The sequence below is a fragment of the Actinobacillus equuli genome, assembly GCF_900636745.1.
GTDB lineage: Bacteria > Pseudomonadota > Gammaproteobacteria > Enterobacterales > Pasteurellaceae > Actinobacillus > Actinobacillus equuli.
Genome location: NZ_LR134310.1, coordinates 346,030 through 461,372, shown reverse-complemented (window position 1 = coordinate 461,372; position 115,343 = coordinate 346,030). Strand labels below are relative to the sequence as shown.

The following is a 115,343-nucleotide window of genomic DNA, read 5'->3' as shown; positions in this document are numbered from 1 at the left end:
ATTATTAATTGCGCATATTACTTTCTGTTTGCCTTATGTGGTGATTACTATTTCATCTCGTTTAAGCGATTTTGACGGTAAGATGTTGGAAGCTGCGAAGGATTTAGGCGCAAGTGAAGTAACGATTTTACGTAAAATTATTTTACCGCTGGCATTACCGTCTATTATTTCCGGTTGGTTATTGAGCTTTACTATTTCGTTAGATGACGTAGTAGTTTCATCATTCGTTACCAGCCCAAGCTATGAAGTATTACCGTTAAAAATCTTCTCGCTGGTGAAAACGGGTGTAACGCCGGAAGTCAATGCGTTAGCAACGATCATGATTATTTTCTCATTGACATTAGTGGTCTTAAGCCAATTGGTGGTAAGAAAAAAAGCATAATTTAATTTGATTAAAAATGGCTCGCTGATTAGCGGGCTATTTTTTTGCAAAAAATTAGCCAAAATAGACCGCTTGTTAGCCTGTTATTCTATACAGTTTTCTGTTATGCTAAGGCAAATTTTTTAGTTTGGAATAAAATCAATGATCGGAAGATTACACGGTAAAATTATTGAAAAACAACCACCTGAAATGGTAATTGATGTTCAAGGTGTCGGATATGAAGTACTACTGCCGATGACGAGTTTTTACAGCTTGCCGCAAGTAGGTGAAGAAGCCACAATTTTTACGCATTTAGTAGTACGTGAAGATGCACATTTATTATTTGGTTTTGCACAAAAGCAAGACAGAACACTATTTCGTGAATTGATTAAAACCAACGGTGTTGGGCCTAAATTAGCACTTGCGATTTTATCGGCGATGTCGGTTTCACAATTTGCGAATGCGGTAGAGCATGAAGAATTAGCCAAATTAACTAAAATTCCGGGCATTGGGCGTAAAACAGCCGAGCGTTTATTAGTAGAGCTCAAAGGCAAATTCAAAGGTGTGGCACAAAGTGATTTCTTTGAAGAACATTCTGTGGAAACGATTGTTGCAACACATTCACATGATCCGGCAGATGAAGCCCGTGATGCTTTAGTGGCGTTAGGCTATAAACTTGCCGATGCTGAGAAGATGATTAAGAAAGTGAATAAAGCAGGCGCAACCAGCGAACAATTAATTCGTGAAGCATTAAAAGCCTCTCTTTAAAAAGTAAAAATACCTTAAATGATTGAAGCAGATAGAATAATTAGTGCCTCGCCGAAGCGTGAGGAAGAAGTCATCGATCGTGCGATTCGTCCTAAATTATTAGCGGATTATGTCGGTCAGCCGTCTGTACGAGAGCAGATGGAGATTTTTATTAAAGCGGCAAAATTGCGTGATGAGGCGTTAGATCATTTGTTGATTTTTGGTCCGCCGGGGTTGGGTAAAACCACCTTAGCCAATATCGTTGCCAATGAAATGGGAGTGAATATCCGCACAACTTCCGGACCGGTGTTGGAGAAAGCGGGCGATTTGGCGGCAATGTTGACCAATTTAGAGCCTTATGACGTATTATTTATTGATGAGATCCACCGCTTATCGCCGGCAATTGAAGAAGTGCTTTATCCGGCAATGGAAGATTATCAGCTGGATATTATGATCGGTGAAGGGCCGGCAGCACGTTCGATTAAGCTGGATTTACCGCCGTTTACCTTAGTGGGGGCAACCACCCGAGCCGGTTCACTGACTTCTCCGTTACGTGATCGTTTTGGGATTGTGCAGCGATTAGAGTTTTATTCAGTGGAAGATTTAACCTCAATCGTAAAACGTAGTGCCGATTGTTTAAACTTAAATTTATCGCCGGATGGTGCTTATGAAGTGGCTCGCCGTTCACGTGGCACACCTCGAATTGCCAACCGGTTATTACGCCGTGTGCGAGATTATGCCGATGTGCGTAATAATGGTGTGATTACTTCCGATATCGCCAAACAAGCGTTGGCGATGCTTGATGTAGATTCCGAAGGCTTTGACTTTATGGACATCAAATTATTGCAAGCGATTGTAGAACGTTTTGACGGAGGCCCGGTCGGCTTAGATAACTTAGCCGCAGCAATCGGTGAAGAGCGAGATACAATTGAAGACGTACTTGAACCTTATTTGATTCAGCAGGGCTTTTTGCAACGAACGCCGCGAGGTCGTATTGCCACCAGCCGAACTTATGCGCATTTAGGTATCGCTAAGCTCGATTAAATTTAGACAAGCGGTCGAATTTCACCAAGATTTTGCAAAATGTTTTTGCAATTTTTTCGGAAAATTTAACCGCTTGTTGTTTATTTGTGCTTCATCTGTATTTACAAATTGTACTATTTCAGTTACTAATTAGCTATTCTTAATTAAAAGGGAGGATTGCTAATGCTGAAATTTATTATTAGGCGCATATTGGAAGCCATTCCAACACTTTTCATTCTAATTACCTTCTCATTCTTTCTGATGAGGCTTGCTCCAGGAAGTCCGTTTACCTCTGAAAAAGCTTACCCGCCTGAAGTGATGGCAAATATTGAAGCGAAATATCATCTTAATGAACCGCTTTATAAACAATATTTTATCTATATGGATAATCTTGCCCATGGCGATTTTGGTCCCTCTTTTAAATATAAAGATCAATCGGTTAATGACTTAATTGCTTCAGCATTTCCCGTTTCGATTAAATTAGGCGTAGTTGCATTTATTTTGGCGGTGATTATCGGCTTAACTGCCGGTATTGTGGCGGCGCTAAAGCAAAATAGTAAATGGGATTACATCGTGATGGGATTTGCCATGACCGGGGTAATTATGCCGAGTTTCGTATTTGCGCCGCTGCTGGTTTTATTTTTTGCGATTCACTTACAATGGCTTCCGGCAGGTGGCTGGAACGGCGGTCAACTCTATTATATGGTGCTACCGGTACTTTCTCTTACCATTGGCTATGTTGCCGGACTTGCCCGTATTACTCGTGGTTCAATGATAGAAATTCTCCATTCAAATTATATTCGTACGGCAAAAGCCAAAGGTGTGCCGATGCGGAAAATCATTTTTAAACACGCCTTAAAACCTGCATTAATACCTGTCATTACTTATCTTGCGCCCGCTTTTGTTGGCATTATCACCGGCTCAATGGTGATTGAAAGTGTTTTCGGCTTACCGGGATTAGGCCAGCTATTTGTAAACGGAGCTTTAAATCGAGACTATTCTTTAGTGTTGAGCTTAACCGTATTGGTTGGCACGTTAACCATTTTATTTAATGCGATAGTAGATATTTTATATGCGGTGATTGACCCGAAAATTCGTTATAGCTAGGAAGGAAATATGCAAATAGATAAAAACCAAAACTTTTCGGAAAATCTCGCTTCAGCTAATACAGCAATGGTGTTGGAAGGACGCAGCTTATGGCAAGATGCTCGCCGCCGTTTTTTTCGTAATAAGGCGGCAGTTGCCAGCTTATTTATGTTGCTGTTAATCGTATTATTTATCACTTTTGTACCGATGCTAATGCCGTTTAGTTACGAAGATACCGATTGGAATATGATGAGTGCCGCACCGGATTTTGAATCCTTGCATTATTTTGGTACAGACGCTTCAGGGCGAGATCTGATGGTGCGTGTCGCTATGGGCGGCAGAATATCGTTGATGGTCGGCATTGCCGGCGCTTTGGTGGCTGTAATTATCGGTACTATTTACGGCGCTATTTCAGGCTATATAGGCGGCAAAGTAGATAGCGTAATGATGCGTTTTCTTGAAATTTTAAGCTCATTTCCATTTATGTTCTTCGTCATTTTATTGGTGACTTTATTTGGGCAAAATATTTTCTTAATTTTTGTGGCAATAGGTATGATTGCTTGGCTAGGGCTAGCTCGTATCGTACGAGGGCAAACATTAGCGCTTAAAAATAAAGAATTTATTGAGGCGGCAATTGTATGTGGCGTTTCTCGCCGTCAGATTATTTGGCGTCACATTATTCCGAATGTACTTGGCTTAGTGGTAGTGTACGCCTCGCTGGAAGTGCCTTCTCTGATTCTATTCGAATCGTTTTTAAGTTTCTTAGGGTTAGGGACTCAAGAACCGATGAGCAGTTGGGGCTCGTTACTAAGCGATGGAGCCGCTCAGATGGAAACTTCTCCTTGGTTGCTTGGATTTCCGGCTTTTTTCCTTTGCTTAACGCTATTTTGTTTCAATTTTATTGGCGATGGTCTGCGTGATGCATTAGATCCAAAAGATAAATAAGCTCAGGAGTGAAGGATGAAATTATTAGAAGTTAAAAATTTAGACGTATATTTAAAAGCGGAAGATCGTTTTTCACATACGGTGCGTTCCGTATCTTTTACACTGGAAAAAGGGCAGACTCTTGCTATTGTCGGTGAGTCCGGTTCCGGTAAATCAGTCACTTCGATGTCAATTATGCAATTATTGCCGAAAAATATTTTGCAATATGGCAAACATTCCCAGATCATATTTGAAGATAAGGATATTTTGACGCTTACGGAAGCCGAAATGCAAGCAATACGAGGCGATCGTATCGGGATGATTTTCCAAGAGCCGATGACCTCTTTAAATCCCTATATGCCGATTGGTGAACAAGTTGCAGAAGCGGTGACGACACATACGCCCAATATGACCAAACAAGAGGCGGAAGCGTTGACCTTAGCGGCATTACAGAAAGTAAAAATTCCAAATGCGGAAAAGAAATTAAAGTGTTACCCACACGAGTTTTCCGGAGGGCAGCTACAACGCATTATGATTGCGATGGCAATTATTAATAAACCGGATTTATTGATTGCTGATGAGCCGACTACCGCATTGGATGTTACGACACAGGCGGAAATTTTAGATTTAATGCTGGAATTACAAGCTGAAATGGGCATGGCGATTATCCTCATTTCGCACGACCTGCGTTTAGTGCAAAAATACAGTGATGACGTTTGTGTAATGAAATCCGGCGAAATTGTGGAGCGAGGTAAAACCGCAGATGTATTTACACAACCAAAGCACCCTTATACGATGGAGCTTTTAACGCCTATTCCGAGCCATTTCAAAAGCACGCAAAGTGAACCGGCGAAATTGTTGATTAATGCAAAAAATATCGAAGTCGATTATGTACTACAGCGTTCTTTTTGGGGAAAACCGAAGAAAGTGTTTAATGCGGTAAAAGATATTTCGTTCCAGCTAAATATGGGAGAAACGCTTGGTATTGTCGGTGAATCCGGCTCGGGAAAATCTACATTAGGGCGAGCGATCATGCAAATTCTGGATTATCAGGGCAAAGTTGAATTTGACGCTCAAGTGATTTCTGCCTTATCAAAAAGTGATCGCCAATCTTTAAAACGAAATATGCAAATGGTGTTCCAAGATCCATTTAATTCTCTTTCTCCACGCTTAACGGTAGGTGAAATTATCGGAGAAGGGTTAGCGGTTCACTATCCGCAGATGACGAAAACGGAACGCAGAGAAAAAGTGCAAAAAATGTTAGAAGAGGTGAATTTAAGCCCAGAGATGATCAACCGTTATCCCCATGAGTTTTCGGGTGGGCAGCGGCAACGCATTGCAATTGCTCGTGCGATTATTTTAGAACCTAAATTCGTGTTATTAGACGAACCGACTTCCGCACTGGATCGTTCTACACAGTTAACCGTGGTCGAATTGCTTAATCGTTTACAACAAAAATATGGTTTAAGTTACCTATTTATCAGCCATGATCTTGCGGTAGTACGAGCGTTAAGTGACAAAGTAATCGTGATGAGTAAAGGTGAAGTGGTGGAAAGCGGCAGCGCTCAACAAATTTTTGAGCAACCAAAACATGTTTACACGCAACGTTTAATCGAAGCCTCTCATTTAGCCTAGGCTGGGCTAGAGAGATAATACAAGCGGTTAAATTTCCTGAAAAGTTTGCAAAAAATTCAGGAAATTTAACCGCTTGTTTATGATGTTTAAGCGATACGGGTAAATTTCAATAGCATAGCGGATGCCGGGTCAATAATCGGTAAGCCTAAGCCGACTTTTGCCAACCACTCGCTATTAATGATAACTTTTTCGCCGTTTAATGCTTTTACCATCCATTCCGGTAATTGTTTCATCAAGTGACCGAATTTTCCTTCGGCAAAGTTACGTGGTAAATCTAGAATTTCTACTTGATAATTACCTTGTTTGAGATATGGCAGACGGAGCGATTCCTGACGCAAGTAATCGAGCATTGCAAGTTGGCTGATTAAAACCACCGCTTGTGAGCTGTCTTGTGCTACAACACCGTTAACTAAACAAGCCGGATCTTTACGGTCTAAACGGAATGCCGTGCCGCTATGCAATAGTTCTCGCAAGGATTTATGTAACGCAATATATTTAGCGAAATTTTTACGTTCTTCCTCACCTTCTTTTACCGGATCTAATTCCACGCCCATATGACCGAATAGCGCAGTTAAACCACGGAAATTCGCATCTAATTTGCGGTATGTGGTATGGCAATGGAAGCCGCCGATATGTGCACCCATAATTTCAGGCGGATAGAAGTAACTAAAGCCGCGTTGAATGGTTTGGCGTTCAAGTGCATCATTATCATCTGATGTCCAGAAACGTTGTGAACGTTTTAATACCTCGTAATCGATACGACCGCCGCCGGAAGAGCAGGCTTCAAATTCAACATTCGGATATTTTTCACAAAGTACATCGCACAAGCGATAGAAGGCTTCGGTTTGTTTGGTTACCGCGGCTTTGCCTTGGTGAGCGCCTTGTACGATACGGCGGTTCATATCCCATTTTACATAGTCAATATCGTGATTGCCGAGTAACCAATCCATTCGTTCCACTAAATAATCGAAAACTTCCGGATTGCAAAGGTCGAGCACAAATTGGTTACGTTCAGCAGGTTGATCGTAACCCTCAACCGCTAATAACCAATCAGGGTGTTGTTGGTAAAGTTTAGTCGGTTTGTTGATCATTTCTAACTCAACCCAAATCCCGAATTGCATACCGAGATCTTTTACCGCTTTGACCACAGGCGTTAAACCGTTTGGATATTTGCGTTCGTCTAAATACCAGTCGCCTAAACCACCAAAGTCATCATCTCGCCCAATAAACCAACCGTCATCAATAATAAAACGTTCCACGCCCATTTCTGCGGCAGCTTTTGCCATGGCGATAATATGTTCCGGTTTGTGATCGAAGTAAACGCCTTCCCAAATATTGAGGTGTACCGGACGTGTTTTACCCTGTGGAAAACGGAGAATATTTTCGCGTACATATTGATGAAATTGCTGGCTCATACCGTTTAAGCCTTGGTTAGAAGCGGTTGCATAAACCCAAGGGGTCGCAATCTCTTCATTTTGTGCTAGTGTGATTTCGCCCGGGAAGTATAACGCTTCCAATTGCACGCTACGTCTGCCTCGAATATCAATATCAGCACGAATGCGGTGGTTTCCGCTCCAAGCCAAATGGAAGCCCCATACATCACCTTTTTGTTCTTTATAGCCTTCTTCACCGACAATCAGAATCGGCGGATATTCGTGAGACGTTCTGCCGACACGGTTTTCCTGAATAAAACTGCCATGTTTGAGGTTTTGACGATTTGGTTGGAATTCACGTACCCAGCGACCGTAGAACGTACAGACTTCATCGGCAAATTCAGGCAACGGAAGGGTCACGGCAAGACGGTTTACGCTATAAGGTGCGGCTTTTAAATTACGTAATTTATTACGTGTTTTTAATACGGAAGTCGCTTTGTCTAATACAAATTCGCTACTAAATTCTAAGCCGGCAATTTCATCGGTTTGGCGGATGATCAAGCGGTCATTTTGTTGTTCAATTTTACTTAATTTGAATACCGGCATTGAGTCTAAACCGTTACGATGGCCTTCAACTGAAGAAGATTCAAAATAGCCACGTCCGTTTTCCGCTGCAAGTGAAACCGGCACATCAATATCTAAACCGCCGTTTGTTACACCTGAGTAGCTGAGCCAAGCATTAGTCGGTTCAAATTGTGCCAATTTTTCTCCCCAATAGAGAATTTGAGGATTATCTGAGGCGTTAATAATCAGATCGTTTTGGTTGCTGGATAAGCGAATAATGTTGTTCATAGTAAATTCCTTATTTGCAAAATTTGAGAGGCATTTATTTACTGCTGTTGGCAAAGCCAACGTTCAAAAAACTTTGCTTTTTTGACCGCTTGTTAAGCACCTCTGGTATTGCGTTTTTGTAATTGATAACGTTCTTGCATATTCATTTTGCCGGTTAAGGTGAAAATGGAGAGAAGAGTAAAGCCTAATGCCACACAGCCTAAAATAAAGTAAGTATCTTGATAACCGAATTTGTCATACCAACCGCCAACAACAGAAGAGGCAAGCATATTACCGACTTGTTTGATGAATTGGCAGGCAACCATATAGATTGTTGCAGAGAAGTGAACTTCGAACACGTTACCAATATATTTGAATAAGCCAACAAGATAGAACGGTACTTCAAACATATGTAAGGTTTTGAGTACCACAACGTGCCATGCTTCCGTTGCGTATGAAGAACCGATAATACGAATCGTCATAATAAAACCGGCAACTAATAAGGCATTTTTGGCACCCATACGGTTGATAACCAGTGGTACAAAGAACATGATTGCTGCATTTAAAAATTCGCCCATGGTGGTTACATAACCGAACATCTCAATCCCTTCTTCTTTGGAATCAAAGAACGTATTAAAGAAGTTACCGAATTGTTGGTCGAAAATATCATAGGTACAAGCTACACCGACAACATAAGCAAGTAATGCCCAGAAACGAGGAAGTTTAAAGAGTTTGAACGCTTGTTTAAGGCTTACCGGGTTTGTGTTTGCACCAAGTTGCGCCATCACGGAAGCGGTCGAATTTTGTTCCGGTTTTGCAAGTGCCACTAACACGAGTAACACGACCGCACCGGCTGAACCGAGCCAGAAAACGGAATCCGGATCTTTACTATATAAAATGCCTGCAATTGAAGCGCAGATCCCCCAGCCCATCATACCGAACATACGCGCACGTCCGTATTCAAAGTTACTTTGACGGCTGACACGTTCTACATAAGCTTCAGATGCGCCGGCGCCACCGGAGAATACGAATCCCATATAAATACCGCCAACGATAGCACCCATCCAAATATTGCTTTTAAGCATCGGAGCGAAGATATAAATAAAGAATGGTGCATAGAAGAGAAGGGCAATGGCTACCGCCCAAAGCATATGTTTTTTGACACCGAGTTTGTCGGTCACATAGCCGAAAATCGGTTGGAAACAGAGAGCAAAGAATGACATTGCAGCGAATACGATACCTCGTTCTTCACCGGTTAATCCGTTTATGTCACCTAGCCAAATCCCTAAGAATGGATAGCAGGTCGCCATAATAAAGAAATAGGTAAAGAAGTAACCGCTGAATACAAAATAATTACGGTTTCCCCAGTAATAAGCTTTATTTTGTGATTGTGCTTGCATAATAAAACACCTTCTATTGTTGATTTGATATGCAAAATGTTAACGTTATCATTTTGTTTTGCAAGAGGAGAATATTTGAAATTGTGATTTAAATCACAATTTTTAACGTTAACATTTTAATTTTGTGAGCAAGATCACAGTTATTTTTGAATAATTCTCAGGAGAGATTGATCCTTTAAAAGATAAGGGGTAAAGTGGATAGTAATCGATAAATCGGTTTTAATTATCAATTTCTCTTTTTTGTTTATTTATTTTAATTCTTAATATTTTTTATGGCTTCCCTAAAAGATGTGGCAAGGTTGGCCGGGGTATCGCTAATGACGGTTTCTAGAGCGATTAATAACCCGGAACAACTTTCTGAAAAAACTCGTAAAGCAGTACAAGATGCAATAGAACAATTAAATTATGTTCCGAATATTGCTGCGCAGAAAATTCGTGGTGTGAGTGAAAATACGATAGGTGTTTTATCGTTTAGCACCGCAACAACGCCGTTTTCGGTCGAGATTTTACTTGCGATTGAAAAAACCGTACGTCAGTACGGTTGGAATTCGTTTGTGATCAATACCTTTGAAGATGATGAGCAAGATGTTGAAAAAGCGGTTGAATTATTGCTTTCTCATCGCCCGACAGCCATTATCATTACTCGTCATGGGCTAAAAAAAATTAAGATCCCGAAGCGTTTGGCATCATTACCGATTGTACTGGCAAACTGTGTAACGGATGATTTGCAAGTAGCGAGCTATATTCCCAATGATTTTCAAGGGCAAGCGGATGTGACGCGTTTATTGCTAGAGAAAGGTTATAAAAAGCCACTTTGTTTATATATTCCGCATAATGCGATTGCCGCGAAAGAGCGACAAAAGGGCTTTCAAGCGGTCTGGTTTTCACAAAAAAATGCAAATGTACCGACCGAATTTTTTATGAATGAAAGCGATGACTATTTAGAAGGTGCGGATCGACTTAAAGATATTTTGGCATCAGATTCCGAACATTTTGACTATGATGTGATTGTATGCGGAAATGACCGGATCGCAATGCTTGTTTATCAGTTATTACTCGCTCGTGGATTGCGTATTCCGCAAGATGTTGCAGTTGTCGGCTATGACAATATGGTCGGAGTGGCTCATCTGTTTTTACCACCGCTCACCACGGTACAATTACCTCATTACCAGATGGGGGAACAAGCGGCACTACACTTAATCGAAGGGCGAAAAACCAATAAAGTTCAGCCGATTGATTGCCCGCTCATTGTGAGAGAATCGTGCTAACATAAAGAAATAAGCGGTCGGATTTTGCAAAAAAATAGTGAAATCCGACCGCTTGCTATTTGAATAAAATCAATTATTTAAATTGATGAATTGCGTTAGCAATTTCGTTATCGTTGTAGATCGCTTTGATCACATCATCATACGCTTGGCCTAGCACTTTTTTGATGTCATCGTTATCTGTAGTTAGTGCCGCACCTTCATAGCCACGTGTTGCATTAAAGTTTTTGCTAAAGTTACCTTTTGCACCTTGCACAGCTACTTCGACTCCCACTTCTGCATTCACTTTATACAATAAATTACCTTGTTCTACCGTAGCAAAGAATTTGCGAACGTTTACGATAACATTTGCATTCGCTGCCCCTTGTACCAATTGGAAGCCTTTTGCATTTAAGTCTTGTTGCATTGCTTGTTGGAACATTAATCCGACTTCCGGGCTTGAAGTTAAACGAGTTACTTGGCCGTTTTTGGTATAGCTTGCCACTTCACGAGAAGTACGTAAGTCTTGTGTCATCACACTCACTGCAGCAGTTTGGTTATTTGTGTTAAAGGTCGCCGTTGGGCTAGGCGTGGTGAAATTTAATACGCTTGATTGAGATTGGCAGCCGGTAAGTACTGCTGCTGCAAGTGTAGTGACGATAAGTAATGCTTTTTTAGATAATGTCATAAGAAATCCTTTTAATTGATAATTAGTATTTGATAATGGATAATGAGGTAAAAGCATTTATTAGGCAATTTACCTACAAATAAGTTTTTTAATTATCCATTATCAAATACTAATTATCAATTCATAAGGAATAAAAATGTCGGTTGAACAAACGATTCAGCAAAAATTAACGGAACAATTTTCACCACAATTCTTACAAATTGAAAATGAAAGCTATATGCATAGCTCAGGACGTGGGGCGGAATCTCATTTTAAAGTGACATTAGTATCGGCAAACTTTGCAGAACAACGTGTTGTAGCTCGTCATCGAGCGGTTTATAGTTGTTTAGCGTATGAGTTGGAAAACGGTGTTCACGCATTAGCATTACATCTTTTTACGCCGCAAGAATGGGCGAGCGCCAACGGGTTAGTGCCTAAATCGCCGAACTGTTTAGGAGTTGGACAATAATATAATGAGGAATTGGTAATTATTTTAGTTTATAAATAAAATACTTGATTAGATTCTAAAAAATCGGTATAGTTCCCTACATCTTTCAGATGCACTTTCTGTGCATTTAGTAAGCTGGTGAGATGTCCGAGTGGTTGAAGGAGCACGCCTGGAAAGCGTGTATATGCGAAAGTGTATCGGGGGTTCGAATCCCCCTCTCACCGCCATTACTAATGCGAAAGATTCCTTACTGTTTTCATAGATATTTCCTTGGTTAAGTTAAAGTAAGTAATAATTACTTTTTTCCTTATTTAGGTCCAATCCCTGCAAGAAAAGTTGTGGGGATTTTTTTATATTTATTTCCTTAACCTAAAATAAAAGCCCGCTTAATAAGCGGGCTTTTATGTCTATATGAATAACTTATTTAACTTTTTGTAAGGTGTATGGGTGATTTGCGGTCTTAGCTGGGTTACCGTTTACATCACAAACCTCAACTTTAGTTTCACTGACTTTAAAGGCTAACGAACCGGAATCTTTTTCTAAACGAATTACACCACGTTTACCTTGTTCCCAAGTATAAGTACCTTCATCTTTAAATGGATATTCTTTGCCTGCTTTTACGTAAATAGTATTGTATTGGTAGCTATTATTAGCGCCTAAAATAAGCTCAGCTTGAATTTTTTCACAGTCTGCGCAAGGTAGCTCGCCTTGGAATGTGCCAGTAACGGATTTTTGTGGTAATAGCGAACAGGCGCCTAGTACTGCACTGAATGCAACTAACGCAATTTTTTTCATTCCAGTTTCCTTCTATTTAAATGTGTTTAAAACTCGGATTCACTTTAAACTGAAGCTCAGTTACATTCGGAAAATCAGAGTGAATTAATTGTAATAAATGTGAACTTTGTAACTGTAAGCCTTGCCGTACAGTCGCATTTTGCACTTCGAATACAAGTTGATTATCAACTAAATTCACAATACGGTAAAGCCCACGGTACTGTTCTGGTAATAATTTTTGTACTTTTTGATGCAAATCGTTTAATTGATTGGCTCGTTGGACAATCCGACTAAGGCTTGAGTTCTGCAAAATTTCGGTGATATTTTTTATTGCTGAATTTTTCATCTTTCTGGACTGTTACCCCTTGATTTTACGTTATTTGACCCAATTAACTGCCCATTCTACTGGAATTTATCGTATAATTAATATAATTTTTAGTATTTAAAACAAATGTTGATGAGTTTATTTAAGCATTTTCACAAAACGCCTTTTTGGTCGCAATTGGTTTTCGGACTGGTTGCGATTTTTGCGTTACCTGAAATTCATTCGATAGTAAAAAGTGAAAGTGAACAAGAAACGGTTATCAATCAGCATTTTTCTCCTTGCGTTGTTTGTTCTGACGAACAAGAACCTCAGTCTTTATTTATCGCAGAGCTTAAACAAGTACTTGTGGAAATTCCAACGCAAGCGGTCGTTTTTTGCGAATTTTTTACCAAATCTTACCGCTTTGATGGCGATGATAACCATCCTATTCGAGCCGGCCCAATCGTCTAATCTATAAAATCGATTCATCATAAGTGGGCGGAATAAAACAGTGCTTCCGTAAAGCTATGCCACTTTTTCATATAAAGATAACTAGATTAGGACAAAACAATGATTTCAAAAATTATCACTTCAATTTTCGGTTCAAGTAACGATCGTACGTTAAAACGTTTAAGAAAACGTGTTGCGCAAATTAATAAACTTGAACCGGCATTTGAAAAATTAACCGATGAGGAATTACAAGCTAAAACCGCAGAATTTAAACAACGTTTAGCTGATGGTGCGAGCCTTGACAGCTTATTGCACGAAGCGTTTGCAACTGTGCGTGAGGCAAGCCGTCGTGTGATGGGAATGCGTCATTTTGATGTGCAATTAATCGGCGGTATGGTATTAACTAACCGTAATATCGCAGAGATGCGTACCGGTGAAGGTAAAACGTTAACCGCAACATTACCTTGTTACTTAAATGCGTTAACCGGTAAAGGTGTACACGTTGTAACCGTGAACGATTATCTTGCACGCCGTGATGCGGAAACAAACCGCCCGTTATTTGAATTTTTAGGTTTAACCGTTGCAGTGAATGTGCCGGGTCTTCCGAATGAAGTAAAACGTGAAGCCTATAAAGCGGATATTACTTACTCAACCAATAGTGAGTTAGGTTTCGACTATTTACGTGATAACCTTGCGCACGCAAAAGAAGATCGTTTCCAACGTGAATTACACTATGCGTTAGTGGATGAGGTGGACTCAATCTTAATTGATGAAGCGCGTACGCCGTTAATTATTTCAGGCCCAGCAGAAGATGCGACTCAAATCTATCAAGCGATTGATACGATTATTCCGCATTTGATTCAGCAAGATAAAGAAGACACCGAAGAATATACCGGTGAAGGCGATTTCACGTTAGATCTGAAAAATAAACAGGCGCATTTAACTGAGCGTGGTATGGTGAAAGTGGAAGGCATTTTGACCGAAATGGGCTTAATGCAAGAAGGCGAAACACTTTATCATCCGGCTCGTATCGCTTTACTACACCACGTTTATGCGGCGTTACGTGCACATAAATTATTTGAATTAGATGTAGATTACATCGTAAAAGACGGTGAAGTAGTGATTATTGATGAACACACCGGTCGTACAATGGCGGGCCGTCGTTGGTCTGACGGTTTACACCAAGCGATTGAAGCGAAAGAAAAAGTTAATATTCAAGGCGAAAACCAAACTGTTGCGTCTATCACTTACCAAAACTATTTCCGTTTATACGAAAAATTAGCCGGTATGACTGGTACAGCGGATACGGAAGCGTTTGAATTCCAACAAATTTACGGTTTGGATACAGTAGTGATTCCGACCAATAAACCGGTTATTCGTGATGACCGTACCGACTTAATGTTTAAGAGTGAACCGGAGAAATTTGCGGCGATTATCAATGATATTAAAGACTGTATGGCTCGCCAACAACCGGTGTTAGTCGGTACGGCATCCGTTGAAAAATCAGAACTTTTATCGGCAGAATTAACCAAAGCCGGTATTGCTCATAACGTATTAAATGCGAAATTCCATGCCCAAGAAGCGGAAATCGTGGCGGAAGCGGGTGCACCGGGTGCGGTAACTATCGCAACCAATATGGCGGGTCGTGGTACGGATATCGTATTAGGCGGTAACTGGAAAGCGGAAGTGGCGAAGTTAGAAAATCCGACCGAAGAGCAAATCGAAGCGATTAAAGCGGCTTGGAAAGAGCGCTATGACATCGTAATGAAGGCGGGCGGTTTACATATTATCGGTACTGAACGTCACGAATCTCGCCGTATTGATAACCAGTTACGTGGTCGTTCCGGTCGTCAAGGTGACCCGGGTTCATCACGTTTCTATCTGTCTTTAGACGATGCGTTAATGCGTATTTACCTGAATGAAGGTAAATTGAATATGATGCGTAAAGCCTTCTCTGAAGAAGGCGAGGCGATGGAGTCAAAATTACTGACTAAAGTGATCGCATCGGCACAAGCAAAAGTAGAAGCGCATAACTTCGACGGTCGTAAAAACTTATTACAGTACGATGATGTGGCGAACGAACAACGTAAAGCGATTTACGAACAACGTAATTACTTGCTTGAAACCGATGATATTTCAGCGATGATCAGCACTGTGCGTGAAGACGTGTTCAATAATGTGATTAGCCAATATATTCCACCGCAATCCATTGAAGAGATGTGGGATGTTGCCGGCTTAGAAGAAGCGTTAAAACGCCAATTCGGTATGGAATTGCCTATCCAGCATTGGTTAGAGCAAGAAAATGACTTACACGAAGAAACATTGCGTGAGCGCATTATTGATATTGCGAAACAAGAATACCAAGCGAAAGAAGAGAAAGTCGGCTCGGAAGTGATGCGTAACTTTGAAAAAGGAGTGATGCTACAAAACTTAGACGAGCTTTGGAAAGAACATCTTTCGGCAATGGATTACTTACGCAAAGGTATTCACTTACGTGGCTATGCACAAAAAGATCCGAAACAAGAGTATAAAAAAGAATCATTTGAAATGTTTACCAATATGCTCGATTTGTTGAAATCTAATGTGATTAGCGTGTTAAGCCGTATTCAAGTGCGTAGTCAAGAAGAGATTGAAGAGGCTCAACGCCAGCAAGACGCAATAGCTGAAGCGGAAGCCGCTCATTACCAAGCGGCAACCGAAGAACAAATGCAAAATGCCCAAGCCGGCGCAGCGGCAGAATCGCTGACAGATGAGCAATTAGCGAATTTGAATATCGGTCGAAATGATCCTTGCCCTTGCGGTTCTGGCAAAAAATACAAACATTGCCACGGCAGTAAAGCAAGATATGCATAATTAATATAAGCGGTCGTTTTTTCTAAATTTTTGCAAAATTTTTTGAAAAAATGCCCGCTTTTTTCTTTGTCTTCTCCTATGAATTCAGACTTAATTTCTATTCAGCAATGTTCCGAACAAGAACGTTTCTCTTATATTTATCAACAACAGCAACAGGCGAGTAATCCTTTGGAATTACTTGCCGTGCTAAAGTTATACGATGATTTTTTAGGGGATTTCCCTCAGTCTATTCTCGCATACCACAATCGTTCCGATGTATTAAAGCATTTAGGCTTTTATGATTTAGCACTCAAAGATGCGGAGAAAACGCTTGAACTTGCACCGGATTTTGCCATGGCATGGTGTAATAAGGCGTTTATTCTAAACACCTTAGGACGTTATGAAGAAGGTTGGAAAGCTTATGAATGGCGATGGAAAACCGCTGTGGAAACCTTTCAAGACACTGGATGGCCGATTCCTCGTTGGCAAGGTGAGGATATTGGTCAAGCCAAGCTTTTGGTTTATGCAGAACAGGGCTTTGGCGATAATATTCAATTTGTGCGTTATGCCTTAGAGGCGAAAAAGCGAGGCTTGAATATTGTGGTGGTGAATCATCAGCCCTTAGAAAATTTGCTGAATGCCAATTTAGCGCAATATGGAATTGCCACATCAAAAAATGGTGAGGCGATTAGCGGACTGAAATATTATGTTTCAATGATGAGCCTACCGCATTATTTCGGTACAAGATTGGATAATATTCCTTATGCGGAAGGTTATTTATTGCCCGAAACCGATCACTTTATAAAATGGCAACAGAAAATAAGTGCTTGCGATTCCGCTAAAAGACTTAAAATTGGCGTGGTATGGGCGGGCTCGCCTAAACATCACCGCAATGCGATACGAAGTTTGCAATTTGAACAGTTCTTACCGTTATTTGAATTTGATGCGGAATTTCATTGCTTGCAAAAAGTAGTGAATGAGGCCGATTACAAGCGGTCGGAAAAGCTCAAAAATTTGCATTTTTGGCAAGATGATTTAACGGATTTTTCCGATACGGCGGCATTGATTGCTCAACTTGATTTAGTGATTAGCGTAGATACTTCAGTGGCACATTTAGCGGCAGCGATGGGCAAACCGACTTGGGTTTTAATCAGTTATCACCCCGATTTTCGTTGGTTATTGGCAAGAGAGGATAGCCCATGGTATCAGAGTGTACGCCTATTTCGTCAGGGCTTTGATTTTGACTGGCAACCGGTGATCACTAGAGTACAACAACAATTGGAACAACAATATGGCTGAAATGACGTTTGAACAATATCTCGCTTTATTGGTGGAAGAGCAGGACAGTGCTGCGACGCCATTTGAATGGTTAGCGGTTTTAAGAAAATACGATGAAATAATCCGCTTATTACCGGACAAAGCGGTGCTATATCACAATCGTTGTACGGTATTACAAAACTTGGGACTTTACCAATTAGCGTTAAAAGATGCGAATAAAGCGGTTGAACTTGCGCCAAATTATGCGATTGCTTGGTGTAATAAAGCGATGTTACATAACTTGTTAGGTGATTATCTGCAAGGCTGGCAAGCTTACGAATGGCGTTGGCAAACCGGTTTGCCTGCTTTTGAACCGCTGGAAATTAATATTCCGCAATGGCGAGGGGAAAATATCGGTGATGCTAAAATCTTGTTTCACGTAGAACAAGGATTCGGCGATAATATTCAGTTTGTACGTTATGCCTTGGAAATGAAACGTCAAGGCTTAAATGTGGTGGTGCTTAATCATAGCGGCATTGAAAATTTACTCAATTATAATTTAGCGCAATACGGCATTGAGACAATGCAAAACGGTGGACGAATTTCAGGGCTGGCATACCATTTGCCGATGTTAAGTGCGCCTTTAGTATTTGGCAGTACACTTGAAAATATTCCTTATTCAAGCGGTTATTTACAAGCACAACCGGAGTTTCTTGCAAAATGGCACACAAAAATAACCGCTTGTAGTTCGCTAAAACGTTTGAAAATCGGTGTGGTTTGGGCGGGATCGGCAAAACATAATCGGAATGCTTCCCGCAGTTTGCCCTTTGAGCTGTTTTCACAGTTGTTTGCGTTAGATGCTGATTTCCATTGTTTGCAAAAAGAGCTAAACGAAGCGGATTACAAGCGGTCTGATTTATTCGAAAATTTGCATATTTGGCAGCAAGATATTGGTGATTTTTCAGATACCGCCGCATTAATTGCCCAAATGGATCTTGTGATCAGCGTTGATACGTCTGTCGCCCATTTGGCTGCCGCAATGGGCAAACCGACTTGGATTATGTTAAGTTATCACCCGGATTTTCGCTGGTTGTTAACTCGTCAAGATAGTCCGTGGTATGACAGTGTGAAACTTTTTCGCCAAGAGGCTAGTCTTAATTGGCAATCTGTGATAAAAAATATCCAACAACAATTACAACAAATTCTCAAGGAAAATACATGAATAAGCCTACAATCCAAGTTGCAGCCGGCATTATCCGCAATGAATTTGGACAGATTTATTTAACCCAAAGACTTGAAGGACAAGATTTTGCACAAGCATTGGAGTTTCCCGGTGGTAAAGTGGATACGGGAGAAACACCGGAAGAGGCATTAAAGCGTGAGTTGGAAGAGGAAATCGGGATTCACGTGTTAAGTGCTTTCCCTTATGAGTCGTTCCGTTTTGATTATCCGACCAAAGTGATTGAGTTTTTCTTCTATTTAGTGGAAGAATGGGTTGGTGAACCGTTTGGACGTGAAGGTCAAGAAGGCTTTTGGGTTGCTCAAGCTGATTTGGATGAGAGCGAATTTCCGCCGGCAAATAGCCGTTTAATCCAACGTTTAAAATCAGAAGCTTAACAGTACGGAGCATTTCATTTGAGATGCTCTTTTTTATTGCCTAAAAATCAGACGAAAGCGGTTGCTTTTGCATAAAATTTTGCAAAAGTAACTTGAAAGCGGAGAATTTGCCCCAATGTTGGTGATCGTTGCACGCAATTCAGCGTGCGAAATTTTTTACAGACTAATAGAAGGAAACATACAATGACTCTTCGTCCATTACACGATAAAGTAATTTTAAAACGTGAAGAAGTAGAAACACGTTCGGCAGGCGGTATCGTTTTAACCGGCTCAGCGGCAACAAAATCTACTCGCGGTAAAGTAATTGCGGTTGGTACAGGTCGTTTGTTAGATAATGGTTCTGTACAAGCATTAGCGGTAAAAGTTGGTGATGTCGTTATCTTCAACGAAGGTTATGGTGTGAAATCAGAAAAAATTGACGGTGAAGAAGTGTTAATTCTTTCTGAAAACGATATTTTAGCAATCGTAGAGTAGTGATAAGCGGTCAGTTTTCACTAATTTTTTGCAAATTGAATAAATAATTTATAGGAAGAAAAAATGGCAGCAAAAGACGTTAAATTCGGCAATGACGCACGCATTAAAATGCTTAAAGGCGTGAATATTTTAGCAGATGCGGTAAAAGTAACTTTAGGTCCTAAAGGCCGTAACGTTGTGTTAGATAAAGCATACGGTGCGCCGACAATCACTAAAGACGGTGTGTCAGTAGCACGTGAGATCGAATTAGAAGATAAATTCGAAAATATGGGCGCACAAATGGTAAAAGAAGTGGCGTCAAAAGCAAACGATGCAGCCGGTGACGGTACGACAACTGCAACTGTTCTTGCTCAAGCAATCGTAAACGAAGGTTTAAAAGCAGTAGCGGCAGGTATGAATCCGATGGATTTAAAACGTGGTATCGATAAAGCGGTTGTAGCGGTAGTAGAAGAATTAAAAGCGATTTCTAAACCGTGCGAAACCTCAAAAGAGATTGAGCAAGTAGGTACTATTTCGGCCAACTCTGATGAAACTGTGGGTAAATTAATTGCGCAAGCAATGGAAAAAGTAGGTAAAGAAGGCGTTATCACTGTTGAAGACGGTACAGGTTTAGATGATGCATTAGATGTGGTAGAAGGTATGCAATTTGACCGTGGTTACCTTTCTCCATACTTCATCAACAAACCGGAAGCAGGTACGGTTGAATTAGAAAACCCATACATTATTTTAGTCGATAAAAAAATCAGCAACATTCGTGAAATTTTACCGGTATTAGAAGCGGTAGCAAAAGCGGGTAAACCGTTATTAATTGTTGCAGAAGATATCGAAGGCGAAGCGTTAGCAACATTAGTTGTAAATACAATGCGTGGTATCGTGAAAGTGGCTGCGGTAAAAGCACCGGGCTTTGGCGATCGTCGTAAAGCAATGTTACAAGATATTGCGATCTTAACCGCAGGTACTGTGATTTCAGAAGAAATCGGTATGGAACTTGAGAAAGCGACACTTGAAGAATTAGGTCAAGCAAAACGTGTTGTGATCACCAAAGACAATACAACTATTATTGATGGTATCGGTGATGAAGCACAAATCAAAGCACGTGTAGCACAAATTCGCCAACAAATTGAAGATTCAACATCAGATTACGATAAAGAGAAACTTCAAGAACGTGTTGCAAAATTAGCCGGCGGTGTTGCGGTAATCAAAGTAGGTGCGGCAACCGAAGTTGCGATGAAAGAGAAAAAAGATCGTGTTGATGATGCGTTACACGCAACTCGTGCGGCAGTTGAAGAAGGTATCGTACCGGGAGGTGGTGTTGCATTAGTGCGTGCTGCTTCTAAAGTGGCTGCAACCTTAACAGGCGATAACGAAGAGCAAAATGTCGGTATTAAACTTGCGCTTCGTGCGATGGAAGCGCCACTTCGCCAAATCGTTACTAACGCAGGCGAAGAAGCTTCAGTTGTTGCTCGTAATGTGAAAGATGGTAACGGTAACTACGGTTATAATGCGGGTACGGAACAGTATGGCGATATGCTTGAGATGGGGATTTTAGATCCGACTAAAGTAACTCGTTCAGCATTACAATTCGCGGCATCAATCGCAGGTTTAATGATTACTACAGAATGTATGATTACCGATTTGCCGAAAGATGAAAAATTAGATCCGGCAGCTGCAATGGGCGGCATGGGTGGTATGGGCGGAATGATGTAATTCATCCCTCCAGCTGACGTAAAAAAACTCTGGGAAAATTTCCCAGAGTTTTTTTACGCCTTACAAGCAGTCAAATTTTCTGATTTTTTTACAAATTAAAAGCAATAAAAAAACCGAGCATCTTTTTAGTAATTAATGCTCGGTTAAATAATTCAGGGCTAAACGATTAATGTTTTTGTTTCAGTGTGTTTAAAGCGGTTAAACCTTTATTACAACTTTTTTGTTGCATTTCAGTTTCCATTTTTAGGATTTGTTGTCTTGTAGAAGATAACTTACTTTTCATTTTAGCAACTTGGGTATGTGTACCGGGTTGTTTTTCCGCATCGGAAACAAGTTTATCTGCAACACTAAACATTCTTTGGCATTGTGTTGGCAATCTTTGATTTACAGAAGGTTTTGCCATAGAAAGTGAAGAAGTTTTCACCTCTGCCATCGCTGTTTGTGCTGTGAATGCCAGTATGAAGCTAGCGAAAGTTGAAATAAGAACTTTTTTTAACATTATGGTTTTACCTTTTTCAATTATAGTTAAAAGCTATCGTTTGACACATGGTTTGGATTTTTTCGATTATAACAAACAAGAAATAAAAGTCATTATTAAATAGCAAATTTTTTGGATCTTTTCGATCATTTTATTTGACCAATATCAAAACTAATCATAAAAGTGTAGAAAGGCATACTTCATAAAAGGTAGGGATGCTAAAGAAAAGTTATAAAAATATGAGTGAAAATAATCTAACTTTTAACATTGTTTCAAAGTTTTGGCTAGAAATGTGATCGATGTAACAAATCGACTATTTTTAATTTATTAAATTCAAGGTAGAATGGAATGTAGATTCTAAAAAAGCATATACCTATTTGTGGTTATATGGTTGTTTTAGGTCAAAATTTTGTTGGGGTGATTATTCGTATTCAGAATAATCTATAAATAAATTTTATTATACTTTATAAGAGGTCTGAGATGTTAGACGTTGTTGAACTCTCGCGTTTGCAGTTTGCTTTAACTGCACTCTATCACTTCTTATTTGTGCCGTTAACATTAGGTCTTTCTTTCGTTCTCGTTGTAATGGAAACACTTTATGTAACGACAGGAAAAGAAGTCTATAAAGATATGACTAAATTCTGGGGTAAGTTATTCGGTATTAACTTTGCCCTTGGCGTAACAACTGGTATTACGATGGAATTCCAGTTTGGTATGAACTGGTCATATTATTCTCACTATGTGGGCGATATCTTTGGTGCTCCATTAGCAATTGAAGGCTTAATGGCGTTCTTCTTAGAGTCAACTTTCATTGGTTTATTCTTCTTCGGTTGGGATCGTTTATCAAAAGGTAAACATTTACTTGCGACTTATGCGGTTGCGTTCGGTTCTAACTTCTCAGCGTTATGGATCCTTGTTGCGAATGGTTGGATGCAGAATCCGGTTGGTTCTGAATTTAACTTCGAAACAATGCGAATGGAACTTGTAAGTTTCTCTGATCTCGTATTAAACCCAGTGACACAATCTAAATTCTTACATACGGTAACAGCAGGTTATACTTGTGGTGCGGTATTTGTATTAGGTATTAGTGCTTACTATATCTTAAAAGGTCAGGATCTCGGTTTTGCAAAACGTTCATTCTCAGTAGGCGCAAGCTTTGGTTTAATGGCGATTCTTGCCGTATTAATTATGGGTGATGAATCTGGTTACGAAATCGGTAAAGCACAGCCTACTAAATTAGCTGCAATGGAAGGTGAGTTTGAAACTCAACCTGCTCCAGCGGCATGGAATGCTTTTGTAATTCCTAATACCGCTGAAATGAAAAATGAATTCTCAATTCATATTCCATATATGGCAGGTATTATTGCAACACGTTCTTTTGATACTGAAATTAAAGGTTTAAAAGATATTCGTGCAATCAACGAACAACGTGTTCGTACCGGTATTCAAGCATATGCGTTACTCGAAAAATTACGTGCGGGTAACTATACTGCAGAAGAAAAAGAAGCATTCAAAGCAGTACAAAAAGACTTAGGTTTCGGCTTATTACTTAAACAATATACACCGAATGTAGTTGATGCAACTGAAGAGCAAATCCAAAAAGCTGCGGCAAGCACCATTCCTAATGTTGGCCCAACATTCTGGGCATTCCGAGTAATGATGGCTTCTGGTGGTTTGATGCTTCTATTAATTGGTTTCGCATTCTTCCAAAACGTACGTGGTACCGTTGGCAAAAGCCGTTTATTCTTAAGAGCAATGTTATGGGGTATTCCTCTTCCATGGATTGCAATTGAGTCTGGTTGGTTCTTAGCAGAGTATGGTCGTCAACCTTGGGCAATTTATGAAGTATTACCGACAGGCGTATCTAATTCTGCATTAACGACGACAGATCTTTGGATCTCAATCGGTTTACTTTGCGGCTTATATACTATCTTCCTCGTGGTTGAGATGTATTTAATGTTTAAATATGGCAGACTTGGTCCAAGTGCATTAAAGACTGGTCGTTATCATTTTGAACAATCTACAAAATAATAGGAGTGTACAATGATCGATTATGAAATTCTCCGCTTTATTTGGTGGATTCTGATTGTCGTATTGCTAATCGGCTTTGCGATTACAGACGGTTTTGATATGGGCGTATTAACATTATTACCGGTGATTGGTAAAAGTAATGTTGAACGTCGAGTAATGATTAATACCATTGCTCCGCACTGGGATGGTAACCAAGTATGGTTATTAACAGCTGGTGGTGCGATCTTTGCGGCATGGCCTACGGTTTATGCGACATCATTCTCCGGTTTCTATTTAGCGATGATTCTAGTGCTAGCGGCGTTATTTTTCCGCCCGGTAGGTTTTGAATATCGTGCTAAAGTAGATAGCCCGAAATGGCGTAATGCTTGGGACTGGGGTTTATTTGTCGGTGGTTTTGTTCCGTCATTAATTTTCGGTGTTGCATTCGGTAATTTATTACAAGGCGTACCATTCGAATTTAATAACCTTAACCAAGTAGTATATACAGGTTCATTCTTCGGTTTATTAAATCCGTTCGCATTATTATGTGGTGTAGTAAGCTTAATGATGTTAACTACACAAGGTGCGACATGGTTACAAATGAAAACGACCGGTGATTTACGTAACCGTGCGAGAGCAACCGCTCAAGTTACTGCGGCAGTCGTATTAGTTGCGTTTGTATTAGCGGGTGTTTGGTTATCGTTTAAAGATGGCTTTGTGATCACAAGCGATTTAGACCACAATGCACAATCATTCTTAACTAATAAAACAGTTGCGGTTGAAAGTGCAGCATGGTTCAGAAATTTTGCTGAGATGCCGGTATTATGGGTTGTTCCTGCATTAGCGGTATTAGGTGCATTGTTAACGATTGTTGCTTCTAAAGTGAATCGTTCCGGCTTAGCATTCTTCTCATCATCAATTATGCTTGTTGGGGTTATTGTTACTGCAGCTGTATCTATGTTCCCATTCATTATGCCGTCAATTTCTCACCCGGAAATGAGCTTAACGGTTTGGGATTCAACAGCAAGTCAATATACATTAACAGTAATGTTAGTTGTTGCGTGTATCTTTGTGCCTTTAGTATTAGCTTATACTATTTGGTCATATATCAAAATGTATGGTCGCTTAGATGCTAAATACTTAGAAGATAACAAAGCAAGTGCATACTAAGGAGATAAACAGATGTTTTATGTAACTTGGGTATTAGGCGTTTTACTTGCGATTCTTTTTGCAACGGTAATTACTGTTAGCATTGAGAAAACAGGCAAATTTGACGAATAGGATTATAGTGAATGATTCATTCGTTCTATAATTTAACAAGAAAGGGCTGGCTAAAGGCCCTTTCTTTTATTCTTGCAGGTGTGCTATTTGCAATGATATTGCTGAATGCAAATCTATTTGCCCAGCATTTTGGTAGGCATATCCCTTATTTAGCGATATTAGCCTTCTATGGCATGGCTATTTTGTGGATTCATGGAATTGGCTTTGAAATTCAAAGTGCGATTTGGCGTCTAGTCTTTTTACCTATAACAGGCTATTTAATTGTCATTAGTTCATTGAGTTATTTAATTTCATTAAGATAGGCGTAAGATTTCTTACGCTTTTTTATTAATTTTTTTATAAAAAATATTTTCATTTCCCTATTGCACAACCATTTTTCTCTCTCTAAAATAGCACGCAATTTACGCCTAATTTTTGGGCGTTTTTCATTTTGACGAATATTGGAATACAAATGAATTTCCCGATTAGAGTTTATTATGAAGATACGGATGCCGGAGGCGTGGTTTACCATGCGAATTACATCTGTTTTTTTGAGCGTGCACGCACAGAGTATTTACGCCAAGTAGGTTTCTCTCAGCAACAATTATTGGCCGGCTCATTTGCTTTTGTCGTAAAAAAATTAGAAATTGATTATAAAATTCCTGCTCGTTTAGATGATTTACTCAGAGTCGAAACAGTCGTAACTGAGTTAAAAAAAGCAACGATTGTATTTCAACAACAATTATGGCGTGATGATATTTGTTTAAGTGAAGCAAAAGTCACCGTTGCAAGTGTTGATTTAACAAAAATGAAGCCTGTGGCGATCCCTGATGAGATATGTCAGGCACTACAAGCGGTCTAATTTTTTAAACAAATTACTTATTCGGAGTTCTATTAAATGGAAACTGATTTTAACCTTGTTTCGCTGTTTATGCAGGCAAGTATTGTTGTTAAGATTGTTATTTTAATCTTAATCACGTTCTCAATTTTATCTTGGGCTGTCATTATTCAACGTAGCCGTATTTTAACCGCGGCAAAGAAAGATGCGTTAGCGTTTGAAAATAAATTCTGGTCAGGTGAAGATTTACATCGCTTACATGAAGGTTTAGAAAATCGTCGTGATGGCTTAACCGGTTCAGAGCAAATTTTCTATGCTGGTTTTAAAGAGTATATGCGTTTACAGCAAGTAAACTCGGATGCGCCTGAAGCGACCATGAAAGGTTCTAGCCGAGCGATGAACTTAGCGTTAAACCGTGAAATTGAAAATTTAGAAAGCTACATTCCATTTTTAGGAACAGTAGGTTCAATCAGTCCTTATATCGGTTTATTCGGTACGGTATGGGGGATTATGCACTCATTTATGGGCTTAAGTGCAGTAAAACAGGCAACCTTACAATCAGTTGCTCCGGGTATTGCGGAAGCTTTGATTGCAACAGCAATCGGCTTATTCGCTGCAATTCCAGCAGTTATGGCATACAATCGTTTAAGTTTACGTGTAAATAAACTAGAACAAGATTATGCTAATTTTATTGATGAATTTACTACTATTTTACATCGCCAAGCATTTTCTAAAAAATAAGCGAGTAGTAAAAAATTCACGAGATCTGACCGCTTAATATGGTCAGATCTTTTATTCACTAATGTATAAGAGGAAAATATGTCTTACCGTCGTAAACGTAATGACATTAAATCTGAAATCAATATCGTGCCATTTTTGGACGTATTGCTTGTACTATTACTTATCTTCATGGCAACCGCACCGGTTATCAGCCAAAGCGTTGAGGTTAATTTACCAGAAGATAAACATAGTCAATCGGTATCTAATGAAGATAAAACGCCCGTCATTTTGCAAGTTGCGGATGTCGGTTTATATAAATTAAAAATTGACGGTAACTTTGTACAAGGGAGTAGCGGACAGGAAGCGTTAGGTGAGCAAGAAGTTGTTGCGTATGCCGGTGAAGCATTCCAGAAAGATCCGAATACTCTTTTCCTTGTGGCGGCAGAGAAAGATATTCCTTATGAAGAAGTTATCAAAGGAATTGTTCTTTTAAAAGATGCGGGTATTAAAAATGCTGGGTTAATGACCCAAGGCAAATAGTAATAAGGATAACGTGTGAAATCTAAAGACGACAGACTAGAACTGGCGGTTATAGTTTCAGTCCTATTACATGCATTGTTGATTGGATTGCTTCTACTCGGTTCATTTTTTACTAAGACTACGCTAGAAGAAGCAGCTGGTGGTAGCGGTGGTACAGGTGAAGAGTTTGAAGCTGTTATGGTTGATACTGGGCAGGTTGCTGCCGAGTACGGACGCTTAAAATCAGACAAAAAAGGCAGTGCACAGCCGAAGGTGGCGGAACAAGAAAAACCAAAACCTGAAGAAGTAGTAGAAGAACCGACGCCTCAAGAAATTGCTGAAGAACAAGCAAAAGAGCAGCAACGTGTTGCAATGATTGAAGAACGCAAAAAACAAGAAGAGCAACGTGAAGAGGAACAGCGCCAAAAAGCTGAGCAGCAACGTCAGCAAGAGATTGCAAAGCAAGAGCAGCTTAAAAAAGAGCAAGCGGAAGAAGCTACTCGTAAAAAAGCAGCGGAAGCGGCACGCTTAAGAGCTGAAGCGGAGGCTAGAAACTTAGAAGCGGCAGCAAAAGCAGCTGAAGAAGAGAAGAAAGCAAAAGAAGCTCAGAAAAAAGCGGAACAGCAGAAAAAACTTGAAGAGCAAAAACAGGCCGAGAAAGAAGCAAAATTAAAAGCGGAAAAAGAGGCTAAAGAAAAAGCTGAAAAAGAAGCGAAACTAAAAGCGGAAAAAGAAGCCAAAGTTAAAGCAGAGAAAGAAGCTAAAGAAAAAGCTGAAAAGGAAGCGAAACTAAAAGCGGAGAAAGAAGCTAAGGCTAAAGCCGAAAAAGAAGCTAAAGCGAAAGCAGCCGCAGAAGCGAAGGCTAAAGCAGATGCAGCAGCCAAGGCAGCTCAAGCCAAAAATAATAAAGCCCTTGATGATTTCTTAAGTGGTGGAGATATTGGTGGTGGTTCGAGTAAAGGCGGTAATAAAAATACTGCAGGTTCACAAGGTAATGGTAACTCGAAAGGTATCGGTGACGGAAAAGGCGTAGCTGATACAGGTTATGCACAGCTAATTAAGAAAAAATTGGCGCGAACCTATCGTGTTGATCCAAGCTTTAGTGGGCGAGAATGCCAAGTGAAAATTTCGATTGATCCGGCAGGTAATATCACAAGCCATCAAGTATTATCCGGTCCGGATGATATTTGTCGAGCGGCAGTAGCGGCAATTACCTCGGCAAGAAATGTTCCGAGAGCTCCAAATGAAGAGACTTATAATAAATATAAATCTCCAATTATTAAGTTTGGTTTAAAAGTGTTATAACAACCAAGAGGTTAACAATGAAATTAAAATCTCGTTTTACGAGTGTTATCAGTGTTATCGCCCTCTTTTTTAGCAATGCAGTAACGGCTGAATCAGATGTGGTGATTTCTGTTGATGAAGGTGTAAGTATGGCGCAACCTATTGCGGTTGTTCCATTTAAAGCGAATGGTGGTGTACCTGCCGATGTAGGACAAATCATTTCGGACGATTTACGTAATAGCGGTAAGTTTACACCGATTGAACGAGCGAAGTTACCGGCTCAACCGGGTTCAGTTGCAGAAGTTAATTCGCAACAATGGACGGATATTGGTGTTGATAGCGTGGTTGTAGGACAAGTGACACCTACCGGTGGCGGTTATAATGTTGCTTATCAATTAGTTGATACATTAAGTAATCCGGCAGCCGTTTTGGCGCAAGGTTCATTTAATGTACCAGCGGCACAAATTCGTCAAGGTGCGCATACGGTAAGTGACCAGGTATTTGAAAAAATTACGCAAATTCGTGGTGCTTTCAGAACAAAAATTGCGTACGTTGTACAACGTGGTGTATCATCTTACGAATTACGTGTTTCAGACTATGACGGTTATAATGCCTTCACTGTTGTGAAAAGTAGAGAACCGTTAATGTCGCCGGAATGGTCTCCGGACGGTAGCCGTTTAGCTTATGTAACGTTTGAAAATAAAAAAGCACAGGTTGTTGTGCATGATTTACGTTCAGGCTCTCGTCGTGTTGTAGCGGCATTACGTGGGCATAACGGTGCACCGGCATTTTCTCCGGATGGTTCTCGTATTGCATTCGCATCGAACCAAGACGGTGAGTTAGACATTTATGTTGTTAGTGCAAATGGTGGTAAACCATCAAAATTAACTGCTAATGCAGGTAATAATACAGAACCAAGTTGGTCTCCGGATGGAAGTACGATTTACTTCACTTCAGACCGTGCTGGTTCTCCACAAGTGTATAGAATGAGTTCATCAGGTGGCGGCGCGAGCCCAATGGGTGGAAGCGGTAGTTATAATGCTAAAGTTTCATCTGATGGTAAGAATTTAATCATGATTGCTGGTGATAAGGTTGTGAAACGCGATCTCGCTTCGGGTGGCACGGAAGTATTGAGTTCAACTTTCTTAGACGAGAGTCCAAGCATTTCGCCAAATGGTATTATGGTTATTTATAGCTCTACCAAAGGTACGAGCAAAGTGCTACAATTGGTGTCCGCAGATGGCCGTTTCAAAGCTAACTTGCCGGGAGCAGGTGGACAATTTAAGTTTCCTGCTTGGTCACCGTATTTGACTAAATAATAAAATTCTTTTTAGGAGCAACAAATGAAAAAACTAGCTAAAGTATTGATGATTGCGGCACCAGCATTCGTATTAGCAGCTTGCAGCAGCTCATCAGACAATGCTAACGCAAACGCAGGTCAATTCGGCGGTATGACTGCTGAAGACTTACAAACTCGTTACAACACTGTATACTTCGGTTTCGACAGCTATGCAGTTGAAGGTGAGTACCAACAACTTTTAGATGCACACGCTGCATACTTAACATCAGCAAACGGTAAAGTAACAGTTGCTGGTCACGCTGACGAACGTGGTACTCCAGAGTACAACATCGCGTTAGGTCAACGTCGTGCAGACGCAGTTAAAAACTACTTAGCAACTAAAGGTGCTAACCAAGTTTCAACTGTTTCTTACGGTGAAGAAAAACCAGCTGTGTTAGGTCACACAGAAGCTGACTACGCTAAAAACCGTCGTGCAGTATTAGAATACTAATTTGTAGCCTAATTACTAAAGACAAAAATAAAGCCCTGATTTTTCAGGGCTTTATTTCATTCTAAGATCATAAGCGGTGTAATTCTCGCGCTTTTTTGCAAAAGCTAAATAAATTTTGTATTTTATTATTTAGTACCTTCCTCTTTGTTTTTTAGATTTAATCCCCATAATTACTTTTCACTCTGAAATAATTATCCGTATATGAATAATGTTCTCTCGAAAGATAATTAGTTCTGTAAGATAAAGATTTAATTCTATTTTAAGTATTTTAAGCTAAAATAACTGTTTAACGATATTCGTCTGGGAATTAAACAAGGACAACAAATGCAATTTATCGGAAAAATTATTGGATTCTTCTTAGGCTATCAAATCTTTCATAGCTTTTTTGGTGGACTATTAGGGGTTTTTATCGGTCACCTTGCGGATAAGAAGCTTTATGAATTAGGTTCGGTTCGCTCAACCATTTTTGGCAAAAACTTAACACGTCAATCACTTTTCACTCAGACGACATTTGCCGTATTAGGACATATTGCGAAAGCGAAAGGGCGTGTAACGGAAGATGATATTCATTTAGCTCGTCAGTTGATGAGTCGTCTTAAATTAGATACGAACGCGCAACAACTGGCACAACAAGCATTTACGTTAGGTAAAGAGGCTGATTTTCCGTTACGACAAGTGATTCAGGAATTCAGAGAAGCTTGCGGCCAGCGTGCCGATTTATTACGCTTTTTTGTGGAAGTTCAGATGCAGGCCGCTTTACACGACGGGCAATTAGATGCGAATGAACAGCAAATTCTATTTACAATTGCCGAAACCATGGGGATGAGCCGTTTCCAATTTGAGCGTATGATTGCGATGGTCATGGCGGCACAGCAATTTAGAAACGGTGGCTTTTATCAAGAGCAATATCAGCAAGGTGGCGCTTATCAGCAATCGCAAGGCGGATATGGTGGCTATCGACAAACGAATAGCAGTGCGCCGAGCATTGATGCCGCTTATAAAGTTTTAGGTGTCACCGCAAATGACGACCAAACCGCCGTAAAACGTGCTTACCGTAAATTGATGAACGAACATCATCCTGATAAGTTAGCTGCAAAGGGTTTACCGGACGAGATGATGGAATTAGCAAAAGAGAAAGCACAGCAAATTCAAGCGGCTTACGATTTAATCTGTAAAGTAAAAGGGTGGAAATAATGGAACAGCGCTCACATATAATTCCGCTGTTTTTAGCGATTGTGATTACCGCAATTGCGATATGGTCGGGGATCGCTCCGTCAGATCGTGCGGTTTGGTATGCTGAAGTAATGCCGATTTTTATTGTATTCGGGTTACTGATTTTGACATATCCTAAATTTCAATTTAGCGGTTTAGCCTATATCTTAATGTCCTTATGGATGATTATGCATTTAATCGGTGCCAAATATACCTTTGCCAATGTGCCTTTTGAATGGGCGAATCAGTTTCTTAGCCCGATTTTAGGCGAAGATCGTAACCATTTTGATAGAGTGGCACACTACATTATCGGCTTTTATAGTTTCCCGATGGCGGAATGGTTATTACGCCGCCGTAAATGCGGATTAGGTGTTGCAATATTTTTTTCGTTATTCTTTATTATGGCGGTTGCCGCAAGTTATGAAATTATCGAATGGCAATATGCGGTGATAGAGGGTGGTAATGCGGGCATCGAGTTTTTAGGCTCACAAGGTGACATCTGGGACGCACAAAAAGATATGTTAGCCGATACTTTAGGGGCAATTACCGCACTTATTATTTATCTGATTGCCCGTCCGGACTTACGGATTCGTTCCCACTTTTACGAATAGTATTAACCATTTCAAGCGGTCATTTTTGGTAAAATTTTTGCAAAAATCGACCGCTTTCTTTTTAAATCGAATAAGTAAAATAATTGAATAATGAATACGATACCTAAAGTTATTTTAGCGCCGATGCAAGGCGTATTAGATCCTTTTGTTCGCAAATTACTGACGGCAGTAAATGATTACGATCTATGTATTTCCGAATTTGTGCGAGTGGTGGATCAAAAATTGCCGAAGAAAGCATTTTATCGTCTTGCGCCTGAATTGTTGCAAGGCGGTTTAACCGATTCGGGTACGCCTGTGCGAGTGCAGTTGTTGGGGCAACATCCGCAATGGTTGGCAGAAAATGCGCAGTTGGCGATTGAGTTGGGCTCGCACGGAGTAGATTTGAATTGCGGCTGTCCGTCTAAAACGGTAAACGGCAGTAATGGCGGGGCATCATTGCTAAAAGATCCGGATTTGATTTATCGTGCAATCAAAGCAATGCGAGAAGCGGTTCCACAGGATCAGATCGTTTCGGTGAAAGTACGTTTGGGCTGGGATTCGGCAGATCAATGTTTTGAAATTGCTGATGCGGTGGTACAAGGCGGTGCAGATGAAATTACCGTACACGGTCGTACCAAACAAGACGGCTATCGAGCGGAACGAATTAATTGGCAGGCAATCGGCGAAATTCAAAAACGCCTTTCGATTCCTGTGATTGCCAATGGCGAAATCTGGGATTTTGAATCTGCAAAAAATTGCCAAAATACGACCGCTTGTTCGAGTTTAATGATCGGGCGAGGTGCATTAAACACGCCGAACCTCAGCCGAGTGGTGAAATTTAATCAGCCTAAAATGGCATGGAATGAAGTACTGCAATTGCTGTTTCAATATGTAAATATGGAAAATGAGCATGATTCGGGCTTTTATCATGTTGCACGTATCAAGCAATGGCTACATTATTTGGATAAAGAATATCCGGAAGCGAAAGATTTGTTCCAAATACTTAAAACGGAACACGGCTATGACGGGCTAAAAGCGCATATTGAACGAGCGGTAAATCAAGAGATTTAACAATAGGGTTTTAACCACGGAAAACACAGAATACACAGAAAAGGCTGTGAGTGTATTCCGTGGTTAATTGAAAAGAGAAAACAATGAAAAAACAAATATTTAGTGAGCAAGAAGTCACAACAGAACAGCAATTTGTGGCGAAACAGGAGTTTGAAGCTTCGGAAGATATTCAAATTGAAGAGGAATATCAAGAGGTTGAGGCGGAATTAATTGTTGAAGAAAGCCTAAAGCCGTCGCGTTTTTGGGTAAGAGTATTACTGTTTGCGTTGGGATTGTTTAGCATTGCCGTGATTGTACAAAGTGTACAATGGTTGATTGACACTTTCCAAGCTCGTCAATGGATTTATTTTGCTTTTGCAATTGTGTTTGCCTTAATCAGTTTAACCGGCGTGGTTACGATTATCGGCGAATGGCGTAAGTTAGTTTTTTTACGTCATCATCAGCAACAACAGCAAGTAAGCGAGCAATTACTTTTAGAAGAACTCTCAACGACAAGCGGTGAAAAAGCGGTGAATTTTTGCAATGAGGTCGTAGCGAATTTAAAAAATGTGCCAAGCGTACAACATTCGCAACAACGCTGGCAAAGCCAATTAAATGAGGCTTACAATGCAAAAGAAGTGCTTTACCTATTTAGTGAAACGGTGCTCACACCGCTTGATAAGCAAGTGAAAAGAATGATTTCAAAAAGTGCGACTGAAAATGCGGTGATTGTGGCGGTTAGCCCGTTAGCTGTGGTTGATGTGCTGATGGTCGCATGGCGAAATATTGCGTTGGTCAATAAAATTAGCAAAACCTACGGTATGCAATTAGGTTATTTCAGCCGTTTGAAATTATTCAAAATGGTATTAACCAATATGGTGTTTGCCGGTGCAACTGAAGTGGTGAGCGATGTTGGTATGGAATTCTTCTCACAGAATCTAACCGCTAAACTTTCGTTACGTGCCGCACAGGGCATTGGTGTAGGTTTGCTCACTGCAAGATTAGGCATTAAAGCGATGGAATTTTGTCGTCCGGTTGCTTTCCAAGCGGGCGAAAAACCGAAACTTTCTGCCATTCGCCAACAATTATTAACTTCGGTTAAAAACACGATTTTTGCGAAAGCGGAAGAAAAAGTGAGTGAGAAGGTATAGATATTTCGTGGCTTAGTGTTTTAATCGCCACGGAATGTATGGAAATGAAAATAAGCGGTAGGATTTGCAAAAAAAGTTGCAAATCCTACCGCTTGTTATTTGGAATTTCCAGCCCTAGCGGAGCTGAACTATGCTTAACCTAGTACGGCTTTGCCGTGCTAGGATTTCAGAAATATGCCAAGGAAGCAGAATTAGCTGAGCAATGCCTCAAGCTGTTCTTGGCAGTCCAGCCATTCCATTTCAATTTCTTCAACGGCTTTTTTCGCTTCGATTTGCTTCGCGAGTGTTTCGGTAAGTTGCGCTTTATTTTCCGCTTCATAGATCTCGCTTGAAGCCAGTAGTGCTTCGAGTTGATTTAGCTTTTCACTCGCTTTTTCAAGATCTTTCTCTAACTGTGTGATCTTTTTGCGTAACGGTGCGGTTTGTTGGCGTAACTCCGCCTCTAAACGTTTCTGCTCCTTGCGATTTGCGGCGCTATTATCTGCTTTTTCCTCTGCACAAGCGGTCGAATTTCCTGAATTTTTTGCAGCTTCAAGCGCATTTTGTTCGTTTAGCCATTTTTGGTAATCATCCAGATCGCCTTTGAATTCTTCCACTTTTTTATCATGTACCAGATAAAATTCATTCACCGTACTACGCAATAAATGACGATCGTGCGAAACCACTACTAGCGAGCCTTCATAGTAAGTGAGCGCATCGGTGAGTGCCTGACGCATTTCTAAATCTAAATGGTTGGTCGGTTCGTCCAACAACAGTAAATTTGGGCGTTGCCATACGATTAGTGCTAACACCAAACGGGCTTTTTCCCCACCGGAAAACGAGCCGACATTTTGTTTCACTTTATCGCCTTTAAAATCAAAGCCGCCTAAATAATTACGTACTTCTTGTTCGGTTAGTTCCGGCGCAATTTTCTGTAAATGCCATAATGGGCTTTCATCAAAGCGTAGCGTATCCACTTGATGTTGAGCGAAATAACCTAATTGCACACCTTTGGCTAATTGAATATGTCCTGTTTGTGGTGCTAATTCGCCGGCGAGTAATTTAATCAGCGTGGATTTACCTGCACCGTTTCGACCAAGTAAACCGATACGTGAGCCGGGCACTAAATTTAGCTTAACCGATTCTAAAATAGTTTTGTCACCGTAACCTGCGCTGGCTTTTTCCATCATTAATAATGGGCTTGGTAATGCAAGTGGCGGACGGAATTCAAATTCAAACGGGCTATCCGCATAAGCCGGCGCAATCAGTTCCATTTTTTCCAACGCTTTGATACGGCTTTGTGCCTGTTTCGCTTTGGTTGCTTTGGCTTTAAAACGGTCGATAAAGCTTTGTAAATGAGCAACTTTACGTTGCTGTTGTGCATAAGCGGCATTTTGTTGTGAGATTTTGGTGGCACGCTGAATTTCAAACGAGGTGTAGTTACCGGTGTAATCATTTAATTGCTGATTTTCGATATGAATCACGCGATCAATTATCGGATCAAGAAAATCTCGGTCATGGGAAATTAGCAATAGCGTACCACGATAATTGGTCAGCCATTTTTCCAGCCAAATCACCGCATCTAAATCCAAGTGGTTAGTCGGTTCATCAAGTAGCAGCAAATCAGAACGGCAGATCAGCGCTTGCGCTAAATTCAAACGCATACGCCAACCGCCCGAGAATGATTTTACCGGTAAAGCAAGTTGTTCGTTAGCGAAGCCCAAACCGTTTAACAACGTTGCTGCACGGGCTTGAATCGTCCATGCGTCAATCGTATCCAGCTGGGTGTGAATCATGGCAATTTGATTGCCGTTATTTTCTTGATTAGCTTTCTCTAATTGGCTCATTAACTCGGTATATTCACGATCGCCTTGGATTACATAATCTAATGCGGAAATTTCAAGCGCCGGTGTTTCTTGATTTACCCAAGAAATCGCCCAGTTTTTCGGCAGAGAAACATCGCCGCCTTCCGGTTGTAATTCGCCTTTAACTAAAGCGAAAAGTGAAGATTTACCACAGCCGTTTTTACCGACCAGTCCAACTTTTTGACCGGTATGAATGGTGACGGATGTATTTTCTAAAAGGACGGATTGTCCACGTTTTAAGATAAGATCGGTGAAAAAAATCATTATAAATGCTTGGTTTATGTTAAAATTTTGCCGTTATTCTAACATAAATAGAGGAAGCTATGTTTGATTCATTAGCAGTACAATTTGTTGTATTGTGGGCGGTAATTGACCCTATCGGTTCAATTCCGGTGTATTTGGCGAAAACGATCGGTTTGCCAATCGAAGATCGTCGTAAAATTGCACGTAATGCGGTGGTGATTTCTGCTGGTATTTTAATGTTTTTCTTAGTCGGCGGGCAGATGTTGCTGGAAGCAATGCAGATTCCGCTATCGGCATTCCAAGCTGCCGGCGGCTTAGTATTATTACTGTTTGCGTTAACAATGATTTTTGGTGAGAGTAAACCGGAACAAGAGATGAAAATGAAAGCCAGTATTAGTGAGCTGGCGGTTTACCCTTTAGCCGTGCCATCTATTGCTTCACCGGGAGCGATGATGGCAATCGTATTACTTACCGATAACCACCGTTTTAGTATTACCGATCAAGTGGTTACGGCAGGTATTATGCTGTCGGTATTGGCGATTACCTACTTATTTTTACTGGCGGCAAATCGCATTCAACACTTTATTGGTAATGCGGGAGCGGCGATCATTAGCCGTGTCATGGGCTTAATTTTAGCGTCAGTTGCGATTAATAATTTATTAGTCGGTGTGCGAGATTTCTTTATTCAAGTGAGTTAAATAACCGAGGATTTTATGGCATTACGTACTTTGTCGGAAGCATTACAAGAAATGCTAAACCGCTTACCGGCAGCATCAAAAACAGAAACATTAACACTGGCAGAATGTGCGAATCGTATTTTAGCAGAAGATATTTTTTCCCCGATTAATGTACCAAGTTTCGATAATTCGGCAATGGACGGCTACGCGTTTCGTTTAGCGGATCTCGCTCAATTTGAACGTTTAACCGTTGCCGGTAAATCTTTTGCCGGTAATCCGTTTACCGGCGAAGTGAAAGCCGGTGAATGTGTTCGCATTATGACCGGTGCAATGGTACCGGCAGGCTGTGATGTGGTAGTGATGCAAGAAGAAACGGAAGTAGAGACACTTACAAGCGGTCAAATTTTAGTGAAATTTTGCAAAATGCCGAAGCTTGGACAAAACATTCGCCGAATTAGTGAAGATGTAAAACAAGGCGCATTGGTATTGGCAAAAGGTAGCTTATTAAACGTAACCACTTTGCCGTTATTAGCTTCGTTAGGCATTGCGCAAGTGCCGGTATTTAGCCGTTTAAAAGTGGCGATTCTTTCCACGGGTGATGAATTAACTTCGGTCGGTCAGCCGCTAGAACAAGGCAAAATTTATGATACGAACCGTTTTGCGGTGCGTTTAATGTTAGAAAAACTGAATTGTGAGGTTTTAGATTTTGGTATTTTACCGGACGACCCGGCAGTGTTCGAACAAACGTTTAATCAAGCGCAGCAGCAAGCGGACGTATTAATTACCAGTGGCGGTGTGTCGGTCGGCGAAGCGGATTTCACCAAAGATGTGTTAGAAAAACTGGGTGAAATCGGTTTTTGGAAAATTGCGATGAAACCGGGCAAACCGTTCGCTTTCGGTAAATTGCAACACGCTTGGTTCTTCGGTTTACCGGGTAATCCGGTTTCAGCTTTAGTCACCTTTTACCAACTGGTGCAACCGGCGTTAGCTAAATTAGCCGGTGTGAATGCGGAGCGTATTGTAAATCTTACTCAAAATCTAACCGCTATTGCTGATACGAATTTGAAAAAAGCGGTGGGACGACAAGATTTCCAACGTGGCTTCTATTATATTAATCAACAGGGCGAAGTAGCAGTGCGTCCGGTCGGTTCGCAAGGCTCGCATATTTTCAGTGCTTTTTATGAAAGCAATTGCTTTATTGTGTTGGAAGCGGAACGAAGCAATGTGAATGCTGGTGAAAAAGTGACGATTCAGCCGTTTAACAGTTTATTGAGATAGTGAGTGAATATGGAACTTAGCGATCAGGAAATGTTGCGCTATAACCGTCAAATTATTTTAAAAAGCGTTGATTTTGACGGACAAGAAAAGCTAAAAGCCAGCCGTGTATTGATTGTCGGGCTGGGCGGTTTGGGTTGTAGTGCTGTGCAATACTTAGCCTCCGCCGGTGTTGGGCATTTGATTTTGGTGGATTTTGATGAAGTATCATTATCCAATTTACAGCGCCAAATTTTGCATACGGATGCCAATATCGGTCAGCCGAAAGTGGAATCGGCAAAAGCCCGTTTAAGCCAAATCAATCCGCATATTCAGCTTGAGGCAATTAATAAACAATGTAGTGATGCCGAATTTGCCGAGCTGATTGAGCGAGTGGATTTAGTGGTGGATTGTACTGATAACGTTACGGTTAGAAATCAGCTGAATTTGCAATGTTTTGCGCAAAAACGACCGCTTGTTTCCGGCTCAGCGATTCGTTTTGAAGGGCAAATTTCCGTATTTACTTATGCGGAAAATGAGCCTTGTTATAACTGCTTAAGTCAATTATTCGGTGACGGCACCTTAAGTTGTGTGGAAGCCGGTGTGATTGCGCCGATCGTTGGTGTGATTGGAAGCTTACAAGCGCTAGAGGCGATTAAATTGTTGCTGAATATCGGTAAAAATTTATCCGGAAAACTGTTGATGATTGACGGGTTACATTTTTCTGTGAGAGAAATGGCATTGCCTAAACTCAAAGATTGTTTGATTTGTTGTAAATAGCGATATTTTAATTCAAGAAGTGCAAAGAATTGACAAGTTAGGTTATAGCGTTTGACGCTAAAACGGTTTAGCGCTATTATTTTTTACCGAAATGTTCCTCCTTAGTTCAGTCGGTAGAACGGTGGACTGTTAATCCATATGTCGCAGGTTCGAGTCCCGCAGGAGGAGCCAACTAATTTCCTTTAGTTTTGCTTTTGTTCTTGTTTTATTTGTCTCCTTTTATAAAACAGTGATTCATACCTCCAGAATTAGAACAAAAGAATTTGCCCCGTAGGTTTTCTACGGGGTTTCTTTTTTTCTATATCTTGTCAAAACAATTCCTATTTCTTCAAGATTGTCATCACAGAATATCCCAAGCATAAAATTAATCTATTTTTGGTTTACGCTGTGATGACGTGTTCATTATTTAGTAAATAACGAGATAGATTCCAAATGTCCGGTATGTGGGAACATATCGATCATTGCCGCTTTTTGCAGTTTATAACCGGCTTGAATCAGTTTTTCCGCATCTCGCACTAATGTGGCGGGGTTACAGGAAACATAAACGATCGTTTCGGGATTCAACGCGGCTAAGTGATCCAAGCAGAAAAATGCACCGTTACGCGCCGGATCTAATAAAACTTTGTTAAACGGCTCACTTGCCCACGCTTTATCGGCAAAAGGTTCGTCTAGGTTGGTTTGGTAAAATTCTATGTTTTTCAGACCGCTTGCCGCTTGATTCTGCTTGGCTTGTGCAACCATCGGCTGAACACCTTCCACGCCGACGACAAAACCGGCTTGTTTAGCGATGGGTAAAGTAAAGTTGCCCATACCGCAGAATAAATCCAATACTCGATCTTGTGCGGAAAGATTGAGCCATTCCAATGCTTTATCCACCATTTTTTCATTTAAGTTACCATTCACTTGAATGAAATCACGAATCGAAAAGCCCAGTTTTATACCATGAATTTGGTAGTACGGTGCTTCACCATTTAATTGAACGATAGCATTTTCAGCGGTCATAACATACAGCGAAAGTGAATGTTGTTCGGCAAATTGTTGTAAGTTTTGGCTGTCTTGCGAATGAAATTGTCCTACGTTACGCACCAGCATCGCAATGGTATTATCCGCTTGAACCAGTTCAATATGCCCAAGCGCCTTTTTGTTCTGCCAAGTGTTAAATAGGCTTTGCAACGGTTTGATAAGCTGAGAAAGCGGTTCCACCAACACTTCACATTGCTCAAGCGGTATGATTTGGTTTGAATTTTGCATTCTAAAACCAATCGCTAACTGATTATTTTGTAACGCAATACTGAGTTTTGCTCGGCGGCGATAGCTTTTATCGTTACCGACAATCATCGGCTGAAAATCAATCGGCTGTGATTGCAATTTTTGTAAGCGTTGAAAAAGTGCCTGTTGTTTGGTTTCACGTTGCAAATCTAGCGGAATATGCTGCATTTGGCAGCCACCGCATTTGCCGTAGAGAGCACAACTCGGCTGTTGGCGTTCGACGGATTGCTTTAAAATTTTAACCGCTTTTGCTCGTCCGTATTGGCGTTTTTCTTCCAATATTTGGATTTCAACTTGTTCGTTAGGTAAGGCATTTTCGATAAACCAAGTTTTACCGGCTATTTTTGCTACGCCTAAGCCTTGGTAATCCAAAGATTGAATGGTAACCGGCGGACAAGCGGTCGTTTTTGCCGATTTTTTTGCTTGCTGTTTTGCAGCTTTTTCAGAGTAGAACAGTGCCATTTTTAGTGTAAAATCAAATTCGTAAAGTCAGTTATTATATATGAAAAAGGGGGAAAGATGATTTCGAATGTTTGGACCGAACGTTTTTTGGCGGATAAAAAACGGGAACAAGACCACCGTTCACCGTTTCAGCGAGATCGCGCAAGAATTTTGCATTCCGAAGCCTTTCGTTGCCTGCAAGCTAAAACGCAGATTCACGCAGTCGGTGAAGATGATTTTTATCGTACTCGCTTGACCCATTCACTTGAAGTGGCGCAGATCGGCAGTAGTATCCGTGCGAAATTATTACGAGAAAAACAAGCCTTTCAAGCGGTCGTTTCCGATCAAAAATTTGCAAATTTAGCTGAAAATTTAACCGCTTTATTGCCATCTCGTAGTTTGATTGAATCGCTTTGCTTTGCTCACGACATTGGGCATCCGCCGTTCGGACACGGTGGAGAGATGGCGCTCAATTATAAAATGCATGAGTATGGTGGTTTCGAAGGTAATGCTCAGTCATTTCGGATCGTTACCCAACTTGAACCTTATACACCGCAACACGGTATGAACCTCACGCGCAGAACCTTGTTGGGAATTGTTAAATATCCGGCACTGCTTGAAGAAACCGAACCGCAAACACGTCCGCAATTTGCCGAGTCGCCCTATATCAATTTACACCAATTCAAAACCTGTAAAGGCATATTTAGCGATGACCAAACCTTTTTCGATTGGGTATTAGCGCCGTTAAGCGAGCAAGATCGTAAATTATTGCGTACGATAAGTTTCAGTAAAGATTCGCTTGAACCGCATAAAACTAAATATAAATCGCTGGATTGCAGCATTATGGAACTTGCCGATGATATTGCATACGGCGTACACGATTTGGAAGATGCGATTGCCGGCGGTATGGTCACGCCACAATCATGGCAACAAGCAGAGCAACAATTAGCACAATGTTCTTCTAGTTGGATTCAAACGATTTTACCGACCCTTAGCCAGAAATTATTTTCACAACATCGTTATGAACGTAAAGATGTAATCGGTGCGTTAGTCAATTATTTTGTGACCAATGTCCAATGGCGTGAGCAGCCGGGCTTTGATGAGCCGTTACTACGTTTTAACGCTTATTTACCGGACGATGTGAAATGTGTGTTGGAAATTTTAAAACGCTTTGTGTATCAATATGTGATTTGTGATGTGAAGACGCAAAGAGTGGAATACAAAGGTCAGCGAATTTTAATGGCATTATTCGATATGTTAAGTACTGATCCGGAGCGTTTATTACCACAAAATGTTGCGTTACGTTGGCAACAGGCTGAAGTGGCAAAACGCCCTCGTGTGATTTGCGATTATCTAGCCAGTATGTCGGATGGGCAAGCGTTCAAACTTTACCAAAGTTTATAAAAATTTGAAGAACTAAGCGGTTATTTGTTCGTCTCACGTGAAGCCAAAATGGAGTATTACCATTTTTTTATCTTTATTATGGAAGGACAATTATGAAAATGTTATCGAAAGCAACTTTATTAGCAACCACATTAGGTTTATTTACCGCTGCAAGTGCATTTGCCGTAGATATTCCTCGTGAGATTTATCGCCCGAACGGTAAATTAGTGAAAGCGGATCGCCAAGGTAATGGTGAATATGAAGTGGAATATCGCTTACGTGGTAACGATGTACGTGTGATTGCTAAAAATGCGATTTCACACGCAAAACGTCATGGTTTCCGAGTAACAGAGGCTGAAATTGAAAGAGATGATGCCGATCTTAAATTTGAACGTGGTGATCAAGAGTTAGATATTCAAATTGAAGTAAAAAATCGTAATCGTATTGAATATAAAGCGGATTTAGACTTAGATAAAAACTAATCCGGTATGTTTTTAAAGAAACCGTTTGCTAGTTGCAAGCGGTTTTTTTATGCCCAAAATTTGCAAAATTCTTTATAAATCAGACCGCTTTGAGTCGTTAAATTTGGTAGAATAAATAGGAATTTATAGATAGGAGATATAACCCCAAAATGTTCGTAGTAGGTCAGCGCTGGATTAGCGAATCAGAAAATAATTTAGGCTTAGGTATCGTAACAGCAAGTGATAATCGTACCGTTACTATTCAATTCCCAGCCGCAGAAGAAGAGCGTATTTATGCACTTTCGGTTGCGCCTTTAACAAGAGTACAATTTCAAAAAGGCGATCGTATCAATAGTGTAGAAGGTTGGCAGTTAGATGTTGAAGAGGTTGTCGAAAACCAAGGCTTTATTATCTATTTAGGTAAGCGATCGGATTCCGGTGAAGAAGCAGTATTGCCTGAAATGCAGTTAGATCATAAAGTGAGTTTCAGCAAGCCGCAAGATCGTTTATTTTCAGCACAAATTGACCGTTCTGACCGTTTTGCTTTACGTTATCGGGCATTACAACATCAACAAGCACAATTTCAATCGCCGTTACGTGGAATGCGAGGCATTCGTGCGAGCTTAATTCCGCACCAATTACATATCGCTAAAGAAGTCGGACAGCGTGTTGCGCCTCGTGTGTTATTAGCGGATGAAGTCGGTTTAGGTAAAACCATTGAAGCGGGGATGATTTTACAGCAACAGCTTTTCTCCGGCAGAGTGGAACGAGTATTGGTACTCGTGCCTGAAAGTTTGCAACATCAATGGCTAGTTGAAATGTTACGCCGTTTCAACTTGAAATTCTCATTATTTGATGAAGAACGTTGTGCCGATTTTGATAAAGCGGATGAAGACGGTAATGATGTCAGCGAAAATCCGTTTGATAGCGAAGCGTTAGTGATCGCTTCAATCGACTGGTTAGAAAGTTCACCGAATCGAGCTAAACAAGTATTGGCAAGCAATTGGAATATGCTTATCGTGGATGAAGCGCACCACTTAGAATGGTCGGAAAACGAACCGAGTGTCGGCTATCAATTTGTTGAGTGTTTATCAAAACAAACTCCGGCAGTATTGCTTCTCACTGCAACGCCTGAGCAATTAGGGCAAGAAAGCCATTTTGCCCGTTTGGCATTATTGGATGCGGATCGTTTCTATGATTACAACAGCTTTGTTGCCGAACAAAAAGATTACAAACCGGTGGCGGATGCGGTAGCAAGCTTACTGAATGACAAACCGTTAAGCAATGAAGAGCAAAATAGCATTGCGGAATTACTCAGTGAGCAAGATACCGAACCGATGTTTAAAGTGATCAATAGCGAAAAATCGAAAGAAAATGACCGCTTGCAAGTGCGTCAAGAATTGATTCGTGAGCTGATTGACCGCCACGGTACCAGCCGAGTGTTATTCCGTAATACGCGCCAGGGCGTGAAAGGTTTCCCGCATCGTGTTTATCATCAAATTACCTTGGAAATGCCGAGTCAATATACCAATGCGTTAAAAGTGATGGGGATGATGGGCGGTGTAACCAAAGATGATCAGCTTTATCCGGAACGTTTATTCCAACGTATGAATCCGGCGGCAAAATGGGCGGATTTCGACCCTCGTATCGAATGGTTGATTACCTTCCTGAAAAATCACCGTGACGAGAAAATCTTAGTCATTTGTAAGCAAGCGGATACAGCAATTGCGCTGGAACAAATTCTACGTGAACGTGAAGCGATTCGTTCGGCGGTGTTCCACGAAAAAATGTCAATTGTGGAACGTGACAGAGCTTCCGCTTATTTTGCACAAATGGAAGAGGGGGCTCAGGTCTTGATTAGTTCAAGCATCGGCTCGGAAGGTCGTAACTTCCAATTTGCTAGCAATTTAGTGTTGTTCAATTTACCGGATAATCCGGACTTATTGGAACAAAGTATCGGACGTTTAGATCGTATCGGTCAGAAAAATGACATTCAGATTCATGTGCCGTGTTTTGAAAATTCAATGCAAATGGTATTGGCGACTTGGTATCATCAAGGTTTAAATGCGTTTGAAGAAACCTGTCCGATGGGCGCTGCGTTATTCCGTGAATTCGGCGAAGAGTTGGATATCTTCCTGAAGAACCCGCAAGCGGTCGGATTTGACGAATTTCTTGCAAAAACCTTTAAGCGCCAACAACAGTTGAAAGCGGAATTAGAGCAAGGTCGAGATCGTTTACTTGAGCTAAATTCAAATGGCGGTGAAGCGGCACAAGAGTTGGCTGAAGCGATCGCAAAAGAAGATAATAATCCGCACTTAGTCAATTTTGCTTTGAGTTTATTTGATGTTATCGGTCTAGAGCAGGAAGATTTAGGTGAGCAATCTATCGTGATTAGCCCGACCGGTCATATGCTTGTACCTGACTTCCCGGGTATTGCGGAAGACGGTACGACAGTCACCTTTGATCGTCAGCTTGCCTTAATGCGAGAAGATGTCGAGTTTTTAACTTGGGATCACCCAATGATTCGTAACGGTATTGATTTGATTACTTCCGGCGACATCGGTAAATCGGCAATTTCGTTACTGATTAATAAAAACTTACCGGCAGGTACTTTATTGCTTGAAGCAATTTATATGGTGGAAACACAAGCACCGAAAGGTTTGAATCTGACCCGTTTCTTACCGCCGACACCGGTACGTATCCTATTAGATAATAAAGGTAACGATATGGCGGCTCAAGTGTCGTTTGCAGGGCTTGAGAAGCAGTTAAAACCGGTGAATAAACAAATGGCAAATAAAATTGCGAAAATGGCGCAAGCGGATATTAAGAAATTGATTAGTATCAGCGAGCAAAAAATCGCAGCCAATTTACCGGAATTAATCGAAAAAGCCAGCCAAGATGCGGATAGTACATTAAGTGCGGAATTGCACCGTTTGACCTCGTTACAAGCGGTGAATAAAAATATTCGTGCTGATGAAATTGATGCATTGGAAAAACAACGTATCGAATCGCTTAATCAAATTGCATTAGCGAATTGGCGTTTAGACAGCTTACGTGTCATTGTAAGTAATAAAGAATAGTGTATTTATCACGGAATAGACGGAAATACGGCAAGCATGAATTTGCAGAAAAAACTTCAAAATTCACCGCTTGTTCGATGTATTCGTTCATTCCGTGTTTTTTATGGTAACCAAAATGGCATTAATTGAATATCATCCCCCGCTTGAACCGTTTTTAACGGAAGTCTATCGTGACAATCATATTTTAGTAATTAATAAACCGAGTGGGTTGCTTTCCGTACCGGGCAATCGTCCGGAGTATTATGATAGTGCAATGACCCGTGTACAGCAGAAATACGGCTTTACCGAACCTGCACACCGTTTGGATATGGCAACCAGCGGCATTCTGTTATTCGCTCTCAGTAAAGCGGCGGAGAAAGAGTTAAAGCGTCAATTTCGTGAACGAGAGCCGAAAAAGCATTATATCGCTTTGCTTTGGGGCAAATTAGGCGAAAAGGTCGGTGATACCGGCGAAATGAATTTTCCACTGATTTGTGACTGGGAAAATCGCCCTCGTCAGAAAATTTGTTATGAACGAGGCAAAAAGGCGATTACGCATTACGAAGTATTGGCTCATTTACCGAATAATACCACTCGAGTGAAGCTTACCCCGATTACCGGTCGTTCACATCAGCTAAGAGTGCATTCGCTTGCGTTAGGACATCCGATTCTCGGTGATAAATTTTATGCTAATCCGTTAGCCAAAAGTTTATCGCCTCGTTTATGTCTACATGCAGAAAGTTTAATCATTACGCATCCGATTACCGGGGAATTGATGACTTTTAATGCAACTGCTGAATTTTAAGTAAATTTTTATTTAATTAACTTTACTTTAGTGTAAATTAAAGTTATTATATAACTGTTTCGTAACAAGTTAGCCCTTGTTAAGGAATTGATCATCTAAGATGACTCAGAAAATTTTATTCATTCCTAATATTGCTAGTTCTTCGGAACTAGCTTTTTTTTGCTTCAAATATTAGTTATTAAATTAGTGTATAGTGTTCTATATTTTTAATATGATGAATGTAAGTAGTTTTAATCTTAATCATAGTTATATTATGTATTTTGTTCAAAAATATGTTTTAAAACGAAAGCTAGATAAATAATTTATCTTTCATTTAAAAAATAGCTTGTAATTTATTTTATTTCGAATAGAATATATTTCGTAACTTCGGCAATGCCACATATTGCAGAGGGGACAGTCGTTAAATAACTAAGAAAATTTTATTCATTATATTATCTTACTGGCTAGGCTAATCACCTAGCCCTTTTTTTTATTTAAAATTTGAGATATGAATGAGTATTAAAATATTTCAACTTTAAATTGAGTATATATTATATAAATTTTATTTAGTTATTAATTTTATATAATATTGCCAATCAAAATATTGCCCCGGGTCAATTTTTCTACCGGGGGCAATGTCATTATGTCCAGCAATGCGATCAAGCGTGATATCCGGATATATAGCCATGATTTCCTTAGTTAAGCTTGCGAGAGATTGATATTGTTGCTCAGTAAAAGGCTGGTTGTTACTTCCCTCCAATTCAATACCTATCGAATATTCATTACATTTATCTCGTCCGTTAAATTCGGATAATCCTGCATGCCATGCCATATCATTAAAATTTACATATTGGGTAATTTCTCCCTTGCGATTAATTAAACAATGTGCAGAAACACGTAGGTCTTTTATTTCTTCAAAATAAGGATGAATGGTCGGATCTAGATTTCCTTGAAAAAATTGGTCGATAAAATTATTACCGAATTCTTCCGGCGGTAGACTAATATAATGAATCACGAGGAGTGAAATATCATTTTCTTTAGGTCTTTGATTAAAATGAGGGGATGGAACTTGTCGTTGGTGAATTAATTTACCGTTTTGAATTGTAAGATTCATATTCTGCCTTATGTTTATTCTGGTGTTAACCTTGTGAAGTGGATACGTAAAAAAATTACTGAACGGATGTTCATGAAAATATTGCTTTCGCATAAAATGTGACACAACGTAAGCCCAAATTGTGTTACATTTCCGTGTTTTCTATGTTATTCCGTGTTAAAATTGACAAATTAACTTATTGAAAAAGAGAGAATCATGCTTAGTTATCGCCATAGTTTCCATGCTGGAAACCACGCCGATGTGGTAAAACATATTGTTCAGTTGTTGATTTTACAATCATTAAAACAGAAAGATAAAGGCTTTCTTTATCTTGATACCCACTCCGGTGTTGGTCGTTATAGCCTATTGAGTGCAGAATCAGAGAAAACCGGCGAATATTTAGAAGGTGTAGCCCGTTTATGGGAACGTACGGATTTACCGGAAGAAGTCGCGCTATATATTGATGAACTGAAAAAAATCAATAAAGGTGAGAAATTACGTTATTATGCCGGTTCGCCGTTATTAGCGGTTAATCAGTTACGTCCACAAGATCGTGCAATTTTAACCGAGTTACATCCGAACGATTTCCCGTTGTTACGCCAAGAGTTTGCTAAGAAAGCGAATGTGGTGACTAAGCGTGAAAACGGTTTTCAGCAATTAAAATCCGCATTGCCGCCGAAAGAACGCCGTGGATTTGTGTTAATCGATCCGCCGTATGAATTAAAAGAAGATTATGAGTTGGTGGTGAAAGCGATTGAGGAAGGCTATAAACGTTTTGCTACGGGGATTTATGCGATTTGGTATCCGGTGGTGTTACGTCAGCATACTAAACGTATTGTGCGTGGTTTAGCTGATACCGGTATCCGCAAAATTTTACAAATTGAATTGGCGGTGCGTCCGGATTCGGATCAACGAGGCATGACGGCAAGCGGTATGATTGTGATTAACCCGCCTTGGCAATTAGAAAGCCAGATGAAAAAAATTCTACCTTATTTAACGGAAGTGCTTGTGCCGGAAGGTACGGGTAGTTGGTCTGTTGAATGGATTACCCCTGAATAATCTTTTCCCCTAGCCTTTGATTAGGTTAGGGGATTTTTTTGTCATTTTTTTAGTAAAAATAACCGCTTATAGAGGATAAAAATGGAACAATATAAACACGATTTTATTGAATTTGCATTAAGCCGTAATGTTTTAAAATTCGGTGAATTTACCCTGAAATCAGGGAGAAAAAGCCCTTACTTTTTTAATGCGGGCTTATTCAATACCGGCAGAGATCTTGCCAAACTCGGTGAGTTTTATGCGCAAGCAATCCAAGCAAGCGGCCTGAATTTTGATGTACTTTTCGGGCCGGCTTATAAAGGTATCCCAATTGCAACCACGGTTGCAGTTGCGTTAGTAAATCAATTTAATGTGGATAAGCCTTGCTGTTTTAACCGTAAAGAAGCAAAAGATCACGGCGAAGGCGGCAACCTTATCGGGTCACCGCTAAAAGGCAAAATTTTATTGGTTGATGATGTAATTACCGCTGGCACGGCAATTCGTGAGTCGATGGAAATCATTAATGCAAACCAAGCGGAATTAGCTGGTGTGTTGATTGCATTAAACCGTAAAGAAAAGGGCAAAGGAGAGCTTTCTGCGATTCAAGAAGTTGAACGTGATTACGGTTGTCAAGTTTTCTCAATTGTTGATTTTGACGATTTACTACAATTTATTGAGAAATCAGAGCAATATGCACCATATTTAGCAGCAATGAAAGCATATCGTGAACAATACGGTGTTGAGTGATTATGAATTTTATTCATAATAAATAAAGATAACTTTCATCTGAGAAAAGCATCAACTGGGCTTGTTCTGAAATGAAATTTCACTTAAATTAATCTCAGTGATAACAAATAAGAATATACGGAGTAAAAAATGGCAAATAAAACATTACCTTTTCATGCAGATACTGTGGGTTCATATTTAAGAACAGACGCTTGGAAAAAGGCACACGCAGACTACAAAGCTGGCACAATTTCTCTTGAAGCACGTGATGCGATTGTTGAAGAAGAAGTCAAAAAATTAGTACAGGCACAATTAGATGCGGGCATTCAAGTGGTAACAGACGGTGAATTCCATCGTTCTTGGTGGCATATCGATTTCTTAGAAAACTTGAACGGAATCGAAGGTTATGTACCTGAAAAAGCGTATGCATTCAAAGGTGTAGAAGTGCGTCCTTACAACACTCGCTGTTGCGGAAAAGTCTCTTGGAATCCAAACCATCCATTCCTTGAACATTTCAAAAAATTCAATGCGATTGTTGCGGGCAGAGCAGTAGCAAAATTCACGATTCCAAGTCCGAACCAATTAATGTATCCGGCACAATGGGATCACGGTATCTACGCAACCCGTGAAGAATTTGCTAAAGATGTTCAGCAAGCTTATAAAGAGGCGATTAAAGCGTTCTATGATGCAGGTTGCCGTTATTTACAAATTGATGATGTGTATTGGGGATCGCTCTGCAACAACTATCAACAACCGACCTTTGAAGCGGATAAAGCGCAAGCAGTTGCGAATATTCAAGCGATTTTAGCGGACAAACCGGCAGATTTAACCGTTACGACTCACGTTTGCCGTGGTAACTATAAATCTTCTTATTTATTAGAAGGCGCTTACGACCCAATCGCTGACGGTTTATTCGGTCAAACCAATTATGACGGTTACTTCTTAGAATATGATGATGAACGTTCTGGCGGTTTTGAGCCGTTAAAACACTTTGCGAACAATAAAGGTCGTGTAGTGTTAGGTTTAGTGAGCTCAAAATTCCCGGAATTAGAAGACAAAGAAGCGATTAAAGCACGTATTGCCGAAGCGGCGAAATATGTACCGCTTGAGCAACTTTGCTTAAGTCCGCAATGTGGCTTTGCTTCAACCGAAGAAGGCAATGTGATGACTGAAGCACAGCAATGGGCGAAGGTGCGTCACGTGGAAGAAATTGCGAAAGAAGTGTGGGGCGAAGATTAATTCTTCATTTGCAACTTTTTAAGTAAAAATGACCGCTTGTTAGATATGCAAGCGGTCATTTTTTATAATTTTTTTGCAAGTTACACCCAGCCAAGCTGACGTAAGATCAGCAAGCCAAAGCTAGAAGTAAACATTGAACCGACTGTTGTAATACCAATTAAATTAGCCGTAGAAACAGCATCGCCGCCGTAATTACGAATCATCGCATAAGTGGCGGCGGCAGTCGGTGCTGAAGTGCTAAGAAAGACGATACCAAGTTCCATTGGTGATAAGTCGAATACCCATTTACCTAAACTGAATAGGAAAACAGGGGCGACGAATAAGCGAATGCTCGCAGAAAGTAAAACTAAACGGTTAGTTGTACTGTCTTCGCCCTTTTTAAATTTGCGTAGCTGTTTAAAATCAATACTTGCACCGGTACAAATAAGCGCAAGTGGCAAGGTGAGCCCGCCAATAGCTTGCCCGGTTTTAAGTAATGGGGTAGGTAATTCCAGTTTGAGTTCGTTGAAGATAAGCCCAAGCACCAAACCAATAATCAACGGATTTTTCAAAATGGAAATAAATAATTTGCAGAGCTTAGGTTTGCCGTCACTAAATGCTTTAGTCAGTGTGATAACTGCTAATGTATTGAATAAAATCACAGAGACAGCCACGTAAATCGAAGCAGAGGCCATCGCCTCGCTGCCGTAAGCATTCATAATCAATGCCAAACCAAGAATCGCAATGTTACTGCGGAATGTGCCTTGAGTGAAAACGGCACGAAACGGTTTGTCTGCAATATATTTCCCCGCCCACCATTCGGCAACAAGGTAGATTGTCAGCGTGCCGATAATCGCGGTCAGAATTAGCGGAATATTTGCCGCATAATTTAACTCGCCTTTTTGCATATTCAAAAAGAGTAAGGTAGGAATCGCAAAATTAAACAGACTTTTCGATGCCATATTACAAAAATGATCATCAATATATTTTTTGTGGCGCAACAATATACCAGCAAACATTAATAGAATGGTCGGCAAAGTCGTGCTAATACTGAATTGAAGGGCTTCTAAAAACATAGAGATTCCTCGCTAAAACAAACAAGCGGTTAAATTTGCAAAATTTTTTACAAATTCAACCGCTTGTAATTAAAGCCCTGCTTTAAGGCTAGCTTCAATAAATTTGTCTAAGTCACCGTCAAGTACCGCTTGGGTATTGCGATTTTCAACGCCGGTACGCAAATCTTTGATACGAGAGTCGTCTAATACGTATGAACGAATTTGGCTGCCCCAGCCGATATCCGATTTACTTTCTTCCATCGCTTGTTTTTCCGCATTCTTCTTCATCATTTCCATCTCGTATAATTTCGCTTTAAGCTGCTTCATACACTGGTCTTTGTTTTGGTGTTGCGAACGACCGTTCTGACATTGCACCACAATACCGGATGGAATATGAGTAATACGCACCGCCGATTCGGTTTTATTGACGTGCTGACCACCTGCTCCTGAAGCTCGATACACGTCAATACGTAAATCCGCCGGATTGATTTCGATATCAATATCATCATCAATTTCCGGATAAACGAAAGCAGCCGCAAATGAAGTATGGCGGCGGTTATTCGAGTCAAATGGCGATTTACGCACTAAACGGTGAATACCGGTTTCGGTACGTAACCAGCCGAACGCATATTCGCCGGTAATTTTAACGGTTGCCGATTTTAAACCAGCAACATCACCGTCCGATACTTCGATTAACTCGGTTTTAAAGCCTTTGCTTTCCGCCCAACGTAAATACATTCGCAGTAACATTTCCGTCCAGTCTTGCGCTTCCGTACCGCCTGAGCCGGCTTGTAAATCGACATAACAATCAGCTGCATCGTGCTGACCGCTAAACATACGTTGGAATTCAAGTTTCGCTAATTTTTCTTCTAATTCGTTTGCTTCAGCTTGTGCTTCGTTAAACGTATCCTCGTCTTCCGCCTCTACGGCTAATTCGATTAAGCCTTCAACATCTTCTACACCTTGATCTAGTGTACGGATCGTATTGACCACCATTTCTAACGCAGAACGTTCTTTACCTAATGCTTGGGCTTTTTCCGGCGTATTCCAAATTTCTGGTTGTTCTAATTCGGCATTGACTTCTTCTAAGCGTTCGACTTTGGCATCAAAGTCAAAGATACCCCCGAAGTACGTTAGTACGCTCGGTTAAATCGGCTAATTGAGTTTTAATTGGATTCAGTTCAAACATTATTTTTTCCCTCTTTTAAAATTGACCGAGAATTATAGCGCAAGCGGTCATTTTTTTGGGGATTTTTGCAAAAAATTGCTCAAATCTAACCATTTGTTGACGTACAATAGCGAGATTCTGGAATAGATTACGAGGTATAACATGGCGGAAGAACCGATTCGTTTGACGCAATACAGTCACGGTGCCGGTTGAGGCTGTAAAATTTCTCCTAAGGTATTAGGGACAATTTTACAAAGTCAGCTGGAAAAATTTGTTGATCCGAATTTATTAGTGGGTAATGAGACCGCCGATGATGCCGCTGTGTATGACATCGGTAATGGCGTTGGTATTATCAGCACTACAGACTTTTTTATGCCTATTGTCGATGATCCGTTTGATTTCGGGCGCATTGCGGCGGCAAATGCGTTGAGTGATGTGTTTGCAATGGGCGGTAAGCCGATTATGGCGATTGCCATTTTAGGCTTCCCGGTAAACAAGTTGCCGGCGGAGGTAGCACAAAAAATTGTGGAAGGTGGGCGTTTTGCTTGTCAGCAAGCCGGTATTGCCTTAGCCGGCGGTCATTCGATTGATTCGCCTGAACCGATTTTCGGGCTAGCGGTAACCGGTATGGTTAACACTGAACAAGTGAAAAAGAATGCTTCAGCAGAAGCCGGGTGCGAGTTGTTTTTAACCAAACCGCTCGGTATCGGTGTGCTGACAACCGCCGAGAAAAAAGGTTTATTAAAAGCAGAACATCAGAATTTGGCGCGTGATGTGATGTGTCAGATTAATTTGATTGGTGCACAATTTTCACAATTAGCAGATGTGACGGCAATGACGGATGTAACCGGTTTCGGTTTGCTAGGGCATTTGAGTGAAATTTGCCAAGGCTCTAATGTACGTGCCGAAGTGAATTTTGCCGAAATTCATACGTTAGACGGTGTAAAAGACTATATCACTCAAGGTGCTGTACCGGGCGGAACGAACCGTAACTTTGACAGCTATGGACATTTGATTTCAGCTATGACCGATGAACAAAAGGCGATTTTATGCGATCCGCAAACATCAGGCGGTTTGTTGATTGCGGTACGTCCGCAAGCGGTTGAAAATGTAAAACAAATTGCAAAACAAGCCAATGTGCCTTTATTTAGGGTGGGGCGTTTACTTGAAGCGAACGATGCGAAGCCGTTAATTGAGGTCATTTAAGCGAAAAAGCGAGGAACGAATATGCATAAACCGAATATCACGTTAGCCTGTGTAGTGCATTGCAAAGGTAAATTTTTATTTGTGGAAGAAATCGAATACGGTAAACGAACCTTAAACCAACCGGCAGGGCATTTGGAAGCAAATGAAACGTTGTTGGAAGGGGCGAGTAGAGAGTTATTTGAGGAAACAGGGATTCGTGCCGAAGCCCAACGTTTAATTAAGATTTATCAATGGCACGCACCTCGTTCACAGACCGATTATTTACGTTTTGTATTTGCGGTTGAATTAGACGATTTTGCGCTGATTGCGCCGCAGGATAGCGATATTACTCAAGGTTTTTGGCTGAGTTTAGATGAATTTAAGCATTTTATTCAGCAGGAAGGACAGTGCGAACGTAATCCGTTAGTCACTCAATCGCTCGAAGATTATTTGAGTGGTGAGAGCTACCCGCTTGATGTATTACGTGTATTTGAATAAGAGGTGGAAATGGCAGAGCAATTTGATGTGGTCATTGTTGGCGGAGCGGTAACCGGTTCGGTATTGGCATTGGCGTTAAGTAGCTTGTCGCTGCATAAAATGCGGATTGCGATCGTTGAAAAACAGTTGCCTGATTATGTGCAACAAGGTGGTTTTGACGCACGTAGCATTGCATTAGCACAAGGCAGTTTGCAAAAATTTGCCCAAATTCGACCGCTTGTTGGTGGGGAACTTGCCGAACAAATTCAGCAAATTGCAACGCCAATCCAGCAGATTCAGGTGTCGGATCTCGGACATTTCGGTAAAGCGACACTGAAAGCGAGTGAACTGAATTTAGCACAATTAGGTGTAGTGGTTGAGCTTGCAAAATTAGGTAAAAATTTGACCGCTTGTATTGAGCAGCAGCCGAATATTCATTGGTTTTGTCCGAATCAAATTGTTCATTGTGAACGTTCACAAACTGAGGTTTCGCTTACGTTAAAAAATGGCGAACACATTAGAACATTGCTGATAATTGCTGCAGATGGGATTCAATCCCACATTGCTCAGCAGTGTGGCGTTGAAACTGAGCTATTAAAGGATTATCAACAATCAGCTTTAATTGCAAATGTCGAAATTAGTGAACCACACCAAGGTCAGGCTTTTGAGCGTTTTACTACGCAAGGTCCGTTAGCATTGTTACCGCTAAGTGATAACCGAATATCATTAGTGTGGTGTGTGAAACAAGCTGAAGATTTGATGGAGCTTTCCGATGATGAATTTCTTTCGCAATTACAGCAGCAATTCGGTTGGAAATTAGGGAGGTTTGAGCGAGTCAGTAAGCGGTTTGTTTATCCACTCACTTCGCAAAAAGCGCAATCGCATATTCATCATCGTTTGGCGATTGTGGGTAATGCGGCACAATTATTGCATCCGGTTGCGGGACAGGGCTTTAATCTTGGAATGCGAGATCTGTTTACCCTTGCACAACTGTTGGCAAAAGCCTTTGAACAAGGGAAGGATTTAGGTGAGTTTGCGCTATTAAATCAATTTGAACAATTAAGAAAGCACGACCAAGCGCAAATTATTTCATTAACAAGCGGTCTGATTTCACTATTTTCTTGCGATTTGTTACCGCTGCAAGCGGTCAGAAATGTGGGATTATTTGCTATTTCGCATAGCAAGTTATTGCGAGAAAATATTGCGAATAAAGCTTTAGGTTGGCAATGAAACAACAGGACGCATTAGCGTCCTTTTGTTTATAACTGATATTTCTTCATTAATTTTAATTTTTCATGTGAGATTTCATTACCTAATTGGGTAATGATTCGCCCTTTATCTTGAACCGATTGAGCCAGAGCTTCATCAGGTTGAGATTCTAATTTAATCATATCTCTGAATGTTTCTTGACTTAATTGTAATGCTTTTAAGCCGATATTTTTGATTGGTAGAATTTCATCGTTTTGAATATCTAAATAGTTTAAAGACGCTTGAATTGTATCGACTTCTTCTAAATAGTTCTGCATAGTTTCAATACGGGCATATTTGTTTGTGGCACTTTCTAAGCCATACATCGCAAATGCAGTCGCTTGGATGTAATCATTGCCATACACTTCATCCCAATGATGAAAGCGTTTGAAATCAGCTTGAGGGGAGTGGTTTTCTTGTGTAGTACAACCGATAAGACCGAAAATAAGTGAATAAGAAATAATAATTTTTATTATGTTGTGCATTTTGATGCCGTTTGCTGCCGAGTGAAAAGGCTAGGCGTTGCCTAGCCGATAAAGATATAATTATTGAGCTGGAGCTGGAGCTGGAGCTGGAGCTGGAGCTGGAGCAGCGCCATATTTAGTTGCTAATTCCGCTTCAATTTTTTGACCTTCCATTGCAATTTTGTCTAATTGAGCTTGCAGTTCGCCAAAAGCTTTGTGTGCTTCAGGTGTTGGATTTTTAGCAAGTTTGTCGTTTTCAGCGATCATTTTTGCGCCTAATGCCATGGCTTCAAGCGATTTATCCTTAAGTACTTTTACTTGCGGATCTTTGATTTCTAAAGTTGCCGCACTTTTTTGGATATTTTCAATTTGCTCAAGAATCGCTTTATTCATGGTTGTTTGAATTAGGGCAGCATCTTTTGCTTTGTCACCCAATTTTTCAATTGCGCTATTGATAGCTTCGCCAATTGATTTTTCTTGTAGTTGTTGCCATTCTTGGAACTTTTTATAGTCTTGTGCACCGGTATCTACCGCAGTAGTTTTAGTTTCTGCTTGTGTTGCTTGCACTTCTGCCGTTTTATTTTCCGGTTTATCGCAAGCACTTAAAAAGAATGCGAATAGCGCTGCTGCGCTGATTTTAGTAAATTTATTCATGTGATTATCCTATATGAAAAAGGTTAGTACTGTTAAGCACTAACCTTGTAATTCTATCATTGTATCAGCAAATTATTTAGCAAATTTTGCTTTTAAATCTGCTTGTAATTTTTGAAGTTCTTGAGCCGCTTGGTTTAATTGAGCCGCTTTAGCTTGGATTGCCTGTTGAGCTTCTTCTGTTGGTGCTGCCATTACTTTCACTTGCTCTGAAAGCACTTCATTTGATAAACCTAAAACGGCTTTAGTTTTATCTTTTAGCGCTTTAATTTCTTCGCTCTTCACATCAACTGCATCTAAGCTTTTTAATGTTTCTTGCACTTTTCCTGCGAAGTTATTTAATACAGCTTCTAATGCTTTAGGGTCTTTTTCAGCTTTACCTAGCACTTCAGTTAGCTGTTTTTGGAATTCAGCCTGTGCTGTCGCTTGAGTTTGCTCTTGAACTTGGTACCATTCTTGGAATTTTTTGTAATCCGCTGCAGGATCTGCTTTGTTACATGCTGTTACGCTAAATGCTAAGAGTGCTACCGCACCAATGGTTGCTAATTTTTTCATTAGTATTCCTTAAAAAGTAAGATTAAAGTTCCCCTTTGGGAAAGGGCGTCTATTGTAACGACAATAGACAATAAGATAAAAGTCTAGTTCAATAAAATCTGATATAAGCTAGTTGTGTGTACAATTTTTCATCTAACTTATATATTCATTGCTTGAGCAATCAGCTGTTTTTTTAGTTGAGGAACTTGGTTCACTGCACTTAAGCCAATGCCACGAATTAATTTCTTAAGTGGGTTATTGCCGTGAAAAAGCTGTTTTAAACTTTCCATTGCAGCCAATAATTTAACTGCTTCGGCTTTACGAATACGTTCAAAACGGCGTAAGTGACGATATTCGCCAATATCATGACCAATAGTTAAATGGTACTGAATTTCTTGTGCAAGTGTTATCGCATCGGCAAAACCTAAGTTTACCCCTAAACCGGCTAACGGATGGATTGTATGTGCCGCATCACCGATAAGCGCAATACGATTCTGCGCAAAATCGCGTGCATAGCGTGCCACGAGCGGGTAAATTGCGCGCTCACTTTGCAATTCAACCATACCAAGTTGATTATCAAAGGCAATGGTTAAGGCTTGATTAAATTGTTTTTCATCACAACTTACCAACATTTCGGCTTGTTCCGGCGGCATAGACCAAACAATTGAGCTATATTGCTCATCGGGAAGCGGTAAAAATGCCAAAATACTATCCGGTGAGAAAATTTGGCGCGCGATAACTTGATGTGGTTCTGCCGTTTTTACGTTACAAACTAATGCAGTATGTTGGTAATCTTTACTTGTCAGCGGAATGTTGGCTTGTTGGCGGAGCCATGAATGGGCACCGTCTGCTGCAACAACTAATTTAGCCGACAACATTTCACCATTATCTAGCGTTAAAAATGCACCTGTCTCATTGATACCGATAGTTTGTGCCGACGCTAACATAATTTCAGCATTGGTTTGTTGACTGACTTGTTGCCAAAGTGCGTCTTGAATACGATTATTTTCAATAATAAAACCAAGCTGTTCGGCACCTAATTGTTTGATTTCCGGCTGGGTATTATCAAAATGAATTTGGGCAAAGCTGTCTTTTTCCCATACTCGCATTTGTTGATAAGGTGATAAGCGATTAGCAGCAATACGTTCAAATGCACCGATTTGGCGTAACATTTTTTCGCTAGTCGCATTAATCGCACTTACTCGGTTTGAATAACTGTCGCTAAGTGTCGGAGCATTTTTTTCAATAACCTTAATTTGGCACCCAGTATCTTTTAATAGACCTGCCAACGCAAGTCCGACCATACCGCCGCCGATAATGATGATATCTGCTGATTTCATAGTGTGATATGTATTGGATCTATAAATTAAAAGCGGTCGTTTTTCCTAAAAAATTTGCAAAATTCTAAGAAAAGTTGACCGCTTGGATTAGCAAGGTTTACGATGATGTTTTTCGAGGCTGCGATGACGAATTTGCACGTCTTTACCTCTGGTTTGGAAATATTTAGCTAATTGTTCCGCCACAAATACAGAACGGTGTTTTCCACCGGTACAACCGATAGCAATCGTAAGATAACTACGATTATTTTTTTCCAACATTGGCAACCACATTTCTAAGTAATTACGTGTGTGGTAAATAAAATTGTGTACTTCTGTTTGACGTTCTAAAAAATCAATAACCGGTTGTTCTAGGCCAGTCAGTGGGCGTAATTCAGGGTTCCAATGCGGATTCGGTAAAAAACGCACGTCAAAAACATAATCTGCATCGGCAGGCAGACCGTATTTAAAGCCAAACGATTCGAATACAATCTTCAGTTCTTTATCGGTTGAACCTCGTAAGAGACTACGTAGGTTCTCCGCTAATTCGTGCGAAGAGATATTCGTGGTATCAATAATATAATTGGCTTGATGAAAAAGCGGTTCAAGCAGAGCGCTTTCTAAATCAATCGCACTTTCAAGTGACAAATCTTTATTCGAAAGGGGATGTAAGCGTCTGGAGTCACTGTAACGTCTGATGAGCGCATTACGTTCACAATCGAGGAAAATCAATTTTGTATTGATCGTGAGTTGTGAAAGTTGGTTAAGTAATTCTTCGATTCGTTCCGGATTTTCCGGTAAGTTACGAATATCAAGGCTAACAACGGCAGAGCGCTCGGAGCTCGCTAAGAATGACGCTAATTCAGGAATAAGCGGAAGTGGTAGGTTGTCTACACAGTAATAACCTACATCTTCTAAAGCTCGTAGCGCAACAGATTTACCTGAACCGGAGCGCCCACTTATAATCACTAATTCCATACCTTTCCTCTAATGCAATTAATCTTGCTCAATAACCTGATTATCTGCGTATTCAAGGAGTTGCCAAATTTCTTCGGCACTTTCTGCGCTACGCAATTGTTTTATTAATGTTTTATCGCTGAGGCGTTGTGCAATATGGTGCAAACAATCTTTATATTTTTCACAGCTTCCCTCAGGAAACATAACCGCATAAATTAAATCAACTTCTTTATTATCATTTGCTTCGTAATCAATCGGCGTTTCAAGCTGAACAAATACGGCAATCGGTTTTTCTAAAGAAAGTGTTGATGAATTCGGTAATTTTGCATGTGGCAGGGCTATCCCATGATTTAAACTTGTAGATCCAAGTTTTTCTCGTTTAAATAAATTGCCAAAACATTCAATTGGACAAAGCCCTTCATTTTCTTCACAGCCACAACTTTTATTCAGTGACTCTGCGATGATTTTACCGACTAATTCTAGAGCTCTTTTCTTACTCGAAATCAAAGCACCTTGACGAATATTTTCGATTGTCAGAAATTCTGTTAATTTCATATGTTTTACTCTGAAAAGATAGGGCGTTATTCACAGCCTTATCAATTCATCAGATTACAGTTTAAATTGATCACCTAAGTAAACGCGTTTTACATCAGGGTTATTTAATACTTCAGCCGGAGTACCGCTAGCAATCATTTGTCCGCTACCTACGATATAAGCACGCTCACATACGTCTAATGTTTCACGCACGTTATGGTCGGTGATTAATACGCCTAAACCGCGTTCTTTTAAATTAACAATGATTTTTTTAATATCAATCACGGAAATCGGGTCTACACCGGCAAAAGGCTCATCTAATAAGATGAATTGCGGATTTGCTGCAAGCGCTCGTGCAATTTCAACACGACGACGTTCACCACCGGATAACGATTGTCCTAAGCTATCGCGAATATGAGAAATATGGAATTCATTTATCAATTCTTCCGCTCGTGCTTTGCGTTGTTGGTTGTTTAAGTCTTTACGAACTTGGAGAACCGCCATGAGGTTGTCATATACGCTTAAACGGCGAAAGATCGATGCTTCTTGCGGTAAATAGCCGATTCCTTGTTTTGCACGGTCATGCATCGGAAGTACGCTAATATCTTCATCATCAATTCTTATTTTACCCTGATCATGACGTACAAGACCTACGACCATATAGAAAGTGGTCGTCTTACCAGCCCCGTTCGGACCTAAAAGACCGACAATTTCTCCTGCTTTGACATTCAGGCTTACATCTTTTACGACTTGGCGGTTTTTATAGCTTTTTGCTAAATGTTCTGCATAAAGCGTTGGCATGGATATTACCTACTAGTTTTTCTTGTTCTTGTTTAATTCGTTCGGAATAAGCACGGTTCTTACGCGTGATTTATTTCCGCTGCTTGCTTTTAGTTGTTGTTTTTTCACATCATAAGTAATTTTACTTGCTTTGATAAAACTACCTTGTTGTTTTAATTCCGCATTACCGACTAAAGTCAGAAATTCTGAATTTAAATCATAGTGAACACTATTACCTTTACCGTTAACCGGTTTACCGTCATCAAGCGTTTGTTGGAAAGTCACCGGTGAACCTGTCGCGTCAAGTGTTTCTTTTTTACCTTCTTGACGTACAATTGTTACTTGATTCGCAGTAACTTTAATTGAACCTTGAGTAATGACAACATTATCGGTAAAAACAACCACATTACTATTCATATCGAGAGACTGGCTGCCCGAATCAATATTGATTGGTTGGTCTGTATCGCCTTTGAGTGCGTATGCTGAGATACTTACACCAAGAAGAGTGGTAAGAACAACAGATTTCATGACAAGTTTCATTGTACGTCCTTAGGAGATTGTGTCTCTGATTTTTCTTTTTCGTTAGACTGTCTTATAACAGTGGGTTCAATATAAGTTTTTACGTTTTTAGTGAGAGTAGCGACTTGCTGTTTTAAATTACCTTTTAAGCCGACACCGCTGGTGGTAAAGCCCAAACCTACGGATTTTACCTCGCTTTCAGTAAAAATATCTTGGGTGTTTAAATCAACGGTTAATTTGTCGGTTTCTACTCGCTGTAGGCGAGAGGTGGGATCAAGCGCTTCAATTTTAACGTCACCGGATAAATTCAGCATTTTTTCTTTCGTAATTTCAGCATGCTTTGCGCTTACCTTCCATTGTTTGAGTGCTGTTTGTGCATCAAATAAGTCAACAAAAGGATTTAAAAATTCCGTTCTTTCGCTTGATTCATAACGTTTGATTTCATCGGCTTGAGCAAAATATTGAGGGTTGCCTTTTAGATCATAAACCGAAGTAGTCATTTTATTCCCGGTATAATCAGGGTTACCTTCTTTCTTGATTAATTGATCTAAACCGTTTGTTTCAGGCGTTTGTTGGCTCATATACCAACCACCTAAAGCGGCAGCAATAACAAGTAGAATGATGTTTAGGCGAATATTCATATAAATAAAAATCGAGTAAAAACAATTTGAGATGATAACATAAATTTTGGAATGGATATAGCAAGCGAATGAAAAGAATTTTAAGGCGAATCGGTAAAATAAATTCAAAAAAAGACCGCTTGTAGTTAACTAAGCGGTCTTTTTTTACTGATTTTTTGCAATTAACCGGTGTTACGCATACCTGCGGCAATGCCTGTAATGGTAATCATCAGTGCTTGTTCTAAAGCCGGATCAGGTGTATCGCCTTGGCTACGTAAACGTTGTAATAACTCGACTTGTAATAAGTTAAGCGGGTCGGTATAAACGTTACGTAATGCGATAGATTCTGCAATCCAAGGTAAATCCGCCATCAACTGACCGTCATGTGCTAAGGTCAGCACGGTTTGAATATCCGCCGATAATTGCGCGCGAAGCTCTTTACCCAAGCGGTGTAATTCTTTTGCTACCAAACGTTGGTCGTAATGTTCGGCAAGCCATAAATCCGCTTTTGAGAATACCATTTCCAGCATACCGATACGGGTAGAGAAGAACGGCCATTCTTTACACATTTCTTTAAGGGTTGCTTCATCGCCTTGTTCAATCATCTGGCGTAGTGCTGCACCCGCACCAAGCCAAGCCGGTAACATAAGGCGGTTTTGCATCCAAGCGAAAATCCATGGAATTGCACGTAAGCTTTCTACACCACCGTTCGGATTACGTTTTGCCGGACGAGAACCTAGCGGAAGTTTTGATAGTTCTTGTTCTGGTGTTGCACTGCGGAAATACGGGACAAAATCCGGCTCTCCGCGAACAACGCCGCGATAAATTTCACATGAAATATCCGAACCTTTATCCATAATATCTCGCCATGCTTGTTTTGGTTCCGGCGGCGGTAATAAGTTAGCCTCTAAAATTGCACTTGCATAGAGATTTAACGTTTCTACCGCAACGGCTGGTAAACCGAGTTTGAAGCGAATCATTTCGCCCTGTTCGGTTACACGTAAACCGGATTTTAATGAGCGAGGCGGTTGTGATAATAATGCGGCATGTGCCGGCGCACCTCCACGACCAACCGTACCGCCACGACCGTGGAATAACACTAATTCGATATTATATTTTTCCGCTAAATTGACTAATGCTTCTTGTGAACGATATTGCGCCCAACTTGCCGCTAACATACCGGCATCTTTAGCCGAGTCTGAATAGCCGATCATCACCATTTGGTAATTGTTGATCACACCACGATACCAACCTATATTAAATAAATCGGTCATCACTTTTTCACTATGATCCAAATCATCTAACGTTTCGAATAGCGGCGCAACCGGTACGGTATATTTACAACCGGCTTCTTTCAATAATAAATGTACCGCTAACACGTCAGAAGCTTCACGCGCCATAGAAATAACATAAGCGGAAATCGTGCCTTCAGGTTGTTGTGCAACAACTTTACAGGTATCTAAAATTTCTTGTGTTTCAGGGCTTGGCGTCCAGTTGGTCGGCACTAAAGGACGGCGAGAACTTAATTCACGCACTAAGAATGCTTGTTTGTCATCTTCCGTCCATTGCGCATAATCGCCTAAACCGATATAGCGAGTGATTTCGGAAATTGCCATTTCGTGGCGGGTACTTTCTTGGCGAATATCTAGACGAGATAAGCCTAAGCCGAAGCAACGAATACGACGTAAGCAGTCTAATAAACCACCGTTTGCAATAATACGCATACCGCAAGCGTGTAATGACCGGTAGCAGTCATAGAGCGGTTCCCATAAGTCATTGTCACAAGTGATAATTTCACTTGGATCAATCGTGGTTACTTTGCCTTCAATAAGCTCGCCAAAGTAAGTGAGAGTTTTCTGTAATTTTGCACGTAATCCTTTAACCACAACACGATACGGTTCAACATGATCACCGTATTTTGCACGGAATTCAGGCGTACACTGTACAATGGAAAGCTCTTCGGCTAAATCACTGATATCATTTAAAAATAATTCCGCTGCTTTCCAACGGTTCATGTGTAACACTTTGCGTGTCACTTCCGAGGTAACAAACGGGTTACCGTCGCGGTCACCGCCCATCCAAGAAGAGAAGCGTACCGGAGCAAGCGCTACGTCATGTTGTACACCAAAATGTTTTTCTAATTGGAAATTCAGTTCACGGCAGAAATCAGGTACGGCTTTCCATAAGCTGTTTTCAATAATTGCCATGCCCCATTTAGCTTCATCAACCGGTGTCGGGCGAGCCGCACGGATCTCATTGGTATGCCATGCAAGCGCAATCAATTGCATTAAACGGCGTTTAAGTTTGGTTTGTTCCGCATCGGTTAAATCATCATGTTCTAATTGGCCCAAACATTTATTGATTTCAACGTGTTTATGTACTAATGAACGGCGGGTAACTTCGGTTGGGTGTGCGGTTAACACCAATTCAACCAATAATTTCTCAACGGTTTTTATGACGGTCTCAACCGGTGTATTTTGTGCTTTTAAACGAGCAAATAAAGCACCTAATGAACGGTTACCTAATGAAGCATCTTGATGATGACGTGAGATGGTTTGATATTGTTCAGCAATATTGGTGAGGTTTAAGAATTGGCTAAATGCACGCGCAACAGGTAGCACATTTTCAGTTGAGATATTCGCCAATTTATCTAGTAATTGTTCGCGTGCTTTTTCATCGCCGGCACGAGAATTTTTTGAAAGCACACGAATACTTTCAATTAATTCTAAGATGTCATTACCTTGGGCTTCACGAATAGTTTCACCTAAAAAATCACCAAGCATATGGATGTTGTTACGCATAGCGGAGTATGGCTGATTCATAATTTTTTCCTATGTATTGCATAAATTTAACTAAGGGTAGATATACCTAAAAATAGTGAAAATAGCAATAAAGAATTAATTAATTTTGTGAAATAATGACGAAACTCAAATTAATCGAATGCATATAAATCAGAGAGGTAAAAAAGCGGTCAAATTTGACCACTTTTTTGCAAAAAGAATGGTTATTCCACTTGGAATAAGAATGGATTCAAGCCACTGCGAGCCAGCCCTTTGTGTTCCATTTCCGCATCTAAAATCAGTGTGCCTAAATCATCAGCAACCGGCTCTACGTGCGGATCTTTTTCTTGATAAAGCACTTTTAAATAGCTTTCACAATCGCCACAACTTTCAGCTTTAACCGCTGCATCTACGCTATCAATGCTCCAATAATCCAATTTGCCGCTTTGGTCGCAGACAGAACATTGTGAGCGAGTCATATTCCATTCGCTTTCGCATAATGCGCAATGTAAATAGCGAAGTCCTTGGGTGTCGCCAAAATGTACCACACTTGCCACCGGTGCAGAATCACATACCGGACAAGTATGGCGTTCACCGACTTCGGTTCGGGTATTACGAGGTAATTGTTGGGCAAGTTGCGTCCAGTAAAGTGATAAAGCTGCCCATAGGAAAACCGCTTTATCTGCACCAATCGTTTCAAAACGTTCGTTAAGTAAATCATCAGCAAAAGCTTCTAATTCGGAACTCGAAGATTTTTCGAGCAACTCAATTGTAGCCAACATGGTGTCATTTGCATAAGGCTTAAACTTATCAATTAAAGCTAATAATAACTCACGCCATTCACTGCTGCGTTGGAAGGTTTTGGCATTCAATGGCTTTTGACCACTTGAAGTTTGAACACAAGCGGTCAATTTTTCCGAATAATTTGCAATAGGATGGCTCTCCAATAAATCTAATTGCACCTCAGAAAGATTCGCCGCAAATTCTAAGTAATCACCAAACGGATTATTCTCTGCAAGTTCTCTTAAACGCTTTGCTCGGCGAAAATAGAGATTCTTTGGATTGGCAAACAGTAGCGGTGGGTTTTGAAACGAATTTGCCGCTTGTTTGATTTCGTTTTCAGGTAAAATTCGGATGCTCATATTATTTTCTCAGGTTAAATCTTGCTAAATGCCCTTAAAAAAGAAACTTAGCAAGTATTTAAAAATCAAGTATTCAAAAATAAAGTGCGGTAAGTTACCGCACTTTAAGTCATTTTAGAAGCTAGCTATTCCTTCACTTGTTTTTCAATTTCAGGTAATACTTCTTCTTTAAACCATTTCGGGTGGTGTTTTTTCGCCCAGCGAACTGTTACCCAGCCTTCAACCATACCGGTAATCGAGCCTTTAACCCAGAATGCCATATACATATGCACTAGGATACCGGTAAATAACGCAAATGCACTGGCTGAGTGGAGTAGGATTGCGATACGTAACGTTTGAATCGAGAAATTCGCAGAGAAATATTTTCTCCACATAATAATGCCCGTAATCAATAGGGTAAACATCGCTAAAATTAGAGTCCAGAACAGCATTTTCTGACCCAAATTGTATTTGCCGTTATAAGCAACTGCGTGTTCGTTACCTTTTAATACTTCGACAATCCCTTTTGCCCAACGAATATCATTTTTTTCCGGAATATTATGGTGCCAGTAGATCAGCGCCATAATGATAAATGCAATAAACATTACAATACCGGTAAATGGGTGTAACGCACGAGCAAGCTGTGGTGTACCAAGAATCTCATGTAACCATGCAAAATCAGGGAAGAAAAATGCAACCCCGGTAAACATAGTTAAGAAGAAAGCGATAACCAAAAACCAGTGGCTCACACGGGCAAGCGGTTTATGACGAACGATTTTAGTATCATTCGTAATCTCTAATTTCTTACTCATGTTTATCTCCTTCCTCATGATGATCTTCCACATCTTCTTCAACGTTTGGACCAACCGTTACATAGTGTGCAACTTCAGCAAGTGCAAGACCGCCCATTGCGATAGCGGCAACCGGTTTTAATACGTCTTTCCAAAGCGTGATGGTCGGGTCAATGCCCGGATCTTTCGGTAAGCCGGAATATAACTCCGGTTTATCGGCATGGTGTAATACGTACATTACGTGCGTACCGCCCACGCCTTCAGGGTTATAAACACCGGCATTCTCGTAACCACGAGTTTTGAGTTCCGCCACACGTTGTTCACCGTAGTGAAGCATTTCTTCTTTAGAACCGAAGCGAATTGCACCTGTCGGACAAGTTTTTACACACGCCGGTTCTTGACCTACGTTAACACGATCGACGCAAAGGGTACATTTATACACTCGGTTATCTTTATCGTTCATACGAGGAATGTTGAACGGACAACCGGCGATACAGTAACCGCAACCGATACATTTGTCAGATTGGAAGTCCACAATCCCGTTTGCATATTGAATGATTGCACCCGGTGCCGGACAAGCTTTTAAACAGCCCGGTTCAGAACAGTGCATACAACCGTCTTTACGGATTAACCACTCTAAGCGGTCATTTTCTTCCACTTCATTGAACTTCATCACCGTCCATTGTTCGGCATTCAGATCAATCGGGTTATCGTAAACGCCTACACATTCTTGTGGGGTGGTACGAAGGTCGTTCCATTCGGAACAACCTACTTGACACGCTTTACAACCGATACAGGTTGAAACATCGATCAGTTTTGCTACTTCCACAACATGGCTACGAGCCTGTGGCGGCGGTGTAACGAATGAGGTGGCGGAGACTTTAATAATGTTTTGTTCTTGAACGACCGACATTATGCTACCTCCGTAACTTTCTCAATATTGACCAAGAACGTTTTATACTCTGGGGTTTGCGTATTTGCATCACCCACACGACCGGTTAAACTATTCGCTAAGTAACCTTTTTTACCGACGGTTGCAAAGCCTCCGTGGATTGGAATACCTACGGTATGAATAGTTTTTCCGTCCGCTTGTACAGAACGCACACGTTTTGTGACCACAGCTTTTGCCTTAATAAAGCCACGTTTTGAGCTCACTTTGACCGTATCGCCGTTCACAATGCCTTTCTCTTGTGCAAGCGCTTCACCGATTTCCACAAACGGATCCGGTTGGGCAATCACATTTAACATAGATTGTTTCGTCCAGAAGTGGAAATGTTCCGTTAAACGATACGTTGTACCGACATAAGGGAATTCATCCGCCGTGCCGAAACTTGCTTTATCGCTATCTAAAATGCGTACTACCGGGTTTTGTACCACATTCGGATGAAGCGGGTTCGTTCCGATTGGGCTTTCAATTGGTTCGTAATGTTCAGGGAACGGACCATCAACCAATTTATCGATTGCAAATAAGCGGCTTACCCCTTCCGGCTGCATAATAAACGGACTCACGTTACTATTCGGTGGTGCAGAGCCGAAGTCTGCCACGTCAATATAGTTCCAGTTTTTACCATTCCATTTTACAAGCTGGCGTTTCGGGTTCCACGGTTTACCGGATGGATCCGCACTCGCACGGTTATAAACGATACGACGGTTTGCCGGCCATGCAAATGCCCAACCTAACGTATTACCTAAACCTGACGGGTCAGAGTTATCACGGTTTGCCATTTGGTTGCCTTTCGGTGTCCATTGACCGGTGTAAATCCAGTTACCTGAAGCGGTCGTACCGTCATTACGCAACTGTGCAAATGAAGAAAGTAATTCGCCTTTTTTCACTAAAATTTGACCGCTTGTCGGGTCAACGATGTCTTCTAATGCGTAGCCGTTAATTTCTTTGGCTAACTCATCCGCCTTCGGTTCAGCCGGGTTGGCGTAATCCCAACTCATCGCTTCAATCGTTTCGATCGATTTACCACCTTCGTGATGATACATTTCTAACATCACTTCACGAATTTCCGCCAGAATATCTACGTCCGGTTTTGCTTCTTTTGGTGGTTCGGCCGCTTTCCAGTGCCATTGTAACCAACGACCTGAGTTTGCGATCGAACCATCTTCTTCCGCAAAACAGATAGTCGGTAAGCGGAATACTTCCGTTTGAATGTCTGCAGGGTTTACATCATTCATCTCACCGTGGTTTTGCCAGAAGTTAGATGTATCTGTTTCTAACGGGTCTAAAATGACTAAGAATTTCAGCTTGCTTAAGCCTTTACGGACTTTATTTGAATCCGGATAAGACGCAATCGGGTTATAACCTTGACAGATATAACCGTTAACTTTTCCCTCTACCATCATATTGATGTATTGCATCGGGTCGAGTTTCTTCGGTAATTGTTTTGGTAAATTATGGAAACCGTATTCATTTTCTGCGGTTGCTTTATCGCCATAGAACGATTTGAGCAAGCTGACTAAGAATTTCGGTGTGTTTTGCCAATAGTTTACCTGACCTTCAACCGTTGTTTTCGGTGTGATACGCGCTAAGAATGCGTCTAATGACGTATCGTTTTCAGTCGGAAGCGGCATATAACCGGTCAACATTGACGGGAACAAGCCCATATCCGTAGAACCTTGAACGTTTGAGTGTCCGCGTAACGCATTCACCCCGCCACCGGCCATACCGATGTTACCGAGCAGTAACTGAATCATCGCCATTGAGCGAATGTTTTGTGAACCGACCGAGTGTTGCGTCCAACCTAATGCGTATAAGAAAGTTGTCGTACGTTCCGGCGTTGAAGTTGAAGCAATGGTTTCTGCAAATTCTAAGAAGGCTTTTTGCTTCGTACCGCAGATACGTTCAACCATTTCCGGGGTATAACGTTCAACGTGTGCTTTTAATAAGTTAATGACACAACGAGGATCTTGGAATGTTAAATCACGTTTCGGCTGACCGTTTTCATCAAGCTGATAAGACCATGTTGATTTATCATATTGACGAGTTTCCGCATCGTAGCCGGAGAATAAACCGTCTTCGAATTTGAAGCCTTCGTTTACTAAGAAACTTGCGTTGGTATAGTGTTTAACGTATTCGTGTTGAATTTTATCGTTCGCTAACAAGTAACGGATCACACCTAATAGCATTGCGATATCGGTACCCGAACGAATCGGCGTATAGAAATCCGCAACAGATGCCGTACGGTTAAAGCGTGGGTCAACCACCATTAACTTCGCACCGTTTTGTTTTTTCGCTTCGATTGCCCAGCGGAAACCGACAGGGTGCGCTTCAGCGGCATTACCGCCCATTACGACCACTACGTCCGCATTTTTGATATCAACCCAGTGATTTGTCATGGCACCGCGACCAAATGTTGGAGCAAGACTTGCTACCGTTGGTCCGTGTCAGGTACTCGCTTGGTTGTCTAAGTAGAGCATACCGAGAGAACGTCCCCACTTATGTGTGAGGTAACAGGTTTCATTACTTGCGGCAGAAGCGCATAACATACCTGTGGTGAGCCAACGGTTTACCGGGGTACCGGCTTCGTTGGTTGCTTGGAAGTTTGCATCGCGGTCTTCTTTTAGAAGTTTTGCGATTTTATGAATAGCATCGTGCCAAGAAATTCGTTCCCATTTATCTGAACCCGGTGCACGATATTCCGGATATTGTAAACGATTAGGGCTATTTACATAGTCTAAAACACCCGCACCTTTAGGACATAACGCCCCACGGCTTACCGGATGATCTGGGTCACCTTCAACATGGAATAATTTACCACGTGAATTCATTGCACCGTCACCCATGCTGTACATCAGCATTCCACAACCTACGGCGCAATAAGTGCAAGTTTGACGGGTTTCTTTGGCTCGTAAAAGTTTATATTCACGAGGGGCAGCTAATGCAGTTGCCGGCGCAAAGCCTAGCATTGCTGCGGATGTGCCCGCCATACCACCTGCACAGATCTTAAAGAACTTACGTCTAGAGACCTGCATAATCACTCCTACTTAAAAAAACAAAACATTCATAAAGAATTAATGTAAATAATTTGAAAAGCTCTAATTGCATACTGCATTTAAAGTGAAGCTATTATTGACCTTTATTTATAATAAGCCATACCCAATCGTAAGTAAAACTAGCACTATTTGCAGTTAGTTTGATATAGCTTAAATATTTAGTGGAATACTAGCAGGATTTAAATGTCGTTGAGCATTATGAGTTTTACAAATTTTTAACAAAATAAATATAAAATGCAAGCAAAAAGTGGATTTTTGTTAAAAAAATGTTATTTAATGCAAGTGATTTTTATTTTCTGACAGAAATATAGACAGGAAACTTTTATATTGCCGGGTAGGAAAAAATTGTAGAATAAAGGTAAAAAATATTTGCGGGAATATTATTTGGAATAAATCATGGATATAACAATACAAAAACAAGCGGTGAGATTACAACAATCTTTTACTACTGAGCTTGAAGAAAATCTTATTTGTGAAGTGCCGGTTGCATTAGTGTATAACGGGATTTCTCATGCAGTGATGATGACGACGCCGCAAGATTTGGAAGATTTTGCGTTAGGTTTTTCATTAGCGGAAGGCATTTTAACCGATAAACAAGAATTATATGGGTTGGATGTGATTGAGCAGTGCAACGGTATCGAAGTACAAATGGAGATCACTACTCGCCAATTTGTGGCGCTGAAAGAAAAGCGCCGTTCAATGACCGGCAGAACCGGCTGTGGGATTTGTGGGGTCGAGCAGTTGGAACAAGTCAGCCAAAGTTGCAAATTTTTGCAAAAAAATGACCGCTTGCAAGCCGTAAATCCACAGGTATTCGATGATTGCTTGCAACAACTTGAACAAGCGCAACAGTTGGCACAACAAACCGGTGCAAGCCACGCAGCGGCATTCTTTTCTCCGCAAGGGGAATTGCTTGCAATTCGAGAAGATGTCGGCAGACACGTGGCGCTGGATAAACTTATCGGTTGGTATGCGAAAGCCGGTAAGCCACTTGGTTTTGTGTTTGTAACCAGTCGTGCCAGTTTTGAAATGGTACAGAAATGTTTGGCGGTCGGTATCGAAATGTTGTGTGCCATTTCCGCAACAACAGCATTAGCGGTTGAGATTGCGCAAGCACATGATTTCACTTTGAGTGCTTTTACTCGCAAAGGAAAAGCGACCGTATATTCCGGTGAGAAACGCTTATTATTGGAGAAAGCCTAATATGGATATCGCTTTATTGTTAGCCGAGAAAATCACTCAGTTAACCATTATTGTGTTACTCGGTTATTTATTGGTGAAGCTGAAATTGCTGACTTCGGAACAAAGTTATCCGATTTCGGTTATCGGGTTGTATATCATTAGCCCTTCTATGCTGATTACCGCTTTTCAAATCGAATATTCGGACGCTATTTTACACGGCTTATATTTGTCTTTCGGTATGGCGATTTTGCTGAGCGGTCTGCTGATCTTGATTGGTAAAATATTAAAGCCGATTTTTAAATTAAGTAATTTGGAACATGCCACCGCTATTTATTCCAATTCAGGCAATTTGATTATTCCGTTGGTCGCTTCGTTATTTGGCAATGAATGGGTGATTTACGCCACCGGTTTTATGGTGGTACAAAATTTCTTGTTTTGGTCGCATTTACGCATGTTATTGTGCGGTAAGGGCGAAGTGTCGCTGAAAAAGATTTTTACCAATATCAATATTATTGCGATCATTATCGGTATGCTGTTGTTCCTGTTACAAATTAAATTACCTAACGTAATTGCGGGAACATTAGCTTGGCTCGGCGATATGATCGGACCGATGGCGATGTTAGTGGCAGGGATGTTAATTGCGTCGATTCCGGTCAAAGAGATTATGGCGGATAAGCGTATTTATTTGGTTTCGTTTCTTCGCTTGATTTTTATTCCGCTGATTTTATTGGTGATTGTGAAAGTATTCGACTTTGGTAGCTGGATAGCGGAAAACGGTGCAACCATTGCGATGATTAGCTTTTTGGCAACCACCAGCCCTTCGGCGGCAACCGTAACGCAAATGGCGGTGGTGTATAATCAAGACGCAAGAAAAGCCAGTGCGATTTATGGCGTAACTACTTTACTTTGCGTGTTCACTATGCCATTGATTATCGCCTTATATCAATGGCTTTAAGGCAAAAGCAAGCGGTCTGTTTTAGTAAGAATTTTGCAAATTTTCTACCAAAACAGACCGCTTGTTTAATGAATGACTAGTGACCTAAGCCGCTCGCACCGAGCATAATTGCCCACAGTGCCAATTGTAGTTCGGATTCCGAAACCTCTCTACCATTTAAGTTTACTTTGCCATTCTCAATTTTTAATGCCAGTTTAATATTCTCAGCGTCCACAGTGGCAATACCTGAATATTTTGCACTATTGGTTAATTCTTGAATACGCAGTTTGGCATTTTCTTCCGGTGTACCGACATAATTTGCATCAGGCGCAATGGTTAACCACTGTTTTGCCATTTCTTCACTTGCCGCTAAATTTAAATTTACCTCCAAATTAGACGGCTTAAAGATTTTAAGCGTATCTTCGATAGATTTCGCTTGTGAGATTTGTGCAATATCGAATTTATCCAAATCTAAATTAAGTGAGAAACTATTTTTACCTTTCGCATTTTGAATCGAAATTTCGTTCACCTTTAATTTAGGTGCTTTGGTAAGGAGGGCTGTTACTGCTGCTTGTAACTGATTTTGGATTTCAGGCGATTCACTTTCTAATTTATTTGAAAGTAAAGTCAATTCATTAAATGATTTTGCGTCAAGATCCATTCGGATATCAGCGTTAACCTTCCCTAAATCAGCTGTTTTAGCTTCAGCCGCCCAATCTGCATTAAATGTGAGATCACCCAAACTGACTAAACGATCGTTTTTAATTTCACTATGTCCTTTAGAAGCGAGTTCATTTAAATTAACGCTCTCATTTTTTTCGTTAATAAAGGTGAATTTTTTAATGGCTGCTTGATAATCGCCTAAGCCTTTTAACTCAGGGTATTGTTTATCTTGCGTGTAATTCGCATCGTAATGTAAGCCGGATAATTCAAACGCTCCTTTACTTTCACCATTATTTTTTATTTTCAGTAATTCAACATTCAAATGCTGTTTACCAAAACCGGTATAATCACCTTCAAAATAGATTTTTGAGCTTTCAATATTCTCCGATTTAAACGGATTAAGCGTTGCATTGCCTGCCACATTACTACTGTAATGAATATCCGTTGTCGCTGAAAGAACATCATTACCTGCAAAATAGCTTTTAAGCTGGTTGCCCACGGCAGAAATATGCGTTTCGCCGCTTAGTAACATCGGCATCAGATTACCTTTCACTAAACGGTTTAACGGAAGCGGACCATGGTAAACAGTGTCGTTACCGTTAAGGGTAAAACTGTTGTTATCCGTTTTAACATTGACGTTATATTGAACTTCTGAACTAAAGATACCTTTTGTGAGTTTAACATCGCTGATATCGGCGTGAATGTTATAAGCTTTTAAGCCCTTTAAACCGGTATTTACTTGCTCAAGCAGTTCCGGATAACGCTGCTCAATTTGGTTACCGGTATACCACGCACCGCCACTAGTAATTGCAGCTAATGCAGCCACCACAGAAATCGCAAGGGTTGATTTTTTCATTAATTATTTCCTTTATAGATTTTGGGATAATTGAAGTTATTATCCCTTTTTTGAAAAGATTAAGCTTGTTCAGCCTGTTGTATCAGCCATTCGCAAGGTTCAAAACGAGTACCGTATTGTTTAGCATGCTGACGTAATTGCTTAACGATTTCTTTAGCACCGATTTTGTCCATATAGGCGTAAATGCCGCCTCTAAATTCTGGGAAACCGGCACCAAGTACGGAAGCTACATTACCTTCATCAATAGACTGAATAACATTATCTTGCAAACACCAAGCCGCTTCATTAATCATACGTAAAATACAGCGGCGTGCAATTTGCTCGGATTCCAAATCATTACGAGCGATGGTTTCCATCACATGATAAATACTTTTATCCTCTTGCAAACGTTCGCCTTTAGAATCATACATATAAAAGCCGCGTTTATTCTTACAGCCTTTACGTTCATTGCGAATCAGTAAATCGACACTTTCCGGCAAACTAAAACGTCTGCCCAATTCACGAACCAGAGCAGGGTTTGATTTGGCAATCACATCTAAACCCATTTCATCAATAACCGCTAACGGGCCTAAATGGAAACCGAATTCTTGTAATGAACGGTCGATAAACTCAATGGATTCGCCATCTACCAAACATTGAATCGCTTCTAATAAGAACGGCGTTAAAATGCGGTTAATAAAGAAGCCTTGTTTATCTGCCACTAATAACGGCACTTTTCCTTGCTGAATCGCAAAGTGAATCGCTGTAGCGATCGTATGTTCACAAGTACCTTCATGCGGCACGATTTCAACCATTTTTTGCTTCGCCACCGGGCTAAAGTAGTGGAAACCAATCACATTTTCCGGACGCTTAGCGACCGAAGCGATATCTCGGATTGCAAAAGTTGAAGTATTAGTCGCAAAAATCGCGTGCTCGTCATAATAGGCTTCGCTTTCTTGTAACATTCGCTGTTTCAGTTTGAGATCTTCATACACGGCTTCAATAATAAAATCGGTCGATTTTGCCGCAACAAGGCGCTCGCCGCCGGTAATTAGGTTCATTCGCTGAATCATTTGCCCCGGATTGAGCTGATTTTTATCCACTTCATTGCGCATCAATTCGTAGCAGGTACGTAGTGCTTTACGGATCTCCGAAGGATGAATGTCTTTAATTCGTACCGGTACTTGCGCATTATTTGCAGTTAAATAAGCAATACCAGCGCCCATATACCCAGAACCAAGCACACTCACTTGTAATACATCTCTTACATCACCACGAATGCGATATTTATCTTTCATCGCGCGTTCGGTTTTTTTCAAATCAATCAAAACTTTTGAGGTTTCGGTATGAAATAACTCAGCGAATGCATGTTGTTCTAGGGTTAACCCGGCCTTGAAATGTGGCTCTTTCAGTAATTCGATCAGACGAGCAACCGCAGGGTAGTTGCCAAAGGTTTTTAGCCATACCAAATTTTCGATGCGATCGAGAAATTTATGGCGGAAAAGGGTATTTCCTTCTAATTGTTTACGCCATTTTTTGAATAACGTAAGCGGTCGTTTATGATCGACTTTTTGCACTTTGTTATTTAATAACATTTGATATGCGGTATCAAAAAGTCGAGTCGCCGGCACGAGTTTATCCACTAACGCAAACTTCTTCGCTTGTTCGGCATTGATTTTATGCCCAAAGAGCAACAGTGGGGTGGCATTTTGTAAGCCGATTAAACGAGGTAAACGTTGTGTACCGCCGGCAAACGGCAATAAGCCGGAACGCACTTGCGGCATCGCAAATTGTGTGTAATTTTCATCCGTTGCCAAACGATAATCACACGCCAATGCCAATTCTAAGCCTAAGCCGAAACAATTGCCGTCAATTGCGGCGATCACCGGCATTCTTAGCGTATTAATTTCGCGCATGACCGCCTGCGCTTCTTGCGAGAATATTCTTAGCTGTTCCGCCGTTTTCTCTTTTAGAATGCTCGGCTTGAAGCCCTGAATAAAGTTGTGGGCACGAGCAGAGATAAAAATCACGCCTTGAGCTTGCTGATAAATGATACTGCCGATAACGCTGCGTAGTTCGCTGACAAAGTTTTCCGGTAACCAGTTAGCATCATTATCTAAAGTTTGAATACGAATAATCGCAATACGGTTATCATCAATTTCTACTTGAAACACCGGTGTTTGTTCTTGTTGTTCAATCATCGTATTTCCCTTATTCACTTTCTAAAACCATTGCGGCACCTAAGCCACCTAAACCACTGGAAGCGACTAACGCTAAGCCGCCGCCTTGGCGTTTTAATGCGTAAAGCGATTGAATAATTGTTCGTAAACTGGTTACTGCACGAGGGTTACCAAACGCAATGGAACCACCTAAATGATTGAGCTTATTCAGCTCAATTTTGCCCAAACAAGAGGTTCGATTTAGGTATTTTTTTGCAAATTCATTCGACTCAAAAAATTGAATATTGGCGAGCATTTGGCTTGCTGAAGATTCATGAATATCAATAAAGCTCATATCTTGTAATTGAAGTTCCGCACGGTCGAGCGCTTGGGCGCTGGCAATGGTTGCGCCGGCAAACATATCTTGCCAAATATCATTACCGGTAATGGCATAACTGCGGATATAACCAAGCGGAGTGAGCCCTAAATTTTTCGCTTTGCTTTCATTCATCAGTAAAACTGCCGCTGCACCATCGACCGGTTGTGGCATATTCGCTTCGGTAACGGTGGCATAGTCTTTATTTACCAAGGGTGAGAAACGTTGGTAATGACGAGAACGGGTTGCAGCGGAAACTAAGGTGTCCGAAACCACAAAATCTTTATAAGGGTGTGGGAAAGAAGGCATGACTTCTTCTTTTAATAAACCGATTTTCCACGCATCCGCCGCTTTTTGGTTGGAAAGACGGGCGTATTCGTCCTGATCTTCTCGGCTAATTTTGTAGTCTTGTGCCATTTGTTCCGAGACTTCCGCTACCGACATTTGAGTGGTGAAGTCTTTCAAATTCACGCTGTGAGGTTTGAAATCGCGCCAAGAGAACTGACGGAAACGACGATATTTTTCGTCTAGCGTTTCGGCAGCAAAAATAGATTTGAAATTATAAAGAACCCGAGGGCTAATGCTTAACGGTGCATTAGAAATCGAATCGGCACCACCGGCAATACCCGCAGATATTGATCCGCTGACAATACTGCCTGCAACATTGGCGATCGCTTGTAAACCTGATAAGCAAGAACTACTGATACTGTAAGATTGTAAATGCGGCATATTGAGCGCAATCGCAATTTCACGTGCCGGATTTGGAATATCCGGTTGTTGGATTACTTGACCAAATACTAATTGTTCGATTTCTTTTCGCTCAATCGCCGTACGGCTGAGTAATTCATTGGTTACCATTGTGCCAAGACTGGTTGCATACGCATCTTTGAAACCGGTATCTTTACGAGCAAACGGTGTTCGGAGTCCTGATACAATCGCAACACGCTCACCTTTAACGGTCAGTAGATTCTGATTCGGCATTATTTGTCCTTATCGGGGGAGGATATTGAGTTGCAAAAAGTAATATTGTAGCACCGTTAAGCAGAAAAGAAATATAGATTGAAAAAGATAGGAGCAGCGCTAGAGAGAAGGAGAACGGTCGGATTAGCATAGACTTGGTAAAAAAATGCCGAAATTCGACCGCTTGTCTTAGTAAGGATTATTCCGTTTTGTCTTTGTATTCGCACAAATCTTCGATGATGCAAGAACCGCAACGAGGTTTGCGTGCAATACAGGTATAACGTCCGTGTAAAATCAACCAGTGGTGTACATCTACCTTGAATTCGGCAGGCACTACTTTCAGTAATTTTTCTTCGACTTTTACTACGTCTTTACCCGGAGCAAAACCGGTACGATTGGATACGCGGAAAATATGCGTATCCACCGCAATGGTCGGGTGCCCGAAAGCAGTATTCAGTACTACATTTGCGGTTTTTCGTCCTACACCCGCCAATGCTTCAAGCGCTTCACGATTTTCTGGTACTTCACCGTGATGTTTTTCAATTAAATCACGGCAGGTTTTAATAATGTTTTCCGCTTTGCTATTAAAAAGCCCGATGGTTTTAATATATTCTTTTAGCCCGTCAACACCTAAATCTAAAATAGCTTGCGGCGTGTTTGCCACCGGAAACAGTTTATCAGTGGCTTTATTCACACCTTTATCGGTCGCTTGCGCAGAAAGAATGACAGCAATCAGTAATTCAAACGGATTGCTGTAGTTAAGTTCGGTGGTTGGGTGTGGGTTTTCGTTACGTAAACGAGTTAAAATTTCAATTCGTTTTGCTTGGTTCATAGAAAGTTTAATAAGCCTTGATCATAGAGCATTTTTGCTACCATTATAAATGACATAGTGACTAACATTGGACGCACTAATTTTTTGCCTTTGGTCACCACCATTCTTGCCCCGAGTGTACCGCCGATAAATTGTCCTACCATCATGATAAGACCGATTTTCCATAATACGGCACCGCCTAGAATAAAGAAAATCAATGAGGCAAAGTTAGAGGTAAAATTTAATACTTTGGCGTGAGCCACCGCTTTCGGTAAATTAAAGCCAAGTAACAAAATAAATGCAAGGGTGAAAAACGAACCGGTCGCCGGCCCAAACATTCCGTCATAAAAACCAACACCGGCAGCTGCCGTAAAGGCAAACAGTGGTAGGCTGATGCGTTGTTTTCGATCTTCATCACCGATACTTGGGCTAAATAAAAAATAAATACCGATAATCAGCACTAAGAAGGGTAATAATGCTTTTAGTGCGTTCACATCAATGGTTTGCACGAAGATTGTACCGCAAGCGGCACCAATAAAAGTCAATAAGATCAATAGGAAAATCTGTTTGACATCGACTGCTTTTTTGCGCACAAAATAAAGAGAGGCAGAAAATGAACCGCCGCAAGCCTGCAGTTTATTGGTTCCTAGTGCCATGGCAGGCGGAACGCCGACAGCCAGTAGTGCCGGAATTGTCAGCAAGCCGCCACCGCCGGCGATAGCATCAATAAAACCGGCTATGGTTGCTACAGTAAATAAGATTGTAAAAACATCTAATCCTAATTCCATTTTCTATCCTTATCTGCAAGCGGTTAAATTTGCAAAATTTTTCGCAAAATCAACCGCTTGTTTGTTAATAAATCACCATTTCATCTATATGTACGGCAACTGAACCGAATTCATAGCCTAATAATGATTCGATTTCAGCTGATTTCTTGCCTTTAATCCGTTCTAGCGCTTCGCTACTGTAACGAACTAAGCCAAGCGCCAGCGCTTTGCCTTCTTGATTGAAGATTTTTACCACTTCACCACGGCTAAACACGCCATTTATATTCGACACACCGACAGGCAAGAGAGATTTATGCTGTAATAATGCGGCTTCCGCACCTTTATCGACCGTTAATGTACCTACTTGAGGGGCGGCAAATAACCACTGTTTTCTGCCTTCTAAGCGGTCGGATTGCACTAAAAATTTACTACCGATCGCCACATCATTAGCTAAATCCACTAACACGTTTTCACGTGAGCCGGAAGCAATAATCGTTTCCACACCCGAACGGGTAGCGATATCGGCAGCGGTAATTTTGGTACTCATACCACCGGTACCAAGCCCGGTTGAACTTCCACCGGCAATTTGACGAATTTCCGGGGTAATTCTTTCAATGACAGAAAGTAATGTCGCATTCGGATCTTTGCGTGGGTCGGCACTAAAAAGCCCTTCTTGGTCGGTTAATAAATAGAGTTGGTCGGCGTGTGCAAGAATCGCCACCAAAGCGGATAAGTTATCATTATCGCCCACTTTAAATTCTTCGGTTGCCACGGTGTCATTTTCATTGATGACCGGGATGATTTTTTGTTCTAACAGCGCATTTAGCGTATCTCGAGCATTTAAGAAACGTTCACGATCGTCAATATCGGCACGTGTTAATAGAATTTGCCCGATATGAATGCCATAGATATCGAATAAATTTTCCCAAGTCCGAATCAGTTGGCTTTGTCCGACCGCTGCTAACATCTGTTTATAAGCAAGCGTTTTGGGAAGCTCCGGATGACCGAGGTAATCACGTCCTGCCGCAGCAGCGCCGGAAGTGACCACGATAACGCGGTGGTGCTGATGCAGTTGAGCGATTTGTTTAACTAACTCTAACATATAAGGACGACTTAAACTTTTGCCGCCGTGCGTAAGGGTACTCGTCCCAAATTTGATAACAATAGTCTTGCTCATAAGCTGTATTTCGGTAGGTTGTCTAAAGAAAAAAAGAATTATATGAAAAGTAGCACTTTTGTTTGTTAAAATCACCATTAATTTCAACTTAAATCAAACTAAAAGGCATAAGGGCAGAAAATCAATGGAAATTAGTTTAATTGTGGCACGTACAAAGAATCACGTGATTGGTAAGGATAATCAAATGCCGTGGCATTTACCGGTTGATTTGGCGTGGTTTCGTCAAAATACAGTGGGCAAGCCGGTGATTATGGGGCGTAAAACTTACGAATCTATCGGTCGCTTACTACCTAAACGTCCTAATATTATTTTATCTCGTTCCGGCTTTTCAGTAGAAGGCGCTTATGTGGCGACTAATTTTGAACAAGCGGTCGAATTAACCAAAACTTTTGCAAATGTGGAAGAAATTATGGTGATTGGCGGCGGCGAGCTTTTTAAACAAACACTTCCGTTTGCAAACAAACTTTATTTAACCGAAATACAAGCGGAGATTGAAGGGGATACGTTTTTTGAATTTGATGAAGAACATTGGCAGTTAAAACAGGAACAATGGTCTGAAGTTGATGAACAAAACCCTTATCAATGCCGTTTTATGTTACTGGAACGTAGTGGTTGCTGATTTTATCGTCAATTAAAACATAAAAATGTGAACGCAATCCTTTGCTTTTTTTAAAGTTAAACACAAACAAAATAAGACTGATTAAAATAATATGCAGATATTAATTTTAGGAGGTTCTTATGGATTATGTAGAGTTATTCGGCTATTTTGCGATGTTTTTAGTGGGCGTATCTTTTTTATTAAAAGATGTAATTAAGTTACGTTTAGTTAACGCAATAGGTTGTGCTTGCTTCACGATTTACGGGCTGATGATTGGCTCTTTACCTGTGGCGGGTTTAAACTTTTTTGTTACCTGTACTAATCTTTATTTCTTTATTAAATATATGCGTGAAAAAGCATAATGGCTTGATAAAATAACTCAAAATAAAAGACCGCTTATCAGAAAGCCTCGATAAGCGGTCTATTTTTATCAATTATTTACCATCCCATGCTTTAATTGCATTGTGACGGATGTCTAAACGGCTTTTCGCATCGCCTTTATAATAGTTTTTATCTAAACCACCTTCCCAGTCGCCGTAGTTCGGGTTTGGTAATACGATAAATTGTTTACCAAATTTTTCTTTGTTTGCGCTTACAAAGTCACGGCGTTCCGCATTTGATTTTTTGTAGGTCGCATCACCGAAATCATTTAAGTTATCGCCTAGGTAAAGCACGATTTCATAACCTTGTTTTTCAATTTCTTCAAAACGAGGTGTTTTGTTCGATTTGTCTTTTTTGAGGAATAGTGTGTGCTCGCTTACACCGGTGAAACCTAATTCTTTCATATCATCGATAGTCGCTGCTTTTTCACCGCCATCTTTGCGGTTTGATACGTAGAAAATTGTACCTTTGTGGCTGTTTACATAGTTATTAAATTCAACAGCACCGGCAATCGCTTGAGTTTGACGTGCATTTACCCAACGAGTCCAGCTTTCGCCGTCAAATGATTTATGATTTTTTACTTGCCAGCCGGCGTAAGGACTGTTATCAACCATGGTTTCGTCAAGGTCAACAACAACGGCTTTTTTCTTACCTTTCGTTACTTTTGCATTATCAAACGCAATTTTTGCCATATTAAACGCTTGATGAGCGAGTGCTTGGTATTCGCCTGATTGTTGCATCCAGTTAATCCCTAATGTCGCTTGTTCTTGCAAGATCATTTCATCATGCTTTTGTGCATGGTGATGACAACCGGTCAAGGCAAAAATTGACGCTACAGTGATTGCAGTTAATTTAACTAATTTCATTATGTTCTCCTTTAGTGTTGTTCCTTTCACTGCTTTGGAAATTACAGCCAAAGCGCCCAAAGAGTACAAATAAACCTGATTTTTGTCTATTCACTTTTGTAAAAAAGTACGTTAGCCTGTTACTCTTTTAATCTAAATCAATAACAAATTAAGGACACAACATGAATGCTCTTTTGAAAATAACACAATTTGTCAGTAAAACTTTTGCCATCTGGGTCGTGTTTTTTGCGATTATTGCAGCACAATTTCCCGATACGTTTAAACAGTTTGTCCCTTGGATTCCTTATTTATTAGGGATTGTGATGTTAGGTATGGGTTTAACGCTTACCTTTAAAGATTTTGCGGAAGTCACTAAAAATCCGAAAGCGGCGATTTTAGGTGTAATTGCCCAATTTGTCGTGATGCCGAGTATCGCTTTTGTTTTAGCAAAAGCGTTTCAACTTCCGCCAGATTTAGCGATCGGTGTGATTTTGGTCGGCTCTTGCCCCGGCGGCACTTCGTCAAATGTGATGACTTACTTAGCAAAAGGTAATACCGCATTGTCTGTAGCGTGTACCACGGTTTCGACATTATTAGCACCATTACTTACCCCAGCGGTATTTTATATTTTTGCAAGCGAATGGTTAGAGATTGATGCGGGTGCGATGTTTGTTTCGGTATTAAAAATGGTGTTGTTACCTATTTTTATTGGCGTAGTGATTCGTTCGATCTTTAAGCAAAAAATTGAACAATTTAGCCAAACCATGCCGTTAATTTCGGTATTCGCCATTGTGATGATTGTGACGGCGGTTGTGTCGGTAAGTAAAGATCGAATTATTGAATCGGGCTTGTTAATTTTCTTAGTGGTAGTATTACACAATGGCTTAGGTTATTTGATTGGATATTTAATCGGACGTGTATTTAAATTACCGATTGCTGATAGTAAAACGATAGCAATTGAGGTAGGAATGCAAAATTCAGGTTTGGGGGCTGCGCTTGCCGCATTGCATTTTAAAGTCAATCCGCTGATTGCCGTACCAAGCGCCGTATTTAGCTTTTGGCATAATATTTCAGGCCCAATATTAGCAATGATTTTTGCCGCAATGAAAAATCAGTCGGATAGCAAGGAATAGGCTAGCGTTTGAGAGAATTGAAAGCGGTCGAAATTTGTAAAAAAGAAGCAAATTTCGACCGCTTGTTTTTCTAGATTAGAAGGGACCTCTACTACGTGGTTGTATACTGATTTGTTCGCTATCTGAACGCTGTGTTGTAATAACCTGTTCACCTTCGGTCACTCCGGCAGTGATTTCCGTATATTGGCTATCCGCTAAGCCAAGCTCAACTTTCTTTTCAACCGGTCGGTTGTTTTCTAAAACTTGTATAAAGATCTCGTTACCTTTTTTCTTCAATGCGGATGTCGGCACCACAAGCACATTTTCACGTTTGGCAATTTCTACTTGTCCTTGTACAGTCATACCAATCCGTAAACGTTGCTCAGTATTGTCCACTAAGGAATTAGCGTAGTAATAAATTGCCTCGGTATTACCGGCTTTTTCAGTATATTTATTTGAGGCGCTATCATCACTGAGCGTGGTTAACGCCGGATCGACACTATCAATTTTGCTGTGGTATTTATGATTAGGTTCGGCGAGCGTAGTGAATGTCATATTTTGCCCTTTCACAACTTGCGCAATATCTCCTTCTGAAATTTCTAATTTGATTAACATTTTTGATAAGTCAGCAACGTGCACAATCGTTGGTGAAGTTTGTGCCGAATTCACGGTTTGTCCAACAGAAATCGGAACGGATACGATCGTTCCGTCCATCGGTGAGACAATTTGGGTGTAATTTAAATTGGTTTTCGCATCAGCTACCGAAATTTGTGCCGACTTGATTTGTGATTTCGCTTCATCCACGCTTGCTTTTGCTGCCGCTAGGGTATTTTTTGCCGTTTCAAGGTCTGCCTGTGAGGCACTTGCTTGTTTATATAGCTTACTTAAACGCGCGTAGTTTGATTGTGCCACTTCTAAAGCCACTTGCGCAGAAGATAACTTAGCTTGATAAGAAGCGAGATTAGCTTCTGCTGTGCTTAAACTGTTACTTTGGTTGCTAGAGTCAATATCAGCGATCAGATCGCCTTTTTTGACCGTTTGACCAAGCGTTACATAAAGATTAATCACTTTTCCTGAAACTTGCGCACCAACCTCAGTACGTTTGCTTGCGCGTACTGAACCGGTTGCAAGTACGCTTTTATCTATCGTGCTACGGGTAACGGGTTCGGTAATATAGTGAACTTGTTGTGCCTCATCGCTACTCGAGAAAGAGAAGTAGCTTGCGGCTGCAATACCCGCAAGCACTAATGCGGTAATGATAGGTTTTAGTTTCATTTGTTTTCCGATTTAGTAATGGATATCAATTAAGTAAGCGGTCGTTTTTGACCTGTTTTTTGCAAAATAATTCCGAAATTTGACCGCTTATTTGCAGATTAAATAATACCAAAGGTCGAACGAAGATAGTTGGCGACCGCTTCCTCTTTGTGATTACCGATCACCTCATTGTTCGGAAGCGCTTGTTTTAGTCTTGGATCCGCATTCTCCATAATACAACCTTTGCCAACACGAGAGAGCATTTCTACATCGTTCATTCCATCCCCAAATGCTAGACAATCTTCTAACGTATAGCCACGTAGTTTGACCAGTTCTTCCAGTGCATTCGCTTTGCAAACGGATTTATGCATGATTTCTAAACATAAAATACCGGAATAAGTGATATAAAGCTGATCGCCAAACTGTTGTCGAATATAAGTCTCGATCGGAATAAGATCTTCCGGTGTTTTCCCGATAAAGAAGACTTTTTCCGTTTGCTTGCCATGATGTTTACTAAAATCCACTACCTGATAAGTAAAACCGGAATCTTTATGATATTTTTTTAGTTGTTCGATATCGACATTGATAAACCAATCATCGCCTTGGTAAGTATTTAGGCATACACGAGTTGGGTCAAAAGGTGTCTGCATTAATTGAAGGGCAATTTCTTCAGGAATATAGTGATTGAGTACGGTTTCGCCGGAAAGAAAATTGGCTCTCGCACCATTTGAAGTAATCAGCATTGCTTCTTTTAAATCCACTTTATTAATAATGTGTTTTACATCCGGCAAATTACGCCCGGTCGCCAGAAAAATATCAATACCTTGTGCTGCAAGTTTACTTAATGTTTCAATCGTAAAATGACCAATTTTATGTTCCGCATTTAATAACGTACCATCTAAGTCTGAAACGATAGCTTTAAATGGTTGATTCATAATTATTTCCTCAAATATTTTTTAGGCAATTATGCTATAAAGGCTAGCAAATTTAGGCTTTATCTTCAAAGAAAATAGTAGGTTTATGTTATTTTAATCAAAAATTGTTTAAAAAATCGCAAAACGAATAAAAAGTGTAAGGCTTCGCTATTTGTAAAAAGGCATTGCTTTTATTTGGAGTAAGAATATTAATTTGGGATTAATTGCTAATTAATTTATTAACTAAAGAATTTATCACTATTTTGGGATTTAAATTTATCAAGAAAACGTTTGCGAGGAGTGAAAAATTCTATTGACTTCACTCTATTTGAAGCTAATATAGATCTTGTATTTCGAATAACTATGCAAACATAAACACACACAACACAATGGAAAAACTACTTTCTCTCCGACTTCTTCTGTTATCGCATTTTGTGCGAGGATAAAGGTTGGTTGGACGAAAATAGTTCACTATCCACACTTTACCCGCACATCGATGCGGGTTTTTTTTTATTTTTTCTTCATTTTTTAAAAGAAATAATAAAAAAGAACAAATGAGTGTTTATCGTAGGTATTTTACTTATTTAATTAAATCAGTGTTTAACACTAATGGAGAATCCCATGAGCAATAACAACATTATTATTTTTGATACGACATTACGTGATGGCGAACAGGCGCTTAAAGCAAGTTTAACCGTAAAAGAAAAACTACAAATTGCTTTAGCGCTTGAGCGCTTAGGTGTTGACGTAATGGAAGTTGGATTTCCGGTTTCATCTGCAGGGGATTTTGAATCAGTAAAAACCATTGCGCAACATATTAAAAATAGCCGTGTTTGTGCGTTATCTCGTGCGGTAGATAAAGATATTGATGTTGCGGCGGAAGCATTAAAAGTGGCGGAAGCGTTCCGTATTCACACATTTATTGCCAGTTCGGCAATTCACGTTGAGTCTAAATTAAAACGTTCGTTTGATGACGTGGTTGACATGGCGGTAAAAGCGGTAAAACGTGCAAGAAGTTATACCGATGATGTGGAGTTTTCATGTGAAGATGCGGGGCGTACCGGCATTGATAACATTTGTCGTATTGTAGAGGCAGCGATTAATGCGGGTGCGACCACGGTAAATATTCCTGATACAGTGGGTTACTGCTTACCATATCAGTATGGCGATATTATTGCGAATGTGATGAACCGTGTACCAAATATTGATAAAGCGGTTGTTTCTGTGCATTGTCATAATGATTTAGGTATGGCAACAGCAAACTCATTGACAGCGGTATTAAACGGTGCAAGACAAATCGAATGTACGATTAACGGTATTGGTGAACGTGCGGGTAATACGGCATTGGAAGAAGTAGTAATGGCGATTAAAACGCGTCAAGATATGTTCAATGGTAAAGATACTCGCATTAACACCCAAGAAATTCATCGTGTCAGCCAAATGGTCAGCCAATTATGTAATATGCCGATTCAGCCGAATAAAGCGATTGTCGGTTCAAATGCGTTTGCGCACTCATCGGGTATTCATCAAGACGGTATGGTGAAAAATAAAAACACCTATGAAATTATGTCGCCTGAAACAATCGGCTTGAAGAAAGAAAAATTAAATCTGACCGCTCGTTCGGGGCGTGCGGCAGTGAAAAATCATATGGCTGAAATGGGATACCAAGAAAGCGATTATGATTTGGATAAACTTTATGATGCATTCTTAAAATTAGCCGATAAAAAAGGTCAAGTGTTTGACTACGATTTAGAAGCGCTTGCCTTTATTGATATGCAGGCAGGTGATGAAGACAGATTGCATTTAGATGTGATTACTTCACAAATGGTTAGCGGTTTACCGGCTTCCGCTTTTGTTCAAGTTGAACTTGATGGCAAACGTGTTAGTGAAGTGTCGAATGGTGGTAATGGTCCGGTGGACGCAGTGTATAATGCGATTCTCAAAATTGTGGGGATGGATATTAAAATGTCTCATTATAACCTTACTGCAAAAGGTGAAGGAGCAGAGGCACTAGGACAGGTAGATATTGTGGTTGAGCATGAAGGACGTCGTTTCCATGGTGTCGGTTTAGCTACTGATATTGTTGAGTCTTCGGCTCGTGCTTTGATTCATGCAATTAATGCGATTTATCGTGCACATAAAGTTGCAGATTTAAAAGCAAAGAAATAGAGAAAAGTATCAGAAAATTTTAAAAATATAGAAAGATGCGGTCAGATAGAGTGGTATTTTTGCAAAAATCCAGTAAAATCTGACCGCTTCATTTATATATGGATTATGATCTTTTTGTTGATTTATTAACCATACGATCTTTTTATTAGCGAAAAATTGAATTTTTTTATATGTGAGGAGTCTAGTAAACAGCATGTATTTGCGTCAATACTGGCTTCTTGTATATTCGGATTAAAATGATTTGTAAATTTTTTAATTAGCCTATTCTTTTAGGAACTTTCCAATAGCTTTATATACTAAGTGGTATATGATGTGGAAGTGACGAAAGAATATACGCGTAACTAAGTTAGGAGAACGCAGATAGATGAGTGAGCAGGTAGCCGATCAAATATTGGTTGAGCGTGCACAGCAAGGTGACAAAAAAGCATTTAATTTACTCGTCGTGCGTTATCAAAATAGAGTAGCGGGTTTATTAACTCGTTATGTCGCACGTGATGATATTCCAGATATTGTGCAAGAGTCATTTATTAAAGCCTATCGTTCGTTAGAGTCTTTTCGAGGGGAAAGTGCTTTTTATACGTGGCTTTATCGTATTGCAGTAAATACAGCTAAGAATCACTTAACAGCCTTAGGAAGACGTCCGCCTAAAGAGGATATTTTGGCAGAAGATGCTGAAAGTTTTGATGTAGGGGTGCAACTTCGTGAGGGGGATACGCCGGAAAGTATGGTGTTATCCGAAGAATTAAAACGTGTTGTTTTTGACACAATTGAGAGCTTGCCTGAAGAGCTTAAAACCGCAATTACTTTGCGTGAGTTAGAAGGGTTAAGCTATGAGGAGATTGCAGAAGTGATGCAATGCCCGGTAGGTACGGTTCGTTCACGTATCTTCAGGGCAAGAGAAGCAATTGATGCAAAAATTAATCCTCTTATGCAGCAGATTTAAGATTCAATCGGAGTTTATTATGCAACAAAGAGAAACCCTATCAGCTTTTATGGATGGGCATAATGTCGATGATGCGTTTATCAATGAGTTATGTAACGATCCTGAATTAAAGCAAAAATGGGCTAGCTACCATGCAATTAGCAGTGTAATGCATGGTGAGGAAATCATTCTTGGTGATGATTTCTCTGCAAAAATGGAAGCATTGCTTGAAAATGAAGAGATTGAATCTCCATCATCGGTAAAAGTGGATGAGCCGCAGCCAAAAGGTATGTTGCTCAAGCTTAAACGCTGGGGAACGCCACTTATGCAAGCAGGTATTGCAGCTTCAGTTTGTTTAGTTGCAGTATTTGGTGTGAATATGATGGGGGCGGACAATAATGATATCGCACAAGCAGATCAACCAGTGTTGCAGACTCAGCCATTTAGCGACTCGGTTCGACCGGTAAGCTATAATGCGCCTGAAAAAGATGCTTCTATGGATGAATCTCGACATCGTTTAAAGTCGGAAGAGCAAAAAGTAAAAGCACATACTTCTTCAATGGGACCAGTAGAAAATAGTGAAATGAAAAAGGCAAATTAAGTTTGAGAACTTATTATTTCCGTTTCATTATTGAACAGGTTAAATTATTAGCCTAATTAAGCGGTAAGATTTAGCGAATTTTTTGTAAAAATTTGCTACAATCTTACCGCTTTTTTATTACCTATTCAGACCTCTGTCCTCTAAGTGTTTAGAATCAAACAGAAAGAGCGTTTTTATTCTTCGGATGGAAACAGCGATAGGTACATAATGCGGGGGAACAAAATAATGATGGTTGAAACTGCAACAGTAATGAGTTATCGAAATGGTCTAGCAACTGTGCAATGTAGTGCTAAAAGCGCATGTGGTAGTTGTACGGCAAAAGAAAGTTGCGGAACAAAATCGTTATCTGCTTTAGCCGGAGAGAAATTTACACCGCAATTTGAATTAAAGGTGAATGAACCGCTTGCGGTCGGCGAGCAAATTCGAATCGGTCTAGCAGAGCAAACCTTGCTACGTAGTGTTTTTTGGATCTATGCCGTACCGCTATTCGTAATCATTTTATCAGCGGTCGGATTTTCTCAGCTTTTTACAAATGAATTATGGGTTGTTTTGGCTATGTGTATTTGCACGGGCGGAACTTTTATCGGAATAAAAAAAATGATGAGTAAAATACGGGAAAGTGAATTCACACCTGTATTTCTAGGACGGATTTAGTGGAGACGATATGGATAAGATTTGGCTAAAAAATTACCCGGAAGGTTCAGCTCAAACTATTGATGTTAATCAATATGAATCGTTACTTGAAATGTTGGAATCAGCTGTGCGTAGGCACCCGGATATGCCGGCATATATTAATATGGGCAAAGTATTGACATTTCGTAAGTTGGAAGAGCGTAGCCGTGCTTTTGCCGCCTATTTACAGAATGAATTACGCCTAGAAAAAGGCGAACGCATTGCATTAATGATGCCGAATTTATTGCAATACCCAATAGCATTATTCGGTGCATTACGAGCGGGATTGGTCGTCGTTAACGTCAATCCGCTTTATACTCCGAGAGAACTTGAACATCAATTAAATGATAGTGGTGCGAAAGCAATTGTTATCGTGTCAAACTTTGCCGCAACGCTAGAAAAGGTGGTGTTTGATACAAGTGTTAAACATGTGATCTTGACTCGTATGGGAGATCAGCTTTCTTTTGGTAAACGCACATTGGTAAACTTTGTCGTGAAATACGTGAAAAAGTTGGTACCTAAATATAAATTACCGCATGCAGTTAGTTTCCGAGAAGCACTTAGTATTGGTAAACAGCGTCAGTATGTGAAGCCGACGGTTTATAAAGACGATCTTGCGTTTCTTCAATATACCGGCGGTACGACAGGTGTTGCCAAAGGCGCAATGTTAACGCATGGTAGTGTGATTGCAAATGTTCTACAGGCAAAATGGGTTGCCGAGCCGTTACTTAAGAATACGCGTGAGCGTATTGCAGTGATTCCTTTACCGCTTTATCATGTTTTTGCGCTTTCAGTAAATTGCTTACTGTTTATTGAGCTTGGGGTAACAGGCTTATTGATTACGAATCCTCGAGATATTCCCGGATTCGTCAAAGAATTAAAAAAATATCGTTTTGTTGCTCTAACTGGTGTAAATACATTATTTAATGCATTATTGAATAATGAAAACTTCAAAGAAGTTGATTTCTCAAATTTAAAATTGAGTGTAGGTGGCGGCGCGGCAATTCAATCTGCAGTTGCAAAACGTTGGCATGAGTTAACCGGTAGCCATATTATTGAAGGTTATGGCATGACTGAATGCTCGCCATTGATTGCGGCAACACGCTCGGACTCTACTGAACATACCGGCTCGATTGGGATCCCTGTACCGAATACCGATATTCGTATTGTCGATGATGAAGGACATGATGTACCAATGGGAGAACGAGGCGAGCTTTTAGTGAAAGGTCCTCAGGTAATGAAAGGCTATTGGCAGCGTCCGGAAGATACGGCAGATGTTTTAAAAGATGGTTGGATGGCAACAGGCGATATCGTTGTGATGGGTGAAGATCTGAATTTACGCATTGTTGATCGTAAAAAAGATATGATTATTGTTTCCGGTTTCAATGTATATCCGAATGAGATCGAAGATGTTGTTGCGCATAACCCGAAAGTAAACGAAGTGGTTGCAATTGGCGTACCAAGTAAAGCATCAGGTGAAGCAATTAAAATCTTTGTTACTAAAAAAGATGAGAGCTTAACACGTGAAGAATTGCGTAGTTATTGCCGCCAGTATCTCACCGGCTATAAGATTCCTCGTGAAATTGAGTTCCGTGATGAATTACCGAAGAGCAATGTCGGTAAGATTTTACGACGAGTATTGCGAGATGAAGAATTAGCGAAAGTACAAAGCGTATAAGTTTTAGGAAAGGCAGGGGCAGCCCTGCTTATAATAAGTTAGCATTTAAATGCTTAGGAGCCACAAATGAAAATTGTAGAAGTTAAACATCCATTAGTAAAACATAAATTAGGCTTAATGCGAGCAGCGGATATTAATACCAAAGATTTCCGTGCATTAGCGACAGAAGTGGGTAGTTTATTAACATACGAAGCGACAACTGATCTTGAAACAGAATTAGTAGAAATTGACGGTTGGTGTGGTAAGGTCGAAGTTGAGCGTATTAAAGGTAAAAAAGTAACAGTGGTACCGATTTTACGTGCAGGCCTAGGTATGATGGACGGTGTATTGGAACATATCCCAAGTGCTCGTATCAGTGTAGTTGGTATCTACCGTAATGAAGAAACGTTAGAACCGGTACCGTATTTCACTAAGTTAGCAAATGATGTAGAAGAGCGCTTAGCGATTATTGTGGATCCAATGTTAGCGACCGGCGGTTCAATGATTGCAACCATTGATTTATTGAAAAAAGCAGGTTGTAAACAAATTAAAGTGCTTGTGCTTGTTGCGGCTCCGGAAGGGATTAAAGCGTTAGAAGCTGCACACCCGGATGTAGAATTATTCACCGCTTCAATTGACAGCCACCTAAATGAGCATGGTTATATTGTTCCAGGGCTTGGTGATGCCGGTGATAAGATTTTCGGTACAAAATAATTTTCGGTAAAAAGATAAAAAAACCTAAGAGAAATCTTAGGTTTTTTTATATCTACAAAATTATTTATCTTGTAACAAGCGGTCTGATTTGCAAAATGTTTTACAAATTTAACCGCTTGCTTAAGGCTAAATATCTTCGTCAACGATTTCTTCTTGATTATCCACTGCCGGAGGATTGTCATATAACCAGTTAGCTAACCGAGCATAGTCCGCAATGCTTAAGTTTTCCGCACGTGCGTTTAGGTCGATATTCAGCGCTTCTAATTGCTCGGGACTAAATAAGGTTGATAGAGCATTACGTAAGGTTTTACGGCGTTGGTTGAATGCTTGTGTAGTGACACGGTTTAACCAATACACATCTTTCACCGGATGCGGTAATACTTTATGCGGCATTAAACGTACCACGGCAGAATCTACTTTTGGTGCCGGTTTAAATGCAGTCGGCGGCACTTCTAATACAGGCATTACTTGACAATAATATTGCGCCATAATGGTTAAACGACCATACGCTTTACTATTTGGTGCTGCACATAAACGTTTTACCACTTCTTTTTGCAACATAAAGTGCATATCTTGAATCAAATCATGGAATTTGAATAAGTGGAACATTAACGGTGTTGAAATGTTATACGGTAAGTTACCGAATACTCGAACACCTTCGCCTTCTTTTAATTCAAGGCTTTCAAAATATTCACGGAAATTAAAACGTAACGCATCTTGTTCGATAATCGTTAATTTGTGATTTAAGAACGGGTGATGACGTAAACGCTCGGCAAGATCTCGGTCTAACTCAACAACCGTTAATTTATCCACTTGCTCAGCAACAGGTTCGGTTAACGCACCTAAACCCGGACCAATCTCAAGTAAAAATTGACCATTTTTAGGGTTGATGGCAGACACGATATTATGGATAACATTCATATCGTGTAGGAAGTTTTGGCCGAAACGCTTACGAGCGGTATGACCTAAGTGTTTTTTAGAATTTGGAGAACTCATTTTTACTCTTTAGAAATAAGGAAAGAACCTCGCAGTCGCGAGGTTCTCAAAAATTATTTAACGTATTGAACGTTAGCTGTTTTTCTTAACGCTTTCACCCAGTCTCTAGAGGCTTCTTGCGCTTGCTTATCAACTAATTGCTCATAAGCGCGCTGGTGATATGCATCTTCAGTGCGGTCGCCTTGTTGGCTACCGGTTACTTTAAGAATATGCCAACCAAACTGAGATTTGAACGGCGCAGTAATTTGATCTTGTTTTGCAGTGCTTGCCGCTTTAGCAAATGCAGGATCGTAAATATCTAAGAAATTATACCCTAAATCGCCACCGTCTGCTGCAGAAACATAATCAACAGAATTTAATTTCGCCGCTTGCTCAAAAGTTGTTTTACCTGCATTAATATCTGCGGTAATTTGCGCTAATTTTGCTTTAGCTTTTGCGTCATTGAGTACCGGTGTTGTTTTTAGCAAAATATGACTAATACGGTATTGATTGCCGGTCACAGTTTTTAATTTACCGCTTGCTTTATCTTGTGCTAATAATTCTTGCGCACGTGCTTGAACGTCCTGTGGCTGAACTTGGATTGATTTTCCAATGCTAATATTACGCACTTGTTCCATTGCCATTTGTTGAGCAATTTGTTGACGGTATTGATTTAATGTAATGCCTTGATAGTCTAACGCATCCAGTAATTGACCGTAGGTAATACCATTACGAGCTGCAATTTGCTCGATCGCTTGATCTACGTGAGCATAATTGACTTTGACACCGGCTTCTTTGACGGCTTTTTGAATAAGAACATCATCAATAGCCTGTTCAACAGCGGCTTTGTGCTGTGCTTCCGTAGCATTTTTACCAAGTAAACGTTGCACTTCGCTTTCCATCACCGGTACACCGTCCACAGTTGCGACAACACGTTCTTCCCATGCCATTGCAGATTGTGAAATACCGACTGCTGCAACCAATGTGAGTAATAATGATTTTGCAGAGATTAATTTCATTTGTGAATTCCCTTAAAGTTAAAGATAAGCCCTAAAGTCTATTAGAGCAAAATTCAGAAAAAAGGTTCATACGGAACGTTGTTTTATTCGTTATTTGCTCGAATTAAAGCGACTTGATTTACGCCGTCATAATGTTGAGTCCTTACTTGGACTTGTTCATTACGAGCGGTCGGGATATTTTTCCCGACATAGTCAGCTCGAATCGGTAATTCTCGATGTCCTCTATCCACTAGAATAACGAGTTCTATACGAGTTGCCCGCCCGAAATCTAATAAGGCATCTAATGCTGCTCGAATTGTCCGTCCGGTAAAGAGCACATCATCAATCAGAATCACATTTTTGCCTTCAATATCAACCTGATCTTCCGCACCGGTATAAATCGGATCTTGATGAATAAAATTCAAATCATCACGGTAGAAGGTAATATCTAACGCCATTAACGGTAATTCTGTTTGCGAGAGTTCCGATATCCTTTTTTGTAACATTTCGGCAATTTCAGCGCCACGACGTTTTATTCCGACTAAAACTAAATTATCCAATGAAGCATGCTTTTCGATAATTTGATGAGAAATTCGAGATATCGTACGCTGAAACTGTTCGGCATCAATAATAATTTTTTCCATTATAGAGTAAGAACACTTATTTTGATGCCTGAATTTTCTTGATCACGTTTGTTGTTGAACAACCGTTCTCAAAATTTAATACTTTGACTTCACCGCCATTTGCCCAAACTTCTTGACTGCCGGCAATCTCTTCAGGTTTATAATCACCGCCTTTGACTAATAAGTTAGGTAAGATTTCACCGATAAGACGTTGAGGCGTATCTTCCGCAAAAGGTACTACCCAATCCACAGAAGCTAAACCGGCAAGTACCGCCATACGAGCGCTTAAATCGTTAATCGGGCGAGATTCACCTTTTAAGCGTTTTACCGATTCATCGGTATTTACCGCTACGATTAAACGATCACCTAATTTACGTGCATTTTCTAAATAAGAAACGTGACCCGGGTGCAAAATATCAAAACAGCCGTTGGTCATTACAATTTTCTCACCACGTTGTTTTGCTTGTTCTACCGCACGTTTTAATTCGTCTTCCGCTAAAATCCCGAAGCCGGTTTCTTCACGGTGATGAATGGCATTTTCCAACTCAGTTGGCGTGACGGTTGAAGTACCTAATTTACCCACAACGAGCCCAGCTGCTGCATTCGCTAAATAACAGGCTTCTTCATAAGGGCGACCGTCAGCAATCGCAGTGGCAAGCACACTGATCACCGTGTCGCCAGCACCGGTTACGTCATAAACTTCTTTCGCTTGGGTTGGTAAATGGAATGGTGCTTGGTTTGGACGTAGTAACGTCATTCCTTTTTCCGAGCGAGTCACTAATAATGCAGTTAATTCGAAGTCAGCAATCAGTCTTAAGCCTTTCTCTACGATTTCATCGTCATCTTTACAGTGGCCAACTACCGCTTCGAATTCAGACATATTCGGTGTTAAGAGCGTTGCACCGCGATAACGCTCAAAATCGGTACCTTTCGGGTCAATGAGTGTTGGTACGCCGGCTTTACGTGCCATTTGAATCATTTGTTGTACTGATTCAAGTGTACCTTTACCGTAATCTGATAAGATTAATGCACCATAAGCGGTAATTTCTTGCTCAAGTTTTGCAAGTAGAGAATCGCTTGCGACATGATGAAAGCCTTCTTCGAAATCTAAACGTAATAGTTGTTGATGGCGTGACAGAATACGCAATTTGGTGATGGTTGGGTGTGAATCCAATGCAACACAGTGGTTTTGGATATTATGTGAATTGAGTAATTTATCTAAAGCACGGCCGGCATCATCTTGCCCGATTAAACCGTGAAGGGCGACCGGTACACCAAGGCTGGCAATGTTCATTGCCACATTCGCTGCGCCACCGGCACGTTCTTCGATATCTTGTACTTTTACCACCGGCACAGGCGCTTCCGGAGAAATACGGTTTGTCGCACCAAACCAGTAACGGTCTAACATCACATCGCCAAGTACAAGTACTTTAGCGTTATTAAATTTCGGAGAGTATTGCATCATCATAGTTAATTTCTCAATTAAATGACGGCGCTCGTCTGTGACGAGTGCCTTAAACCTTGTTCAGTCATAACACCCGTCAAAGACGGGCGCTAATATAAGGGAGAGATTTGTCTAATTATTTCTTACTTTTCTTAATAAACTTCATCAAGCGTTTACGTTTACGTAATTGGTTTGGCGTAAGTTTATTTTTCTTACCCGCAAACGGGTTATTCCCTTCTTGGAACTGAATACGGATCGGTGAACCGATAATTTTCAAGCTCTTACGGAAGTAATTACTTAAATAACGTTTATAAGAATCTGCTAATTTTTCGACTTGATTACCGTGAATCACGATAATCGGCGGATTATAACCACCCGGGTGAGCGTATTTTAATTTCACACGGCGACCGTTTACTAACGGCGGCTGATGCTCATCCGCTGCCATACGTAAAATACGTGTCAGCATTGAAGTTGATGTTTTCTGTGTCGCACAAGCGTAGGCTTCTTTTACAGAGTCAAATAAGTTACCTACGCCTGAACCGTGTAATGCAGAAATAAAATGCACACGAGCGAAATCGATAAAGTCTAAACGGCGATCTAATTCGGATTTCACTTGATCTTTAATATCTTGTGATAAGCCGTCCCATTTATTAACGACGATCACAAGTGAACGACCGGCATTCAGAATAAAGCCAAGTAATGATAAATCTTGATCAGAAATGCCTTCACGCGCATCAATGGTAAGTAATACTACGTTCGCATCTTGAATTGCTTGTAGGGTTTTAATCACGGAGAATTTTTCCACCGCTAAATTGACCTTACCACGTTTACGTACGCCGGCGGTATCAATAATCGTATATTGCTGACCGTCACGCTCCATCGGAATATAGATTGAATCACGTGTCGTACCCGGCATATCGTAAACTACTACACGTTCTTCGCCGAGAATACGGTTGGTTAAGGTCGATTTCCCCACATTCGGACGACCGACGATAGCAATCTTGATGTTTTTATCTTCAATCGATTCACTTTCGTCTGCTAATACTTCGTCAAGTAATGCGGTATCTTCTTCATTATCAAAGTCGAAATCGGTATCCCATTCATCCGCTTCTTCATTTGCAGAATCTTCCTCGTTTTCGACCGCTTGATCCGCATTTAATTGCTCGCCTAATGGCGCTAATACTTGTTCGATAAGTTGTGTTACGCCACGGCCTTGTGCCGCTGCGATTTGTTCAACTTCACCTAAGCCTAATTGATAAAATTCCGCACAATGTGAATCCGCATCAATACCGTCCGTTTTGTTTGCTACCACCACGGTAGTTTTTTCACGCTGACGTAAATATTGAGCGATACCGATATCCGCAGGCAGTAAGCCGGCACGTGCATCAACTAAGAAAAGTACAACATCCGCTTCTTCAATCGCGAGTAGCGATTGTTCCGCCATTTTTTCTTCAACACCTTCTTCCGTACCGTCGATACCACCGGTATCAACTACGATAAAATCATAACCGGCGATATTCGCATGACCGTATTTACGGTCACGAGTTAGCCCCGGAAAGTCCGCTACCAACGCATCGCGCGTACGGGTTAAGCGGTTAAATAAAGTGGATTTACCCACATTCGGTCTGCCGACAAGGGCAACAACTGGAGTCATTATTATTCTGTCCTTCTAAAAATTCTGTCTTTGCGAGTCGCAAAATCGTCATATTATATACTAAAAGCATTGAGAACGGAAAAAGGATCGAAAACAAGCGGTCGATTTTCTGCAAAATTTTACCGAAAATCGACCGCTTGTTTGTTTGAATTTCTGAGTTGTTACTGTTCTTCTAATTTTAGGGCTTTAGAGAAACATTGTAGGCCTTTGGAATTACCGCTTTTCGCCATTGCTTGGAGGGCTTGAGTAGGTACATGTAATAAGCTGTTAGTCAGTTTATAACTCAATTCATTTAAGACTTTCTCTGCATCTTGCCCTGCGCTAATCGCTTGCATCGCTTTATTGAGTAGTTCTTGGCGAGTTTGTTCGGCATCTTGGCGATAGCGTTTAATTAAATCGCTGGATTGCTGTTGTTTTAACCATTCAAAGAAAGCTTTACATTCCTGTTCTACGATTTCAGCCGCTTGTTCTGCCGCTTGTTGGCGTTGGGCAAGATTGCGTTGAATAATGTTTTGCAAATCATCAACACTATAGGAATAGACTGCATCCAGTTCACCGGCTTTCTCATCAATATCACGAGGCACGGCAATATCAATTAACAGCATTGGATCAAATTGGCGTTGCTTTTGGGCAATCTCAACCATTTCTTTGCTAATTAACATATCCGGACTTCCGGTTGAGCTAATCACCACATCCGCCTGATTTAAACCGATTTGTAACGCACTGAGTGACAGAATTTGCATTTGCGTTTCTAAACGTTCCGCTAACATTTCCGCGCGTACGTGAGTACGGTTTGCAATCATAATATTTTTTGCACCGTGTTGAATTAAATAACGTGCTACTAATTCGATGGTTTCGCCAGCACCGACTAATAGGAAGCGCAGTTTGCCGAAATTATCAAAAATTTGGCGAGCTAAACCGCAAGCGGCATAAGCGACAGAAACTGCGCTTGAACCGATTTCCGTTTCAGAACGAACACGCTTCGCGGTTGAAAAAGTACGCTGGAATAAACGAGAAAGTTTGGTCGAAACTTGAGTGCCTTGTGACTGATAAAAATTCTCACTGTCTTGGTAAGCTTGCTTTACTTGGCCAAGAATTTGTGGCTCGCCTAAAATTAGTGAATCTAATCCGCAAGCTACCTGCATTAAGTGACGAGCGGCTTCAAAATTCTGTTTGAAATAGATACATTCACGTAATTCAGCGTGATCAAGTTGATGGATTTCGGCAAACCATTCGAAACATTGTTCTCGCCAAGCGAGATTATCCTCATGTTCTGCTTGTGGTGTAATTTCCGAATGATGGAAATAGAGTTCGGTACGGTTACAAGTTGATAAGATAACAACGCTTTCGGCTAAACCACGCTGCTGAATTTGCTCGAACGCCAGCTGACGTTTGACTTCATCAAACGCTACTTTTCCTCGCAAACTCACCGATGCTGTTTTATGGTTAATACCTAAAGCTAAAATTGTCATTGAATCCCACACAAAAGAAAAACGGCAAAATGCCGCTTAAAACGTAGGTCATTCTAACCAATCGATAGATACCCTGCAATTAATTGTAGAGATTGGTTTGATTTATCACAATTTATATACCTCGAAAGAGGTGGGGTGATTTTTAAAAATTAGGCAAATACTTTTTTATGACGTAATTAATTAAGTGAAGGAGTGAGTAATTTGTAGCGGATAGATAACAATAAGGTATCGTTAACTACTAACAATAATTCGCAAATCCAAGTATAATGCTAAACAATTTCTAGCCGCCAAGCGGTTAAATATCCGTAAGATTTTACAAGAGGAGGATTTATGGTAGCGATTCGCCGGTCACACGAGCTTAACCCTAGTACTTTTGAGTTAGCGAGTTGGAGTGCAGCTTTACAAATGTCGCCCATAACCTTTGAAGAATTACAAATTGCCTGGTGTTATGCACAAGAGAAATTAGATACCGAAACTTACCATTTAATGTGGGACGGTGTTGAAATGGTCGAAATCCTACACGGCTTAAATATGGATGATGATTCTCTTGTCGCCGCGTTATTATTTCCTCTCGTTAAACACAATATTATCGATCTCGTTCAAGTAAAAGAACGCTTTAGTAATCAAGTGAAAAATTTGGTTAAAGGCGTGATCGAAATGGATAATATCCGTCAATTAAGTGCGAACAGTGCTTCCGATTTACAAATCGATAATATCCGCCGTATGTTACTTGCGATGGTGGATGATTTCCGTTGCGTAGTCATCAAACTTGCCGAACGAATTACCTATTTGCGCGATAAACATCTGCATACGGAAGAAGATTTGGTTTTAGCCGCCAAAGAATGTTCGCACGTTTATGCGCCGCTCGCTAATCGTTTAGGTATCGGGCAACTTAAATGGGAGCTGGAAGATTACTGCTTCCGTGCGTTACACCCGCAATGTTATCGTGTGATTGCGTTGCAATTAGGCGAGCGCCGTCTAGAGCGTGAGAGTTATATTGCAAATTTTGTGGCGAATTTGACCGCTTCTTTAGAAGAACAGATTAGTGATATTGAAGTTTATGGTCGTCCGAAACATATTTACAGTATTTGGAAGAAAATGCAGAAGAAGAATCTGCGTTTCGAACAGCTGTTTGACGTAAGAGCGGTACGTGTCATCGTGCCGAATCTACAAGATTGCTATACTGCTTTGGGGATTATTCATACGCAATATAAGCATTTGCCGGAGCATTTTGATGACTATATCGCACATCCGAAACCGAATGGTTACCAATCGATTCATACCGTAGTGTTGGGGGAGGGCGATAAAACTATCGAGGTACAAATTCGTACCCGCAAAATGCATGACGATGCGGAACTAGGCGTTGCGGCGCATTGGAAATATAAAGAAGGTGCAACGGCTGGTCGTTCTGGCTATGAAGAGAAAATCGTTTGGTTACGTAAATTATTGGCGTGGCAAAATGATATTGCGGATTCGGGCGATGTGGTTGCGGAAATGCGATCTCAAGTATTTGACGATCGTGTTTATGTGTTTACCCCGCGCGGCGAGGTAATTGATTTACCTAAAAATGCGACACCGCTTGATTTTGCGTATGCGATTCATAGTGAAGTAGGGCATCGTTGTATTGGTGCTAAAGTTGCCGGACGAATTGTACCATTCACCTATTTATTGCAAATGGGCGATCAGGTCGAGATCATTACTCAGAAAAATCTGAACCCGAGCCGAGATTGGTTAAACCCGAATTTAGGCTTCGTAAATACTTCCAAAGCGCGTGCAAAAATTATCGCTTGGTTTAAGAAACTGGATAGAGAGAAAAATATTCCGATCGGCAAAGAAGCATTGGAAGCGGAAATGGCGCGTTTCGGCTTTACTTATAAGCAAATCGAGCAATATGCGTTGCCACGCTATAATCTGAAACAATTTGATGATTTGTATGCAGGGATCGGCGGTGGCGATATTCGTCTGAATCAGTTAAGCCATTATTTACAAAGTAAGTTAATCAAACCGACCGCAGAACAAGAAGACGAAGCGGTACTGAAACAAGTGAATAAACATGCCAATAATGCGAATCAGCACAAAGGCAAAAACGGACAAATTATTATTGATGGCGTCGGTAATTTAATGCACACCATTGCTCGTTGTTGTCAGCCGATTCCGGGCGATAAGATTGTCGGTTATATCACGCAAGGACGCGGAATTTCGATTCACCGTGCCGATTGTGAACAATTGTTTGAATTGCGTAGTGCAAATCCGGAACGGGTAGTCGGTGCACAATGGGGTACGAATTATGCGAGTGGCTTCAGTTTAGCGATTCGAGTAACTGCAAATGACCGCAATGGTTTATTGCGTGATGTGAGTGCGGTAATGGCAAATGAGAAAGTTAACGTGTTGAGTGTCTCAAGCCGTATTGATGCGAAACGCAGTCTAGCCATTATGGATATGGGAATTGAACTGAGCAATGTTGAAATGCTAGGTAAATTATTAGCGCGTATTGCACAACTTGAAGATGTTATTGAAGCGAAACGCTTATCAAATTAAGTGACAAGCGGTCAAATTTGCGAAAAAAGTTGCAAAAGAGACTGCTTGTTTTTAGTGATTAGGAATGTATATGAAGAAATTAGTGATTTTAGGCTCAACCGGCTCAATTGGTAAAAGCACTTTATCTGTGGTGGAACAGAACAAAACGGAATACGAGGTATTCGGTTTAGTCGGTGGTAAAAATGTTGAATTAATGGCAGCACAATGCTTATTGTTTCAACCGAAATTTGCCGCATTAGATGATGAGAACGCAGCAAAAGCATTAGCGGAACAGCTCAAACAATTCAATGTAAAAACCGAAGTATTAAGCGGTCAAAAAGCGATTTGTGAACTGAGCGCTCACCCCGAAGTGGATATGGTGATGGCGGCGATTGTTGGGGCGGCAGGTTTGTTACCAACCCTTTCAGCGGTTAAAGCCGGTAAAAAAGTCTTATTGGCAAATAAAGAATCGTTAGTCACTTGCGGGCAAATCTTTATTGATGAGGCGAGAAAATCCGGCGCACAATTATTACCGGTTGATAGCGAACACAATGCGATTTTCCAATCTCTACCACCGGAAGCGCAACAAAAAGTCGGTTTTTGCCCGCTTGCAGAGTTAGGCGTGAGTAAAATTATTTTGACCGGTTCAGGCGGTCCGTTCCGTGTAAAACCGCTCGATGAGTTTGCCACTATTACTCCGGCACAAGCGGTTGCACACCCGAATTGGTCGATGGGTAAGAAAATCTCGGTCGATAGTGCCACCATGATGAATAAAGGTTTGGAATATATTGAAGCTCGTTGGTTATTTAACGCTTCGGCAGAGGAAATGGAAATTATTATTCATCCGCAATCCATTATTCATTCGATGGTACGTTATATTGACGGCTCGGTTATCGCTCAAATGGGGAATCCTGATATGTGTACACCGATTGCGCATACAATGGCGTATCCGAAACGGATTAATGCCGGTGTGGAGCCGTTAGATTTCTTTAAATTGAAAGAATTAACGTTTATCGAACCGGACTTTGCCCGCTATCCGAATTTGAAATTAGCGATTGATGCGTTTGCGGAAGGACAATATGCGACAACCGCAATGAATGCGGCAAACGAAGTGGCGGTAGAGGCTTTCTTAAATGAACGTATTCGTTTTATTGATATTGTGAATGTGAATAGAACGGTCGTTGAAAATATCGCGCCGATTCAAGTAAAAGAAATTGCCGATGTGTTACATATTGATAAACTGGCACGAGAATTGGCGGAACAAGCCGTGATTAATCTATAAAAAAGAAAAACCTCGAATAACAAATATTCGAGGTTTTTTACTTTAAACGATAAATTTATTGAATTGCCGCTTTTGAGCGAGATTTTTTCACTTTAATCGTTTGAGATTTTGCCGGAATGATCTCAATCCCCATTGGCGGATTTTCCAATGCAATTGATAATACTTCATCAATTGTTTCGACCGCATGAATCGTTAATGCCGCTTTTGCATTTTCCGGAATTTCTTCCAAATCTTTTTCATTGTCTTTTGGAATAATCACGGTGGTAATGCCGCCACGGTGTGCAGCCAGTAATTTCTCTTTTAAGCCGCCGATTGGTAAAACTTTACCACGTAAGCTAATTTCACCGGTCATCGCCACCTCTTTACGAACAGGGTTGCCGGTTAGACTTGAAATTAATGCGGTACACATTGCGATACCCGCACTTGGACCATCTTTCGGTGTTGCACCGTCCGGCACGTGTACGTGGATATCACGTTTCTCGTGGAAGTCATCTGCGATACCTAATTGAGCAGCTCTGGCTCGTACCACCATCATCGCCGCTTGGATAGATTCTTTCATTACGTCGCCTAATGAGCCAGTGAATGAGAATTTACCTTTACCGCTTACTGATGCTGTTTCGATCGTTAATAAATCGCCGCCAACTTCTGTCCATGCTAAACCGGTTACTTCGCCTACACGGTTTTGGTTATCCATTTTGCCGTAATCAAAACGTTTTACACCTAAGTAATCCGCAATATTCTCTTCTGTTACAGTCAGTGATTTAACTTTCTTGTCTAACACTAAAGTCTTAACCGCTTTGCGACAGATTTTAGCAATCTCACGCTCAAGACCACGCACACCGGCTTCACGAGTGTAGTAACGAATAATGCTTAAAATCGCATTATCTTCAATGGTTAATTCACCTGCTTTTAAGCCGTTATTTTCTTGCTGCTTAGCAATTAAATGTTCACGCGCAATGTGCATTTTTTCATCTTCGGTATAACCGGAAAGACGAATAACTTCCATACGGTCGAGTAGTGCCGGTGGAATATTCATTGAGTTTGATGTTGCGACAAACATGACATCAGAAAGATCGTAATCGACTTCTAAGTAATGATCGTTAAACGCTTTATTTTGTTCCGGATCTAACACTTCAAGTAATGCAGATGCCGGGTCGCCACGCATATCCTGCGCCATTTTGTCGATTTCATCGAGCAAGAATAGCGGGTTCTTCACGCCGACTTTTGCCATTTTCATCATTAATGAACCCGGCATAGAACCGATATAAGTACGGCGATGACCACGGATTTCCGCTTCGTCACGCACGCCACCTAGTGCCATACGGACATATTTACGTCCGGTCGCATTAGCGATAGATTGACCAAGAGAAGTTTTACCCACACCCGGGGGACCAACTAAACAAAGGATTGGGCCTTTGAGTTTATTTAAGCGGCTTTGTACCGCAAGATATTCCACAATACGTTCTTTAACTTTTTCTAGTCCGTAATGATCTTTATCCAATACGGCTTGCGCTTTCGCTAAGTCTTTTTTGACCGCAGATTTTTTATGCCACGGCATTTGTAAAATCCAGTCAATATAACTGCGTACTACCGTTGCTTCAGAAGAACTTTGCGGCATCGCTTTTAATTTTTTAAATTCGCCGTCTAATTTTTCTTTTACTTCTACCGGTAATTTAGCTGCATCAATTTTCTCTTTAAGTTTATCTAATTCGCTCTGTTCGGCATCTTCACCATTACCTAATTCTTTTTGAATTGCTTTAATTTGCTCATTCAAATAGTAATCACGTTGGTTTTTTTCCATTTGTTGCTTAACACGATTACGAATACGGCTTTCTGTTTCCAGAGAGTCCATTTCCGTCGCCATCGCAACTAATAACGCTTCAAAACGAGCGATAAGATTTGCTTCTTCAAGTAACGCTTGTTTTTTCTTCACAGGCGCAATGAGGTTTGAAGAAATCGTATCGGCTAAGCGGTCTTCCGAAGTGATTTTTTGTAATTTAGGCAGAATTTCAGCCGGAATCTTTTTATTATTTTTTACGTAATTTTCAAATTCATTAAGTGTTGCTTTAGCGATTGCTTGTAGTTCACTATCTTCTTCATCAAATTCCGATGAGATGACTTGTACACCAGCCCAGAAGCCGTTTTCATCATCGTGAATATGTTCAATTTTGGCACGTTGCTGACCTTCAACCAGTACTTTTACCGTACCGTCCGGAAGGTTTAGCATTTGGATAATATTGGCAATTACACCAACATCATATACATCAGCAGTTGTTGGTTCTTCTTTATTAGGATCTTGCTGAGTTACAAGGAATAATTGTTTATTGCTATCCATTGCTGCACGTAAGGCTTGAATCGATTTTTCTCGCCCTACAAATAACGGCATAACCATATAAGGAAAAACCACTACGTCACGTAACGGAAGTAGCGGTAACTCAATTGCTTTCTTTTTTCTTGGTGCCATGAATTTGCTCTCTTCTTAATGTTCTATCAAAATATTAATTTTCCCATTATGGGGGTGAAATTTGGAAAAACAAGAAAAAATTTGATTAAAGTTAAAAAAGAAAGGAAATAATCCGAGATTATTTCCTTGTAAGAAATGAGTAGAAAAGAAATGATTATTGGCATCTAGGCGTCATTTGATAAAAATACAGTTCACTAATTTCACGATCATATCCCGGGTAAAAACCTTTCGGCATTCCTAATACGATTTGTTTGCCGCGATTAGCGTGAACAATCAATTGCTTGCTTTTTGGATTGATTACGAGCCCTTCGATTTCACCGTAATCTTTCACATCATCAAGGGTACGCTCTAGCACAACTCGAGCTTCGTTATTTTTAGTAGAAAGTTCTACACGATATAAGTGATCGTGTTCTTTCTCATCGGCAGTTCCGTCATCTGCCGTCAGGTATAAATCTCCCTCATGGGCGAAGATACCTTGAATCCATTGCGGAACCGGCTGTAAATGAACTTTGCGTTTATATTTGCCGCTATCAAGATCATATTCATATAAATAGCGACCACTTTCTTCTCCAACCCAAGATGCCATCCAAACACTACGATTGACGGTATCGACCGTAATTGCTGATACTTCTAATTGCCCTGACTCCGGATAAAAATCTACCGCTCTCTTAAATGCTAAGCTATCAGGGTCATGAATGGCAATTTGGATATTTTTACCTACACCGTCCATAAACCATTCGGAGGAAATATATAACTCATTGTTATAAATATCGATATCACCGATATGATTGGCTTCTTTTTGATAACCGATGAACGGTTTTTTGTTTTCAGTAATGAGCTTTCCGTTTAAATCATATTTGGCGAGAGACGCTGAACCAGATACATAGAGATATTTACCATCAGTGGTGACACCTTGGCGACCATTGACCTCCATTACTTTGTTTAAAGTATATTCGTATTTAGGTAATGCTTCTGCGTACGGAGAGAGGCAGCTTTGATTTGCAACACTAATAGAAGTCATAAATAAACAGCTTAACGTAAGTGCAATTTTTGATAATTTCATATGATTCTCCAGTTATTTAATGTTGTTGGTTAAGGAAGTTAGTAGCTAGTTAACCTTAGTTATATGGCAAATTGATGACAAATAGTGGTTTTAGGATGAAAAAAAGGAAGAACAATTGTTCTTCCTTTTGTAAGCGAGTTAATTATTTACCGTAGTGGTCGCCTAATTTTGCTTTATGTTTGCCTTCTTCAAGCATTACGATAAGCATTAATAACACAGCTAACACACCGCCGGTGATCATGACATAGAAACCGCCATCCCAGCCGAATTCATGAGCTGCCCAACCTACAACTGCTGAAGCAGAAACCGTACCACCTAAGTAACCGAATAAACCGGTGAAGCCTGCTGATGTACCTGCCGCTTTTTTCGGTGCTAACTCAAGCGCATGTAAACCAATTAACATTACAGGACCATAAATTAAGAAACCGATAGTAGTCATTAAAATGAAGTCCATTAATTGATATGGGTTTTCATACCATGCTTTACCAGCGTATTGTGCTAATTCAGCTTCTGGCGTTGCAGGGTTTAACCAGAGCGCAATAACAGCCGCAGTAGTAAGAATCATAAAGATGAAACCGGTTAAACCACGTTTACCTTTGAAGATCTTGTCAGAAACCCAACCGCATAATAACGTACCCGGGATCGCTGCAAGTTCATAAATGATATATGCAGAAGCAGTACCTTTAATGTTGAAATGTTTAACTTCACCTAAATATACTGGCGACCATTTCAATACACCATAACGGATTAAGTAAACAAATACGTTAGCGATTGCGATATACCATAATAATTTATTTTTCAGAACATAAGTCACTAAAATTTCTTTTGTGGTTAACTCTTGTTCAGATTTGTTTTCATCGTAATTATCCGGATAATCATTGCGCCATTTTTCAACTGGAGGTAAACCGCAAGATTGTGGCGTATCTTTCATCATAAAATAAATCGGAATAGCTGCAATCATTGCTGCAATACCAGGGTAGTAAAGCGCTTGTTGCCATACATCTTTAGCGGTAGCTTCAACACCGGTCGTATTGAAATAAACGGCACCGGCTAAGAAAACCATCAGACCCGGAACCATACCGCCCACATTATGCGCACAGTTCCAAATAGATACGATTGAACCACGTTCAGATTTAGACCACCAGTGAACCATTGTTCTTCCGCATGGAGGCCAGCCCATACCTTGGAACCAACCGTTTAAGAAAATCATGATGAACATGACGGCAATACCTGAAGTTGCCCACGGCATTAAGCCCATCATTGTCATACAAAGACCTGATAATAGTAAACCGAACGGTAAAAATACTTTCGGATTTGAACGGTCTGACATCCAAGCCATGACGAATTTAGAAAGACCATAAGCTAAACCTGCACCGGTACCGATAATACCTAATTCAGCTTTGTTATATAAACCTGCTTCAATTAAACCTTTTTGCGCAAGGTCGAAGTTTGCACGCACAAAATAATATGCGGCATATCCGAAGAAGATACCTGCGAATACTTGCCAACGTAGGAATTTATATCTTTCATCTATTTTATCTGCCGGTAATTCCGCAATATGCGGAGCCGGTTTAAAAGGACCAAACATAGAAACACTCCAAATGATATATATTGATAAAACGTTCGATTACGAACAATCATGCGTATTTTAACGAAAAAAGAGTAATACTCCATATTATTTATCTAAATTTGTGAATTCACTCACACTTTTATGAAAATATTTCAACATATTTGCTAAAAATATCAGCAATTCACAAATTTAGTATTCGTTTTCGCTCAAAAACGCCTATTTAGTACCTTTAATAAACTGCACACCTGTATCAGGGAAATCGGTAAATACCCCGGTTGCTCCCGCTTTGTTTAATAACGCATCATACATTTGATTTACATCGGTAAAGAATTCCGGAAGCGCATCTTTACGTACAGTGTACGGGTGTAATTCCATGTTAGTTTTCGCAATATCTTTTACCATTGGCGTGTATTTGATATCACCTAATTTTGAGTTTTTATCATCCACCAACATATACCAACCCGGGCCTACACCATCGGCATATTTAGCCACTTCCGCCATTGCACCGTCTTTGAACATCCAGTCATAGTTATAGTTAATCCATTTGCCTGACGCGTCTTTTTCTTCAGTTTCATGCCAATCGGTATAAGCGACTAATTGAACGAGCTTCACATCCATACCGAGTTTTGGTAACAATTCAGTTTTGATACGTTTTAACTCGTTAAAATCAAAGGTTTGTAAATAAACTTTGTCCGATTTTTGATCGTAGCCGTATTTTTTCAATACTTTTAAGGTTTCTAATGCAATATCTTTGCCTTCTTGATGATGTAACCAAGGTGCTTTGATTTCCGGGTAAATACCGATTTGTTTACCGGTTGATTTTTCTAAGCCTTGGATAAATTCGATTTCATCTTCGAAGGTGTGAATTTGGAAATGAGATTTCCACATTGGGAAACGATTTGGATAAACTTGTACTTGTTGACCGTTTTCTGTTTTGAAGTTTTCCGTCATTTCAAGTGTTTGGATTTCTTTTAAGGTGAAATCAGCAACATAGAAACGACCGTCTTTACGCGCACGTTTCGGGAATTTCTTCGCTACATCAGTTAAACCGTCTAAGAAATGGTCATGAATAACAATTAAGCGATTATCTTTTGTCATCGCAAGATCTTGTTCTAAATAATCCGCTTGTTGAGCAAAAGCAAGTGCTTTAGACTCAAGCGTATGTTCAGGTAGGTAACCACTCGCTCCACGATGTGCAATGATTAATTTTTCTGGCTGAGCTGATTTATCAGCGGCTTGCTGTGCGGTACATCCGGTTAAAACTGCTGTTGCAAGTAAGCTCATAGCTAATGTTTTCAATTTCATTATTTTCTCCTTGATTAGCTTAAATGTTTGTTTATCAACAAACCGCGCACAGCATAACCGAACAAAATGAATAGAAAAGCACATTTGTACAAATTTGTGATCTATTCCACAAAGAATTTAACAAATATCCTCATTTTTTAAATCTTTGTGAGCATTATCACATTTTTGATTTCTTTTCTGCTCATTTGCTTGTTCCAAAACGCTCATTTTTATACAATGAGTTTGTTTTTATTGTTTCGTTTCATTTCATTTCAAATGTGGGAGAGGTTGAGTATGAACATTTCACCTCAAATGTATCAAAATGTTGCAGATTTTTCGCCAATCAGTACTGATGTCATTATCATCGGCGGCGGTGCAACCGGTGCGGGGATTGCAAGAGATTGTGCGCTCCGAGGTTTAAAATGCGTATTGTTAGAACGCAGAGACATCGCAACCGGCGCAACCGGTCGTAATCACGGCTTGTTACATAGCGGGGCACGCTATGCGGTAAATGATAGAGAATCGGCTGAAGAATGTATTAAGGAAAATCTCATCCTCAAACAGATCGCGCGCCATTGTGTAGATGACACAAAAGGGCTTTTCATTACCCTACCGGAAGATGATCTTAATTATCAGAAAAACTTTATCCAAGCCTGTACCGATTCAGGCATAGAAGCGGTCGAAATTGAGCCGGATCTTGCAAAATATATGGAGCCGTCCGTTAACCCTTCGCTAGTCGGTGCGGTGGTTGTGCCGGATGGTTCGATTGACCCGTTCCGTTTAACCGCTTCCAATATGTTGGATGCGACGGAGAACGGTGCAAAAGTGTTTACTTACTGTGAAGTAACAGGCTTGATTCGCGAAGGTGGAACCGTCATTGGCGTTAATGTGTTTGATCATCGAAACCAAGTCAAACGCCAATTTTTTGCGCCAATCGTGGTGAATGCCGGCGGAATCTGGGGGCAGGGTATTGCCGAATATGCCGATCTCAAAATCAAAATGTTCCCGGCGAAAGGCTCGTTACTGGTAATGGGACACCGTATTAACAATATGGTGATCAACCGTTGCCGTAAACCGGCAAATGCCGATATTTTGGTGCCGGGCGATACCATTTGTGTTATCGGTACCACTTCCGACCGTATTCCTTATGATCAAATTGACAATATGGTGGTAACACCGGAAGAAGTGGATGTGTTATTCCGTGAAGGGGAGAAACTTGCACCGAGTTTGCGTCATACCCGAGTGTTACGTGCTTATGCAGGGGTGCGGCCTCTGGTTGCGACAGATGATGATCCGTCCGGTCGTAATGTTAGCCGTGGTATCGTCTTGCTGGATCACGCAGAACGTGACGGTTTAGACGGCTTTATTACGATTACCGGCGGTAAATTAATGACTTATCGCTTGATGGCGGAATGGGCAACCGATTTAGTTTGCAAAAAATTGAATAAATCCGACCGCTTGTGTAGCACGGCGGAACGTCCGCTTCCGGGTTCAAATGAAAGCCGTGAAGAAACCAGTAAAAAAATTATTTCATTGCCGAATACGATTCGCCATTCTGCGGTTTATCGTCATGGTTCCAGAGCATTGCGTTTACTTGAAACCGAGCGTTTAGATAAAACTTTAGTGTGTGAATGTGAAGCGGTAACTGCCGGTGAAGTTCGCTATGCGGTTGATGAACTCAACGTGCATAATTTGGTGGATTTACGCCGCCGTACTCGTGTCGGTATGGGAACTTGCCAAGCGGAACTTTGTGCTTGCCGTGCTGCAGGACTGATGAGTCGTTTTAAAGTGGCGACACCAAAAGAATCAACCACACAATTAGCCTCATTTATGGAAGAGCGCTGGCGTGGAATTCAACCGATTGCATGGGGAGATGCAATGCGGGAAGCGGAATTTACCAGCTGGATTTACTATAGCCTACTCGGACTGAATGATGTACCGATGGACGAAGAGCAGGGAGTGAATAGCAATGAATTTTGATGTAGTGATTATCGGGGGCGGACTTGCCGGTTTAACCTGTGGGATTGCCCTTCAAGAACAAGGGAAACGTTGTGCGATTATCAACAACGGACAGGCAGCAATTGATTTTTCTTCCGGTTCAATGGATTTACTTTCTCGCTTACCAAGCGGTCAAAAAGTGCAAAATATTTACCAATCGCTTGATGAGTTAACAGTTCAAGCACCGGAGCATCCGTATAGCATTCTCGGCAAAGAGCAAGTATTGGCAAAAGCACAACAATTTGAACAATTAGCGAGAGCGTTAAACTTACATTTAGAGGGCTCAACAGCAGAAAATCACGAACGAGTTACCCCGTTAGGCGGACTTCGTGCAACGTGGTTATCGCCGAATAGCGTACCGACAGTAAAACATTTAACTGCCTTAGCGAAGAAACAGGTTGCCATTTTAGGAATTGAAGGCTATCACGATTTCCAACCGCAATTATTAGCGGACAATTTAAAACAGCATAGCCAGTTTGCCGATTATGAATTTACGATCGGTTATTTGAATATTCCTGAGTTGGACTATTTACGTCAAAACTCACGTGAGTTTCGCAGTGTAAATATTGCTCAATTACTGGAACATAAACTGTCTTTCCAAGATTTGGTACAAGAAATTAAACAAGCGGCAGGGAGTGCGAAAGCAGTATTTTTACCGGCTTGTTTTGGCTTAGATAACCAAGATTTCTTCAATAGCTTACAACAAGCAACCGGTTTGGCATTATTCGAATTACCGACGTTACCGCCGTCTTTATTGGGTATTCGCCAACATCGTCAATTACGTTCACGTTTTGAGCAATTAGGCGGCATGATGATGAACGGTGACCGAGCGATTAAAGCGGAATTTGAGGGGGATAAGGTAGTACGCATTTTTACCACATCACACCAAGAAGAACCGATTAGTGCAAATCACTTTGTGTTGGCAGCAGGCAGTTTTTTTAGCAACGGACTTGTGGCGGAATTTGAACGTGTGAAAGAGCCGGTATTTGATTTGGATATTTGCGGTGGCAAAAATTTTAATGATTCCGACCGCTTTACTTGGACAAATAACCGCTTTGCGGCACCTCAACCTTACCAATCTGCCGGTGTGGTGATTAACTCGGCTTGCCAAGTGCAAAAAAACGGTGCGGTGGTGCCAAATTTATATGCAGTGGGCAATGTCATCGGTGGCTTCCAAGGTATTGAGCAAGGTTGTGGTTCGGGTGTTGCAGTGGTAACGGCGTTAACCGTTGCAGAACAAATCGGAGGTACAAAATGAATATCCAACAATTGATTGAAAATGCACGTCAAGGCGCACAATCTCCGGTTGTTCATCAACATTTTGACCCAAGTTTTGAAAGCTGTTTGAAATGCACCGCTTGTACGGCGGTGTGTCCGGTTTCGCGTAATAATCCGTTTTATCCGGGGCCAAAACAATCCGGTCCGGACGGCGAGCGTTTACGTCTAAAAAGCCCGGATTTTTACGATGAAGCCTTGAAATATTGTACTAACTGTAAACGTTGTGAAATTGCTTGCCCGTCAGATGTAAAAATCGGTGACATTATTGTGCGTGCGAGAAATCGTCACGTTGAGCGTCAAAATAAACCGTTGATTCATAAATTGCGTGATGCGGTTTTAAGTAATACCGATATTATGGGGACGATGAACACGCCGTTTGCGCCGATTGTGAATACGATTACCGGTTTAAAAGCGACCCGTTTCTTGTTAGAGAAAACTTTAAAAGTCAGCCAACACCGTACCTTACCGAAATATTCATTCGGTTCGTTCCGTAATTGGTATATGAAAAAAGAAGCGAAACGCCAAGCGCAATTCAAAGAGCAAGTCGCTTATTACCACGGTTGTTATGTGAACTATAATAATCCGCAGTTAGGTAAAGAAGTGATTGATGTGATGAATGCACTGGATATTGGTGTGGTCCTGCTTGAAAAAGAAAAATGTTGCGGTTTACCGTTAATGGTGAACGGTTTTCCTGAAAGAGCAAAAAAACAGGCTGAATTTAACCTTAAATATCTTGAAAAAACTGTCGATAAACAGTTGGAAGTGATCGGTACGTCTTCAAGCTGTACGGCAAATATTAAAGAAGAATACAGCCATGTCCTCGGTATGCCGAATACCAAAGTGAAATCGCATATTGATATTGTGACACGTCACTTATACAAATTGCAAAAAGCAGGCAGAAAATTACCGCTTAAACCGATGCGTTTACGTGTTGCTTATCATACTGCTTGCCATGTGGAAAAAGCCGGTTGGGCACCTTATACGTTGGAATTGTTAAAACAAATTCCGGAGTTAGAAGTAGTCATGTTGCCATCGCAATGTTGTGGTATTGCAGGAACTTACGGTTTTAAAGCGGAAAACTATGAAACATCACAAGCGATCGGCCGCACGTTGTTTGAACATATCAATGAAGGCGGTTTTGATTATGTGATTTCAGAGTGTGAAACCTGTAAATGGCAGATTGATATGTCGAGCAATGTCACTTGCTTACATCCAATCACTTTATTATCAATGGCATTGGATAAACGCTAATTCTTGCTTGACATTGACAATCAAAAGTCGCAAAATTTGCAACAATTTTTTAATAATCTTCAGGGCAGGGTGAAATTCCCGATCGGCGGTAAAGTCCGCGAGCCGAACGAAAAAGGTTTGGCAGGAACCGGTGAGATTCCGGTACCGACAGTATAGTCTGGATGGAAGAAGATGAAATAACCGTGTAAGCGGTGGTTTTTCCTATCTTTTTTACAAGCCTTGAGATCGAAAGATTTCAAGGCTTTTTTCATCATTAGGGTAAACACGCCTGTAATGTGTTTTCCTCTGCCCTCAAATAGTTTCAAAACAATGACTGATTTAGACTATATGCGCCGTGCCATTGCATTGGCAAAACAAGGTTTAGGCTGGACGAATCCCAATCCGCTTGTCGGTTGTGTAATTGTCAAAAACGGTGAAATCGTTGCCGAAGGTTACCATGAAAAGATCGGTGGTTGGCATGCGGAACGTAATGCCATTTTACATTGTAAGGAAGATCTTTTCGGGGCGACTGCTTATGTAACACTTGAGCCTTGTTGTCATCACGGACGCACGCCACCTTGTTCGGATTTATTAATTGAACGGGGCATTAAAAAAGTGTTTATCGGTTCAAGTGATCCGAATCCTTTAGTGGCGGGGCGTGGTGCAGGTCAGTTACGTCAAGCCGGTGTGGAAGTAGTGGAAGGTTTACTCAAAGAAGAATGCGATGCGTTAAACCCGATTTTTTTCCACTATATACAAACTAAACGCCCGTATGTGCTGATGAAATATGCCATGACGGCAGACGGCAAAATTGCAACCAGTACCGGCGAATCCAAATGGATTACCGGTGAATTGGCAAGAGCAAGAGTGCAACAAACTCGCCATCAATATAGTGCGATTATGGTGGGAGTGGATACGGTGCTTGCTGATAACCCGATGCTAAATAGCCGAATGCCGAATGCGAAACAACCTGTTCGGATTGTCTGCGATAGCCAATTACGTACACCGTTGGATTGCCAGTTAGTGCAAACAGCGAAAGAATATCGCACCGTGATTGCAACCGTTAGTGACGATTTGCAAAAAATTGAGCAATTTAGACCGCTTGGCGTAGAAGTATTAGTGTGTAAAGCACGAAACAAGCGGGTAGATTTGCAAGATCTTTTGCAAAAGCTCGGTGAAATGCAGATCGACAGCCTCTTATTGGAAGGCGGTTCAAGTTTGAATTTCAGTGCGTTAGAAAGCGGTATCGTGAATCGAGTACAT

The 115,343-nt window shown here is 40.7% G+C and carries 103 protein-coding genes, 2 tRNA genes and 1 riboswitch (2 of these 106 only partly in view); of the genes, 61 read left to right on the top strand and 44 right to left on the bottom strand.

Going from position 1 to position 115,343, the window contains the following annotated elements; genetic code table 11:
* The 6 genes from potC to EL121_RS02065 form a co-directional block, all read left to right on the top strand.
* Window positions 1-382: the end of a spermidine/putrescine ABC transporter permease PotC gene (potC, locus tag EL121_RS02090; protein ID WP_014991849.1), read on the top strand. 386 nt of this gene lie to the left of the window's left edge; 382 of the gene's 768 nt are visible here — the last part of the coding sequence; its start codon lies off the left edge, out of view; its stop codon occupies window positions 380-382.
* Window positions 383-523: 141 nt separating this feature from the next.
* Window positions 524-1,129, top strand: a complete 606-nt coding sequence (ruvA, locus tag EL121_RS02085; RefSeq protein ID WP_005596191.1) for a Holliday junction branch migration protein RuvA — start codon at window positions 524-526, stop codon at window positions 1,127-1,129.
* Window positions 1,130-1,147: 18 nt separating this feature from the next.
* Window positions 1,148-2,152: a Holliday junction branch migration DNA helicase RuvB gene (ruvB, locus tag EL121_RS02080; RefSeq protein WP_039197323.1), complete on the top strand. Its 1,005-nt coding sequence runs from the start codon at window positions 1,148-1,150 to the stop codon at window positions 2,150-2,152.
* Window positions 2,153-2,314: 162 nt separating this feature from the next.
* On the top strand, window positions 2,315-3,238 hold the full coding sequence (oppB, locus tag EL121_RS02075) for an oligopeptide ABC transporter permease OppB (protein ID WP_039197321.1): 924 nt from the start codon (window positions 2,315-2,317) through the stop codon (window positions 3,236-3,238).
* A 9-nt stretch (window positions 3,239-3,247) separates the two neighbouring features.
* A complete protein-coding gene (gene oppC, locus EL121_RS02070; protein ID WP_039197320.1) occupies window positions 3,248-4,162 on the top strand; it encodes an oligopeptide ABC transporter permease OppC in 915 nt (304 codons plus the stop codon).
* Between the two features lie 15 nt (window positions 4,163-4,177).
* Window positions 4,178-5,776 carry an ABC transporter ATP-binding protein gene (locus EL121_RS02065; protein ID WP_039197319.1) on the top strand — a complete coding sequence of 533 codons (1,599 nt, stop codon included), beginning with the start codon at window positions 4,178-4,180 and terminating at the stop codon, window positions 5,774-5,776.
* 86 nt (window positions 5,777-5,862) lie between these two features.
* On the opposite strand, the gene EL121_RS02060 is transcribed toward EL121_RS02065, so the two are convergent.
* Both EL121_RS02060 and EL121_RS02055 read right to left on the bottom strand, forming a co-directional pair.
* Entirely contained in the window at window positions 5,863-8,001 is a 2,139-nt protein-coding gene (locus EL121_RS02060) for an alpha-galactosidase (protein ID WP_039197317.1), read from the bottom strand.
* 92 nt (window positions 8,002-8,093) lie between these two features.
* Window positions 8,094-9,380: an MFS transporter gene (locus EL121_RS02055; RefSeq protein ID WP_039197315.1), complete on the bottom strand. Its 1,287-nt coding sequence runs from the start codon at window positions 9,378-9,380 to the stop codon at window positions 8,094-8,096.
* Window positions 9,381-9,652: 272 nt separating this feature from the next.
* On the opposite strand from EL121_RS02055, the gene EL121_RS02050 reads away from it, so the two are divergent.
* On the top strand, window positions 9,653-10,648 hold the full coding sequence (locus tag EL121_RS02050) for a LacI family DNA-binding transcriptional regulator (protein ID WP_039197313.1): 996 nt from the start codon (window positions 9,653-9,655) through the stop codon (window positions 10,646-10,648).
* A 73-nt stretch (window positions 10,649-10,721) separates the two neighbouring features.
* On the opposite strand, the gene EL121_RS02045 is transcribed toward EL121_RS02050, so the two are convergent.
* Window positions 10,722-11,312 carry a YajG family lipoprotein gene (locus tag EL121_RS02045; protein WP_039197311.1) on the bottom strand — a complete coding sequence of 197 codons (591 nt, stop codon included), beginning with the start codon at window positions 11,310-11,312 and terminating at the stop codon, window positions 10,722-10,724.
* A gap of 136 nt (window positions 11,313-11,448) precedes the next feature.
* Between EL121_RS02045 and EL121_RS02040 the strand changes: the two genes are divergently transcribed.
* On the top strand, window positions 11,449-11,760 hold the full coding sequence (locus EL121_RS02040; protein ID WP_039197310.1) for a BolA family protein: 312 nt from the start codon (window positions 11,449-11,451) through the stop codon (window positions 11,758-11,760).
* A 116-nt stretch (window positions 11,761-11,876) separates the two neighbouring features.
* Window positions 11,877-11,966: transfer RNA gene (locus EL121_RS02035), tRNA-Ser, on the top strand.
* A gap of 193 nt (window positions 11,967-12,159) precedes the next feature.
* Here EL121_RS02035 and EL121_RS02030 read toward each other — a convergent pair.
* Together EL121_RS02030 and EL121_RS02025 are read right to left on the bottom strand one after the other, a co-directional pair.
* The gene (locus EL121_RS02030) at window positions 12,160-12,534 is read right to left on the bottom strand and encodes a copper resistance protein NlpE (protein WP_039197308.1); all 375 of its coding nucleotides are present in this window, start codon (window positions 12,532-12,534) and stop codon (window positions 12,160-12,162) included.
* Between the two features lie 16 nt (window positions 12,535-12,550).
* Window positions 12,551-12,859: a DciA family protein gene (locus tag EL121_RS02025; RefSeq protein WP_014991838.1), complete on the bottom strand. Its 309-nt coding sequence runs from the start codon at window positions 12,857-12,859 to the stop codon at window positions 12,551-12,553.
* 111 nt (window positions 12,860-12,970) lie between these two features.
* Here EL121_RS02025 and secM point away from each other — a divergent pair, with 111 nt between their 5' ends.
* The 7 genes from secM (at window position 12,971) to groL (ending at window position 21,154) form a co-directional block, all read left to right on the top strand.
* Window positions 12,971-13,288: a secA translation cis-regulator SecM gene (gene secM / locus EL121_RS02020; RefSeq protein ID WP_014991837.1), complete on the top strand. Its 318-nt coding sequence runs from the start codon at window positions 12,971-12,973 to the stop codon at window positions 13,286-13,288.
* A 99-nt stretch (window positions 13,289-13,387) separates the two neighbouring features.
* Window positions 13,388-16,120 carry a preprotein translocase subunit SecA gene (gene secA / locus EL121_RS02015; RefSeq protein ID WP_039197305.1) on the top strand — a complete coding sequence of 911 codons (2,733 nt, stop codon included), beginning with the start codon at window positions 13,388-13,390 and terminating at the stop codon, window positions 16,118-16,120.
* A gap of 78 nt (window positions 16,121-16,198) precedes the next feature.
* Complete coding sequence (locus tag EL121_RS02010) at window positions 16,199-17,398, top strand: tetratricopeptide repeat protein (protein WP_039197303.1); 1,200 nt, start codon at window positions 16,199-16,201, stop codon at window positions 17,396-17,398.
* Window positions 17,391-18,578: a glycosyltransferase gene (locus EL121_RS02005; protein WP_039197301.1), complete on the top strand. Its 1,188-nt coding sequence runs from the start codon at window positions 17,391-17,393 to the stop codon at window positions 18,576-18,578. Before EL121_RS02010 ends, EL121_RS02005 begins: the two co-directional genes overlap by 8 nt.
* The gene (gene mutT / locus EL121_RS02000) at window positions 18,575-18,973 is read left to right on the top strand and encodes an 8-oxo-dGTP diphosphatase MutT (RefSeq protein WP_014991833.1); all 399 of its coding nucleotides are present in this window, start codon (window positions 18,575-18,577) and stop codon (window positions 18,971-18,973) included. The genes EL121_RS02005 and mutT overlap by 4 nt, the downstream gene beginning before the upstream one ends.
* Window positions 18,974-19,156: 183 nt before the next feature.
* The gene (locus EL121_RS01995) at window positions 19,157-19,447 is read left to right on the top strand and encodes a co-chaperone GroES (protein ID WP_039197299.1); all 291 of its coding nucleotides are present in this window, start codon (window positions 19,157-19,159) and stop codon (window positions 19,445-19,447) included.
* A 63-nt stretch (window positions 19,448-19,510) separates the two neighbouring features.
* Window positions 19,511-21,154, top strand: coding sequence for a chaperonin GroEL (gene groL, locus EL121_RS01990; protein WP_018652056.1), 1,644 nt, complete (start codon window positions 19,511-19,513; stop codon window positions 21,152-21,154).
* 166 nt (window positions 21,155-21,320) lie between these two features.
* On the opposite strand, the gene EL121_RS01985 is transcribed toward groL, so the two are convergent.
* On the bottom strand, window positions 21,321-21,653 hold the full coding sequence (locus EL121_RS01985) for a DUF5339 domain-containing protein (RefSeq protein ID WP_039197296.1): 333 nt from the start codon (window positions 21,651-21,653) through the stop codon (window positions 21,321-21,323).
* Between the two features lie 459 nt (window positions 21,654-22,112).
* On the opposite strand from EL121_RS01985, the gene EL121_RS01980 reads away from it, so the two are divergent.
* The 14 genes from EL121_RS01980 (at window position 22,113) to EL121_RS01915 (ending at window position 34,056) form a co-directional block, all read left to right on the top strand.
* Entirely contained in the window at window positions 22,113-23,663 is a 1,551-nt protein-coding gene (locus EL121_RS01980; protein ID WP_039197294.1) for a cytochrome ubiquinol oxidase subunit I, read from the top strand.
* Window positions 23,664-23,675: 12 nt separating this feature from the next.
* The gene (gene cydB / locus EL121_RS01975; protein WP_039197292.1) at window positions 23,676-24,812 is read left to right on the top strand and encodes a cytochrome d ubiquinol oxidase subunit II; all 1,137 of its coding nucleotides are present in this window, start codon (window positions 23,676-23,678) and stop codon (window positions 24,810-24,812) included.
* A gap of 12 nt (window positions 24,813-24,824) precedes the next feature.
* A complete protein-coding gene (locus EL121_RS01970) occupies window positions 24,825-24,923 on the top strand; it encodes a CydX/CbdX family cytochrome bd oxidase small subunit (RefSeq protein ID WP_005619000.1) in 99 nt (32 codons plus the stop codon).
* An 11-nt stretch (window positions 24,924-24,934) separates the two neighbouring features.
* Window positions 24,935-25,225, top strand: a complete 291-nt coding sequence (gene ybgE / locus EL121_RS01965; protein WP_039197291.1) for a cyd operon protein YbgE — start codon at window positions 24,935-24,937, stop codon at window positions 25,223-25,225.
* 149 nt (window positions 25,226-25,374) lie between these two features.
* Entirely contained in the window at window positions 25,375-25,764 is a 390-nt protein-coding gene (gene ybgC / locus EL121_RS01960) for a tol-pal system-associated acyl-CoA thioesterase (protein WP_039197289.1), read from the top strand.
* A 36-nt stretch (window positions 25,765-25,800) separates the two neighbouring features.
* The gene (gene tolQ / locus EL121_RS01955; RefSeq protein WP_039197288.1) at window positions 25,801-26,481 is read left to right on the top strand and encodes a protein TolQ; all 681 of its coding nucleotides are present in this window, start codon (window positions 25,801-25,803) and stop codon (window positions 26,479-26,481) included.
* Between the two features lie 78 nt (window positions 26,482-26,559).
* On the top strand, window positions 26,560-27,000 hold the full coding sequence (tolR, locus tag EL121_RS01950) for a colicin uptake protein TolR (RefSeq protein WP_018652049.1): 441 nt from the start codon (window positions 26,560-26,562) through the stop codon (window positions 26,998-27,000).
* A 15-nt stretch (window positions 27,001-27,015) separates the two neighbouring features.
* A complete protein-coding gene (tolA, locus tag EL121_RS01945; protein ID WP_081978363.1) occupies window positions 27,016-28,284 on the top strand; it encodes a cell envelope integrity protein TolA in 1,269 nt (422 codons plus the stop codon).
* Window positions 28,285-28,301: 17 nt separating this feature from the next.
* On the top strand, window positions 28,302-29,582 hold the full coding sequence (tolB, locus tag EL121_RS01940) for a Tol-Pal system beta propeller repeat protein TolB (RefSeq protein ID WP_039197286.1): 1,281 nt from the start codon (window positions 28,302-28,304) through the stop codon (window positions 29,580-29,582).
* Between the two features lie 24 nt (window positions 29,583-29,606).
* Window positions 29,607-30,053 carry a peptidoglycan-associated lipoprotein Pal gene (gene pal / locus EL121_RS01935; RefSeq protein ID WP_039197283.1) on the top strand — a complete coding sequence of 149 codons (447 nt, stop codon included), beginning with the start codon at window positions 29,607-29,609 and terminating at the stop codon, window positions 30,051-30,053.
* Between the two features lie 324 nt (window positions 30,054-30,377).
* Window positions 30,378-31,247 carry a co-chaperone DjlA gene (gene djlA, locus EL121_RS01930; RefSeq protein WP_039197282.1) on the top strand — a complete coding sequence of 290 codons (870 nt, stop codon included), beginning with the start codon at window positions 30,378-30,380 and terminating at the stop codon, window positions 31,245-31,247.
* Window positions 31,247-31,876 (top strand): DUF2238 domain-containing protein, encoded by a 630-nt coding sequence (locus tag EL121_RS01925; RefSeq protein ID WP_039197280.1) that lies wholly within the window; start codon window positions 31,247-31,249, stop codon window positions 31,874-31,876. Before djlA ends, EL121_RS01925 begins: the two co-directional genes overlap by 1 nt.
* 90 nt (window positions 31,877-31,966) lie before the next feature.
* Window positions 31,967-32,926 carry a tRNA dihydrouridine(16) synthase DusC gene (gene dusC / locus EL121_RS01920; protein WP_039197278.1) on the top strand — a complete coding sequence of 320 codons (960 nt, stop codon included), beginning with the start codon at window positions 31,967-31,969 and terminating at the stop codon, window positions 32,924-32,926.
* A gap of 83 nt (window positions 32,927-33,009) precedes the next feature.
* Window positions 33,010-34,056, top strand: coding sequence for a YcjF family protein (locus EL121_RS01915; protein WP_039197276.1), 1,047 nt, complete (start codon window positions 33,010-33,012; stop codon window positions 34,054-34,056).
* Between the two features lie 191 nt (window positions 34,057-34,247).
* Here EL121_RS01915 and EL121_RS01910 read toward each other — a convergent pair whose 3' ends face one another.
* Window positions 34,248-36,164: an ABC transporter ATP-binding protein gene (locus EL121_RS01910; RefSeq protein ID WP_039197274.1), complete on the bottom strand. Its 1,917-nt coding sequence runs from the start codon at window positions 36,162-36,164 to the stop codon at window positions 34,248-34,250.
* 59 nt (window positions 36,165-36,223) lie between these two features.
* Between EL121_RS01910 and EL121_RS01905 the strand changes: the two genes are divergently transcribed.
* The 4 genes from EL121_RS01905 to EL121_RS01890 all read left to right on the top strand — a co-directional run bounded on the left by EL121_RS01905 (window position 36,224) and on the right by EL121_RS01890 (window position 39,025).
* Entirely contained in the window at window positions 36,224-36,841 is a 618-nt protein-coding gene (locus tag EL121_RS01905) for a MarC family protein (RefSeq protein ID WP_039197272.1), read from the top strand.
* Between the two features lie 15 nt (window positions 36,842-36,856).
* Complete coding sequence (moeA, locus tag EL121_RS01900) at window positions 36,857-38,098, top strand: molybdopterin molybdotransferase MoeA (protein WP_039197270.1); 1,242 nt, start codon at window positions 36,857-36,859, stop codon at window positions 38,096-38,098.
* Window positions 38,099-38,107: 9 nt separating this feature from the next.
* The gene (gene moeB / locus EL121_RS01895; protein ID WP_039197268.1) at window positions 38,108-38,854 is read left to right on the top strand and encodes a molybdopterin-synthase adenylyltransferase MoeB; all 747 of its coding nucleotides are present in this window, start codon (window positions 38,108-38,110) and stop codon (window positions 38,852-38,854) included.
* 95 nt (window positions 38,855-38,949) lie between these two features.
* Window positions 38,950-39,025, top strand: a tRNA-Asn gene (locus EL121_RS01890).
* A gap of 231 nt (window positions 39,026-39,256) precedes the next feature.
* Here the strand turns inward: EL121_RS01890 and rlmD are convergent.
* The gene (rlmD, locus tag EL121_RS01885) at window positions 39,257-40,585 is read right to left on the bottom strand and encodes a 23S rRNA (uracil(1939)-C(5))-methyltransferase RlmD (protein ID WP_039197266.1); all 1,329 of its coding nucleotides are present in this window, start codon (window positions 40,583-40,585) and stop codon (window positions 39,257-39,259) included.
* 57 nt (window positions 40,586-40,642) lie between these two features.
* Here rlmD and EL121_RS01880 point away from each other — a divergent pair, with 57 nt between their 5' ends.
* The 4 genes from EL121_RS01880 to rluA all read left to right on the top strand — a co-directional run bounded on the left by EL121_RS01880 (window position 40,643) and on the right by rluA (window position 46,272).
* The gene (locus tag EL121_RS01880) at window positions 40,643-41,968 is read left to right on the top strand and encodes an anti-phage deoxyguanosine triphosphatase (protein WP_039197265.1); all 1,326 of its coding nucleotides are present in this window, start codon (window positions 40,643-40,645) and stop codon (window positions 41,966-41,968) included.
* Window positions 41,969-42,060: 92 nt separating this feature from the next.
* Window positions 42,061-42,429: a hypothetical protein gene (locus tag EL121_RS01875; RefSeq protein WP_014991814.1), complete on the top strand. Its 369-nt coding sequence runs from the start codon at window positions 42,061-42,063 to the stop codon at window positions 42,427-42,429.
* Between the two features lie 149 nt (window positions 42,430-42,578).
* Window positions 42,579-45,488: an RNA polymerase-associated protein RapA gene (gene rapA / locus EL121_RS01870; RefSeq protein ID WP_039197263.1), complete on the top strand. Its 2,910-nt coding sequence runs from the start codon at window positions 42,579-42,581 to the stop codon at window positions 45,486-45,488.
* Between the two features lie 115 nt (window positions 45,489-45,603).
* Window positions 45,604-46,272, top strand: coding sequence for a bifunctional tRNA pseudouridine(32) synthase/23S rRNA pseudouridine(746) synthase RluA (gene rluA / locus EL121_RS01865; RefSeq protein WP_039197260.1), 669 nt, complete (start codon window positions 45,604-45,606; stop codon window positions 46,270-46,272).
* A gap of 541 nt (window positions 46,273-46,813) precedes the next feature.
* On the opposite strand, the gene ampD is transcribed toward rluA, so the two are convergent.
* Entirely contained in the window at window positions 46,814-47,365 is a 552-nt protein-coding gene (gene ampD, locus EL121_RS01860) for a 1,6-anhydro-N-acetylmuramyl-L-alanine amidase AmpD (protein WP_039197258.1), read from the bottom strand.
* 195 nt (window positions 47,366-47,560) lie between these two features.
* On the opposite strand from ampD, the gene EL121_RS01855 reads away from it, so the two are divergent.
* From EL121_RS01855 to EL121_RS01845, 3 genes are all read left to right on the top strand, one after another.
* Entirely contained in the window at window positions 47,561-48,403 is an 843-nt protein-coding gene (locus EL121_RS01855) for a 23S rRNA (adenine(2030)-N(6))-methyltransferase RlmJ (RefSeq protein WP_039197256.1), read from the top strand.
* Between the two features lie 81 nt (window positions 48,404-48,484).
* Window positions 48,485-49,129: an orotate phosphoribosyltransferase gene (gene pyrE / locus EL121_RS01850; RefSeq protein ID WP_039197254.1), complete on the top strand. Its 645-nt coding sequence runs from the start codon at window positions 48,485-48,487 to the stop codon at window positions 49,127-49,129.
* 129 nt (window positions 49,130-49,258) lie between these two features.
* On the top strand, window positions 49,259-50,347 hold the full coding sequence (locus tag EL121_RS01845) for a 5-methyltetrahydropteroyltriglutamate--homocysteine S-methyltransferase (RefSeq protein WP_039197253.1): 1,089 nt from the start codon (window positions 49,259-49,261) through the stop codon (window positions 50,345-50,347).
* A gap of 80 nt (window positions 50,348-50,427) precedes the next feature.
* Here the strand turns inward: EL121_RS01845 and EL121_RS01840 are convergent, their stop codons facing one another.
* Window positions 50,428-51,402: an AEC family transporter gene (locus tag EL121_RS01840; RefSeq protein ID WP_039197251.1), complete on the bottom strand. Its 975-nt coding sequence runs from the start codon at window positions 51,400-51,402 to the stop codon at window positions 50,428-50,430.
* 69 nt (window positions 51,403-51,471) lie between these two features.
* Window positions 51,472-52,570 (bottom strand): peptide chain release factor 2 gene (gene prfB, locus EL121_RS01835; protein ID WP_100068066.1). Its coding sequence is split into 2 segments (ribosomal slippage): window positions 51,472-52,494 and window positions 52,496-52,570, totalling 1,098 coding nucleotides; the frame shifts between segments, so codons are not numbered across the junction.
* Window positions 52,571-52,711: 141 nt separating this feature from the next.
* Between prfB and selD the strand changes: the two genes are divergently transcribed.
* Genes selD through ubiH form a run of 3 tightly spaced genes read left to right on the top strand, consistent with a single transcriptional unit; the run spans window position 52,712 to window position 55,441 of the window.
* Complete coding sequence (gene selD / locus EL121_RS01830; protein WP_081978362.1) at window positions 52,712-53,755, top strand: selenide, water dikinase SelD; 1,044 nt, start codon at window positions 52,712-52,714, stop codon at window positions 53,753-53,755.
* Window positions 53,756-53,776: 21 nt separating this feature from the next.
* Window positions 53,777-54,232, top strand: a complete 456-nt coding sequence (locus EL121_RS01825) for an NUDIX hydrolase (protein WP_039197247.1) — start codon at window positions 53,777-53,779, stop codon at window positions 54,230-54,232.
* Window positions 54,233-54,241: 9 nt separating this feature from the next.
* The gene (gene ubiH / locus EL121_RS01820) at window positions 54,242-55,441 is read left to right on the top strand and encodes a 2-octaprenyl-6-methoxyphenyl hydroxylase (protein ID WP_039197245.1); all 1,200 of its coding nucleotides are present in this window, start codon (window positions 54,242-54,244) and stop codon (window positions 55,439-55,441) included.
* Between the two features lie 29 nt (window positions 55,442-55,470).
* Here the strand turns inward: ubiH and EL121_RS01815 are convergent, their stop codons facing one another.
* The 14 genes from EL121_RS01815 to fdnG all read right to left on the bottom strand — a co-directional run bounded on the left by EL121_RS01815 (window position 55,471) and on the right by fdnG (window position 70,504).
* On the bottom strand, window positions 55,471-55,944 hold the full coding sequence (locus EL121_RS01815; RefSeq protein WP_039197243.1) for a hypothetical protein: 474 nt from the start codon (window positions 55,942-55,944) through the stop codon (window positions 55,471-55,473).
* A 60-nt stretch (window positions 55,945-56,004) separates the two neighbouring features.
* Window positions 56,005-56,577, bottom strand: coding sequence for a hypothetical protein (locus EL121_RS01810; protein WP_039197241.1), 573 nt, complete (start codon window positions 56,575-56,577; stop codon window positions 56,005-56,007).
* A 72-nt stretch (window positions 56,578-56,649) separates the two neighbouring features.
* Entirely contained in the window at window positions 56,650-57,129 is a 480-nt protein-coding gene (locus EL121_RS01805) for a hypothetical protein (protein WP_039197239.1), read from the bottom strand.
* Between the two features lie 137 nt (window positions 57,130-57,266).
* Window positions 57,267-58,448: an FAD-dependent monooxygenase gene (locus tag EL121_RS01800; protein ID WP_039197237.1), complete on the bottom strand. Its 1,182-nt coding sequence runs from the start codon at window positions 58,446-58,448 to the stop codon at window positions 57,267-57,269.
* Between the two features lie 87 nt (window positions 58,449-58,535).
* Window positions 58,536-59,402, bottom strand: coding sequence for an RNase adapter RapZ (gene rapZ, locus EL121_RS01795; RefSeq protein ID WP_039197235.1), 867 nt, complete (start codon window positions 59,400-59,402; stop codon window positions 58,536-58,538).
* An 18-nt stretch (window positions 59,403-59,420) separates the two neighbouring features.
* The gene (locus EL121_RS01790; protein WP_039197233.1) at window positions 59,421-59,936 is read right to left on the bottom strand and encodes a PTS sugar transporter subunit IIA; all 516 of its coding nucleotides are present in this window, start codon (window positions 59,934-59,936) and stop codon (window positions 59,421-59,423) included.
* A 54-nt stretch (window positions 59,937-59,990) separates the two neighbouring features.
* Entirely contained in the window at window positions 59,991-60,716 is a 726-nt protein-coding gene (lptB, locus tag EL121_RS01785; RefSeq protein WP_014991785.1) for an LPS export ABC transporter ATP-binding protein, read from the bottom strand.
* A gap of 12 nt (window positions 60,717-60,728) precedes the next feature.
* The gene (gene lptA, locus EL121_RS01780) at window positions 60,729-61,235 is read right to left on the bottom strand and encodes a lipopolysaccharide transport periplasmic protein LptA (protein ID WP_039197231.1); all 507 of its coding nucleotides are present in this window, start codon (window positions 61,233-61,235) and stop codon (window positions 60,729-60,731) included.
* Entirely contained in the window at window positions 61,232-61,855 is a 624-nt protein-coding gene (lptC, locus tag EL121_RS01775; RefSeq protein ID WP_039199024.1) for an LPS export ABC transporter periplasmic protein LptC, read from the bottom strand. Before lptC ends, lptA begins: the two co-directional genes overlap by 4 nt.
* A gap of 161 nt (window positions 61,856-62,016) precedes the next feature.
* The gene (ppc, locus tag EL121_RS01770; protein WP_039197229.1) at window positions 62,017-64,656 is read right to left on the bottom strand and encodes a phosphoenolpyruvate carboxylase; all 2,640 of its coding nucleotides are present in this window, start codon (window positions 64,654-64,656) and stop codon (window positions 62,017-62,019) included.
* A gap of 182 nt (window positions 64,657-64,838) precedes the next feature.
* Window positions 64,839-65,756 (bottom strand): formate dehydrogenase accessory protein FdhE, encoded by a 918-nt coding sequence (gene fdhE, locus EL121_RS01765; protein ID WP_039197227.1) that lies wholly within the window; start codon window positions 65,754-65,756, stop codon window positions 64,839-64,841.
* A 125-nt stretch (window positions 65,757-65,881) separates the two neighbouring features.
* On the bottom strand, window positions 65,882-66,547 hold the full coding sequence (locus EL121_RS01760) for a formate dehydrogenase subunit gamma (RefSeq protein ID WP_039197224.1): 666 nt from the start codon (window positions 66,545-66,547) through the stop codon (window positions 65,882-65,884).
* Complete coding sequence (fdxH, locus tag EL121_RS01755; RefSeq protein WP_039197222.1) at window positions 66,540-67,439, bottom strand: formate dehydrogenase subunit beta; 900 nt, start codon at window positions 67,437-67,439, stop codon at window positions 66,540-66,542. Before fdxH ends, EL121_RS01760 begins: the two co-directional genes overlap by 8 nt.
* A complete protein-coding gene (fdnG, locus tag EL121_RS01750) occupies window positions 67,439-70,504 on the bottom strand; it encodes a formate dehydrogenase-N subunit alpha (RefSeq protein ID WP_156112313.1) in 3,066 nt (1,021 codons plus the stop codon). Before fdnG ends, fdxH begins: the two co-directional genes overlap by 1 nt.
* A gap of 417 nt (window positions 70,505-70,921) precedes the next feature.
* Here fdnG and fdhD point away from each other — a divergent pair, with 417 nt between their 5' ends.
* A complete protein-coding gene (fdhD, locus tag EL121_RS01740) occupies window positions 70,922-71,728 on the top strand; it encodes a formate dehydrogenase accessory sulfurtransferase FdhD (RefSeq protein ID WP_039197218.1) in 807 nt (268 codons plus the stop codon).
* 1 nt (window position 71,729) lies between these two features.
* A complete protein-coding gene (locus tag EL121_RS01735; protein WP_039197216.1) occupies window positions 71,730-72,662 on the top strand; it encodes an AEC family transporter in 933 nt (310 codons plus the stop codon).
* Between the two features lie 76 nt (window positions 72,663-72,738).
* Here EL121_RS01735 and EL121_RS01730 read toward each other — a convergent pair whose 3' ends face one another.
* The 6 genes from EL121_RS01730 to proB form a co-directional block, all read right to left on the bottom strand.
* The gene (locus EL121_RS01730; RefSeq protein WP_039197214.1) at window positions 72,739-74,160 is read right to left on the bottom strand and encodes a YdgA family protein; all 1,422 of its coding nucleotides are present in this window, start codon (window positions 74,158-74,160) and stop codon (window positions 72,739-72,741) included.
* A 59-nt stretch (window positions 74,161-74,219) separates the two neighbouring features.
* A complete protein-coding gene (locus EL121_RS01725; protein WP_039197212.1) occupies window positions 74,220-76,340 on the bottom strand; it encodes a 3-hydroxyacyl-CoA dehydrogenase NAD-binding domain-containing protein in 2,121 nt (706 codons plus the stop codon).
* A 10-nt stretch (window positions 76,341-76,350) separates the two neighbouring features.
* A complete protein-coding gene (locus EL121_RS01720) occupies window positions 76,351-77,655 on the bottom strand; it encodes an acetyl-CoA C-acyltransferase (protein ID WP_039197210.1) in 1,305 nt (434 codons plus the stop codon).
* Between the two features lie 178 nt (window positions 77,656-77,833).
* The gene (gene nth, locus EL121_RS01715; RefSeq protein WP_039197209.1) at window positions 77,834-78,466 is read right to left on the bottom strand and encodes an endonuclease III; all 633 of its coding nucleotides are present in this window, start codon (window positions 78,464-78,466) and stop codon (window positions 77,834-77,836) included.
* Entirely contained in the window at window positions 78,463-79,233 is a 771-nt protein-coding gene (locus EL121_RS01710) for a TSUP family transporter (protein WP_039197206.1), read from the bottom strand. Before EL121_RS01710 ends, nth begins: the two co-directional genes overlap by 4 nt.
* A 64-nt stretch (window positions 79,234-79,297) precedes the next feature.
* Complete coding sequence (proB, locus tag EL121_RS01705) at window positions 79,298-80,389, bottom strand: glutamate 5-kinase (protein WP_039197204.1); 1,092 nt, start codon at window positions 80,387-80,389, stop codon at window positions 79,298-79,300.
* A 124-nt stretch (window positions 80,390-80,513) separates the two neighbouring features.
* Between proB and folA the strand changes: the two genes are divergently transcribed.
* Complete coding sequence (gene folA / locus EL121_RS01700) at window positions 80,514-81,008, top strand: type 3 dihydrofolate reductase (protein WP_039197203.1); 495 nt, start codon at window positions 80,514-80,516, stop codon at window positions 81,006-81,008.
* 119 nt (window positions 81,009-81,127) lie between these two features.
* Window positions 81,128-81,349 carry a YgjV family protein gene (locus EL121_RS01695; protein ID WP_039197201.1) on the top strand — a complete coding sequence of 74 codons (222 nt, stop codon included), beginning with the start codon at window positions 81,128-81,130 and terminating at the stop codon, window positions 81,347-81,349.
* A 72-nt stretch (window positions 81,350-81,421) separates the two neighbouring features.
* Here EL121_RS01695 and EL121_RS01690 read toward each other — a convergent pair whose 3' ends face one another.
* The gene (locus EL121_RS01690; protein ID WP_039197198.1) at window positions 81,422-82,234 is read right to left on the bottom strand and encodes a 5'-nucleotidase, lipoprotein e(P4) family; all 813 of its coding nucleotides are present in this window, start codon (window positions 82,232-82,234) and stop codon (window positions 81,422-81,424) included.
* 161 nt (window positions 82,235-82,395) lie between these two features.
* Here EL121_RS01690 and EL121_RS01685 point away from each other — a divergent pair, with 161 nt between their 5' ends.
* Window positions 82,396-83,346, top strand: a complete 951-nt coding sequence (locus tag EL121_RS01685) for a bile acid:sodium symporter family protein (protein ID WP_039197196.1) — start codon at window positions 82,396-82,398, stop codon at window positions 83,344-83,346.
* Between the two features lie 75 nt (window positions 83,347-83,421).
* On the opposite strand, the gene EL121_RS01680 is transcribed toward EL121_RS01685, so the two are convergent.
* Window positions 83,422-84,600 (bottom strand): efflux RND transporter periplasmic adaptor subunit, encoded by a 1,179-nt coding sequence (locus tag EL121_RS01680; RefSeq protein WP_039197194.1) that lies wholly within the window; start codon window positions 84,598-84,600, stop codon window positions 83,422-83,424.
* Window positions 84,601-84,698: 98 nt separating this feature from the next.
* On the bottom strand, window positions 84,699-85,514 hold the full coding sequence (locus EL121_RS01675; RefSeq protein WP_039197193.1) for a Cof-type HAD-IIB family hydrolase: 816 nt from the start codon (window positions 85,512-85,514) through the stop codon (window positions 84,699-84,701).
* Between the two features lie 600 nt (window positions 85,515-86,114).
* On the opposite strand from EL121_RS01675, the gene leuA reads away from it, so the two are divergent.
* From leuA to upp, 6 genes are all read left to right on the top strand, one after another.
* On the top strand, window positions 86,115-87,662 hold the full coding sequence (gene leuA, locus EL121_RS01670) for a 2-isopropylmalate synthase (protein ID WP_039197191.1): 1,548 nt from the start codon (window positions 86,115-86,117) through the stop codon (window positions 87,660-87,662).
* Between the two features lie 364 nt (window positions 87,663-88,026).
* Window positions 88,027-88,605, top strand: a complete 579-nt coding sequence (gene rpoE, locus EL121_RS01665) for an RNA polymerase sigma factor RpoE (RefSeq protein ID WP_039197187.1) — start codon at window positions 88,027-88,029, stop codon at window positions 88,603-88,605.
* A 19-nt stretch (window positions 88,606-88,624) separates the two neighbouring features.
* Complete coding sequence (locus tag EL121_RS01660) at window positions 88,625-89,185, top strand: sigma-E factor negative regulatory protein (protein WP_039197185.1); 561 nt, start codon at window positions 88,625-88,627, stop codon at window positions 89,183-89,185.
* A gap of 225 nt (window positions 89,186-89,410) precedes the next feature.
* Window positions 89,411-89,839, top strand: coding sequence for a SoxR reducing system RseC family protein (locus tag EL121_RS01655; protein WP_039199022.1), 429 nt, complete (start codon window positions 89,411-89,413; stop codon window positions 89,837-89,839).
* 10 nt (window positions 89,840-89,849) lie between these two features.
* Complete coding sequence (gene fadD / locus EL121_RS01650) at window positions 89,850-91,535, top strand: long-chain-fatty-acid--CoA ligase FadD (RefSeq protein WP_039197183.1); 1,686 nt, start codon at window positions 89,850-89,852, stop codon at window positions 91,533-91,535.
* A 66-nt stretch (window positions 91,536-91,601) separates the two neighbouring features.
* A complete protein-coding gene (upp, locus tag EL121_RS01645; protein WP_014991759.1) occupies window positions 91,602-92,228 on the top strand; it encodes a uracil phosphoribosyltransferase in 627 nt (208 codons plus the stop codon).
* Between the two features lie 126 nt (window positions 92,229-92,354).
* On the opposite strand, the gene rsmA is transcribed toward upp, so the two are convergent.
* The 6 genes from rsmA to hemA all read right to left on the bottom strand — a co-directional run bounded on the left by rsmA (window position 92,355) and on the right by hemA (window position 99,394).
* The gene (gene rsmA, locus EL121_RS01640; RefSeq protein WP_039197182.1) at window positions 92,355-93,224 is read right to left on the bottom strand and encodes a 16S rRNA (adenine(1518)-N(6)/adenine(1519)-N(6))-dimethyltransferase RsmA; all 870 of its coding nucleotides are present in this window, start codon (window positions 93,222-93,224) and stop codon (window positions 92,355-92,357) included.
* Between the two features lie 53 nt (window positions 93,225-93,277).
* Entirely contained in the window at window positions 93,278-94,222 is a 945-nt protein-coding gene (locus EL121_RS01635) for a peptidylprolyl isomerase (protein WP_039197179.1), read from the bottom strand.
* A gap of 83 nt (window positions 94,223-94,305) precedes the next feature.
* The gene (gene pyrR / locus EL121_RS01630; protein ID WP_039197178.1) at window positions 94,306-94,845 is read right to left on the bottom strand and encodes a bifunctional pyr operon transcriptional regulator/uracil phosphoribosyltransferase PyrR; all 540 of its coding nucleotides are present in this window, start codon (window positions 94,843-94,845) and stop codon (window positions 94,306-94,308) included.
* Between the two features lie 16 nt (window positions 94,846-94,861).
* Window positions 94,862-96,292, bottom strand: a complete 1,431-nt coding sequence (gene hldE / locus EL121_RS01625) for a bifunctional D-glycero-beta-D-manno-heptose-7-phosphate kinase/D-glycero-beta-D-manno-heptose 1-phosphate adenylyltransferase HldE (RefSeq protein ID WP_039197176.1) — start codon at window positions 96,290-96,292, stop codon at window positions 94,862-94,864.
* 112 nt (window positions 96,293-96,404) lie between these two features.
* The gene (gene der / locus EL121_RS01620; protein WP_039197174.1) at window positions 96,405-97,922 is read right to left on the bottom strand and encodes a ribosome biogenesis GTPase Der; all 1,518 of its coding nucleotides are present in this window, start codon (window positions 97,920-97,922) and stop codon (window positions 96,405-96,407) included.
* A gap of 161 nt (window positions 97,923-98,083) precedes the next feature.
* Window positions 98,084-99,394, bottom strand: coding sequence for a glutamyl-tRNA reductase (hemA, locus tag EL121_RS01615; RefSeq protein WP_039197171.1), 1,311 nt, complete (start codon window positions 99,392-99,394; stop codon window positions 98,084-98,086).
* A gap of 330 nt (window positions 99,395-99,724) precedes the next feature.
* Between hemA and relA the strand changes: the two genes are divergently transcribed.
* On the top strand, window positions 99,725-101,932 hold the full coding sequence (relA, locus tag EL121_RS01610; protein WP_039197168.1) for a GTP diphosphokinase: 2,208 nt from the start codon (window positions 99,725-99,727) through the stop codon (window positions 101,930-101,932).
* A 70-nt stretch (window positions 101,933-102,002) separates the two neighbouring features.
* Complete coding sequence (gene ispC / locus EL121_RS01605; protein WP_039197165.1) at window positions 102,003-103,193, top strand: 1-deoxy-D-xylulose-5-phosphate reductoisomerase; 1,191 nt, start codon at window positions 102,003-102,005, stop codon at window positions 103,191-103,193.
* 55 nt (window positions 103,194-103,248) lie between these two features.
* Here the strand turns inward: ispC and lon are convergent, their stop codons facing one another.
* The 4 genes from lon to glpQ form a co-directional block, all read right to left on the bottom strand.
* Window positions 103,249-105,657: an endopeptidase La gene (gene lon, locus EL121_RS01600; RefSeq protein WP_039197163.1), complete on the bottom strand. Its 2,409-nt coding sequence runs from the start codon at window positions 105,655-105,657 to the stop codon at window positions 103,249-103,251.
* 154 nt (window positions 105,658-105,811) lie between these two features.
* On the bottom strand, window positions 105,812-106,720 hold the full coding sequence (locus EL121_RS01595) for a hypothetical protein (RefSeq protein WP_039197161.1): 909 nt from the start codon (window positions 106,718-106,720) through the stop codon (window positions 105,812-105,814).
* A gap of 142 nt (window positions 106,721-106,862) precedes the next feature.
* On the bottom strand, window positions 106,863-108,308 hold the full coding sequence (glpT, locus tag EL121_RS01590) for a glycerol-3-phosphate transporter (RefSeq protein WP_039197159.1): 1,446 nt from the start codon (window positions 108,306-108,308) through the stop codon (window positions 106,863-106,865).
* A 198-nt stretch (window positions 108,309-108,506) separates the two neighbouring features.
* Window positions 108,507-109,595, bottom strand: a complete 1,089-nt coding sequence (gene glpQ / locus EL121_RS01585; RefSeq protein WP_039197157.1) for a glycerophosphodiester phosphodiesterase — start codon at window positions 109,593-109,595, stop codon at window positions 108,507-108,509.
* 273 nt (window positions 109,596-109,868) lie between these two features.
* Here glpQ and glpA point away from each other — a divergent pair, with 273 nt between their 5' ends.
* From glpA to ribD, 4 genes are all read left to right on the top strand, one after another.
* The gene (gene glpA / locus EL121_RS01580; protein ID WP_039197155.1) at window positions 109,869-111,554 is read left to right on the top strand and encodes an anaerobic glycerol-3-phosphate dehydrogenase subunit A; all 1,686 of its coding nucleotides are present in this window, start codon (window positions 109,869-109,871) and stop codon (window positions 111,552-111,554) included.
* Window positions 111,544-112,830 carry a glycerol-3-phosphate dehydrogenase subunit GlpB gene (gene glpB, locus EL121_RS01575; protein WP_039197152.1) on the top strand — a complete coding sequence of 429 codons (1,287 nt, stop codon included), beginning with the start codon at window positions 111,544-111,546 and terminating at the stop codon, window positions 112,828-112,830. The genes glpA and glpB overlap by 11 nt, the downstream gene beginning before the upstream one ends.
* Window positions 112,827-114,101 carry an anaerobic glycerol-3-phosphate dehydrogenase subunit GlpC gene (gene glpC, locus EL121_RS01570; protein WP_014991743.1) on the top strand — a complete coding sequence of 425 codons (1,275 nt, stop codon included), beginning with the start codon at window positions 112,827-112,829 and terminating at the stop codon, window positions 114,099-114,101. Before glpB ends, glpC begins: the two co-directional genes overlap by 4 nt.
* A 51-nt stretch (window positions 114,102-114,152) precedes the next feature.
* Window positions 114,153-114,278, top strand: a riboswitch (FMN riboswitch).
* 132 nt (window positions 114,279-114,410) lie between these two features.
* Window positions 114,411-115,343, top strand: partial view of a bifunctional diaminohydroxyphosphoribosylaminopyrimidine deaminase/5-amino-6-(5-phosphoribosylamino)uracil reductase RibD gene (ribD, locus tag EL121_RS01565; RefSeq protein WP_039197150.1) — the 5' portion only. Its footprint extends 153 nt past the window's final position; 933 of the gene's 1,086 nt are visible here — the first part of the coding sequence; it begins with the start codon at window positions 114,411-114,413; the stop codon falls past the right edge of the window.

What these genes read in the sequence shown, in the direction of transcription:
- ruvA (WP_005596191.1), top strand. Translation starts at nt 524, where the DNA reads ATGATCGGAAGATTACACGGTAAAATTATTGAAAAACAACCACCTGAA.
- ruvB (WP_039197323.1), top strand. Translation starts at nt 1,148, where the DNA reads ATGATTGAAGCAGATAGAATAATTAGTGCCTCGCCGAAGCGTGAGGAA.
- oppB (WP_039197321.1), top strand. Translation starts at nt 2,315, where the DNA reads ATGCTGAAATTTATTATTAGGCGCATATTGGAAGCCATTCCAACACTT.
- oppC (WP_039197320.1), top strand. Translation starts at nt 3,248, where the DNA reads ATGCAAATAGATAAAAACCAAAACTTTTCGGAAAATCTCGCTTCAGCT.
- EL121_RS02065 (WP_039197319.1), top strand. Translation starts at nt 4,178, where the DNA reads ATGAAATTATTAGAAGTTAAAAATTTAGACGTATATTTAAAAGCGGAA.
- EL121_RS02060 (WP_039197317.1), bottom strand. Translation starts at nt 8,001, where the DNA reads ATGAACAACATTATTCGCTTATCCAGCAACCAAAACGATCTGATTATT.
- EL121_RS02055 (WP_039197315.1), bottom strand. Translation starts at nt 9,380, where the DNA reads ATGCAAGCACAATCACAAAATAAAGCTTATTACTGGGGAAACCGTAAT.
- EL121_RS02050 (WP_039197313.1), top strand. Translation starts at nt 9,653, where the DNA reads ATGGCTTCCCTAAAAGATGTGGCAAGGTTGGCCGGGGTATCGCTAATG.
- EL121_RS02045 (WP_039197311.1), bottom strand. Translation starts at nt 11,312, where the DNA reads ATGACATTATCTAAAAAAGCATTACTTATCGTCACTACACTTGCAGCA.
- EL121_RS02040 (WP_039197310.1), top strand. Translation starts at nt 11,449, where the DNA reads ATGTCGGTTGAACAAACGATTCAGCAAAAATTAACGGAACAATTTTCA.
- EL121_RS02030 (WP_039197308.1), bottom strand. Translation starts at nt 12,534, where the DNA reads ATGAAAAAAATTGCGTTAGTTGCATTCAGTGCAGTACTAGGCGCCTGT.
- EL121_RS02025 (WP_014991838.1), bottom strand. Translation starts at nt 12,859, where the DNA reads ATGAAAAATTCAGCAATAAAAAATATCACCGAAATTTTGCAGAACTCA.
- secM (WP_014991837.1), top strand. Translation starts at nt 12,971, where the DNA reads ATGAGTTTATTTAAGCATTTTCACAAAACGCCTTTTTGGTCGCAATTG.
- secA (WP_039197305.1), top strand. Translation starts at nt 13,388, where the DNA reads ATGATTTCAAAAATTATCACTTCAATTTTCGGTTCAAGTAACGATCGT.
- EL121_RS02010 (WP_039197303.1), top strand. Translation starts at nt 16,199, where the DNA reads ATGAATTCAGACTTAATTTCTATTCAGCAATGTTCCGAACAAGAACGT.
- EL121_RS02005 (WP_039197301.1), top strand. Translation starts at nt 17,391, where the DNA reads ATGGCTGAAATGACGTTTGAACAATATCTCGCTTTATTGGTGGAAGAG.
- mutT (WP_014991833.1), top strand. Translation starts at nt 18,575, where the DNA reads ATGAATAAGCCTACAATCCAAGTTGCAGCCGGCATTATCCGCAATGAA.
- EL121_RS01995 (WP_039197299.1), top strand. Translation starts at nt 19,157, where the DNA reads ATGACTCTTCGTCCATTACACGATAAAGTAATTTTAAAACGTGAAGAA.
- groL (WP_018652056.1), top strand. Translation starts at nt 19,511, where the DNA reads ATGGCAGCAAAAGACGTTAAATTCGGCAATGACGCACGCATTAAAATG.
- EL121_RS01985 (WP_039197296.1), bottom strand. Translation starts at nt 21,653, where the DNA reads ATGTTAAAAAAAGTTCTTATTTCAACTTTCGCTAGCTTCATACTGGCA.
- EL121_RS01980 (WP_039197294.1), top strand. Translation starts at nt 22,113, where the DNA reads ATGTTAGACGTTGTTGAACTCTCGCGTTTGCAGTTTGCTTTAACTGCA.
- cydB (WP_039197292.1), top strand. Translation starts at nt 23,676, where the DNA reads ATGATCGATTATGAAATTCTCCGCTTTATTTGGTGGATTCTGATTGTC.
- EL121_RS01970 (WP_005619000.1), top strand. Translation starts at nt 24,825, where the DNA reads ATGTTTTATGTAACTTGGGTATTAGGCGTTTTACTTGCGATTCTTTTT.
- ybgE (WP_039197291.1), top strand. Translation starts at nt 24,935, where the DNA reads ATGATTCATTCGTTCTATAATTTAACAAGAAAGGGCTGGCTAAAGGCC.
- ybgC (WP_039197289.1), top strand. Translation starts at nt 25,375, where the DNA reads ATGAATTTCCCGATTAGAGTTTATTATGAAGATACGGATGCCGGAGGC.
- tolQ (WP_039197288.1), top strand. Translation starts at nt 25,801, where the DNA reads ATGGAAACTGATTTTAACCTTGTTTCGCTGTTTATGCAGGCAAGTATT.
- tolR (WP_018652049.1), top strand. Translation starts at nt 26,560, where the DNA reads ATGTCTTACCGTCGTAAACGTAATGACATTAAATCTGAAATCAATATC.
- tolB (WP_039197286.1), top strand. Translation starts at nt 28,302, where the DNA reads ATGAAATTAAAATCTCGTTTTACGAGTGTTATCAGTGTTATCGCCCTC.
- pal (WP_039197283.1), top strand. Translation starts at nt 29,607, where the DNA reads ATGAAAAAACTAGCTAAAGTATTGATGATTGCGGCACCAGCATTCGTA.
- djlA (WP_039197282.1), top strand. Translation starts at nt 30,378, where the DNA reads ATGCAATTTATCGGAAAAATTATTGGATTCTTCTTAGGCTATCAAATC.
- EL121_RS01925 (WP_039197280.1), top strand. Translation starts at nt 31,247, where the DNA reads ATGGAACAGCGCTCACATATAATTCCGCTGTTTTTAGCGATTGTGATT.
- dusC (WP_039197278.1), top strand. Translation starts at nt 31,967, where the DNA reads ATGAATACGATACCTAAAGTTATTTTAGCGCCGATGCAAGGCGTATTA.
- EL121_RS01915 (WP_039197276.1), top strand. Translation starts at nt 33,010, where the DNA reads ATGAAAAAACAAATATTTAGTGAGCAAGAAGTCACAACAGAACAGCAA.
- EL121_RS01910 (WP_039197274.1), bottom strand. Translation starts at nt 36,164, where the DNA reads ATGATTTTTTTCACCGATCTTATCTTAAAACGTGGACAATCCGTCCTT.
- EL121_RS01905 (WP_039197272.1), top strand. Translation starts at nt 36,224, where the DNA reads ATGTTTGATTCATTAGCAGTACAATTTGTTGTATTGTGGGCGGTAATT.
- moeA (WP_039197270.1), top strand. Translation starts at nt 36,857, where the DNA reads ATGGCATTACGTACTTTGTCGGAAGCATTACAAGAAATGCTAAACCGC.
- moeB (WP_039197268.1), top strand. Translation starts at nt 38,108, where the DNA reads ATGGAACTTAGCGATCAGGAAATGTTGCGCTATAACCGTCAAATTATT.
- rlmD (WP_039197266.1), bottom strand. Translation starts at nt 40,585, where the DNA reads ATGGCACTGTTCTACTCTGAAAAAGCTGCAAAACAGCAAGCAAAAAAA.
- EL121_RS01880 (WP_039197265.1), top strand. Translation starts at nt 40,643, where the DNA reads ATGATTTCGAATGTTTGGACCGAACGTTTTTTGGCGGATAAAAAACGG.
- EL121_RS01875 (WP_014991814.1), top strand. Translation starts at nt 42,061, where the DNA reads ATGAAAATGTTATCGAAAGCAACTTTATTAGCAACCACATTAGGTTTA.
- rapA (WP_039197263.1), top strand. Translation starts at nt 42,579, where the DNA reads ATGTTCGTAGTAGGTCAGCGCTGGATTAGCGAATCAGAAAATAATTTA.
- rluA (WP_039197260.1), top strand. Translation starts at nt 45,604, where the DNA reads ATGGCATTAATTGAATATCATCCCCCGCTTGAACCGTTTTTAACGGAA.
- ampD (WP_039197258.1), bottom strand. Translation starts at nt 47,365, where the DNA reads ATGAATCTTACAATTCAAAACGGTAAATTAATTCACCAACGACAAGTT.
- EL121_RS01855 (WP_039197256.1), top strand. Translation starts at nt 47,561, where the DNA reads ATGCTTAGTTATCGCCATAGTTTCCATGCTGGAAACCACGCCGATGTG.
- pyrE (WP_039197254.1), top strand. Translation starts at nt 48,485, where the DNA reads ATGGAACAATATAAACACGATTTTATTGAATTTGCATTAAGCCGTAAT.
- EL121_RS01845 (WP_039197253.1), top strand. Translation starts at nt 49,259, where the DNA reads ATGGCAAATAAAACATTACCTTTTCATGCAGATACTGTGGGTTCATAT.
- EL121_RS01840 (WP_039197251.1), bottom strand. Translation starts at nt 51,402, where the DNA reads ATGTTTTTAGAAGCCCTTCAATTCAGTATTAGCACGACTTTGCCGACC.
- EL121_RS01825 (WP_039197247.1), top strand. Translation starts at nt 53,777, where the DNA reads ATGCATAAACCGAATATCACGTTAGCCTGTGTAGTGCATTGCAAAGGT.
- ubiH (WP_039197245.1), top strand. Translation starts at nt 54,242, where the DNA reads ATGGCAGAGCAATTTGATGTGGTCATTGTTGGCGGAGCGGTAACCGGT.
- EL121_RS01815 (WP_039197243.1), bottom strand. Translation starts at nt 55,944, where the DNA reads ATGCACAACATAATAAAAATTATTATTTCTTATTCACTTATTTTCGGT.
- EL121_RS01810 (WP_039197241.1), bottom strand. Translation starts at nt 56,577, where the DNA reads ATGAATAAATTTACTAAAATCAGCGCAGCAGCGCTATTCGCATTCTTT.
- EL121_RS01805 (WP_039197239.1), bottom strand. Translation starts at nt 57,129, where the DNA reads ATGAAAAAATTAGCAACCATTGGTGCGGTAGCACTCTTAGCATTTAGC.
- EL121_RS01800 (WP_039197237.1), bottom strand. Translation starts at nt 58,448, where the DNA reads ATGAAATCAGCAGATATCATCATTATCGGCGGCGGTATGGTCGGACTT.
- rapZ (WP_039197235.1), bottom strand. Translation starts at nt 59,402, where the DNA reads ATGGAATTAGTGATTATAAGTGGGCGCTCCGGTTCAGGTAAATCTGTT.
- EL121_RS01790 (WP_039197233.1), bottom strand. Translation starts at nt 59,936, where the DNA reads ATGAAATTAACAGAATTTCTGACAATCGAAAATATTCGTCAAGGTGCT.
- lptB (WP_014991785.1), bottom strand. Translation starts at nt 60,716, where the DNA reads ATGCCAACGCTTTATGCAGAACATTTAGCAAAAAGCTATAAAAACCGC.
- lptA (WP_039197231.1), bottom strand. Translation starts at nt 61,235, where the DNA reads ATGAAACTTGTCATGAAATCTGTTGTTCTTACCACTCTTCTTGGTGTA.
- lptC (WP_039199024.1), bottom strand. Translation starts at nt 61,855, where the DNA reads ATGAATATTCGCCTAAACATCATTCTACTTGTTATTGCTGCCGCTTTA.
- ppc (WP_039197229.1), bottom strand. Translation starts at nt 64,656, where the DNA reads ATGAATCAGCCATACTCCGCTATGCGTAACAACATCCATATGCTTGGT.
- fdhE (WP_039197227.1), bottom strand. Translation starts at nt 65,756, where the DNA reads ATGAGCATCCGAATTTTACCTGAAAACGAAATCAAACAAGCGGCAAAT.
- EL121_RS01760 (WP_039197224.1), bottom strand. Translation starts at nt 66,547, where the DNA reads ATGAGTAAGAAATTAGAGATTACGAATGATACTAAAATCGTTCGTCAT.
- fdxH (WP_039197222.1), bottom strand. Translation starts at nt 67,439, where the DNA reads ATGTCGGTCGTTCAAGAACAAAACATTATTAAAGTCTCCGCCACCTCA.
- fdhD (WP_039197218.1), top strand. Translation starts at nt 70,922, where the DNA reads ATGGATATAACAATACAAAAACAAGCGGTGAGATTACAACAATCTTTT.
- EL121_RS01735 (WP_039197216.1), top strand. Translation starts at nt 71,730, where the DNA reads ATGGATATCGCTTTATTGTTAGCCGAGAAAATCACTCAGTTAACCATT.
- EL121_RS01730 (WP_039197214.1), bottom strand. Translation starts at nt 74,160, where the DNA reads ATGAAAAAATCAACCCTTGCGATTTCTGTGGTGGCTGCATTAGCTGCA.
- EL121_RS01725 (WP_039197212.1), bottom strand. Translation starts at nt 76,340, where the DNA reads ATGATTGAACAACAAGAACAAACACCGGTGTTTCAAGTAGAAATTGAT.
- EL121_RS01720 (WP_039197210.1), bottom strand. Translation starts at nt 77,655, where the DNA reads ATGCCGAATCAGAATCTACTGACCGTTAAAGGTGAGCGTGTTGCGATT.
- nth (WP_039197209.1), bottom strand. Translation starts at nt 78,466, where the DNA reads ATGAACCAAGCAAAACGAATTGAAATTTTAACTCGTTTACGTAACGAA.
- EL121_RS01710 (WP_039197206.1), bottom strand. Translation starts at nt 79,233, where the DNA reads ATGGAATTAGGATTAGATGTTTTTACAATCTTATTTACTGTAGCAACC.
- proB (WP_039197204.1), bottom strand. Translation starts at nt 80,389, where the DNA reads ATGAGCAAGACTATTGTTATCAAATTTGGGACGAGTACCCTTACGCAC.
- folA (WP_039197203.1), top strand. Translation starts at nt 80,514, where the DNA reads ATGGAAATTAGTTTAATTGTGGCACGTACAAAGAATCACGTGATTGGT.
- EL121_RS01695 (WP_039197201.1), top strand. Translation starts at nt 81,128, where the DNA reads ATGGATTATGTAGAGTTATTCGGCTATTTTGCGATGTTTTTAGTGGGC.
- EL121_RS01690 (WP_039197198.1), bottom strand. Translation starts at nt 82,234, where the DNA reads ATGAAATTAGTTAAATTAACTGCAATCACTGTAGCGTCAATTTTTGCC.
- EL121_RS01685 (WP_039197196.1), top strand. Translation starts at nt 82,396, where the DNA reads ATGAATGCTCTTTTGAAAATAACACAATTTGTCAGTAAAACTTTTGCC.
- EL121_RS01680 (WP_039197194.1), bottom strand. Translation starts at nt 84,600, where the DNA reads ATGAAACTAAAACCTATCATTACCGCATTAGTGCTTGCGGGTATTGCA.
- EL121_RS01675 (WP_039197193.1), bottom strand. Translation starts at nt 85,514, where the DNA reads ATGAATCAACCATTTAAAGCTATCGTTTCAGACTTAGATGGTACGTTA.
- leuA (WP_039197191.1), top strand. Translation starts at nt 86,115, where the DNA reads ATGAGCAATAACAACATTATTATTTTTGATACGACATTACGTGATGGC.
- rpoE (WP_039197187.1), top strand. Translation starts at nt 88,027, where the DNA reads ATGAGTGAGCAGGTAGCCGATCAAATATTGGTTGAGCGTGCACAGCAA.
- EL121_RS01660 (WP_039197185.1), top strand. Translation starts at nt 88,625, where the DNA reads ATGCAACAAAGAGAAACCCTATCAGCTTTTATGGATGGGCATAATGTC.
- EL121_RS01655 (WP_039199022.1), top strand. Translation starts at nt 89,411, where the DNA reads ATGATGGTTGAAACTGCAACAGTAATGAGTTATCGAAATGGTCTAGCA.
- fadD (WP_039197183.1), top strand. Translation starts at nt 89,850, where the DNA reads ATGGATAAGATTTGGCTAAAAAATTACCCGGAAGGTTCAGCTCAAACT.
- upp (WP_014991759.1), top strand. Translation starts at nt 91,602, where the DNA reads ATGAAAATTGTAGAAGTTAAACATCCATTAGTAAAACATAAATTAGGC.
- rsmA (WP_039197182.1), bottom strand. Translation starts at nt 93,224, where the DNA reads ATGAGTTCTCCAAATTCTAAAAAACACTTAGGTCATACCGCTCGTAAG.
- EL121_RS01635 (WP_039197179.1), bottom strand. Translation starts at nt 94,222, where the DNA reads ATGAAATTAATCTCTGCAAAATCATTATTACTCACATTGGTTGCAGCA.
- pyrR (WP_039197178.1), bottom strand. Translation starts at nt 94,845, where the DNA reads ATGGAAAAAATTATTATTGATGCCGAACAGTTTCAGCGTACGATATCT.
- hldE (WP_039197176.1), bottom strand. Translation starts at nt 96,292, where the DNA reads ATGATGATGCAATACTCTCCGAAATTTAATAACGCTAAAGTACTTGTA.
- der (WP_039197174.1), bottom strand. Translation starts at nt 97,922, where the DNA reads ATGACTCCAGTTGTTGCCCTTGTCGGCAGACCGAATGTGGGTAAATCC.
- hemA (WP_039197171.1), bottom strand. Translation starts at nt 99,394, where the DNA reads ATGACAATTTTAGCTTTAGGTATTAACCATAAAACAGCATCGGTGAGT.
- relA (WP_039197168.1), top strand. Translation starts at nt 99,725, where the DNA reads ATGGTAGCGATTCGCCGGTCACACGAGCTTAACCCTAGTACTTTTGAG.
- ispC (WP_039197165.1), top strand. Translation starts at nt 102,003, where the DNA reads ATGAAGAAATTAGTGATTTTAGGCTCAACCGGCTCAATTGGTAAAAGC.
- lon (WP_039197163.1), bottom strand. Translation starts at nt 105,657, where the DNA reads ATGGCACCAAGAAAAAAGAAAGCAATTGAGTTACCGCTACTTCCGTTA.
- EL121_RS01595 (WP_039197161.1), bottom strand. Translation starts at nt 106,720, where the DNA reads ATGAAATTATCAAAAATTGCACTTACGTTAAGCTGTTTATTTATGACT.
- glpT (WP_039197159.1), bottom strand. Translation starts at nt 108,308, where the DNA reads ATGTTTGGTCCTTTTAAACCGGCTCCGCATATTGCGGAATTACCGGCA.
- glpQ (WP_039197157.1), bottom strand. Translation starts at nt 109,595, where the DNA reads ATGAAATTGAAAACATTAGCTATGAGCTTACTTGCAACAGCAGTTTTA.
- glpA (WP_039197155.1), top strand. Translation starts at nt 109,869, where the DNA reads ATGAACATTTCACCTCAAATGTATCAAAATGTTGCAGATTTTTCGCCA.
- glpB (WP_039197152.1), top strand. Translation starts at nt 111,544, where the DNA reads ATGAATTTTGATGTAGTGATTATCGGGGGCGGACTTGCCGGTTTAACC.
- glpC (WP_014991743.1), top strand. Translation starts at nt 112,827, where the DNA reads ATGAATATCCAACAATTGATTGAAAATGCACGTCAAGGCGCACAATCT.